This is a genomic window from Streptomyces sp. NPDC048636 (assembly GCF_040650655.1).
Taxonomy (GTDB): Bacteria; Actinomycetota; Actinomycetes; order Streptomycetales; family Streptomycetaceae; genus Streptomyces.
On record NZ_JBEZHR010000004.1, the window covers coordinates 230,686 to 346,028 of the forward strand.

97 protein-coding genes (2 of these 97 only partly in view) are annotated in these 115,343 nt (G+C 70.1%); 50 read left to right on the plus strand and 47 right to left on the minus strand.

Features of this window, described 5'->3' with window-relative positions:
* Positions 1 to 714, plus strand: partial view of a carbohydrate ABC transporter permease gene (locus AB0C66_RS13905; protein ID WP_362436909.1) — the 3' portion only. Its footprint begins 123 nt before the window's first position; only the last 714 of its 837 coding nucleotides appear in the window; its start codon lies beyond the left edge, outside the window; its stop codon occupies positions 712 to 714.
* On the opposite strand, the gene AB0C66_RS13910 is transcribed toward AB0C66_RS13905, so the two are convergent.
* From AB0C66_RS13910 to AB0C66_RS13940, 7 genes are all read right to left on the minus strand, one after another.
* The gene (locus AB0C66_RS13910; RefSeq protein ID WP_362436911.1) at positions 613 to 2,781 is read right to left on the minus strand and encodes a SpoIIE family protein phosphatase; all 2,169 of its coding nucleotides are present in this window, start codon (positions 2,779 to 2,781) and stop codon (positions 613 to 615) included. The genes AB0C66_RS13905 and AB0C66_RS13910 overlap by 102 nt on opposite strands.
* 94 nt (positions 2,782 to 2,875) lie before the next feature.
* Positions 2,876 to 3,583: a GAF and ANTAR domain-containing protein gene (locus AB0C66_RS13915; protein WP_362436913.1), complete on the minus strand. Its 708-nt coding sequence runs from the start codon at positions 3,581 to 3,583 to the stop codon at positions 2,876 to 2,878.
* A gap of 133 nt (positions 3,584 to 3,716) precedes the next feature.
* Positions 3,717 to 4,682, minus strand: coding sequence for a DMT family transporter (locus AB0C66_RS13920; protein WP_362436915.1), 966 nt, complete (start codon positions 4,680 to 4,682; stop codon positions 3,717 to 3,719).
* Between the two features lie 391 nt (positions 4,683 to 5,073).
* Positions 5,074 to 5,226, minus strand: coding sequence for a hypothetical protein (locus AB0C66_RS13925; RefSeq protein ID WP_362436917.1), 153 nt, complete (start codon positions 5,224 to 5,226; stop codon positions 5,074 to 5,076).
* Positions 5,227 to 5,291: 65 nt separating this feature from the next.
* Positions 5,292 to 6,320: a 4-hydroxy-2-oxovalerate aldolase gene (dmpG, locus tag AB0C66_RS13930; protein ID WP_362436919.1), complete on the minus strand. Its 1,029-nt coding sequence runs from the start codon at positions 6,318 to 6,320 to the stop codon at positions 5,292 to 5,294.
* The gene (locus tag AB0C66_RS13935; RefSeq protein WP_362437379.1) at positions 6,317 to 7,279 is read right to left on the minus strand and encodes an acetaldehyde dehydrogenase (acetylating); all 963 of its coding nucleotides are present in this window, start codon (positions 7,277 to 7,279) and stop codon (positions 6,317 to 6,319) included. Before AB0C66_RS13935 ends, dmpG begins: the two co-directional genes overlap by 4 nt.
* 86 nt (positions 7,280 to 7,365) lie before the next feature.
* On the minus strand, positions 7,366 to 8,184 hold the full coding sequence (locus tag AB0C66_RS13940; RefSeq protein ID WP_362436921.1) for a fumarylacetoacetate hydrolase family protein: 819 nt from the start codon (positions 8,182 to 8,184) through the stop codon (positions 7,366 to 7,368).
* A gap of 105 nt (positions 8,185 to 8,289) precedes the next feature.
* On the opposite strand from AB0C66_RS13940, the gene AB0C66_RS13945 reads away from it, so the two are divergent.
* Complete coding sequence (locus AB0C66_RS13945) at positions 8,290 to 9,018, plus strand: IclR family transcriptional regulator (protein WP_362437381.1); 729 nt, start codon at positions 8,290 to 8,292, stop codon at positions 9,016 to 9,018.
* An 81-nt stretch (positions 9,019 to 9,099) separates the two neighbouring features.
* Entirely contained in the window at positions 9,100 to 10,104 is a 1,005-nt protein-coding gene (locus AB0C66_RS13950; RefSeq protein WP_362436923.1) for a LysR substrate-binding domain-containing protein, read from the plus strand.
* Here the strand turns inward: AB0C66_RS13950 and AB0C66_RS13955 are convergent.
* The 5 genes from AB0C66_RS13955 to AB0C66_RS13975 all read right to left on the minus strand — a co-directional run bounded on the left by AB0C66_RS13955 (position 10,089) and on the right by AB0C66_RS13975 (position 14,448).
* On the minus strand, positions 10,089 to 11,081 hold the full coding sequence (locus tag AB0C66_RS13955; protein WP_362436925.1) for an amidohydrolase family protein: 993 nt from the start codon (positions 11,079 to 11,081) through the stop codon (positions 10,089 to 10,091). The two genes, AB0C66_RS13950 and AB0C66_RS13955, sit on opposite strands and share 16 nt — an antisense overlap.
* 3 nt (positions 11,082 to 11,084) lie before the next feature.
* Positions 11,085 to 11,606 carry a 3-hydroxyanthranilate 3,4-dioxygenase gene (locus AB0C66_RS13960; RefSeq protein ID WP_362436927.1) on the minus strand — a complete coding sequence of 174 codons (522 nt, stop codon included), beginning with the start codon at positions 11,604 to 11,606 and terminating at the stop codon, positions 11,085 to 11,087.
* Positions 11,603 to 12,037, minus strand: a complete 435-nt coding sequence (locus AB0C66_RS13965; protein ID WP_362436929.1) for a RidA family protein — start codon at positions 12,035 to 12,037, stop codon at positions 11,603 to 11,605. Before AB0C66_RS13965 ends, AB0C66_RS13960 begins: the two co-directional genes overlap by 4 nt.
* Positions 12,037 to 12,801 carry a 4-oxalocrotonate decarboxylase gene (locus AB0C66_RS13970; RefSeq protein ID WP_362436931.1) on the minus strand — a complete coding sequence of 255 codons (765 nt, stop codon included), beginning with the start codon at positions 12,799 to 12,801 and terminating at the stop codon, positions 12,037 to 12,039. Before AB0C66_RS13970 ends, AB0C66_RS13965 begins: the two co-directional genes overlap by 1 nt.
* A 174-nt stretch (positions 12,802 to 12,975) precedes the next feature.
* Positions 12,976 to 14,448 carry a 2-hydroxymuconic semialdehyde dehydrogenase gene (locus AB0C66_RS13975; protein ID WP_362436933.1) on the minus strand — a complete coding sequence of 491 codons (1,473 nt, stop codon included), beginning with the start codon at positions 14,446 to 14,448 and terminating at the stop codon, positions 12,976 to 12,978.
* A 236-nt stretch (positions 14,449 to 14,684) separates the two neighbouring features.
* On the opposite strand from AB0C66_RS13975, the gene AB0C66_RS13980 reads away from it, so the two are divergent.
* Both AB0C66_RS13980 and AB0C66_RS13985 read left to right on the plus strand, forming a co-directional pair.
* Positions 14,685 to 16,016 (plus strand): MFS transporter, encoded by a 1,332-nt coding sequence (locus AB0C66_RS13980; protein ID WP_362436935.1) that lies wholly within the window; start codon positions 14,685 to 14,687, stop codon positions 16,014 to 16,016.
* Positions 16,013 to 17,293, plus strand: coding sequence for a carboxylesterase family protein (locus tag AB0C66_RS13985; RefSeq protein WP_362436937.1), 1,281 nt, complete (start codon positions 16,013 to 16,015; stop codon positions 17,291 to 17,293). Before AB0C66_RS13980 ends, AB0C66_RS13985 begins: the two co-directional genes overlap by 4 nt.
* Before the next feature lie 5 nt (positions 17,294 to 17,298).
* On the opposite strand, the gene AB0C66_RS13990 is transcribed toward AB0C66_RS13985, so the two are convergent.
* Entirely contained in the window at positions 17,299 to 18,228 is a 930-nt protein-coding gene (locus tag AB0C66_RS13990; protein ID WP_362436939.1) for a LysR family transcriptional regulator, read from the minus strand.
* Between the two features lie 193 nt (positions 18,229 to 18,421).
* Between AB0C66_RS13990 and AB0C66_RS13995 the strand changes: the two genes are divergently transcribed.
* Together AB0C66_RS13995 and AB0C66_RS14000 are read left to right on the plus strand one after the other, a co-directional pair.
* A complete protein-coding gene (locus tag AB0C66_RS13995) occupies positions 18,422 to 19,189 on the plus strand; it encodes a glycine betaine ABC transporter substrate-binding protein (protein ID WP_362436941.1) in 768 nt (255 codons plus the stop codon).
* An 81-nt stretch (positions 19,190 to 19,270) separates the two neighbouring features.
* On the plus strand, positions 19,271 to 19,753 hold the full coding sequence (locus tag AB0C66_RS14000; protein ID WP_362436943.1) for a VOC family protein: 483 nt from the start codon (positions 19,271 to 19,273) through the stop codon (positions 19,751 to 19,753).
* Between the two features lie 49 nt (positions 19,754 to 19,802).
* Here AB0C66_RS14000 and cobF read toward each other — a convergent pair whose 3' ends face one another.
* Together cobF and AB0C66_RS14010 are read right to left on the minus strand one after the other, a co-directional pair.
* Complete coding sequence (cobF, locus tag AB0C66_RS14005) at positions 19,803 to 20,618, minus strand: precorrin-6A synthase (deacetylating) (RefSeq protein ID WP_362436945.1); 816 nt, start codon at positions 20,616 to 20,618, stop codon at positions 19,803 to 19,805.
* A gap of 47 nt (positions 20,619 to 20,665) precedes the next feature.
* Entirely contained in the window at positions 20,666 to 22,072 is a 1,407-nt protein-coding gene (locus AB0C66_RS14010) for a short-chain fatty acyl-CoA regulator family protein (protein WP_362436947.1), read from the minus strand.
* 297 nt (positions 22,073 to 22,369) lie between these two features.
* On the opposite strand from AB0C66_RS14010, the gene aceA reads away from it, so the two are divergent.
* The 15 genes from aceA to AB0C66_RS14085 all read left to right on the plus strand — a co-directional run bounded on the left by aceA (position 22,370) and on the right by AB0C66_RS14085 (position 39,314).
* Entirely contained in the window at positions 22,370 to 23,653 is a 1,284-nt protein-coding gene (aceA, locus tag AB0C66_RS14015) for an isocitrate lyase (protein WP_362436949.1), read from the plus strand.
* 108 nt (positions 23,654 to 23,761) lie between these two features.
* The gene (gene aceB, locus AB0C66_RS14020) at positions 23,762 to 25,354 is read left to right on the plus strand and encodes a malate synthase A (RefSeq protein ID WP_362436951.1); all 1,593 of its coding nucleotides are present in this window, start codon (positions 23,762 to 23,764) and stop codon (positions 25,352 to 25,354) included.
* Complete coding sequence (locus AB0C66_RS14025) at positions 25,351 to 26,220, plus strand: 3-hydroxybutyryl-CoA dehydrogenase (RefSeq protein WP_362436953.1); 870 nt, start codon at positions 25,351 to 25,353, stop codon at positions 26,218 to 26,220. Before aceB ends, AB0C66_RS14025 begins: the two co-directional genes overlap by 4 nt.
* A 251-nt stretch (positions 26,221 to 26,471) precedes the next feature.
* Complete coding sequence (locus tag AB0C66_RS14030) at positions 26,472 to 27,542, plus strand: ABC transporter substrate-binding protein (RefSeq protein ID WP_362436955.1); 1,071 nt, start codon at positions 26,472 to 26,474, stop codon at positions 27,540 to 27,542.
* 11 nt (positions 27,543 to 27,553) lie between these two features.
* The gene (locus AB0C66_RS14035) at positions 27,554 to 28,606 is read left to right on the plus strand and encodes an iron ABC transporter permease (RefSeq protein WP_362437383.1); all 1,053 of its coding nucleotides are present in this window, start codon (positions 27,554 to 27,556) and stop codon (positions 28,604 to 28,606) included.
* Positions 28,603 to 29,397 carry an ABC transporter ATP-binding protein gene (locus tag AB0C66_RS14040; RefSeq protein WP_362436957.1) on the plus strand — a complete coding sequence of 265 codons (795 nt, stop codon included), beginning with the start codon at positions 28,603 to 28,605 and terminating at the stop codon, positions 29,395 to 29,397. Before AB0C66_RS14035 ends, AB0C66_RS14040 begins: the two co-directional genes overlap by 4 nt.
* Positions 29,394 to 30,803 (plus strand): MFS transporter, encoded by a 1,410-nt coding sequence (locus AB0C66_RS14045; RefSeq protein WP_362436959.1) that lies wholly within the window; start codon positions 29,394 to 29,396, stop codon positions 30,801 to 30,803. Before AB0C66_RS14040 ends, AB0C66_RS14045 begins: the two co-directional genes overlap by 4 nt.
* Before the next feature lie 16 nt (positions 30,804 to 30,819).
* Positions 30,820 to 32,658, plus strand: coding sequence for an asparagine synthase (glutamine-hydrolyzing) (asnB, locus tag AB0C66_RS14050; protein ID WP_362436961.1), 1,839 nt, complete (start codon positions 30,820 to 30,822; stop codon positions 32,656 to 32,658).
* A gap of 12 nt (positions 32,659 to 32,670) precedes the next feature.
* Positions 32,671 to 33,927 carry a cytochrome P450 gene (locus tag AB0C66_RS14055; RefSeq protein ID WP_362436963.1) on the plus strand — a complete coding sequence of 419 codons (1,257 nt, stop codon included), beginning with the start codon at positions 32,671 to 32,673 and terminating at the stop codon, positions 33,925 to 33,927.
* A 14-nt stretch (positions 33,928 to 33,941) separates the two neighbouring features.
* The gene (locus AB0C66_RS14060) at positions 33,942 to 34,883 is read left to right on the plus strand and encodes an isocyanide synthase family protein (RefSeq protein WP_362436965.1); all 942 of its coding nucleotides are present in this window, start codon (positions 33,942 to 33,944) and stop codon (positions 34,881 to 34,883) included.
* A gap of 128 nt (positions 34,884 to 35,011) precedes the next feature.
* The gene (locus AB0C66_RS14065; RefSeq protein WP_362436967.1) at positions 35,012 to 35,290 is read left to right on the plus strand and encodes a hypothetical protein; all 279 of its coding nucleotides are present in this window, start codon (positions 35,012 to 35,014) and stop codon (positions 35,288 to 35,290) included.
* A complete protein-coding gene (locus AB0C66_RS14070) occupies positions 35,287 to 37,683 on the plus strand; it encodes a heavy metal translocating P-type ATPase (RefSeq protein ID WP_362436969.1) in 2,397 nt (798 codons plus the stop codon). The genes AB0C66_RS14065 and AB0C66_RS14070 overlap by 4 nt, the downstream gene beginning before the upstream one ends.
* Positions 37,664 to 38,209, plus strand: coding sequence for a copper chaperone PCu(A)C (locus AB0C66_RS14075; RefSeq protein ID WP_362436971.1), 546 nt, complete (start codon positions 37,664 to 37,666; stop codon positions 38,207 to 38,209). The genes AB0C66_RS14070 and AB0C66_RS14075 overlap by 20 nt, the downstream gene beginning before the upstream one ends.
* Positions 38,210 to 38,248: 39 nt before the next feature.
* Positions 38,249 to 38,869, plus strand: coding sequence for an L-threonylcarbamoyladenylate synthase (locus tag AB0C66_RS14080; RefSeq protein WP_362436973.1), 621 nt, complete (start codon positions 38,249 to 38,251; stop codon positions 38,867 to 38,869).
* A 157-nt stretch (positions 38,870 to 39,026) separates the two neighbouring features.
* Complete coding sequence (locus AB0C66_RS14085; protein ID WP_362436975.1) at positions 39,027 to 39,314, plus strand: YiaA/YiaB family inner membrane protein; 288 nt, start codon at positions 39,027 to 39,029, stop codon at positions 39,312 to 39,314.
* A 31-nt stretch (positions 39,315 to 39,345) separates the two neighbouring features.
* Here the strand turns inward: AB0C66_RS14085 and AB0C66_RS14090 are convergent, their stop codons facing one another.
* The gene (locus AB0C66_RS14090; RefSeq protein WP_362436977.1) at positions 39,346 to 40,572 is read right to left on the minus strand and encodes an alpha/beta fold hydrolase; all 1,227 of its coding nucleotides are present in this window, start codon (positions 40,570 to 40,572) and stop codon (positions 39,346 to 39,348) included.
* 93 nt (positions 40,573 to 40,665) lie between these two features.
* Here AB0C66_RS14090 and AB0C66_RS14095 point away from each other — a divergent pair, with 93 nt between their 5' ends.
* From AB0C66_RS14095 to AB0C66_RS14120, 6 genes are all read left to right on the plus strand, one after another.
* Complete coding sequence (locus AB0C66_RS14095; RefSeq protein WP_362436979.1) at positions 40,666 to 41,238, plus strand: TetR/AcrR family transcriptional regulator; 573 nt, start codon at positions 40,666 to 40,668, stop codon at positions 41,236 to 41,238.
* Positions 41,239 to 41,366: 128 nt separating this feature from the next.
* Positions 41,367 to 42,239, plus strand: coding sequence for an alpha/beta hydrolase (locus AB0C66_RS14100; RefSeq protein WP_362436981.1), 873 nt, complete (start codon positions 41,367 to 41,369; stop codon positions 42,237 to 42,239).
* A gap of 110 nt (positions 42,240 to 42,349) precedes the next feature.
* Positions 42,350 to 44,545 (plus strand): MMPL family transporter, encoded by a 2,196-nt coding sequence (locus tag AB0C66_RS14105; protein ID WP_362436983.1) that lies wholly within the window; start codon positions 42,350 to 42,352, stop codon positions 44,543 to 44,545.
* Between the two features lie 5 nt (positions 44,546 to 44,550).
* Positions 44,551 to 45,780: a sensor histidine kinase gene (locus tag AB0C66_RS14110; RefSeq protein WP_362436985.1), complete on the plus strand. Its 1,230-nt coding sequence runs from the start codon at positions 44,551 to 44,553 to the stop codon at positions 45,778 to 45,780.
* Positions 45,777 to 46,415: a response regulator transcription factor gene (locus AB0C66_RS14115; protein WP_362436987.1), complete on the plus strand. Its 639-nt coding sequence runs from the start codon at positions 45,777 to 45,779 to the stop codon at positions 46,413 to 46,415. Before AB0C66_RS14110 ends, AB0C66_RS14115 begins: the two co-directional genes overlap by 4 nt.
* Before the next feature lie 163 nt (positions 46,416 to 46,578).
* Complete coding sequence (locus AB0C66_RS14120) at positions 46,579 to 46,986, plus strand: VOC family protein (protein ID WP_362436989.1); 408 nt, start codon at positions 46,579 to 46,581, stop codon at positions 46,984 to 46,986.
* Positions 46,987 to 47,041: 55 nt separating this feature from the next.
* Here AB0C66_RS14120 and AB0C66_RS14125 read toward each other — a convergent pair whose 3' ends face one another.
* Positions 47,042 to 47,434 (minus strand): nuclear transport factor 2 family protein, encoded by a 393-nt coding sequence (locus tag AB0C66_RS14125; RefSeq protein WP_362436991.1) that lies wholly within the window; start codon positions 47,432 to 47,434, stop codon positions 47,042 to 47,044.
* Positions 47,435 to 47,532: 98 nt separating this feature from the next.
* Here AB0C66_RS14125 and AB0C66_RS14130 point away from each other — a divergent pair, with 98 nt between their 5' ends.
* The gene (locus AB0C66_RS14130; protein ID WP_362436993.1) at positions 47,533 to 47,976 is read left to right on the plus strand and encodes a MarR family transcriptional regulator; all 444 of its coding nucleotides are present in this window, start codon (positions 47,533 to 47,535) and stop codon (positions 47,974 to 47,976) included.
* Positions 47,977 to 48,037: 61 nt separating this feature from the next.
* Here AB0C66_RS14130 and helR read toward each other — a convergent pair whose 3' ends face one another.
* The 3 genes from helR to AB0C66_RS14145 all read right to left on the minus strand — a co-directional run bounded on the left by helR (position 48,038) and on the right by AB0C66_RS14145 (position 52,581).
* Positions 48,038 to 50,209, minus strand: a complete 2,172-nt coding sequence (helR, locus tag AB0C66_RS14135; protein WP_362436995.1) for an RNA polymerase recycling motor ATPase HelR — start codon at positions 50,207 to 50,209, stop codon at positions 48,038 to 48,040.
* 313 nt (positions 50,210 to 50,522) lie between these two features.
* The gene (locus AB0C66_RS14140) at positions 50,523 to 51,335 is read right to left on the minus strand and encodes a methyltransferase domain-containing protein (RefSeq protein ID WP_362436997.1); all 813 of its coding nucleotides are present in this window, start codon (positions 51,333 to 51,335) and stop codon (positions 50,523 to 50,525) included.
* Positions 51,336 to 51,342: 7 nt separating this feature from the next.
* Positions 51,343 to 52,581: an erythromycin esterase family protein gene (locus AB0C66_RS14145; protein ID WP_362436999.1), complete on the minus strand. Its 1,239-nt coding sequence runs from the start codon at positions 52,579 to 52,581 to the stop codon at positions 51,343 to 51,345.
* 58 nt (positions 52,582 to 52,639) lie between these two features.
* On the opposite strand from AB0C66_RS14145, the gene AB0C66_RS14150 reads away from it, so the two are divergent.
* Complete coding sequence (locus AB0C66_RS14150) at positions 52,640 to 53,374, plus strand: TioE family transcriptional regulator (protein ID WP_362437001.1); 735 nt, start codon at positions 52,640 to 52,642, stop codon at positions 53,372 to 53,374.
* Between the two features lie 158 nt (positions 53,375 to 53,532).
* Positions 53,533 to 55,716 (plus strand): FUSC family protein, encoded by a 2,184-nt coding sequence (locus AB0C66_RS14155; protein WP_362437003.1) that lies wholly within the window; start codon positions 53,533 to 53,535, stop codon positions 55,714 to 55,716.
* A gap of 28 nt (positions 55,717 to 55,744) precedes the next feature.
* Here the strand turns inward: AB0C66_RS14155 and AB0C66_RS14160 are convergent, their stop codons facing one another.
* The 5 genes from AB0C66_RS14160 to AB0C66_RS14180 form a co-directional block, all read right to left on the minus strand.
* Positions 55,745 to 56,260, minus strand: coding sequence for a DUF6328 family protein (locus AB0C66_RS14160; protein WP_362437005.1), 516 nt, complete (start codon positions 56,258 to 56,260; stop codon positions 55,745 to 55,747).
* 51 nt (positions 56,261 to 56,311) lie between these two features.
* The gene (locus AB0C66_RS14165) at positions 56,312 to 56,638 is read right to left on the minus strand and encodes a plasmid stabilization protein (RefSeq protein ID WP_362437007.1); all 327 of its coding nucleotides are present in this window, start codon (positions 56,636 to 56,638) and stop codon (positions 56,312 to 56,314) included.
* A 224-nt stretch (positions 56,639 to 56,862) separates the two neighbouring features.
* A complete protein-coding gene (locus AB0C66_RS14170) occupies positions 56,863 to 57,543 on the minus strand; it encodes an MOSC domain-containing protein (RefSeq protein ID WP_362437009.1) in 681 nt (226 codons plus the stop codon).
* A gap of 169 nt (positions 57,544 to 57,712) precedes the next feature.
* Positions 57,713 to 58,648, minus strand: a complete 936-nt coding sequence (locus tag AB0C66_RS14175; RefSeq protein ID WP_362437011.1) for a Ku protein — start codon at positions 58,646 to 58,648, stop codon at positions 57,713 to 57,715.
* Positions 58,649 to 58,761: 113 nt separating this feature from the next.
* Positions 58,762 to 59,502, minus strand: coding sequence for an SDR family oxidoreductase (locus tag AB0C66_RS14180; protein ID WP_362437013.1), 741 nt, complete (start codon positions 59,500 to 59,502; stop codon positions 58,762 to 58,764).
* Positions 59,503 to 59,692: 190 nt separating this feature from the next.
* Here AB0C66_RS14180 and AB0C66_RS14185 point away from each other — a divergent pair, with 190 nt between their 5' ends.
* The 4 genes from AB0C66_RS14185 to AB0C66_RS14200 all read left to right on the plus strand — a co-directional run bounded on the left by AB0C66_RS14185 (position 59,693) and on the right by AB0C66_RS14200 (position 63,429).
* Entirely contained in the window at positions 59,693 to 60,529 is an 837-nt protein-coding gene (locus AB0C66_RS14185; protein ID WP_362437015.1) for a hypothetical protein, read from the plus strand.
* 311 nt (positions 60,530 to 60,840) lie between these two features.
* Positions 60,841 to 61,764: a dienelactone hydrolase family protein gene (locus tag AB0C66_RS14190; protein ID WP_362437017.1), complete on the plus strand. Its 924-nt coding sequence runs from the start codon at positions 60,841 to 60,843 to the stop codon at positions 61,762 to 61,764.
* A 37-nt stretch (positions 61,765 to 61,801) separates the two neighbouring features.
* The gene (locus AB0C66_RS14195) at positions 61,802 to 62,689 is read left to right on the plus strand and encodes an MBL fold metallo-hydrolase (protein ID WP_362437019.1); all 888 of its coding nucleotides are present in this window, start codon (positions 61,802 to 61,804) and stop codon (positions 62,687 to 62,689) included.
* A gap of 50 nt (positions 62,690 to 62,739) precedes the next feature.
* Positions 62,740 to 63,429, plus strand: a complete 690-nt coding sequence (locus AB0C66_RS14200; protein ID WP_362437021.1) for a helix-turn-helix domain-containing protein — start codon at positions 62,740 to 62,742, stop codon at positions 63,427 to 63,429.
* Between the two features lie 62 nt (positions 63,430 to 63,491).
* Here the strand turns inward: AB0C66_RS14200 and AB0C66_RS14205 are convergent, their stop codons facing one another.
* From AB0C66_RS14205 to AB0C66_RS14255, 11 genes are all read right to left on the minus strand, one after another.
* A complete protein-coding gene (locus tag AB0C66_RS14205) occupies positions 63,492 to 65,372 on the minus strand; it encodes an APC family permease (protein WP_362437023.1) in 1,881 nt (626 codons plus the stop codon).
* A 170-nt stretch (positions 65,373 to 65,542) separates the two neighbouring features.
* Positions 65,543 to 65,722: a hypothetical protein gene (locus AB0C66_RS14210; protein ID WP_362437025.1), complete on the minus strand. Its 180-nt coding sequence runs from the start codon at positions 65,720 to 65,722 to the stop codon at positions 65,543 to 65,545.
* A gap of 65 nt (positions 65,723 to 65,787) precedes the next feature.
* Entirely contained in the window at positions 65,788 to 66,807 is a 1,020-nt protein-coding gene (locus tag AB0C66_RS14215) for a hypothetical protein (protein ID WP_362437027.1), read from the minus strand.
* Between the two features lie 12 nt (positions 66,808 to 66,819).
* Positions 66,820 to 67,269 carry a hypothetical protein gene (locus tag AB0C66_RS14220; protein ID WP_362437029.1) on the minus strand — a complete coding sequence of 150 codons (450 nt, stop codon included), beginning with the start codon at positions 67,267 to 67,269 and terminating at the stop codon, positions 66,820 to 66,822.
* 259 nt (positions 67,270 to 67,528) lie between these two features.
* Complete coding sequence (locus AB0C66_RS14225; RefSeq protein ID WP_362437031.1) at positions 67,529 to 68,440, minus strand: peptidase; 912 nt, start codon at positions 68,438 to 68,440, stop codon at positions 67,529 to 67,531.
* Positions 68,441 to 68,623: 183 nt separating this feature from the next.
* Positions 68,624 to 68,893 (minus strand): hypothetical protein, encoded by a 270-nt coding sequence (locus AB0C66_RS14230; protein WP_362437033.1) that lies wholly within the window; start codon positions 68,891 to 68,893, stop codon positions 68,624 to 68,626.
* Positions 68,890 to 69,525: a ParA family protein gene (locus AB0C66_RS14235; RefSeq protein ID WP_362437385.1), complete on the minus strand. Its 636-nt coding sequence runs from the start codon at positions 69,523 to 69,525 to the stop codon at positions 68,890 to 68,892. Before AB0C66_RS14235 ends, AB0C66_RS14230 begins: the two co-directional genes overlap by 4 nt.
* Before the next feature lie 156 nt (positions 69,526 to 69,681).
* Positions 69,682 to 70,524: an AraC family transcriptional regulator gene (locus tag AB0C66_RS14240; protein WP_362437034.1), complete on the minus strand. Its 843-nt coding sequence runs from the start codon at positions 70,522 to 70,524 to the stop codon at positions 69,682 to 69,684.
* Between the two features lie 24 nt (positions 70,525 to 70,548).
* Positions 70,549 to 71,100, minus strand: a complete 552-nt coding sequence (locus AB0C66_RS14245; protein ID WP_362437036.1) for a hypothetical protein — start codon at positions 71,098 to 71,100, stop codon at positions 70,549 to 70,551.
* A 62-nt stretch (positions 71,101 to 71,162) separates the two neighbouring features.
* Positions 71,163 to 73,037, minus strand: coding sequence for an alpha/beta fold hydrolase (locus AB0C66_RS14250; protein ID WP_362437038.1), 1,875 nt, complete (start codon positions 73,035 to 73,037; stop codon positions 71,163 to 71,165).
* Between the two features lie 139 nt (positions 73,038 to 73,176).
* Positions 73,177 to 73,434, minus strand: a complete 258-nt coding sequence (locus AB0C66_RS14255; RefSeq protein WP_362437040.1) for a hypothetical protein — start codon at positions 73,432 to 73,434, stop codon at positions 73,177 to 73,179.
* Between the two features lie 448 nt (positions 73,435 to 73,882).
* On the opposite strand from AB0C66_RS14255, the gene AB0C66_RS14260 reads away from it, so the two are divergent.
* The 3 genes from AB0C66_RS14260 to AB0C66_RS14270 all read left to right on the plus strand — a co-directional run bounded on the left by AB0C66_RS14260 (position 73,883) and on the right by AB0C66_RS14270 (position 76,603).
* Positions 73,883 to 74,533 carry a CatB-related O-acetyltransferase gene (locus tag AB0C66_RS14260; protein ID WP_362437042.1) on the plus strand — a complete coding sequence of 217 codons (651 nt, stop codon included), beginning with the start codon at positions 73,883 to 73,885 and terminating at the stop codon, positions 74,531 to 74,533.
* 215 nt (positions 74,534 to 74,748) lie between these two features.
* Entirely contained in the window at positions 74,749 to 75,924 is a 1,176-nt protein-coding gene (locus tag AB0C66_RS14265; protein WP_362437044.1) for a macrolide family glycosyltransferase, read from the plus strand.
* Between the two features lie 331 nt (positions 75,925 to 76,255).
* Entirely contained in the window at positions 76,256 to 76,603 is a 348-nt protein-coding gene (locus AB0C66_RS14270; protein WP_362437046.1) for a hypothetical protein, read from the plus strand.
* A gap of 184 nt (positions 76,604 to 76,787) precedes the next feature.
* Here AB0C66_RS14270 and AB0C66_RS14275 read toward each other — a convergent pair whose 3' ends face one another.
* Positions 76,788 to 77,282: a helix-turn-helix domain-containing protein gene (locus AB0C66_RS14275; protein WP_362437048.1), complete on the minus strand. Its 495-nt coding sequence runs from the start codon at positions 77,280 to 77,282 to the stop codon at positions 76,788 to 76,790.
* Between the two features lie 226 nt (positions 77,283 to 77,508).
* Between AB0C66_RS14275 and AB0C66_RS14280 the strand changes: the two genes are divergently transcribed.
* The 6 genes from AB0C66_RS14280 (at position 77,509) to AB0C66_RS14305 (ending at position 86,613) form a co-directional block, all read left to right on the plus strand.
* A complete protein-coding gene (locus AB0C66_RS14280) occupies positions 77,509 to 78,678 on the plus strand; it encodes a serine hydrolase domain-containing protein (protein ID WP_362437050.1) in 1,170 nt (389 codons plus the stop codon).
* Positions 78,679 to 78,777: 99 nt separating this feature from the next.
* Complete coding sequence (locus AB0C66_RS14285; protein WP_362437052.1) at positions 78,778 to 79,773, plus strand: NADP-dependent oxidoreductase; 996 nt, start codon at positions 78,778 to 78,780, stop codon at positions 79,771 to 79,773.
* A 348-nt stretch (positions 79,774 to 80,121) separates the two neighbouring features.
* Positions 80,122 to 81,999, plus strand: a complete 1,878-nt coding sequence (locus tag AB0C66_RS14290) for a propionyl-CoA synthetase (protein ID WP_362437054.1) — start codon at positions 80,122 to 80,124, stop codon at positions 81,997 to 81,999.
* Between the two features lie 32 nt (positions 82,000 to 82,031).
* Positions 82,032 to 82,796, plus strand: a complete 765-nt coding sequence (locus AB0C66_RS14295) for a DUF2071 domain-containing protein (protein ID WP_362437056.1) — start codon at positions 82,032 to 82,034, stop codon at positions 82,794 to 82,796.
* 193 nt (positions 82,797 to 82,989) lie between these two features.
* Positions 82,990 to 83,430: a PPOX class F420-dependent oxidoreductase gene (locus AB0C66_RS14300; RefSeq protein ID WP_362437058.1), complete on the plus strand. Its 441-nt coding sequence runs from the start codon at positions 82,990 to 82,992 to the stop codon at positions 83,428 to 83,430.
* A 408-nt stretch (positions 83,431 to 83,838) separates the two neighbouring features.
* On the plus strand, positions 83,839 to 86,613 hold the full coding sequence (locus tag AB0C66_RS14305) for an AAA family ATPase (protein ID WP_362437060.1): 2,775 nt from the start codon (positions 83,839 to 83,841) through the stop codon (positions 86,611 to 86,613).
* Here the strand turns inward: AB0C66_RS14305 and AB0C66_RS14310 are convergent.
* Positions 86,603 to 87,511: an NAD(P)H-binding protein gene (locus tag AB0C66_RS14310; protein WP_362437062.1), complete on the minus strand. Its 909-nt coding sequence runs from the start codon at positions 87,509 to 87,511 to the stop codon at positions 86,603 to 86,605. The two genes, AB0C66_RS14305 and AB0C66_RS14310, sit on opposite strands and share 11 nt — an antisense overlap.
* A 281-nt stretch (positions 87,512 to 87,792) precedes the next feature.
* On the opposite strand from AB0C66_RS14310, the gene AB0C66_RS14315 reads away from it, so the two are divergent.
* Complete coding sequence (locus AB0C66_RS14315) at positions 87,793 to 88,383, plus strand: helix-turn-helix domain-containing protein (RefSeq protein WP_362437064.1); 591 nt, start codon at positions 87,793 to 87,795, stop codon at positions 88,381 to 88,383.
* On the opposite strand, the gene AB0C66_RS14320 is transcribed toward AB0C66_RS14315, so the two are convergent.
* The 4 genes from AB0C66_RS14320 to AB0C66_RS14335 all read right to left on the minus strand — a co-directional run bounded on the left by AB0C66_RS14320 (position 88,366) and on the right by AB0C66_RS14335 (position 91,569).
* Positions 88,366 to 88,962: a dihydrofolate reductase family protein gene (locus AB0C66_RS14320; protein ID WP_362437066.1), complete on the minus strand. Its 597-nt coding sequence runs from the start codon at positions 88,960 to 88,962 to the stop codon at positions 88,366 to 88,368. The two genes, AB0C66_RS14315 and AB0C66_RS14320, sit on opposite strands and share 18 nt — an antisense overlap.
* Positions 88,963 to 89,088: 126 nt before the next feature.
* Positions 89,089 to 89,457, minus strand: a complete 369-nt coding sequence (locus AB0C66_RS14325; RefSeq protein ID WP_362437068.1) for a hypothetical protein — start codon at positions 89,455 to 89,457, stop codon at positions 89,089 to 89,091.
* 20 nt (positions 89,458 to 89,477) lie between these two features.
* Positions 89,478 to 90,689: an RICIN domain-containing protein gene (locus AB0C66_RS14330; RefSeq protein ID WP_362437070.1), complete on the minus strand. Its 1,212-nt coding sequence runs from the start codon at positions 90,687 to 90,689 to the stop codon at positions 89,478 to 89,480.
* Positions 90,690 to 91,314: 625 nt separating this feature from the next.
* On the minus strand, positions 91,315 to 91,569 hold the full coding sequence (locus tag AB0C66_RS14335; RefSeq protein ID WP_362437072.1) for a hypothetical protein: 255 nt from the start codon (positions 91,567 to 91,569) through the stop codon (positions 91,315 to 91,317).
* Positions 91,570 to 91,678: 109 nt separating this feature from the next.
* Between AB0C66_RS14335 and AB0C66_RS14340 the strand changes: the two genes are divergently transcribed.
* From AB0C66_RS14340 to AB0C66_RS14360, 5 genes are all read left to right on the plus strand, one after another.
* Positions 91,679 to 92,086 carry a hypothetical protein gene (locus AB0C66_RS14340; protein WP_362437074.1) on the plus strand — a complete coding sequence of 136 codons (408 nt, stop codon included), beginning with the start codon at positions 91,679 to 91,681 and terminating at the stop codon, positions 92,084 to 92,086.
* Between the two features lie 134 nt (positions 92,087 to 92,220).
* Complete coding sequence (locus AB0C66_RS14345) at positions 92,221 to 93,138, plus strand: TRIC cation channel family protein (RefSeq protein ID WP_362437076.1); 918 nt, start codon at positions 92,221 to 92,223, stop codon at positions 93,136 to 93,138.
* 108 nt (positions 93,139 to 93,246) lie between these two features.
* Positions 93,247 to 93,912 (plus strand): hypothetical protein, encoded by a 666-nt coding sequence (locus tag AB0C66_RS14350; protein ID WP_362437078.1) that lies wholly within the window; start codon positions 93,247 to 93,249, stop codon positions 93,910 to 93,912.
* A gap of 362 nt (positions 93,913 to 94,274) precedes the next feature.
* Positions 94,275 to 95,741: a sulfatase gene (locus AB0C66_RS14355; RefSeq protein ID WP_362437080.1), complete on the plus strand. Its 1,467-nt coding sequence runs from the start codon at positions 94,275 to 94,277 to the stop codon at positions 95,739 to 95,741.
* A 36-nt stretch (positions 95,742 to 95,777) separates the two neighbouring features.
* The gene (locus AB0C66_RS14360; RefSeq protein WP_362437082.1) at positions 95,778 to 97,736 is read left to right on the plus strand and encodes a hypothetical protein; all 1,959 of its coding nucleotides are present in this window, start codon (positions 95,778 to 95,780) and stop codon (positions 97,734 to 97,736) included.
* Between the two features lie 10 nt (positions 97,737 to 97,746).
* Here the strand turns inward: AB0C66_RS14360 and AB0C66_RS14365 are convergent, their stop codons facing one another.
* From AB0C66_RS14365 to AB0C66_RS14385, 5 genes are all read right to left on the minus strand, one after another.
* A complete protein-coding gene (locus tag AB0C66_RS14365) occupies positions 97,747 to 98,934 on the minus strand; it encodes an ROK family protein (RefSeq protein ID WP_362437084.1) in 1,188 nt (395 codons plus the stop codon).
* Positions 98,935 to 99,170: 236 nt separating this feature from the next.
* On the minus strand, positions 99,171 to 99,875 hold the full coding sequence (locus AB0C66_RS14370; RefSeq protein ID WP_362437086.1) for a type VII secretion system-associated protein: 705 nt from the start codon (positions 99,873 to 99,875) through the stop codon (positions 99,171 to 99,173).
* An 83-nt stretch (positions 99,876 to 99,958) separates the two neighbouring features.
* Positions 99,959 to 100,729: a type VII secretion system-associated protein gene (locus AB0C66_RS14375; RefSeq protein WP_362437387.1), complete on the minus strand. Its 771-nt coding sequence runs from the start codon at positions 100,727 to 100,729 to the stop codon at positions 99,959 to 99,961.
* A 194-nt stretch (positions 100,730 to 100,923) separates the two neighbouring features.
* Positions 100,924 to 101,583 (minus strand): type VII secretion system-associated protein, encoded by a 660-nt coding sequence (locus tag AB0C66_RS14380; RefSeq protein WP_362437088.1) that lies wholly within the window; start codon positions 101,581 to 101,583, stop codon positions 100,924 to 100,926.
* A gap of 135 nt (positions 101,584 to 101,718) precedes the next feature.
* On the minus strand, positions 101,719 to 115,343 hold the 3' portion of the coding sequence (locus AB0C66_RS14385) for a lonely Cys domain-containing protein (RefSeq protein ID WP_362437090.1). It continues 11,125 nt past the right edge of the window; the window shows 13,625 of its 24,750 coding nt (coding positions 11,126-24,750); the start codon falls outside the window, past its right edge; its stop codon occupies positions 101,719 to 101,721.

Genomic DNA, 115,343 nt, shown 5'->3' on the forward strand with positions numbered 1-115,343 from the left:
ATCTTCGCCTTCCCGATCGCCTATTGGCCCGAGCACTTCTCCCTGGAGAACTACAGCGGGCTGTTCGGCAAGGCGGACTTCGGGACCTACCTCGGGAACAGCCTCATCGTCGCCACCGTCGCCGGCGGCGTCGCCACCGCGATCTCCATGCTGTCCGCGTACGTACTGGCGCGCTTCGAGTTCCGCACCAAGTCGGCGCTGCTGATGGCCGCCCTGGTCACCCAGATGATTCCGTCCTTCATCGCACTGGGTCCGCTGTACCTGCTGATGACCGACCTCCAGCTGGTGGACAACCGGCTCGGGCTCATCCTCGTCTACATCGCCGTGTGCATCCCGTTCTGCACGGTGATGCTCCGCGGTTTCTTCGAGAACATCCCGGACGCCCTGGAGGAGGCGGCCATGATCGACGGGCTGTCGCGGTTCGGAGCCCTGTTCCGGGTGCTGCTTCCGGTGATGAAACCGGGCATCGTCGCCGCGTTCATCTTCAACTTCGTCAACTGCTGGAACGAGCTCTTCCTGTCGGTCACGCTGCTCAACAGCGACAGCAACAAAACCGTCCCCACGGCGCTCAACGGGTTCATCTCCAGCTTCAACATCGACTGGGGTGCGATGTCAGCGGCGGCCGTGTTCACCATCCTGCCCACGATGCTGTTGTTCGCCTTCGCCAGCCGCCATATCGTCCAGGGGCTCACCTCGGGCGCCGTGAAGGGCTGAGTCCTGTTCGGTCCAGATCGTCTTCCCTTCGGGGCCGTAGCGGCAGCCCCAACGGGTGGTGAGCTGCGCCACCAGGAACAGGCCACGCCCTCCCTCGTCCGTGGAGCGGGCCCGGCGAAGCCGCGGCTGGGTGTTGCTGGGGTCGGAGACCTCGCAGATCAGGATGCGGTCACGGATGAGCCGGACCTCGATCGGACCACCGGCGTACCGGACGGCGTTGGTGACGAGTTCGCTCACGACGAGTTCGGCGACAAAGGACAGGTCCTCCATTCCCCAGGCGGCGAGCTGGTCGACGGTGTGTTCACGGGCCCGCGCGACGACTTCCGGGTCCGCCGGAAACCGCCAGCACGCGGTGTCGGCGGCGGCCACGGCGGCGGTACGGGCCAGCAACAGCGTCCTGTCGTCCCGGGACGTCGAAGGCGACAGCTGGTCGACGATCCGGGCGGCGGCACCCGCCAGATCGCCGTCGAGGGGGCGCCGGTCGGTGACGGCGGCCTTCAGCCGCTCCATGCCGATGGCCACATCGGCGTCCTCGGCCTCGAGCAATCCGTCCGTGAACAGGACGAGCAGACTGCCCGGCGCCACCTCGACCTCGGTCATCTCGAACGGCATCCCCCCGACGCCCAGGGGAGGTCCGGGGGCCACTTCGAGGAACTCGGCCGTCCCGTCCGGCGCCACCAGAAGGGGCGGCGGGTGCCCGGCGCTGGCGAGCGCGCAGCGACGCAGCACCGGGTCGTAGACGGCGTAGAGGCAGGTGGCGCCGATACCCATCTGCTGGGCTCCGGCAGCCTCCGCGATCAGCTGCTGCACGAGGTCGTCGAGATGGGTCAGCAGTTCGTCGGGGGCGAGATCCATACCGGCCACCGTCCGGATGCCGGTACGCAGCCTGCCCATCGTGGCGGCGGACCGCAGGCCGTGCCCCACCACATCTCCCACCACCAGGGCGACGCGCAGCGAGGACAGCGGAATGACATCGAACCAGTCCCCGCCGATGCTGGTTCCGCTGCTCGCCGGTTGGTAGACCCCCGCGGTCCTCGCGGCGGTGGTCTCGGTGGAGGGCGGCGGCAGCAGACTGCGCTGGAGGGCGACGGCGGCACGGTGCTCCCTGGTGAAGCGGCGTGCGTTGTCCACACTCAGCGCCGCCCGGGAGGTGATCTCGTACACCAGCCGTGCGTCCTCCACCCCGAACTGGGGATCTTCCTGAGTCCGCCACAACAGGATGCTTCCCAGCGCCCGGCCGCGAGCGAACAGCGGAGCGATGACCGATGAGTTTCCGTCGGTGGGAATCAGGGCGGTGGCAAGACGCGATCTCTCGCCGATCGTCAGCCTGAGTTGATGAGTGTCGGTCACGACGGCGTTGCCCTCCTGCATGACGGAGAGGACGCGTGGTGACTCCGGCAGCGAGGGCAGTTGCTCACCCGGCGCGATCAGCGTGTCCGGCCAGGTGTGCCGAGCCCGCACGGCGGCACACCGCAGATGGTGCCGCCCGATCCCGGGACGGTCGGGCGCCTCCCCACCCGCGAGCACGGATTCGGCCAGCAGGACCATGGCGTACTCACCGAGCGACGGGACGAGCAGGTCGACGAGATCCTGTGCGGTGCGCTGGACGTCCAGCGAGCTGCCGATCTGATCCGCCGCCCGGTAGAGCAGCTCCAGACGGTGTCGCCCGTGATGCTCTTCCGAGACATCGATCAGGTTCACCACCAGCCCCAGGGGCCGCCCCTCATCGTCCACCAACTGCGTGGCCCACATGGACAGGACACTCGGCCGGGACCCGGTGACGGCGGCGGGCCCGGGAACCTCCCAGCCCGACAGCACACCGCCTCCCTGGGCGACGCGCCGCAACTGACGCTCCACTTCCGCGGCGTGGTGGGCCGCGAAGAACTCGTGGAAGCGGCTGCCGGGTGGCACACCCCCACCGCCGAACATCTCAGGACCGATATTGGACCGGAGCACACGCAGCGAACCGTCGGTGATGACCAGCCCCGCGTCCTGCCGGGCGAGCAGCGCCCGGACGACGGCGAGGCTGTGAGGCGTTGAACCATCCGTTCCCGACGGTGTCGGCATGGTTACTCAATGAAGTCCCTCGACATTGCCCCATCACACAAGAGAATAATAGTTCACAAAGCGGATATTTCGCTCACCCTGCTGAGCGGGGCGGCTACCGCGCTCCGGGGATCCGGCCGGTGGTGACGACGGCGTGGGCGACCTGCCGCAGCTTGATGTTCTGGTCCTGCGAACTCTTCTTCAGCACCTCGAACGCCTGGTCCTCCGAGACCTTGAACCGCTCCATGATGATGCCGAGCGCCTCACCGATCTCATTGCGGGTCTCCATCGCGGTGTGCAACTGGGCGGTGCTACGGGCGCTGGAGAAGGCGACCGCCGCATGAGAAGCGAGGATCCAGCCGGTGTTCTCGGAGCCGGCGGTGAAGACACCGGGCCGCGAGGAGTACATGTCCAGCGCTCCCAACGTGCCCTCCTCGGTGAACAGGAGGAAGCCCATCATGCTGCCGACCCCCAACTCCCGGGCCCGAGGGGCATAGCGGGGCCAGCGCGACTCGCTCGTGGTCAGATCCTCGATGCGGTACGCCTCGTGCAGTGTGCGGGCCGCGTCGAAACAGGGGCCCTCCCCCGCCTCCTCCTGAGCCTTGTCGGACTGGTGCACCAGATCGCTGCTGGCCGCCAGCGTCCGCACGCTCTCCCGGCCCTCCAGCACGAGCACGCCCGCGTTCTCACACCCCTCGACCAGGCTCACGGCGTGCCGGACGATCTCATCGAGAGTGCTCTGCACCGAGGGCTGCGCCAGCAGTGTCCGCGACATCTCCGCCACCGCCACCGCCAGCTCTTCCCATGTGCGCCGCTCGCCCATGGCACCTCTTCCGCTCTGGTCTCCTCCGCCGCCGCTCGGGGCGGCCATCAGCCTTCCATACGGCGCCGCTCCCCCGGGCCGGGGCACGCCACCGTCCCTCACACGGCCGGAGCGGCGGGGCGCCGGGATCCGATCAGCAGCGGGAGGCCATGCGCTGCCCGGCCGGCCCCGCGCAGGGTAGCGAGACGCCCGGCTCGCCCGGCTCGCCCGGCTCGGCGACGACGAGGGGCGGCGCCTGGCGCTCGCTGACGATGACCACGGCCATCGCCACCAGGATCAGCGCACCGCCGATCATCGTCCGATTCGTGAGCGTAGCCCCGATGAGCACACTGAACATCGCCACGAACAGTGGCTCGCAGGCCATCACCACAGCCGCGCTGGCGGCGCTGACCCGGCTCTGCGCCCAGGTCTGTGCCCCGTACATGCCGATCGTCGCCAACAGGGTCAAGTAGACGATCCAGCCCCAGCCCGCCGGGGTGTCGGGCAGGTCGAGCCCGGTCGGCACCGCCCAGCACGCGGCCATCACCCCCGTGCCCAGAATTTGCAGCGTGGCCAGACCGTAGACCTTGTCGGCGGAGGAGTGCTCCGACAGAAGCGCCATCTGTGTCGCGTAGCAGAGCGCGCTGGTGAGCGTGAGCCAGCTGCCCAGGCTCAACGAGACGCCGTTGAAGGAGATCACGGCGAGTCCGGCCATCGCGGCCACCACCCCTCCCCATACGCCCCGGCTCACCCTCGTCCCGAACAGCGACCACGCCACCAGTGGTGCCAGGACGACGAACAGCGAGGTCAGGAAGCCGGACTCGGAGGCAGGTAGAGAGTGCTGCCCCTCGACCTGCAACACCGTTCCGGCTCCCAGGCACAGCGCGAGCGCCAACCCGACGAGGGTGTCCCGGCGCCCCAGCGACCACACCGCCCGGGGCCGCGCGGCCAGCATGATCAGACCGGCCAGCACAAAGCGCACGGCCACCAGGCTCGCCGTGTTCATCTCGGCCAGGAGCCAGACCGTCGCGATATAGCTCCAGCCCCATACGGCAGCGGCACAGACCAGGGCCGCCATGGCCACTCGCCGACCCGTCCCCGCCCGCTGCGCGATGGTCATGAGATTCCCCCCTTGCTGTGCGTAGCCGCTACCGGTCCACCATGTCCGCCGTAGCGTATTTATTGACTGACGAGTTAGTCAATAAGCATGGTCGAACCAGGTCAGGGGCGCGTAGCCGAGAAAAGAATCATCAAGCGTTACTGAATGACTCGACAATAAGAACCCGGGACGCCGCGCGCGGCGTGGGGAGATGGACTCGTGTGCCGTGCCGTCATGACGCCGAGGCTGAGATCGAGGGCCCCGGAAGCCGGGCAGGTGCCGCCGCCACGAGGGCTTCGCACGGCGGCAGTTGGCGGTGCGGTGCGCGGGCCTGCGGCAGCGCCGCGCCCGCTCTCCGGCCACTGGACAGATGGCGGAGGAGGCCGTCCACCGGACTCGGTGCGCTGTCGCCCTAGGTGAAGAGGCCGATGTAGGACGACGCCAGGCCTGAGACAAGCCAGAACAACCCGAAGGCCATACCGATGATCAGTAGTACCGCCAGCACATGGTCTATCTTGTCGACCAGTCTGAGCGGAGGCCGGGGCTCCAGGTCACGTGAGCTCATTCGCTCAATATACGACAAGAAGTACGCACGCGTGAACGCATGTTCATTCCCCTCGTCTTCCGGCTTCACCTGGCCTCCAGGTCAAGGGCGACATCGGTGATCATGTCCTCCTGGCCGCCGACCATGCCCCGGCGGCCGACCTCGACGAGGAGGGAGCGGGTGTCCAGGCCGTGGCGGATCGCGGCGGTCTCGGCGTGGCGCAGGAAGCTGGAGTAGACCCCGGCGTAGCCGAGGCTGAGGGTTTCGCGGTCGACGCGGACCTCGCGGTCCTGGAGCGGGCGGACCAGGTCGTCGGCGGCGTCCATCAGGGGGAAGAGGTCGCAGCCGTGTTCCCACCCCATCAGGTCGGCGACGGCGACGAAGGCCTCCAGGGGGCAGTTGCCCGCACCGGCGCCCTGACCGGCGAGGGAGGCGTCGACGCGGACGGCGCCGTGCTCCACGGCGACGAGGGAGTTGGCGACGCCCAGGGTGAGGTTGTGGTGGGCGTGGATGCCCAGCTCGGTGGCCGGGTCGAGGACGTCGCGGTAGGCGCGGAAGCGGTCGCGGACCCCGTCCATCGTGAGCCGGCCGCCGGAGTCCGTGACATAGACGCACCGGGCGCCGTAGGACTCCATCAGCTTGGCCTGGCGGGCGAGTTCGGCGGGTTCCGCCATATGGGACATCATCAGGAACCCGGCGACGTCCATGCCCAGTTCGCGGGCGGCGTGGATGTGCTGGGCGGAGATATCGGCCTCGGTGCAGTGGGTGGCGATACGGACCGAGCGGATGCCGAGGGCATGGGCCTGCCTCAGGTCGTGGACGGTGCCGATACCGGGGAGCAGCAGCGTGGTGGGGACCGCGTGCCGGGCGCTGTCGGTGACGGCCTCGATCCACTCCCAGTCCGTATGCGCGCCGATGCCGTAGTTGATGCTGGAGCCGGAGAGCCCGTCGCCGTGGGCGATCTCGATGGCGCCGACCCCGGCCGCGTCCAGGGCGGTGGCGATGGCGCGGGCCTGGTCGACGGTGTACCGGTGCCGAATGGCGTGCATACCGTCCCGCAGGGTGACGTCCTGGATGAGCAGCGGGCCGGGCCGGGCGGTGTCGGCGGTGGTCATCGGGGCTCCCCCTGGGTGTTGCGGTGGGCGGCGACGCGTTCGGCGGTACGCAGTGCGGCCGAGGTCATGATGTCGAGGTTGCCGGCGTAGGCCGGGAGGTAGTGGGCGGCGCCCTCGACCTCGAGGAAGACGGAGACACGCAGCGCGGGGCCGGTGGCGCCGGGCGGCAGCAGCGTGCGCAGCGGGTCGTCGTCGGCCACCCGGTCGAACTGCACCCGCTGCTTGAGCCGGTATCCGGGGACGTAACGCCGTACCCGCTCGGCCATCTCCTCGACGGAGGCGGTGACCTCCTCGGTGGCGCACTCGGAGATCAGACAGTGCACGGTGTCCCGCATGATCAGCGGGGGTTCGGCCGGGTTGAGGATGATGATCGCCTTGCCCCGGGCGGCGCCGCCGACCTGTTCGACGGCGCGCGAGGTGGTCTCGGTGAACTCGTCGATATTGGCGCGGGTGCCGGGTCCGGCGGAGCGGGAGGCGATGGAGGCGACGATCTCGCCGTAGTGCACGGGGGTGACGGCGGCGATCGCGGCCACGACCGGGATGGTGGCCTGGCCGCCGCACGTGACCATGTTGACGTTGGGGGCGTCGAGGTGGGCGGTGCCGTTGACCGGGGGGACCACATAGGGGCCGAGGGCGGCCGGGGTCAGGTCGACGAGGGTCCGGCCCAGGGGGCGGAGCACCTGGTCGTGGCGGTGGTGGGCACCGGCCGAGGTGGCGTCGAAGACGATCTCCACATCGGTGAACTCGTCCATGGCGACAAGGCCGTCGACACCATCGTGGGTGGTGGCGACCTTGAGGCGGCGGGCGCGGGCCAGACCGTCGGAGCCGGGGTCGATGCCCGCCATCGCGGTGATCTCCAGGCTCTCGGAGAGCCTTAGCACCTTGATCATCAGGTCGGTGCCGATGTTGCCGGAGCCGATGACGGCGACCTTGGTGCGGGCGGCGGTGTCCCGGCCCATCGGGGTGTGCGGGCCCATCGGGGTGTGCGGGCCCATCGGGGTGTCCGGGCCCATCGGGGTGTCCGGGCTCAACGGGGTGTGCGGGCTCATCGGCTTTCTCCTTCGGCGGCGAACCGGACCCGAACCGAGCCCACATGGGATATATGGGCTTCGAACGCATCGCCGGGGGCGGCGGGGACCATCGGGCCGAGCGCACCGGTCAGCAGCGTTTCCCCGGCGCGCAGCGGGTCGCCCCGCCGGGCCAGGGTCGAGGCCAGCCAGGCCGCGGCGGCGAGGGGGCTGCCCAGACAGTCGGCGCCGGTCCCTCGGGAGACGGTGGCACCGGAGCGCTCCAGGGTCATGGTGACCGTGCTCAGGTCGAGGGCGCCGAGCGGGACCGGACGGTCCCCGAGGACGTAGAGGCCGCAGGAGGCGTTGTCGGCGACGGTGTCGACGATGGAGATGTCCCAGTCCTTCACCCGGCTGTCGACGATCTCCAGCGCGGGGAGCGCGTACGCCACCGCGCGGAGCACATCCCGCGGGGTGCAGATGTGCTGCGGCAGATCCCTCTCGAGGACCAGCGCGACCTCGGCCTCCACCTTGGGCTGGAGCAGCAGTCCGGCCGGGACCACACCGCCGGGGACCGCCATATCGGCGAAGAGGGTGCCGAAGTCGGGCTGGTCCACGCCGAGCTGGCGCTGTACGGCCGGGGAGGTCAGCCCGATCTTGCGGCCGGAGCTCCGGCGGCCCTCGGCCAGCGCGCGGAGGACGGTGAACCGCTGGACCGCGTAGGCGGAGTCGATGTCGCCCTCGTCGAAGAGGGTGCGCACCGGCGGGCAGGGCATCAGGGTGCGGGCGGCCCGCTCGAGGGCGTCGGCGGCCTGGACAACAGGGGTGAGTGCGGTGGAGTCGGGGGGTGAGGTCATGGGGCGGGCTCCGGGAGAGGGGAACGGCGACGGGTTCCGGTATAGACAGCGCTCGGCCGTCGCGGCAAAGTTTGTTCCGTGACACGGAACAATCGCGCCGGGAACATGATGGACAAAGCGGCGGAAATCCTTGATTGCTTCGCTCCGGAACAGGAGTTGTACCGCCTGTCGGAACTCTGCGAGAAGACCGGGCTGGCCAAGCCGACCGTGCACCGGCTCGCCGCCGAGCTGGTCCGGCTCGGGTGGCTGGAGCGCACCGGGAACCGGTACCGGCTCGGGGCGAAACTCTTCGAGCTGGGTTCGCGGGTGCCCCGGCGGCGCGATCTGCGCGAGACGGCGCTGCCGTTCCTCCAGGACCTCTTCGAGGCCACCCGGGAGACGGTCCACCTGGGCGTCCGCGAGGGTCTCGACGTGGTGTACCTGGAGCGCATCCACGGCCATGACGCGCTGCGGCTGCCCTCCCGCATCGGCGGCAGTCTGCCGCTGAGCTGCACCGGGGTGGGCAAGGCGCTGCTCGCCTTCTCCGGGCCGGAGCTGACCGGGGAGGTGCTGTCCCACCCGCTGCCCAGCCTCACGCCCCGCTCGATCACCGACCCGGCGCTGCTGCGCTCGGCGCTGGAGAAGGCCCAAGTCGCCGGGCTCGCCTACGAGGAGGAGGAAGCCACTCCGGGGGTCAGCTGCATCGCCGCGCCGGTGTTCGCCCGGGGGACGGTGGTGGCCGCGCTCTCGGTGGCGGTGCCGCGGGAGCGGTTCAGCGCGGCGCGGCTCGCTCCCGCCGTCCGTACGGCCGCTCTCGGTCTCTCCCGCGTCCTGCGCGACGGAGCCAGCAGCTGACCGGCACCTGACCGGGGCTCGGGGCGGGCGCGCGCGGCGCTGGGTGGCAGGGGGTTCCGGGGAGTCGGCTACTGTCGTGGCGTGGAGATGCCCCGCCTGTTCGACGGCCGGCTCAAGGTACGTCATCTGCTGCTGGTGGACGCCCTCTCGCGGCAGGGCACGGTCGTCAGCGCCGCCGCCGAACTGCATGTGACCCAGCCCGCCGCCACCCGCAGTCTGCACGAGGTGGAGGACATCCTCGGTGTCGAGCTGTACGAGCGCGGCCCGCGCGGGGTGACCCCGACGGTCTTCGGCGAGGCGTTCACCCAGCACGCGCGGGCGGTGCTGGCACAGCTCATCCAGGCCGGGCGGCATGTGGTGGAGCTGGCCGAGGCGGACCGCGGGACGGTGGTGGTCGGCTCCCATCTGGCCGGGTCGAACATCCTGCTGCCGCGGGCCATCGCCGCGCTGAAGCGCGACCACCCGTATCTGACCGTGATCGTGCGCGAGGCCTCCCCCGAGGAACTGCTGCTGGAGCTGGAGGCGGGCCGTATCGACCTGGTGGTGGGCCGGCTGACCGCGCCTTCCGGCGAAGGGCTGATGCGGCGTCCGCTCTACGAGGAGTCCATCGAGCTGACGGTACGGGCCGGCCATCCGCTCGTCGGGACGCCCGGGATCCGGTTCGCCGACCTGGTGACCTACCCATGGATCCTGCCCGGTCCGCAGACCGCACTGCGCGGCGAGGTGGAGGCGCTGTTCGCCCGGCACGGGCTCGGCCTGCCGGAGAACCGGGTGGAGACCACCTCCTTCTTGACCGTACGTCAACTCCTGCTGGACACGGATGTGGTGGCCGCGCTGCCCGCGCTCCTGGTGCGTGACGACAGCAGGCTGGCGCAGCTGCCGGTCCCGCTGGAGGCCGTCGGGCACAGCGTGGGGGTGACCGCCTCGGCCACCCGCACGCTGAGCCCGTCGGCACGGGCGATGACCCGGAGCCTGGAGGAGGCCGCCGCGGGGATGTCCGGCGCGGGCCGCCCGCCGGGGGCTCAGGAGCCCGGTCCGGACGGGACGGGGCACGGCGGACCGGGGGAACGTCACAGCCCCAGGTAGCGCTCGGCGTTACCGCGCTCGATCTTGCGCCGGGCCCGCGCGGAGAGGAAGCCGCTCTTGCCGACCACCGCGCCCACCGGACGTTCGCCCAGCGGATAGGGGTAGTCGCTGCCGACCATCACCCGGTCCTCGCCGACGGTGTCCACCAGCAGCCGCAGCGCCCGGTCGTCGAAGACCACCGAGTCGACGTAGAAGCGGTCCAGATAGTGCGAGGGCGGGTGTTCCGAGGTGCCGATCACGTCGTTCCGCCCGTACCAGGCGTTCTCCATACGGCCCAGCCAGAAGGCGAACGAGCCGCCGCCGTGCGCGAAGCAGATCCGCAGCCGCTCGTCGACCCGGTCGAAGACCCCGCCCAGCACCATGGCCAGGATCGACAGATGTGTTTCGGCGGGCATCGCGGTCAGCCACCGCGCCATCCACCGGTCCAGCCGGGGCGAGCTGTCCATGTCCCAGGGGTGTACGAAGACCGGCATATCCAGCGCCGCGCAGTGCTGGAGGAAGGTGACCACTCCGGCGCTGTCCAGGTCCTGGTCGCCGACGTGGTTGCCGATCTCGACGCCCCGGTGTCCGTCCGCGACACAGCGCTCCAGCTCGCGGCAGGCGGCGTCGGGGTCCTGGAGGGGCACCTGGCAGAACGGCAGGAGCCGGGTGGGGGCCGGGGCGACGATCTCCAGCGCCAGGTCGTTGAAGATCCGCGCGATCTTCGCCGCCTCGGCGCCGCCGCTCCCGTAGGAGAAGAACGCCGGGGTGGGCGAGACCACCTGGATGGCCACCCCGTCGTCGTCCATGTCACGCAGCCGGAGTCCGGCGTCCCAGCAGTCCGCCTGGATACGGCGGAACTCCTTCGCCCCCGCCATGATCATGGCCTCGGACTCGGACTCGACCCGCAGCCACGGGGCTTCGGGCCCGCCCAGCGTGGAGAGGTCCGGCCAGCCGTGCGGGACGTAGTGGGTGTGGACGTCGATCAGGTCCGCCACCGCTCAGCCCTTCCCGGGGTGCAGGGCGCCGCAGGCGGGGCAGGTACGGGCCTTCTCATCGCGGTAGAACCCCGAGAAGACCGGCGGCAGATCGGCCACGATGTCCCGGACCTGGAGCTCCACCTCGTGCACCGGCGCGCTGCAAGCGGGGCAGTACCAGAGGAACTTCTCCAGGGTGCCCTCCTCCCGGACCCGCTCGATGACCAGGCCCACCGAGTCCGGGTCGGGCCGCTGCGGGGAGTGCGGGACATTGCCCGGCAGCAGCCAGCACGAGCCCTCCGGGATATGTACGGTGTGCGGGCCGTCATCGGTCATCAGGTTGACGTGCATATCGCCCTTGACCTGGAAGAACCACTCCTCGTACGGGTCGAGGTGGAAGTCGGTGCGCTGGTTCGGGCCACCGACGATCTGCACGATGAAGTCGTCGCCGAGCGCCATGGTCCGGTTGTTGACCGGGGGCTTGAGCAGATGGGCGTGGTCGGCGATCCAGCCCTGGAAGTCGATCACGGCGGGGATATCGGTCATGAGGACTCCTTCGTGGCCGCATCCGGCACATGGGCCACGGCCTGGATCTCGATCAGCAGGTGGGGATGGGGCAGCTGGTGCACGGCGACGGTGGTCCGGGTGGGACCGCCTTCGTCGAAGTACTCGCCGTACACCTCGTTGTAGCCGCCGAAGTCGTTCATGGAGACCAAGTAGCTGGTCAGCTGGACCAGATGGGTGAGGTCGGCGCCCACGTCGGCGAGGATGTCGCGGATGTTCTCGATGACCGCCCGGGTCTGCGCCCGGATATCGAGGTCGGTGGTGCCCATCTCATCGGTGCGGACCCCGGCGAACGTATTGTCCGGACGCCGCGAGCTGGTGCCCGAGACGTAGACGAAGTCTCCCGCCCGGCGCAGATGCGGGAAGCGGCCCCGGGGAGTGGCCTTCCCGGGGACGACGCGTGCCCCGTCCATCACACCCCCCGCACCGTGACGCTGCCGAGCCCCGCGACCTCGGCGCGGGTGGTCCCGGCGACGAGCGGCAGCGCGGCGGTGGCCGCTCCGGCGAGGATCACCTCTCCGGCGCGCAGCGGGATCATCCGCCGGTGGCAGATGTCCCGCAGCGCGTGCAGCGCCCGGACGGGGTCGCCGAGGATCGCCGAGGTGGAACCGGTGGCCTCCTGCACACCACTGGTCAGCAGGACCTTCCGGTCGCCGAGGTCCTGCGGTGGGCTCCAGGGGCCGAGGACATAGGCGGCGGCCGAGGTGTTGTCGGCGATCACGTCCTCGTAGGTGAAGCGGAAGTCGCGGTAGCGGGAGTCGATGATCTCCAGTGCGGGAGCCACCGCGTCGACGGCCCCCACCAGGAAGGACGTCGGGTCCCCGGGGTCCACGTCGTAGCCGAGCCGGTAGGCGATCTCCGGTTCGACCTTGGGGTGGATCAGCCCGGCGAGCGCGAGGTCCCCGTCGTCGGCCACCCGCATGGCGTCGGTGAGGCGGCCGACGATGACCTCACTGACACCCATCTGCGCCATCTTGGCCTCGCTGGTGAAGCCCAGCTTGACCCCGGTGAGCCGTTCCCCGCGGGCTCGCCGCCGGGCGACCAGCGCCCGCTGGACGGCGTACGCGTCGTCGACGTGCAGGGAGTGGGTGTCGGCCAGGCTGGGGGTGGCGGTCCGGGTGGTCCGCGCGGTGTCCAGCCGGTCGGCCAGGGCCGCTGTGGTCTCCTCGGTGATCACCGGGCGCCTCCCCGGGAGCCGCCGACGGGACGGGCGGGGGTCCGTCCCACGGCCCGTCGGCGCGGGGCCTGTTGTGCGGTCATCTCCACGATCGCTCCTCGTTGCCGTCCGTCCGTCGAGGCGGCGGCCGGTCTCTGTCCCGGGTGGGTTCCGGCGCGGACCCGCGCCGGGGGGTCATAGCTGGACGCAGACATTGGTGGGCTCGGTGTAGAAATGCAGCGACGCGTCACCGCCCTCGCGGCCCAGACCGGAGAGGCCCATCCCGCCGAAGGGCGAGCGCAGGTCGCGCAGGAACCAGGTGTTGACCCACGCCACCCCGACCTCCATCGCCTGGGCCACCCGGTGGCCGCGCCGCAGGTCCCGCGTCCACACCGAGGCGGCCAGCCCGTACGCGGTGTCGTTGGCGAGCGCCACGGCCTCCTCCTCGGTGTCGAACGGGATCAGCGCGGCGACCGGGCCGAAGACCTCCTCGCGTACCGGCCGGGCGGTGTTGTCCAGCCCGGTCCAGAGGGTCGGTTCGAACCAGGAGCCGCCGTCCAGCCCGTCGCCCAGTGCGGGGACGCCGCCACCGGTGAGGACCGTCGCGCCCGCCTGTTCGGCCAGCGCCGCGTAGCCGCGCACCTTCTCGCGGTGGGCCTGGGAGATCAGCGGGCCGGTGGTGGTGGCCGCGTCGGCGGGGCGGCCCAGCCGCAGCGCGCGGGCCCGTTCGGCCAGCCCGTCGGCGATATCGGCGAAGACGGCCCGCTGGACGTAGACCCGCTCGGTGCAGAGGCAGACCTGCCCGGTGTTGGCGAACACCGAGCGGGTCAGCCCGTCGAGGGCCTCATCGAGGTCGGCGTCGGCGAAGACCACCGCCGCGTTCTTGCCGCCCAGTTCGAAGGAGACCGGGCGCACCCGGGGTGCCACGGTCCGCATGACCTGGGCACCGGTCGCCGAGGAGCCGGTGAAGGTGACACCGTCGATCCCCGGGTGGGCGGTGAGGTGTTCGCCGGCCGAACCGGACCCGAACCCATGCACCACGTTGTAGGCGCCGGCCGGCAGTCCCGCGTCGGCCAGCACTTCGGCGAGCAGCGCGGCGGTGCCCGGCGTCTCCTCGCTCGGCTTCACCACCACGGCGTTGCCGCAGGCCAGGGCCGGGGCCACCTTCCAGGTGAGCAGCAGCAGCGGCAGATTCCACGGGACGATGACCGCGACCACGCCGAGCGGCTTGCGCACCGCGTAGTTGAGGGCCTGCCGTCCACCGGGCAGGTCGGTCATGAACGACTCCTGGCCGGCCGCGGCGACCACGTCCGCGAAGGTGCGGAAGTTGGCGACGGCGCGGGCCACATCCAGTTCGCGGGCCTGGGTGACGGGCTTGCCGGTGTCCGCGACCTCGGCCGCGACGAACTCCTCGAAGCGCTCCTCGATCAGCGCGGCCGCCCGCCGCAGGACCTCGGTGCGCTCCCGCACCGGAGTGGCCGACCAGCCGGGCACCGCGCGCCGGGCCGCCCGCACCGCGCGGTCCACCAGCGGCGCGCCGGCCTCGTGGACACGGGCGTGGACGAGGCCGGTGGCCGGGTCGATGGCGTCGAAGCCCTGCCGTTCATCGGGCTCGACGAAGTGTCCATCGACGAAATTGCTGATCCAGCGCGGGGTGGGTGCCGTCATGGCTCCCACCCTGGAACCCGCGGCCATGCGTGACAAATGACCTTCTCGCGGCCCGCTATACCCATTTCCGCATGGCGTCTTTCCGCCGGGCGGGGCCCCGGTGGCGGGTCCTCGGCCGCCCGCTATAGCGAAACCGCTATGGCGGCGCCCTGGTTCGGTATTTGTGCGCCCTGTGCCGTGCCATCAGGATCCAGCGATACACACCGCACCCCCCGCCGCCACCGAGAGGTCTCCCCATGAGCACAGCACGGCCCGCAGGGGGCGTCGCGAGCAGGACGGCGATCGCCACCCTCGTCGGCACCACACTGGAGTGGTACGACTTCTTCCTCTACGGCACGGCCGCCGCTCTCATCTTCAACAAGCAGTTCTTCCCCTCCCTCAGCCCCACCGCCGGTACCCTCGCCTCCTTCGCCACGCTCGCCGTCGGGTTCATCGCCCGGCCCTTGGGCGGACTCGTCTTCGGACACTTCGGCGACCGGGTCGGCCGCCGTGCGACCCTCGTCGTCTCGCTGCTCCTGATGGGCCTGGGCTCCACCCTGATCGGTCTGGTCCCCACCTACGACTCCATCGGGCTGTGGGCCCCCGTCTCCCTCGTCCTCCTGCGTGTGGTGCAGGGCATCGGGCTCGGTGGCGAGGGGGCCGGTGCCACCCTGATGTCGATGGAGCACGCCCCCGCCGGACGGCGCAACCTCTACGCGGGCTTCCCGCAGATGGGCACCCCGGCCGGTCTGATCGTCGCCAACCTCGCCTTCCTCGGCACCAACGCCCTCGCCGGGGAGGCCACGTTCACCGCGTGGGCATGGCGCGTCCCGTTCCTGCTCAGCATCGTGCTGGTGGCGGCGGGGCTGGTGATACGGCTGCGGATCGAGGAGTCCCCGTCCTTCGACCGTGTACGCGAAGAGGGCGAGGTGGCCCGCTTCCCGCTCGCCGCCGCCATGCGGGTGGGTCTGCCACGGCTCGCGCTGACCCTGCTCGCGGTGGTGGCAAACTCCGCCGTCGCCTACGTGTTCATGGTGTTCACCCTGTCCTACGGCAGCCAGCACGCGGGCTACGACAAGCAGTTCCTGGTCCTCGGGGTGAGCGGGGCCGCGGTGCTGTGGTTCGCCACCATCCCGGTCTGGACCGCCGTCGCCGACCGGCACGGACGGCGCACCATGTTCCTCGCCGGGTCCGCCGCCATCCTGGTCTGGTGCGGGGTCTTCTTCCCGCTGCTCGACACCGGGAATCCGGCGCTCGCCCTGGTCGCCCTCGCGGGCATGGGGCTGATCATCCCGGTGACGCACTGTGTGCAGGGCGCCATCATCGCGGACACCTTCCCGGCCCGGGTGCGCTACTCCGGTTCGTCCCTGATCCTCCAGGCGGGTGCCGTCCTCGGCGGTGGACTCGCCCCGATGATCTCCACCGCGCTGCTCGGTCCGGATGCCTCCTCGACCGGCGTCACCTGGTACCTCGTGGCCATCTGTGCGGTGAGCCTGATCGGCGCGGTGGCCCTGTTCCGTACGGTCCCCGAGCCGCGGCCGGAGGCCGGGGCCGCCGCCCGGCTGCCCGAATTCGCTGGAGAGGCGTGAGCGGCGGCCCCGTTCTGCGCAGCGGTCCGCTCCGCTATGCCACCGCCCGCCGGTTCGGCCTCCCCCGGCCGGTGTCCGAGCGGGAGCGGACCCCGCCACATGCCCTGATCTGCCCGCAACTCCCGTCCCGGCTGGACGCGGTGATGGGTCCGCCCCGCGACCGGATCCCCCAGGACGAGGACTGTCTCCAGCTCTCCGTCACCGCGCCCGGGACCGGCGGCGGAGGGCACCCGGTGGTGGTCTGGTTCCACGGTGGCGGCTTCAGCAGCGGCTCCGGACTGTGTGCCTGGTACGACGCCGGACGGCTCGCCGCCGAGGGCGGGCTGGTGGTCGTCAGCGTCAACTACCGGCTGGGCGCGCTCGGTTATCTGGTCCTCGACGGTGTGTCCGAGGGCAACCTCGGCCTGTACGACCAAGTGGCGGCGCTGTGCTGGGTCCAGGACCATATCGCCGCGTACGGCGGTGACCCGGGGAACGTCACCGTCGTCGGACAGTCGGCGGGTGCCCTCTCCGCCGTCCTGCTGATGCGCATGCCCATGGCGCGGGGGCTGTTCCGGCGGGTGGTGTTGCAGAGCGCACCGCTCGCCATCGCGGCCCGCCCGGTGCGGGACGCGGCGGAGACCGGCCGGGTCTTCGCCGACCATCTGCGCCGGATCGGTGCCGCGGACCCCCGTACGGCGCCCGTCGCGGCCCTGCTCGCCGTGCAGGCGCGCACCGCCGCCGACCACCGGGAGCGCACCGGCAGCACGCTGGAACCGCCGTTCACCCCGGTCACCGGGGTTCCGGCGCTGCCCGGCACCGGACTCGACCCGGGGGTGCGCGGTACGGACGTGTTCTACGGATGGAACGCCGATGACATGTCCGCCTTCCCGCCGGGCCGCGACGACCCCGCCGAGGTGTGTGAACGCACCCGGCTCGGCTACCGGGAGCCGCTGGCGCGGCTCGCCGCCGAGCTGCGGCGGGCGGGCGCCCGGACCCATGCCTACCGGCTCGACTGGCGTCCGCCCGGCACCCGGCTGGGCGCCACACACTGCGTCGAACTCCCGCTGCTGCTCGGGCAGGAGCGGGCCTGGTACCAGGCCCCGATGCTCGGTTCCACACCCTGGCCCGAGATCGCCGCCCTCGGCCGTGCGGTCCGTGGCGCCTGGATCTCCTTCGTCCGTACGGGCACCCCCGGCCCCCTCCCCGCCCCGCTCACCGACCCGTACGCCGGGGCCCTCCCGGATGCGCCGCTCACCACGACGGGGCCCTTCCGCGGTCCGCACAGTGCCGCCTGAATCACCTATGCGGGCTGGTCGGTTCCGCCGATCCGGGCACGGACATGTGCCGGGGTCAGCTCGCACTCCTCGGCGACGAGGTCGAGGAAGGCACCGGTGACGGAGTCCGGGCTGCTGTGGGTGTACGCGGTGAGGGTCCGGCGGATCGGCGGATCCGGCCGGAACAGCCGACCCGTGAAGTCACCGGGAATGTTGCTGCCCGGGACGAGTGAGAGCCCCATCCCGGAAGCGGCGAAGTTGGCCGCGAAGGGGGCCTGTTGGGTGCGTACGGCGACGCGGGGCCGGAAACCGGACGCGGTGCACGCCTGGTCGAGGACATCGGCGAGCCCACTCCTGGGTGTGAAGTGGACCCATTCACGATCGGCGAGGTCCGCGAGGCGGACGGAGCTCCCGGAGACCTCCGCCACCAGCCGGTCGTCGTCCGAGGCGACCACGATGAACTCCTCGGCGCCGAGGTAGCGGACGGTTCCCTGCCACGCCGCCGGCGGAGGGCCGATGGCGATGTCGGCCTGGCCCTCGCTCATCGCCTCGGCCAGGTCGTTCATGTGCTGGTACTCGAAGAGGGTGATGCGCATATCCGGGTGGCGGGCGCGCCACGCGGCGAGGACCTTGGGCAGGACGCCGTAGCTGATCGAGTACAACGTCGCCAGCTGGAGATCGCCGGAGGCGAGGCCCGTGGCCCGGCGGGCCGCCGTCATCGCACGCCGCGCGTCGGCGATGGCCGCGCGCGCCAAGGGCAGCATGGCCCGCCCGGCGGCGGTCAGCCGGACCCCGCGCGGCAGCCGTTCCACCAGACGGCCACCGACCTCCTTCTCCAGCGCCTGGAACTGGTGTGAGAGACCGGGCTGGGTGATGTTCAGCCCGGCGGCGGCGCGGGTGAACGATCCCTCGTCCGCGATCGCGATGAAGTACTCCAGCTGACGCAGCGTAGCCATGCGCTCAGCTTATCGATACGACAAGATTCTGTCCTTGGACGCATGGGTGCCGGGTGGTGCAGGCTGTGAACACAGCGGGACACCGCGAAGGACCGCCACGAAAGACCTGGCAGTCCCCCTCTCCCCCTCTCCTTTCCCTCTCCTCCGAACAGGATCCGTCGTGCCCGTTCCGTCGCGCCCTCCGTCACTCACGGTGGGTAACATCTCGCTCTCGTTCCACCGCGCCGCCGCGGCGGTCGTGCGCCGCGTCCTGGAGGACGCCGGCCATGAGGTGCACAGCGTCGAGGCCCCGCACGAGCAGCTGTTCGGCCTCCAGGCGGCGGGGGAGATCGATGTGCTCGTCTCGGCCTGGCTGCCCGCCAGCCATGGCACCTACCTGGCCCGGTACGAGGACGACGTCCAGATGCTGGACCCGCACTACGCGCCCTACTGCGTATGGGCCGTGCCTCCGTACGTACCCGTGGAGGGGGTCGCCGAGGTCGCCGACCTGCTGCGGCCGGAGGTCGCCGACCGGATGACACCGACCCTCGACGGCATCAACCCCGGGGCCGGAATCAGCCGCTTCTCCGCACGCATGATCACGGAGTACGGGCTCGACCGGGCCGGTTACGCGTTCCGGCCCGGAACCGAGCAGTCGTTCATCAGCCGGGTGGAGCGCGGCATCGCCGAGCGGGAATGGTTCGTCATCCCGATCTGGCGGCCCCAGTACCTCAATCTCGTCCATGGACTGCGCGCCCTCGCCGAACCCAAGGGGCTGCTCGGCGGGACGGACGCGGCGACCCCGGTCGTCACCAAGGCCGCCTTCGCCACCCTCGCCCCGGCCGCCCTGGAGCGGCTGCGTGCGCTGCGCCTGGGCAACGACGGCGTCGAGGCGATCGACAAGCTCATCAATGTCAACGGGCTCGCACCGCTGGACGCGGCCGACCGGTATCTGCGGGACGCGGAACGCATGGCCCGCTGAAACCCCCGCGATCCGTCGCCACTCGGCCACTTCCCACCCATCACATCACCCACCACCCCCTCGCACACAGGAGACCGACCCATGTCCACCACCTCCCTCAACCAGGGCCTCGACCACATCGCCCTGCGCGCCTATGACCTCGACGCCACCGTCCGCTTCTACACCGAGGCGCTCCAGTTCCGCTTCCTCAACGAATGGACCGCACCCGAGGCGGGGGTGAACCGCTGTGTGTTCCTGGACGCCGGTGACGACCGGATCATCGAGATCTTCGATGCCGCGTCCACCCCGCCCGGTGGCTCGGCCACGGCGCTGTCACCGGAGGACGTGCGCCCGAGCGCCGAGGAGCGGGCGCGGAACGCCGCGCTGGTCCACTTCGCGGTGCGTACCGACAACCCCGCCGAGCTGTTCCGGCGGGCGGTCGAGGCGGGCGCCGAGCCGCTGATGGCCCCGGCCGAGGTCGAGGCGAAGGGCGACGCCCCGATGACCCTTCAGGTGGCCTTCGTCCATGGTCCGGACGGCGAGGTCATCGAGTTCATCAGGCGGCCCGCGCTGCGCGACGCGTAGCGGGACGCCGAGGGAGGGACGCGGGGGCACCGGCAGCGCACATGCTCCGCTACGCCTTCTCGTCCCTCCCCACAGCGTCCTCCGCCGGTCCGTCGACGAGGCGCAGAAGATAGGTGTCCATGATCCAGCCGTGCCGGGTCCGTGCCGCGGCACGGACCCGGCTGATGTGTTCCGCGACGTCCGACAGCCGGCCGGAGACGAGGAGTTCGTCGGGCGTCCCGAGGTAGGCACCCCAGTAGATCCACACCTCGTCGCCCTCGAACCGGGTGAACGACTCATGGGCGTCGAGCATCACGACGATGTCGGCGTCGCCGTTGAGGTCCGCCTCCGCGAGCCTGCGCGCGGGGGTGATGTGGACCGGGCGTCCGACCTGGTTCAGGGTGATGCCATGCCGGGCCGCCAGCGTGGAGACACTGCTGATCCCGGGAATCACCTCGACTCCGAGGGCGAGTGTGCCCCGCGCCTCGATCTCGGCCAGGATCCCCAGTGTGCTGTCGTACAGGGCGGGATCGCCCCACACCAGGAACGCGCCGGTCTCCCCCGGTGCCAACTCCCCGCGGATGAGCCGCTCGTAGACGTCGGCGCGGCGGCCCCGCCAGTCGTGGACCGCGGCGGTGTACGCGCCGCGGCCCTCCGTCGTCCGGTCGCGCCACGGATCCTCCGCCTCGACGACGCGGTAGGGCGTCCGGGCGTGCTCCTCGAGCATGTCGCGCCGGAGATCGGTGAGTGCGGACTTGTCCCGCCCCTTGCCGAGGATGAAGAAGACATCGGCGCGGCGCATGGCCTTCACCGCCGCGAGGGTCAGATGGTCCGGATCACCGGCTCCGATGCCGATGACGAGGAGGTGGCGCTGGTCCATGCTCATGGTGAGGGCCTTCTGGGCGGGGGGTCGGGGACGGGCGGACTCTGCGCTCACTCCGCGGGCCGCGCCACCGGATACGGCACAAAGGTGCTGCTGTGCTGGTCGATCCGGAGCGCGTGTCCGAGGGGCGGGGCCGCGCGCTGGGGGCAGTCGAGGCGTTCGCAGGCGCGGCAGCCCATGCCGATCGGGGTGGCGGCGGACGCGTTGTCGAGGTCGAGACCGCCCGCGTAGACGAGGCGGTGGGCGTGCCGGATCTCGCAGCCCAGGCCGATGGCGAAGGTTTTGCCGGGTTCGCCCCAGCCGCCGCGGTGCCGGGTGACCGCACGAGCCGTCCAGAGGTAGCGCTGACCGTCGGGCATCTCGGCGATCTGGACGTGGATCCGGCCGGGGGCGGCGAACGCCTCGTAGACGTTCCACAGCGGGCAGGTGCCGCCCGCGCGGGAGAAGTGGAAGCCGGTGGCGGACTGCCGCTTGGACATGTTTCCGGCCCGGTCGACGCGGACGAACGAGAACGGTACGCCGCGCAGCCGGGGGCGCTGGAGGGTGCTCAGCCGGTGGCAGATGGTCTCGTAGCCGAGGCCGTAGCGGTCGGTGAGACGTTCGATGTCATAGCGCACCTCCTCCGCCGCGGTGTGGAAGGCGCGGTAGGGCAGGATCAGCGCGGCCGCGAAGTAGTTGGCGATGCCGATACGGGCCAGGGCGTGGGCGGGTGAGCCGTGCGGGAAGTCCTCGACGGCCTGCTGGTCGAGCTCATCTCCGTATTCGAGCAGCGCGAGTTGGGTCGCCATGCGGAACGCGCGCTGCCCGGGGCGCATCCGCGTCGACAGGTGCAGGGTGCGGGCCGCTTCGTCGTAGTGGTGCAGACGCTCCCCGGTCGCGGCGGCCAGCCGGACCCCATGGCGGTCGGCGAGGCGGGCGGTCAGCGCGGGGAGTACCTCGCCCGGCCGGATACCGATCTCCTGGGACAGCTGCTCGGCCGCGAGGTCGGTGGCGTGGAGGTAGTTCTGACGGCGGTAGAAGAAGTCCCGGATCTCCTCATGGGGTGAGCGGGGTTCCTCCTGGTCGGCGCCGCGGCCGTCGGTGGCTCCGGCGAGGCGTTCGGCCAGTTGCTGGTTGCGGCGGCCGAGGCCGAGCAGGACCTGCGCCACCGCTGGCATCCGCGCCGCAAGATCGGCCAGGTCCACCGTGGAGAGCCGGGCCTCGGCGAGCTCACCGGCCAGCGCCTCACGGAGATCCGCCACCAGCCGGGTCGTATCGCGTTCGGAGAAGAAGCCCGGGTCGATACCGAAGGCTTCGGTCAGCCGTAGCAGGACCGGGACGGTGAGCGGGCGGGAGTCATGCTCCATCTGGTTCAGATAGCTGGGTGAGATGGCGAGGACCCGGGCCAGCTCCGCCTGGCTCATCCGACGCTCCTCGCGCAGCCGCCGCAGGCGCGCCCCCGCGTACGTCTTTCCCACCGTGTGATCCTCCGTGTCCGGGTGCGGCCAGCCTATGCCATACGGCCCGCCACCCGCCCTTCGCAAAGTTGGCAATCCACACGCGGAAGATTCGCAAAAGTTGGCATGAGTCCACGCTTGATGGCACTCAGTGCCAGTGCCAGTGTCTTCAGTGCGGCCCGCCGGACCTGGCGACCATCGACGGTGAACCACGGTGTGACGGTCGGCCGCGGTCCAGCGATGCGACACACAGTGCCACTCCCTGCGCCCCCAGGCAGGGACTTGGCAATCAGCACAGACGAGGAGACGGTGACAGTCATGGCAGAGGCGAGGACGCGGGCGGCCGAGGAACTGGCGCGGCGCTGGGCCACCGACCCCCGGTGGCAGGGCATCGAGCGCACCTACACCGCCGACGAGGTGATCCGGCTGTCCGGCAGCATCCGCGAGGAGCACACGCTCGCCCGGCGCGGCGCCGAGCGGCTGTGGCGGCAGTTGCACGAGCGGGACTACCTCCACGCGCTCGGCGCGCTGACCGGCGGGCAGGCGGTGCAGCAGGTGAAGGCCGGTCTTCAGGCCATCTACCTGTCCGGGTGGCAGGTGGCCGCCGACGCCAACCAGGCCGGCCACACCTACCCCGACCAGAGTCTGTACCCGGCCAACTCGGTGCCGCAGGTGGTGCGCCGGATCAACAACGCGCTGCTGCGCGCCGACCAGATCGCCACCGCCGAGGGCGCCGGTGACACCACCGACTGGCTGGCCCCGGTCGTGGCCGACGCGGAGGCCGGGTTCGGTGGCCCGCTCAACGCCTTCGAGCTCACCAAGGCGATGATCGCGGCGGGTGCGGCGGGCATCCACTACGAGGACCAGTTGGCCTCGGAGAAGAAGTGCGGCCACCTCGGTGGCAAGGTCCTGGTGCCCACCTCGCAGCACATCCGTACCCTCAACGCGGCCCGGCTGGCGGCGGACATCGCCGATGTGCCCACCCTCATCGTCGCCCGTACCGATGCCCTGGCTGCCAACCTGCTGACCAGCGATGTGGATGAACGGGACGCCGAGTTCGTCACCGGTGAGCGCACGGCGGAGGGCTTCTACCGGGTCCGCAACGGTATGGAGCCGGTCATCGCCCGTGGCCTTGCCTACGCCCCCTACGCCGACCTCATCTGGGTCGAGACCGGTACCCCGGACCTGGCCCAGGCGCGCGAGTTCGCCGAGGCGATCCACGCGCGGTACCCGGACCAGATGCTGGCCTACAACTGCTCGCCCTCGTTCAACTGGAAGGCGTCGCTGGACGACGACCAGATCGCCAAGTTCCAGCGGGAGCTGGGCGCGATGGGCTACCGCTTCCAGTTCATCACCCTGGCCGGCTTCCACTCCCTCAACCACGGGATGTTCGACCTCGCCCGTGGCTACGCCGAGCACGGCATGACCGCGTATGTCGACCTCCAGGAGCGCGAGTTCGCCGCGCAGGAGCACGGTTTCACGGCGGTGAAGCACCAGCGGGAGGTCGGCACCGGCTACTTCGACCTGGTGTCCACCGCCGTCAACCCCGCCTCGTCCACCACCGCGCTGACCGGCTCCACCGAAGAGGAGCAGTTCCACTAGGCCCCTCGTCCCTCCCCCCTGGGCGCCGTCCGATCCGCCCCGGCCGAGCGGGGGTCGTACGACCGTCCCCGTCCGACCCCCGCTCCCTCCCTCCTCGAGGAGAACCCGATGTCCATCAGCGCACCGACCCGTCGCGTCCACGTCCTCGCGGCCCCGGGCGACCGCCACGACGAAATCCTCACCCCCGCCGCCCTCGACTTCATCGGTCGGCTGGCCGCGACGTTCGGCGAGCGCCGCCAGGAACTCCTGCGGGAACGCCGTCGCCAGGTGCTGCGGCTGGCCAGCGGCTCCGCGCTCGACTTCCCCCTGGTCACCTCCGCCGTCCGCGACGACCCGTCCTGGCGCGTCGCACCGCCCGCCCCCGGTCTCACCGACCGCCGCGTCGAGATCACCGGCCCCCCGGACCGCCGGATGGCGGTCAACGCCCTGAACTCCGGCGCCCGTGTGTGGATGGCCGACCTCGAGGACGCCACCGCACCCACCTGGGACAATGTGATCGGCGGACAGCTGACCCTGCTCGACGCCATCGAGCGCGGGATCGACTTCACCACCCCGGAGGGCAAGCGTTACCGGCTCGGCGACCGGCTCGCCACCATCGTCGTCCGGCCGCGCGGCTGGCATCTCGACGAGGCCCACCTGGAGTTCGACGGCCGCCCGGTGCCCGCCGCGCTCGTCGACTTCGGCCTGTACTTCTTCCACTGCGCCCAGCGGCAGATCGACGCCGGCCACGGGCCGTACTTCTATCTGCCGAAGCTGGAGAACCGCTACGAGGCCCGGCTCTGGAACGACATCTTCCGGGCCGCGCAGGATCTGCTGGGCATCCCCCGGGGCACCATCCGCGCCACGGTCCTCATCGAGACCATCACCGCCGCGTTCGAGATGGAGGAGATCCTCTACGAGCTGCGCGAGCACAGCTCCGGTCTGAACGCGGGCCGCTGGGACTACCTCTTCAGCCTGATCAAGACCTTCGGCCACCGCACCGACTTCCTGCTGCCCGACCGGGCGAAGGTGACGATGGCCGCCCCCTTCCTGCGGGCCTACACCGAACTGCTGGTCCGCACCTGCCACAAGCGCGGCGCCCACGCCATCGGCGGCATGGCCGCGCAGGTGCCGAGCAAGGACCCGGCCGCCCATGAGGCGGCGCTCGCCAAGGTGCGGCTGGACAAGGAGCGGGAGGCCGAGGACGGCTTCGACGGCTCCTGGGTGGCCCACCCGGGACTTGTGCCGGTGTGCCGCGAGGTGTTCGACGGGGTGCTGGGCGACCGGCCCCACCAGCTGGACCGCACACGGGACGAGGTGGATGTGACGGCGGCGGAGCTGCTGTCGGTGCGCCGGATCAGCGGTCCGCCCACCCCGGAGGGCGTGCGTACCAATATCGCGGTCGCGCTGGGCTACTTCGCCGCCTGGCTGCGCGGGCAGGGAGCCGTGGCCCTCGACGGCCTGATGGAGGACGCGGCCACCGCCGAGATCGCCCGGGTGCAGATCTGGCAGTGGCTGCGGCACCGGGTGATCGACCGGGAGACGGTGCTGCGTCTGCTCGACGACGAGGTGGCCGCGCTCGGCGCCGCGTACCCGTGGGCGCCAGTAGACGAGGTGCGGGCGCTCTTCGAACGCACCGCCCTGAGCGGCGAGTTGCCGCTGTTCTTCACCCCGGACGCCTACGCGGCCCACCTCGTGCGCACCACCGGAGCACGGGCGTGAACGGGAACATCCGGCGCGTCGGGGTGGTCGGCGGCGGTCAGATGGGCGCGGGCATCGCCGAGGTGTGCGCACGCGCCGGTCTTGACACGGTGGTCTGCGAGGCCGGTGCCACGGCCGCCCGCGCCGCGCGGGAGCGCGTGGCCGCCTCGCTGGACCGGGCGGTGGAGCGGGGCAAGCTGGAGGCGGAGGCGGCGCGGGACGCGCTGGCCCGTCTCATCTTCACCGGCAGCCTGGAGGACCTGTCCGACCGGCAGCTTGTCATCGAGGCCGTCATCGAGAACGCCGACGCCAAGACCGAGGTGTTCACCGCACTCGACAAGATCGTCGAGGACCCGGCGGCCGTCCTGGCGACAAACACCTCCGCCCTCCCCGTGATGCGCCTCGGCATGGCCACCAGCCGCGCCGACCGGGTCGTCGGACTGCACTTCTTCAACCCGGTCCCGGTACTGCCACTGGTGGAGGTGGTGACCTCGCTGCACACCGCCCCGGACACCATCGCCACCGTGGAGGGCTTCGCGGCGCGGACCCTCGGCAAGACGGTCGTCCACTCCCGGGACCGGGCGGGCTTCGTCGTCAACGCCCTGCTCGTCCCGTACCTGCTGGCGGCGGTCCGGATGGCGGAGTCCGGGTTCGCCACCGCCGCCGATATCGACGCGGGCATGGAACTGGGCTGCGCCCATCCCATGGGCCCGCTCAAGCTGGCGGACCTGATCGGGCTGGACACCGTCGCCTCGATCGCCGCATCGCTCTACGACGAATTCAAGGAACCCCTCTACGCCCCTCCCCCACTGCTCCAGCGCATGGTGGAGGCGAGGCTGCTGGGCCGCAAGACCGGCCGGGGGTTCCACGTGTACGGCCAGGAGTGAGCGACCTGGCGGGGCCGGGTTGAGGGGCCCGGACCACCGGGCTGAGGGGCCCGGACCGCACCGTCGGCGGAGGAAACCGGCGGCCGCTCACGGGAGAGGGCGGGAAGCGCGCAGAGGGCGCTTCCCGCCCTCCGCCCGTTCCGTCCTCACTCCGGTGCCAACTCGGCGGGAACTCATGGCGTGTCCGTCCCGACTTCTAGACCGGGTGACGGACGTTCGCCCGCGTACCGAGTGGAAGCTGGAGACTTTCGATGCGTTCTCGTGTGTGGGGCGGTACGGCTGCCGTGGTGCTCGGTGGCCTGCTGGCGGCGGGCTGTGGCGGCGGGGGGAAGGACACGGCGGACGAGGGCGCCGAGAAGGCGGGCTCGGGTGACTACCCCGTCAGCGTCACCGACTGCATGGGCGCCAAGACCACCTTCTCCGGTCCCTCGAAGAAGATCGTCACCAGCAACGCCGCCAGTCTTGAGCTGCTGCTGCGGCTCGGCGCCGGGGACCGGATCATAGGCACCGGCTTCCCGCCCGGCGAGGGCACGCTGCCCGGCGCGCTGGACGCGGAGGCGCGGAAGGTGAAGGTGCTCAGCAAGAACGTGATTCCGAAGGAGAAGCTGCTCGGCTCCGGCGCCGACCTCTACATCGACACCTTCGCGTCGATGAACATGGGCGGTGGTATGGGAGACGCCCCGACGGAGGAGGAGTTCAAGGCCACCGGGATCAAGCACATCTACCTGAAGTCCACGGCCTGCGCGGCGCAGCGCAAGGGCCCGGTGACCGACCTGTCCGCCGTGGAGAACGACATCACCTCCCTCGGCGCGGTGACCGGTACGAGCGCCAGGGCGAAGAAGCTCGTCGCCGGGATGAAGGAGAAGGTGAACGCCGTTCAGAAGGCGGTCGGCGGCACGCCGGAGGGCAAGCGGCCGACGTACTTCTTCTTCGACTACGACGCCGGTACCCAGCAGCCCACCGTCGTCTGCGGCCGGCAGGTCGCCAACGCGGTCATCACCCTGGGCGGGGCCCGCAACGTCTTCGCCGGCTGCGACGCCGACTACAAGCAGGTCGGCTGGGAGGACGTCATCGCGAAGAACCCCGACTGGATCCAGCTGGGGGTGCGCGACCGGGGCGGCGAGGCGGCCAACGAGAAGGCGTTCGACGCGGCCGAGAAGTGGCTGAGGTCCAACGCCGCCACCAAGGGTCTGAAGGCGGTCGAGGAAGGGCACTTCCTGCGCATCGGCTCGGAGCGGACCACCATCGCCGGTGTCCGGAACGCCGACACCGTCGAGGAGATCGCCAAGACGCTCTACCCCGGCAAGGTCGGCCCGTCATGACCTCCGTGGAGATGCGCCGCGCCGCTCCCGCGGAACTGCGCGGACCGCGTACCGGTGCGCTGGCCATGGCTCTCGGGGTGGCACTGCTCGCGGCGCTGACGGCGGCGGTGGCCTGGGGATCGACCTCCATTCCCCCCGGTGAGGTGTGGGGCGTGGTGTGGCGACGGCTGTCCGGCGAGGCGCCACGGGCGGGCACGAACGACCTGATCGTATGGCAACTGCGGCTTCCGCGTGCCCTGTTGGCCGCGCTGGTGGGTGCCGGGCTCGGTCTCGTCGGAACGGCCATGCAGGCCCTGGTCCGCAATCCGCTGGCCGACCCGTACTTCCTGGGGATCTCCAACGGTGCCTCCCTCGGGGCGGTGGCCGCGATCGTGCTCGGTCTCGGCACGGGAGGGGCGCTGGGTCTTGGTCTGTCGGGGGCGGCGTTCGCGGGAGCGCTCGGCACCTTCGCCCTGGTGTGGGCGGTGGCCCAGCGCCGGGGAGGGTTCGCACCGCTGCGGTTGGTGCTGGCCGGGGTGGCGATCGGGCAGTTCCTGTCCGGCTTCACCAGCTACCTTGTGCTCCAGGCCGGGGACGAACAGCAGACCCACAGCGTGCTGTTCTGGCTCATGGGAAGTCTGAGCGGGGCGAGCTGGCCGTTGCTCACCGCACCCGCCGTCGCCGTACCCGCGACCTTCCTGTGGCTCCAGGCGCGTGCCCGTGGGCTGAACGCCCTGACCATGGGTGATGAGACCGCGGCCGGACTCGGTGTGGACCCCGCCCGGCTGCGCCGGGAGCTGTTCACCCTCACCAGTCTGCTGACCGGCGTCCTGGTCGCCGTGTCGGGCGCGATCGCGTTTGTCGCCCTGATGGTGCCGCATGTCTGCCGCCTGGTCGTCGGCGGCGACCACCGCCGTCTGCTGCCGGTCTCGGCGCTGTTCGGTGCGCTGCTGCTGGTGGTGGTCGACATCGTCTGCCGTACGGCGATGGACACCCAGGAGCTGCCGGTGGGTGTGGTCACCTCGCTGATCGGGGCGCCCGCGCTGTTGTATCTGCTGGACCGGCGGCTGGGGAGCGACAGTTGAGGATCGAGATCGAGGACCTGCATATCGCGTACGCCGGACGGACGGTCGTGGCGGGCGCCCATCTGATCGCGGCCGAGGGGGAGATCACCGGTCTGGTCGGGCCCAACGGCAGCGGCAAGTCGACGCTCCTGCGGACGGTCTACCGGCATATGAGGCCCAGCGCCGGAAGGGTGCTGCTGGCCGGTACCGATATCCGGCGGATGAGCCCCGTCGAATCGGCGCGCCATGTGGCCGCGCTCCCGCAGGAGCGGGGCAGCGACTTCGAGCTGACCGTCCGGGAGGTGGTGGTGATGGGGCGCACACCGTACAAACGGGCCTTCGCGGCGGAGGACGCCGAGGACCGCGACACCGTCGCCCGGGCGCTGGCCGATGTCGGCATGGAGGGCCATGCCGGGCGCCGGTTCACCGCTCTGTCCGGTGGCGAGCGCCAACGGGTGCTGCTGGCCCGCGCGTTCGCCCAGACCCCGGATGTCCTGGTCCTGGACGAACCGACCAACCACCTCGACGTCCGTCATCAGGTGGAGCTGCTGGCCCTGCTCCGCGCGCAGCGCCGTACGACGCTGGTGTCCCTGCACGACCTCAACGCGGCCGCGTCCGTCTGCGACCGGCTGCATGTGCTGCATGCCGGGGCCGTGATCGCTTCCGGACCACCGCGTGACGTCCTCACCCCGGAGCTGATGGCCGAGGCGTTCGGGGTGCGGGCGGCCGTTGTCGACCATCCCCTCACCGGGGACCCGCTGATCGCGTTCGACCACCGGATACCGGCGGTGGTGAGGGGGTGCCTGAAGTGACACGGCGAAGTCCCGGTTCGGAGCCGCCCGGTGGCATGGCCGCCGGTTCCCCGGAGGAAGACCGCTGGACGCTGGTGGCCGTGGCGGGCGTGCTGTCGTTCGTGGCGATGCTCGATATGAACATCGTCAACGTGGCCCTGGCGGATATCGCCGACAGTCTGGGGGTGTCCGCGCGGACCGCGCAGTGGGCCGTGCTCGGCTATCAGATCTCCGTGGTGGCCCTGCTGTTGCCGGTCGGCCGGTGGCTGGACCGCGTCGGCCCGCGTTCCGCCCTGCTGACCGCCACCACCGGCTTCGCCGTGTGCAGCGCTCTGGCCGCCGTCGCGCCCTGGGCAGGATGGCTGATCGCCGCCCGCCTGACCCAAGGGGCCTTCGGCGCGGTGCTGTTCGTGCTGATGCCGGTGCTGGCCATCCGGTCGGTACGGCCGGAACGGCGCGGGCGGGCCATGAGCGTACCCGCGACCCTGGGCCCGCTGGGCGCGGTGACCGGCCCGGCCGTCGGCGGTCTGCTGATCGACCACTGGGGCTGGCGGTCCGTCCTGCTGGTCAAGATCCCGTTCTGTGTGCTGGCCCTGGTCGTCGCCTGGCGGGCGATGCCCCGGGACGGCGGACCGCGCCCGCCCGATCGCCGCTCGGTGACCGACGCGCTGCTGGTGGCCAGCGGTGTCGCGACGCTGTCGCTGGCGTTGACACTGGCGTCGGGCAGCCCGCCGTGGCTGCTCCTGGCGGCGGTCGCGGTGGCTCCGCTGTGGTGGTGGCTGCGCGGCCCCGGGGGCCGTCCGGTCACCGGTGTCCTGCGCACGGCGGGGCTGCTGCCGGCTCATGCGGCGGTACTGACCCTCGCGGCCGGATTCGCGGCCATGCACTACGTCCTCGCCCTGCACCTCCAGCGGGACGACGGCGTCAGCGCCACCACCACCGGTCTGATCGTCCTCGCCTTCCCGCTCGGCATGGGGCTGGCCGGTCCGCTCGGCGGACGTCTCGCCGACCGGTACGCCGCCCGGCCGGTCGCGGTCATCGGCGCGGCGCTCACCGCGGCCGGACTGCTGCTGCTGATCCCGGTCGGCGACAACGGATCGGCGGCGCAGCTGGCCTGGCGGCTGGCGCTGGCCGGGGTGGGGATGGGCCTGACCGGCGGTCCCACCCAGGCGCTGGTCATGGGCGCCGCCCCGGCGGAGCGCGCCGCCACCGTCGGGTCCACCGTGCAGCTCGCCCGCAGCCTCGGCTTCACCCTCGGCCCGGCCCTGGCCACCGCCGCCTGGGGGCTGGGCGGCGGGGCAGCGGCGGGGCTGACCCTGGCCGCCACCGCCGCCTGTCTCGCCGTACCCCTGCTCGCATGGGACCGGACGCGGTCCGGGTCCAAGGCCGACAGGACCACCGACGCGGCGCCCGCCGCCCACCGCTGACCGAGGAGCGATCTGTATGTGCGGAATCACCGGCTGGGCGTCCTTCCGCCCGCCCCTCCACGATGAGGTGCGCACCCGCGCCACGGTCATCGAGGCCATGACCGCCGCCCTCACCCCCCGCGGCCCGGACGCCGGCGGTGTCTGGCTCGGCCAACACGCCGCGATCGGCCACCGCCGTCTCGCCGTCATCGACCCGACCGGTGGCGCCCAGCCCATGGCGGACCGCCCGGATGAGCCGACCGCCGTGCTCGGCTACAGCGGCGAGGTCTACAACCACCATGAGCTGCGGGCCGAACTGAGCGGCCGGGGACATGTCTTCCGCACCCGCAGCGACACCGAGGTGGTGCTGCGCGCCTACGCCGAGTGGGGCGAGGACATGGCCGACCACCTGGAGGGCATGTTCGCCTTCGCCGTCTGGGACGAACGGGCGGGGCGGCTGCTGCTGGTGCGTGACCGGCTGGGCGTCAAACCGCTGTTCTGGGCGCCTGTCGAGGGCGGCCTCGCCTTCGCCTCCGAACCCAAGGCGCTGTTCGCCCATCCCGAGATCCGGCCGCGGGTCGACGCCGACGGGCTGCGTGAGGCGTACAGCCTGCTGTTCAACACCGGTCCGACGGTGTGGTCCGGGGTGCGGGAGGTCGAGCCCGGCGGGCTGCTCGTGCTGGACCGCGGCGGTATCCGCGAACGCCGCTACTGGCAGCTGGCGGCCCGGGCGCACGGCGACGGCCGGGAGGAGACGGTCGAGCGGGTCCGTGAGCTGGTCGACGGCGCCGCACGCGGCCAGCTGGAGGCCGACGTACCGCTGTGCTCCCTGCTGTCCGGTGGTATCGACTCCACCGTCCTGACCGCCCTGCTCGCCGACGAACTGCGGCTGCGCGAAGGCCCCGACGCCCGTATCCGCTCCTACGCCGTGGACTACAGCGACCAGGCCGAGCGGTTCACCGGCGATGTGCTGCGCACCGGCCATGACACCCCGTACGCCATCGAGGCCGGTGGCTTCATCGGCACCGACCACAGCACCGTCGTCCTCGACCCGCGCTCCCTGCTCGAGCCCGAGCACCGCCGGGCGGTGGTCGCGGCCCGTGACTCGCCGATCGGCGTCGGCGATATGGACACCTCGCTCTATCTGCTGTTCGGGGAGATACGCCGGCACTCCACCGTCGCCGTGTCCGGTGAGGCCGCCGACGAGGTCTTCGGCGGCTATCCGTGGTTCCACCGCCCGGCGGCGCTGGCGGCGGACACCTTCCCCTGGCTCCTGGTCACCGGCGACGAGGCCGCCATGCCCCTCAACCCCGAACTCGGCCTGGGTATCGCCGAGTTCCGCGATGACACCTACCGCGCCGCGCTGGCCGCCGTACCGCATCTGGACGACGAGACCCCGGCCGAGCACCGCCAGCGCGAGATGCAGCACCTCTCCCTCACCCGCTGGCTGCGCCAACTCCTGCACCGCAAGGACCGGTTGAGCATGGCCCAGGGGCTTGAGGTCCGCGTCCCCTACTGCGACCACCGCCTCGTCGAGTACGCCTTCAACACACCGTGGTCGCTGAAGAGCTTCGACGGCCGTGAGAAGAGCCTGCTGCGGGCAGCGGCCACCGGACTGGCCCCCGACTCGGTGCTGCACCGGCCCAAGAACCACTACCCGGCAACCCATCACCCGGCCTACAACCGCGGCCTCCAGGACCTGGCCCGGGAGGCCCTGGCCACCGAGCGGGTCCGTGCCCTGGCTGATGAGACCCGCCTCAAACCCTGTCTGGACACCCCTCCCGACCGGCTGGAGTGGGGCCACCGGCTGCGGCTGGAGCGCGTCGTCGACCTCGCCCTGTGGCTGGACCACCATCAGCCCGAACTCGCCCTCTGAGGAGCCCCGTTCATGACCCTCCAGGAACCCCGGACGGCCACCGGCGCCCCGGCCGAGCCGATACCGCTGTCGGGCTGCCCCTACAAGGCCGATCCCTACCCGCTCTACGCGCGGATGCGCGACACGGGTCCGGTCCACCGTGTGCTCTTCCCCAGCGGAGTGCGGGCGTGGCTGGTCACCGGCTACGACGCGGCCCACTCCGCGCTGAACGACGACCGTCTCGGCAAGAACCACGACCGGGGCAACGACCGCTGGCGCGCCCGCGCCTCGATCATGCCGGAGCCGCAGCACTCGCAGCTCCAGGTCCACCTCCTCCACCAGGATCCGCCCGACCACACCCGTATGCGGCGCTTCGTCACCGACGCCTTCACTCCGCGCCGCGTCGAGAGCCTCCGCCCCCGCTTCCAGGAACTGGCCGACGCCCTGGTCGACGCCCTGCCCGAAACCGGCCCCGCCGACCTGGTCAGCGGCTTCGCCGCGCACTATCCGTTCCAGGTACTCGCCGAAGTCATCGGCCTTCAGCATGAGCTGGCGAGCCGCTTCGACCGCGACTGGGGCAAGGTCGTCCAGCCGGTCGGCCCCACCGACCCCGGACGCCCGCTGTACGAGGCGAGACTGCACGGTCTCCAGAGCTATATCGCCGAGGTCGTCGCCCATAAGCGTGAGGGTGGCGACGACGATCTGCTCGGCCGCCTGGTCGAGGCCCGCGACCGCGGCGAACTGTCCCAGGAGGAGCTGGACTCCATGATCTTCCAGCTCCTGGTGGCGGGCCAGGAGCCGGTCACCAACCAGATCACCACGGCGCTGATCGCCCTCTTCCGCCACCCGGGCGAGCTTGCCCGGCTGCGTGACCATCCGGATCTGCTCCCCCGCGCCGTGGAGGAACTCCTCCGCTACGACAGCGCCTTCGAGCTGACCACCTGGCGCTTCTTCGGCAAGGACAGTGAGCTGCACGGCACGGAGGTCCCGGCCGGTGACTCGGTGATCGTCTCCCTGTGCGCCGCCAACCGCGACCCGCGCCGTTTCCCCGATCCGGACACCCTCGAGCTCGACCGCAGTCCCAACCCCCATCTCGCCTTCGGCCACGGCATCCACTTCTGCCCCGGCGCCGCCCTGGCCCGCGCCGAACTCCAGATCGCGCTCGGCACCCTCCTCGCCCGCCTCCCCGGTGTCCACCTGGCCATCAGGGACGAGGACATCCAGTGGATCCCGGCCGTGCTCGGCCGGGGCACCAACCACCTGCCCGTCGGCTACGACCGACGGCTCTGAGCCTCAGGAACACCATGTCGTCGTCGACCGCAACGCCCGCGCTCGCCACGAGCATCAGCGCCGCGATCCTGGACCTGCTGCTGCCGCACCACCGGACGACCGAGCGGGCCCGCGGCTCCGCCGAGGCGTTTCCGCGGCAACTGCGGCAGATCGCCGGTTTCGTACGGGAGGGCGCCCCCCTCGTGTTCACCCTGCCCGGCTTCCCCTGTAAGTCCCCCAACCCCGCCAAAGTGCTCGGGCACCTCCCCGACATGGGCGAACGCCTCTCCCTCAGCTTCCTCGACGCGGTGTGCGGCGCGATCGAGCGGATCTATCCACCCGGCGCCCGCCTGGTCATCTGCTCCGACGGCCATATCTTCGGCGACCTCATCGGCGTCCCCGACCACGGCATCGACGCCTACGCCGACGAACTGCGCCTTCTCATAGGGAGGTTGGGGCTGGAGCGACTGTCCGTCTTCGACCTGCGGGACGTTCTGGGCGACCTCCCGCACGACGCGAAACGCACACATGTCCATGAGCGTTACGCCCCCACCCTGGACTCCCTGCGCGCCCAGATCCGCACGGACGAACACGCCCTCGCCCTCTACCGCGGTATCACCCGCTTCCTCGTCGAGGACACCGCCGCGCACCGGGGCACCCGCTCATCCCTGCAACGCCAATGCCGCCAGCGGGCCTACGGGGTGATCCAGCGCAGCCGGGCCTGGGGGGAGCTCATCGCCGACCACCATCCACACGCCATCCGGCTGTCCATCCATCCCCAGCCCCTCGGCGCGGCCAAGTTCGGCATCCGCCTCCTCGACGCGCCCGACGCCTGGACCACGCCCTGGCATTCGGCCGCCCTGCACCGCGCCGACGGCACCTGGACCCTCATACCGCGCGCCCGGGCGGCTCGGATGGGGCGTCTGGTCCTGCGGGACGGGAGACCCAGTCACTTCGCCCAGGACCCCTCGGGCTGAGCCTGTTCCCTCCCGCGTCACACAGACGCCGTACCGGTGAGCGGTTCGCCCTCCCCGCGCCGTATGAGTGGGCGACCGCGGGCAGTTTCCACCAGAGCCAGCAGAGGGGAGCGCCGAAAGTGCCGACCATGCCGTTGACCGACAGCGCCACACCGCCCCGTCCGGCGGACGAACCAGTCCAGTCCCGTGGTGCCCGGGTGCGCCGCGCGCTGCCACCTCCCGCCCTGACCGGGTTTCTCGTTCTCCTGATGGTGCTGATGGCCGTCTCCTACGCGGTGGGACGGGCCGCAGGGCCGGTGGCGCCGGGCATCCACCGGAACGTGCCGCAGGGCGGTCCGGGAGCCGGGGGCATGGATACCCATGGCATGGGTCTGCCGGGCAGTGGCATGGCAGGGGGCGGCCGATGAGCGAACGGTCGGAGACCGTGCCGGGTTCGGCCACGGCGCCCGATACGCCGACGCACACCACCGATCTGCTGATCGGTGGCATGACGTGTGCGGCGTGCGTGGCCCGGGTGGAGAAGAAGCTGGCCAGGGTCGAGGGGGTGAGCGCCACCGTGAACCTCGCCACCGGCACGGCGCGGGCCACGCACCCGCCCGCCGTCGGCACGGACGAACTGCTGGCCACCGTCGAGCGGATCGGCTACACCGCCGCACTGGCCACGCCCGCGGCCCCGGCTCCGGAGGTGGCCGAGGACGATGACAACGACGAGGGCGGGGGCGAGCCGCCCCACGTGACCGACCTCCAACGCCTCGTCTTCACGGCGGTGCTCGCGGTGCCCGTCCTCGTGCTCTCGATGGTTCCCGCCTGGCAGTTCGACGGATGGCAGCATCTGTGCGTGTTCCTCGCCACCCCCGTGGCGGTCTGGAGCGCCTGGCCCTTCCACGAACGCGCGCTGCGTGGACTGCGGTATGCCACGGCGACCATGGACACCCTGGTGTCGCTCGGTGTGATCGCCTCCTTCACCTGGTCGCTCTACGCGCTGTTCTTCGGGGGCGCGGGCCGGATGGGCATGCGGATGCCGTTCAGCCTGCTGCCCTCCGCCGACACCGGGGTGGCCCATCTCTATCTGGAGGCGGCGGTCGCCGTACCGCTCTTCGTCCTTCTGGGGCGCTACCTGGAGACCCGCGCCAAGCACCGAAGCGGCTCGGCGCTGCGCGCACTGGCCGAACTGGGCGCCAAGGAGGTGGAGCTCAGGGAGCCGGGCGGCAATCGCCGGATCGCCATGGCCGGGCTGGTCGCCGGGCAGGAGTTCATGGTGCGCCCCGGTGAGAGGGTCGCCACGGACGGTGTGGTCGTCGAGGGCGGCTCCGCGCTCGACCTCTCGCTCGTCACCGGTGAGAGCGTGCCCGTGGAAGTGACACCCGGCTCCGCCGTGGTCGGTGGAGCCGTCAACTCCGGTGGGCTGCTGGTCGTCCGCGCCACGGCGGTCGGTGCCGATACCCAACTGGCCCGGATCATCGCCCTGGTCACGGAGGCCCAGGCGGGCAAGGCGAGGATCCAGCGGCTCGCCGATACGGTGGCGGGAGTGTTCGTACCGGCGATCGTGGCCATCGCCGCCACCGTGCTGAGCTTCTGGCTGGGCGCCGGTGCCACGGGTCAGTCGGCCGTCACCGCCGCCGTGGCCGTACTCGTCGTGGCCTGCCCCTGTGCGCTGGGGCTCGCCACACCGACCGCGTTCCTCGTGGCCAGCGGGCGCGGCGCACAGCTCGGTGTGCTCATCCGCGGCCCCGAGGCGCTGGAGCGGCTGCGCCGGGTGGACACCGTGGTCTTCGACAAGACGGGGACGCTCACCACCGGACGGATGACACTGACCGATGCCACCGTGGTGCCGGACGGACCGGAGACGACGGAGGTGCTCGGGCTGGCCGCGGCGGTGGAGCAGGGCTCCGAACACCCCATCGGCCGTGCCGTGGTGGCGGCCGCCCACCGCGAGGGGGCCGGTGATGTCCCTCTGCCGGAGGTGTCGGAGTTCCGGGCCGTTACCGGAGAGGGAGTGTCCGGCCGGGTGGCGGGCCACCGGGTGCGCGTACGCCGCCCGGATCCGTCGGAGCGGCTGCCGGACGTGCTGGGCCGGGCGCGGGAGGCCGCCGAGAGCGCCGCGCGGACGGTGGTGGTCGTGGAGCTCGACGACCGGCCCGTCGGACTGCTGGCCGTCGGCGACACCCTGCGGCCCACCAGTCGTGAAGCGGTGCGTGAGGTGCGCGCGCTGGGCATCGAACCGGTACTGGTGACCGGTGACGGAGCCGCCGCCGCCCGTGCGATGGCCGGGCTCGCGGGCATCGACACGGTCCACGCGGAAGTGGCCCCGGAGGAGAAGGAGAGGATCGTACGGGCGCTGCGCGAGGAGGGCCGGTGCGTCGCGGTGATCGGTGACGGGGTCAATGACGCCGCCGCGCTGGCCTCGGCCGACCTGGGGATGGCCATGGGCGGCGGTACGGACGCCGCGATCGGCGCGGCGGACCTCACGCTCGTACGGGAGGACATGCTCGCCGTGGCCGACGCCATCCGGCTCACCCGGCGCACGCTGACCACCATCCGCACCAATCTGGCCTGGGCGTTCGGCTACAACGTGGTCACCGTGCCGCTGGCCGCCACCGGCTGGCTCAACCCCATGGTCGCCGCCGCTGCCATGTCCGCGAGCTCCGTCCTGGTGGTCGCCAACAGTCTGCGGCTGCGGTCCTACGCCCCCGGCGGGCGGCGGACCGGCGCGCCATCGAGTCACCCGTCGTCGCAGGAGCCGGTGGCCGCCGAGGGCGGCCGTTCCATGAGGAGTCACGATGTCCACAGCGGCCGATGACCGATCCGCGACGGCCGATGACCGTTCCGCACCCGGAAGTCCCCTGAGAGCCGCGTTGGCGCGGGACGCGCGGTCCGCCCTGGTGCCGGTGGGTGCCTGTGCGCTGGCGCTGCTCCTGCTCACGGCCTATACGGCGACCGGGGCGGCCGGGGAGTCGGCACCACGGATCCAGGTCGGTGCCGCGCGCGTTCTCCAGCCGTCCGGTGCGGCCGAACCGGCCGATGTGCTGTTCGAGGTGCGCAACACCGGGGGAACGGATGACACCTTGCTCTACGCCGACTTCCCGGAGCTGGGGATCTCCATGGTGCGTGAACCCCGGCGGAAGCGGCCGGGCAGCACACCGCCCGCGAAGACGGTGACCGTGCGTGCGCACAGCACGGTGCGGATGACCGAGGACACCTTTCATCTCATGGTGCTCGAGCCGCCCGTACTGAAGCCGGGCCGGAAGATCGCTTTCGATCTGTGGTTCACCGGCAGCGGCCGGGTGGCGGCCGAAGCCGAGGTGGTCGCGGCGGACAGGAGCTGAGAGACCGGCCGGGTCGGCCTGATCCCGTAGGGTCGGCGGATGGCGAAGTACTTCGATGTGCACCCCGAGAACCCCCAACCCCGCACCATCGGCAATGTGGCCGACCGGATCCGGTCCGGCGCGCTGGTGGCCTACCCGACGGACTCCTGCTTCGCGCTGGGATGCCAGCTGGGCAATCGTGAGGGGATCGACCGGATCCGGTCGATCCGGAACCTCGACGATCGTCATCACTTCACCCTGGTCTGCGAGAACTTCGCGCAGCTCGGTCAGTTCGTCCATATCGACAAGGACGTGTTCCGCACGGTGAAGGCGGCGACGCCCGGCAGCTACACCTTCATCCTCCCGGCGACGAAGGATGTGCCGCGCCAGCTGCTGCATCCGAAGAAGAAAACGGTCGGCGTCCGCATTCCGGACCATGTCGTCACCCAGGCCCTGCTCGCCGAGCTCGGTGAGCCGCTGCTCTCCAGCACCCTGCTCCTCCCCGACGAGGACGAGCCGATGACCCAGGGCTGGGAGATCAAGGAACGCCTCGACCATGTGGTGGACGCCGTACTCGACTCGGGTGACTGCGGCACCGAGCCGACCACGGTCATCGACTTCTCCGGCGGCGATGTGGAGATCGTACGCCGAGGGGCGGGCGACACCGCACGGTTCGAGTAGCGGTCCAGGTGTGCGGCGGATGGCTGCCGACGCCCGTCGGGAGGCCGGATCGCGCTCCGCGGACCGGCCCGCACACCGCTTCTCGGCCCCGAACTGAGTACGTCCCTGAGTATCCGGTCGGATGCGGAGCCCGCCTGGTCCGCCGATTCTTGTCCGCATGAGTGACACTCCGGTCAAACAACAGAGTACGGCCGCGTTCTACGGTCAGGCCGTCGCTTCCTTCGCCGTCGCCATGGCGGCCACCGCCATCGGCATCTTCCGGCTGAACGCCGACGCCTGGGTCCGTGGTTTCCTGGCCATCGCCGTGCTCTACCTGGTGACCTCGGCCTTCACCCTCGCCAAGGTGATCCGGGACCGCCAGGAGGCGGGGCAAATCGTCAGCCGGGTCGATCAGGCACGGGTGGAAAGGCTGCTCTCCGAGCACGACCCCTTCGAAAAACTGTGACCCGTGGCCCGGCGGTGCCGTGGTGGCTCGGCTATGAGGCGGCGGACTTGTTCAGGGTGTCGTCCAGCCAGTCGTAGACGCGGGCCAGGGCTGTGCGCATGGCGCCGGGGTGGCAGTGTGCGCCGGCGCCTTCTTCGGCGGTGAACGTCAACAGGGTCTTGGCGCAGGTCAGGTGGTCGTAGAGCTGCTGCGGCTGCCCCTTGAAGAACTCGTCCTCGGAGGCGTCGCACACCAGCGTGGGGCATGGGATCCGCTCCGCGATGCCATGGCGGAGGGTGTAGTCGAGGTAGGAGGCGCTGAAGGCCCGAGGGGTGTCCACACCCATCACGTACATGCCGTGGTTGATCGCCCAGCGCGCTGTCGCGTCGGTGGCCATGATGTGTGCGAACCGGGCGTCGAGTTCGGGGTCGGAGTCCGCGCGCAGGCGCCGTTCCGCCTCGTCGCGGTCGCCGGGGAGGTGCCGGACGGATATCTCGCCGAGGTCGTAGACGCCGTCGATGGCCACCAGCGCGGCCAGCCGGTGTTCGAAGGCCGCCGCCCTGGGGGCGAGCACGCCGCCCATGCTGGAACCGAGCAGCGCGATACGGCTGTTGTCGACCTCCGGCAGTGACTCGGCGAAATCCACCACCGGACCGATGACGTTTTCCCAGTCCGGGCGGAAGACCAGTCCTTCGCGGTGCAGTGGTCCCGGCTGGCCCGGGCCGTCGAAGGTCAGCACGGTGTAACCGCGTTCGACGGCCGCCTGCGCACCACTGAAGTGCATTTCCTCGGCGGTGCCGTCGAAGCCACTATGCATGATCACGGTCGGTCGCGGGGTGCCGCTGTTGTCCACCCGGTAGAGGTAGCCGGGCAGCGTGGTGCCCTCGTAGGGGATGCGGACCGGTTCGATGCGGGGAGTGAACAGGGCCGCCGCCGCCTCGAAACAGGCCACGCTGCGGTCGTAGGCGTGGTCGTGGCGCGGGTCGCACGGATTCCCGTGCAGGAAGAACTCAGTCGACCGGTAGTAGTTGGACGCCCGCAGGAATCCGTCCCGCGCGCTGACCAGGTGGCCGGCGTCCAGGGCCCGCTGCGCCTCGCCGGATACGCGGTCGGCGGTGGCGAGCCACTCGTCGTGCCAGCTGTTGTAGTCGCCCTCGGTGATGCGCTCGCCGGTCGAGACCACCTCACCGAAGTCGGCCCCGCCGTAGGCGATATGGCTCATCGAGCGCAGCGTCTCGTACCAGAACTGAGGGTCGCCGGGGAACAGTAGCTGCTTCATTTCCACTCCTTAAAGCACATGTCTGTGCGTCTGCCGAGGACTATAGACACTGCCGGGGCAACAAAGCAAATGGATGTGCTTTAAGATGGGGGAATGAGCCCGACCCAACCGACCTCGCGCCCCGGGGGGCGCTCCGAGCGCGTTCGCTCGGCGGTCCATCAGGCCGTCATCGACCTGCTGTCCGATCCGGACGTCGTGGAGCTGACCATCCCGGCGATCGCCCAGCGCGCCGGGGTGAACCACACGAGCGTCTACCGCCGTTGGGGCAGTCGTGAGGCGCTCCTGACCGATGTGGCGATCACCCGACTCGAAGAAGACTGGCCACTGCCGGACACCGGCACCCTGCGCGGGGACCTCACGGAATGGGTGGCAGCGGGCGCCGCCACCGTCTTCAAGCCCGAAGGCCGACTGCTCGTGCGGGCCATGGCGCTGTCCATGCCGGGCAGCCCGCAGGCTCAAGCGGAACGCGCACAGCTCTTCGCACGCCGGGGCGGTGCCATCGAGCGCATCCGCGAGCGCGCCACCGCCCGCGGCGAGAACCCTCCCCCCCTTGACCAGATCCTCGACCAGCTCATCGCACCGCTCTATATGCGAGCCCTCTTCGGAAGCGCACCGCCGCCCCCCGGCTATCCCGAACTGCTCGTGGAAAGACTGCTCGCGACCTGATCGCCCCGGCGGGCCCGGACAGAGACGGCGCACAAACGACCGGGCGCGGCGCGGCAGTCCCGGTACCGCCCCGCACGGCGCGACAATGAGCCCATCACGGGACACATCACCAGAGAGGGCTCAGCGCGATGCCACAGGTGCACCACCGTTTTGCCGATATCCAGGGGCGCAGGCTCTTCTACCGGGAGGCCGGTCCCGTGGACGCCCCCGCCCTGGTGCTTCTGCACGGCTTCCCGACCAGCTCCTTCATGTTCCGCGACCTGCTGCCGCGCCTGGCCGACACGTACCACCTCATCGCCCCCGACCACCTGGGCTTCGGCTTCTCCGACGCCCCGGGGGTCGACGACTTCGACTACACCTTCGACGCCCTCACCGACCTGACGGCGGGGCTGTTGGCACATCTCGGCGTCAGCCGGTACGCCCTCTACGTCCAGGACTACGGCGCCCCCATCGGCTGGCGGCTGGCCCTGCGCACCCCCGAGGCCGTCACCGCCATCGTGACCCAGAACGGCAACGCGTACGACGAGGGCTTCGTCGAGGACTTCTGGCGGCCCGTATGGGCCTATCAGCAGTCCCCGACCGCCGAGAACGAGGAAGCCCTGCGCCAGGCCCTGTCCCTGGACTTGATCAAGTGGCAGTACCTCCACGGAGTCCCCGACGAGAGTGTGGTCAGCCCCGACACCTGGCACCACGACTTCCAGCTGGTCTCCCGCCCCGGCAACGACCTCATTCAGCTCACCCTCTTCCGGGACTACGCCACCAACAGCCCTCTGTACCCGCGTGTCCACGAGTACTTCCGTGATCACCAGCCACCGGTGCTCGCCGTATGGGGCCAAAACGATCCGATCTTCGGCCCGGACGGCGCACGTGCCTTCGCCCGCGACAGTCAGCGGGCGGAAGTGCGGCTGCTGGACGGTGGTCACTTCCTGCTGGAAAGCGCACTGGACGAAGTGGCGCCGATGATCAAGCGGTTCCTCGACGACACGGTCTCCGCACACTGACGGACCCCTGCGGGGGTTGTCCCCCTCCCCCGGGTCCACCGAACGGTGGACGGCAGGTTCAACCTGATACCTCTGTCGGCCAACTGCCCTGGTCAGCCAGGGTTTTGAGCATGAAATCACTCACTGTGCGGATGGCGCGCTGGAGCGCGCGGCACCCCTGGCGGGCGGTCGTCGGATGGCTGGTGTTCGTGGCGCTGTGCCTGGTCGTCGGTGGAGCCGTCGGGACCCATGGCGCCACGACGGCCGACTATCGCGTCGGCGAGGCGGGCCGGGCCGAGGCGATGGCGGCCGAAGGACATCTGGAGCGCCGCTCCACCGAGCAGGTGCTGATCTCCGCCCGTTCCGGTGTCCTCGACCAGCGGGACGCCGAAGCGGCCGCGCGCGACCTCACGGCCCGGATGAAGCCACTGCCCGAGGTCGCGGACGTCTCGCCACCGCGGTGGTCCCGCGACGGCCGGATCCTCATGGTCGAAGTGGCCCTCAAGGGTGAGGAGCGGGACGCCAAGAACAAGGTCGACGCACTGCTCGCACAGACCGCGGCCGTCCAGAAATCCCAGCCCCGGCTGCTGCTCGAGGAGACCGGATCCCCTTCCATCAGCAAGGGGGTCGACCAGCAGCGCAGCGATGATCTGGCGCTGTCCGAGAAAATCGCGCTCCCGGTCACACTGATCACGCTGCTGGTCGCCTTCGGTTCGGTCGTCATGGCCACGGTGCCGCTGCTGCTCGCCCTGACCTCGATCGCGGCGGCGATCGGTCTGTCGATGGTGGTCTCGCATGTGTCCCCCGACGCCGGGGTCGGCACCAATGTCATCCTCATGATCGGCCTGGCGGTCGGCGTCGACTACACGCTCTTCCATCTCAAACGGGAGCGTGAGGAACGGGCCCGCGGCGGCGGCCGACTGACCTCCGAGGCCCTGGTGGAGCTGGCGGCGGCCACATCGGGCCGTGCGGTCGTGGTGTCAGGGCTGGCGGTCGTCGTCTCCACCGCGACGCTGTATCTGGCCTCCGACGTGATCTTCTCGTCTCTCGCCACCGGCACCATCGTGGTCGTCCTGGTCGCGGTGGCCAGCTCCCTGACCGCGCTGCCCGCGCTGCTGACCGCACTGGGAAAGCGGGCGGAACGCACGGCGCGGCGCCGGGCGGAGCGCGGTAAACCGGCCCGGCGGACGCGCGGCGAGGGCGGTGGGCGGATCTGGACTGCGCTGCTGCGGCCCGCCGCGAGCCACCCCCTCGCCACGCTCTGCGCCTCGGTGCTCGCCCTGCTCGCCCTCGTCCTTCCGCTGACCGGGCTGAAGATAACGGAGATGAGCCGGGACACCCACTCCCGCGAGATCCCCGCGATGCGGGTGTACGACCGCCTCAACGAGGCGTTTCCCGAGCAGCGGGTCACCCACGACGTGGTCGTGCGCGCCGACGCCGCACGCGCCGAGGAGGTCGCCGTGGCGCTCCGTGCACTCACCGAACGGACCGACCGCGACCCGCTGTTCGCCGACGGCTCGCTTCTCAGGACATCGGCCGACCACCGGATCAGTGTGCTGCGGCTGAAGGTGCCGTATCTGGGAAACTCCCGCCAGGCCGGTGACTCCCTCGACCATCTGCGCCAGGACTATCTGCCCGCCACCATGGGCCGGATCGCGGGCGTGGAGTACGGCGTCAGTGGCGATGTCGCCCGCTACGCCGACTATCCCGCCCACCAGAACGCCAAACTCCCCCTGGTTCTCGGGGCGTTGCTGCTGGTGACGTTCGCGATGACGGTGTACGCCTTCCGTTCCGTGATGCTCGGCCTGATCGGTGTGGTACTCAACCTGCTGTCGGCCGCGGCCGCGCTCGGACTGCTCGTCCTCGTCTTCCAAGGCACCTGGGCCGAGGGACTGCTGGACTTCCACTCCACGGGTTCGATCGGATCGCGTGTCCCGCTCTTCCTCTTCGTGATCCTCTTCGGACTCTCCATGGACTACCAGGTGTTCGTGGTCAGCCGGATCAGGGAGGCCGCGCTCACCGGCGCCCCCACCCGACAGGCCGTACTGGACGGGATCCGCACCTCGGCGAGCGTGGTCACCAGCGCCGCCGTGGTGATGATGACGGTCTTCGCGAGCTTCGTCTTCCTGCACATCATCGAGATGAAGCAGATCGGCTTCGTGCTCGCGGCAGCCGTGCTGCTCGACGCCTTCATCATCCGGATCATGATCCTGCCGTCGGCCCTGCTCCTGCTCGGCGAGGCGACCTGGTGGCCGTCGCGGGCGGGGCGTGAGGGGGCCGTACCGGCCGAAGCGGCCCACCGGCAGCCGGTGGTCGGCATACGTTGACCGGTATGACTGCTCTTGCCGGGCCCTCCGCCGACTCCTTCTGGGCCGCCTCGCTGCGCCGCTGGAACGCGGTGTGCTGGGTGCTGTTCGCCGCGATGGCACTCGGGCTCACCGCGATGCACCGGCCCGGCGGGAGCAAGTACGCGGCGCTCGCACTGCTCGGCTGTGTGGTGCTGTGCTACGCGCTGCTCGACCGCTTCCCCGGGAATCCCGTCGTACGGCCGCATGTCTATCTGACGGTGCTGGTGCTCGCGCTCGGTGGGCTGGCGTTTCTGCGCGGCAGTTATGCGGCGCTGTTCATGGTGACGCTGCCGCACTACTGGATGTTCGGCCGGACCCCCCGGACCTCCATGGCGTTCCTGGGGCTGGCGACCGCCGCGACACTGGTGGGGAGCTGGTCCCGGCAGGGCTGGTCACTGGAGTTCTTCAGCGAGACACTGGTGTCCACGCTGATCGTCGTGGCCGTTGGGGTACTGATCGGGCTGTGGGCACATTCGGTGGTCGCCCAGAGCACCGAACGGGCCCGGCTCATCGTCGAGTTGGAGCGGACCCAGGCGGAGCTGTCCGAGGCGCATCAGCGTCAGGGGGCGGCGGGTGAACGGGAGCGGATGGCGCGGGACATCCATGACACCCTCGCACAGGGCTTCGCATCGATCGTGGTGCTCGCGGAGGCGGCTCGCGCGGGGCTCACCGCCGATCCGGCACGCAGCGCCCAGCAACTGCGCTCGATCGAGTCGACGGCCCGCGAGAACCTCGCGGAGGCGCGGGAGCTGGTGAGCTCGGCACAGCGACAGGACGTGGCGGCGGCCGGTTCCGTCGCGCAGACACTGCGCCGTATCCTCGACCGCTTCGCCGAGGACTCGGCGCTCACGGTGGTGACGGACCTGAGCGATGTGGTGTGCGATCAGCAGACCCGGATCGCGCTGCTGCGCTGCACCCAGGAGTCCCTGGCCAACGTCCGCAAACACGCGAGGGCGTCCACGGTCGGGGTGATCCTGGCCCGTCGGCCGTACGGGGTGGAGCTGGAGATCACCGACGACGGTGTCGGGTTCGTCCCGGAGGAGGCGACGGGCTTCGGGCTCTACGGGATGCGCAAACGGCTGGTGGAACTGGGCGGTCGGCTGACGGTCACCAGCTCGGTCGGCGATGGCACACGGGTCCTCGCGGTGATCCCCCTGGAGCCGCCCGCGCCCGGCGGCGAAGAGCGCGACAAGGGAAGCGAGGGCACCGGATGAGCGGCGGACGAGTCCGGGTGATCGTGGTGGACGACCATGTGGTGATGCGGGCGGGTGTGGTCGCCCTGCTCGCCGGTGCGGAGGGCATCGAGATCGTCGGGGAGGCGGGCGACGGCAGGGCGGCCCTCGAACTCGTCGAGCGCCACGACCCCGATGTCGCCCTCGTCGACCTGCGGATGCCGGTGCTCGACGGGGTGGGGACAACCGCCGAAATCGTCGCCCGGCATCCGCGCACCCGGGTCCTGATCCTGACGACGTACGACACCGACCAGGACATCGAGCGCGGAGTGGAGGCCGGTGCCATCGGCTATCTGCTCAAGGACACCACCCGTGAACAGCTCGCCGACGCGATCCGCTCAGCGGCACGCGGCGAGACCGTGCTGGCGCCACGGGTGGCCGAGAAGCTGTTCGCACGTATGCGCCGTCCGGTCCAGGACCCGCTGACGGCACGAGAGACCGACGTGCTCAACGCCGTGGCCGACGGTCTGACCAACGCCGAGATCGGCAAGCGCCTCGTCATCGCGGAGGCGACGGTCAAGACCCATCTGCTGCGGCTGTTCGCCAAGCTGGATGTGAACGACCGGACGCGTGCGGTGGTGGTGGCCATGGAGCGGGGGCTGCTGCGGTGGCCCTAGCCGAGCGCCTTCCGTGCGCCCACACGGACCCTGGAGGAGATTCTTCGAGAATTCCGCTCGGCGAGCGATGAGTTCCGCGGGGCGGCGCGGTCCATCCCTATGCAACGCCACATGCAACGCCACATGCAACGCCGTGGAAGACCACAGGAGAGGGAGACCGCCCGTGTACCAGCAGATGATCTTCGTCAACGTCGCGACGAATGACCTGGAGACCTCGAAGAAGTTCTTCACCGAGCTCGGCTACTCGATCAATCCGCAGTTCACGACGGATGAGTGCGCATGTGTGGTCATCAGCGAGACGATCATGGTCATGATGCTCACCAGAAAGCGCTACCAGGACTTCACCAGCAAGGAGATCGCGGACTCCACCAAGACCTCCGAGGTGCTTCTCTGTCTGAGCGCCGAGAGCCGCGCGAAGGTCGACGAGCTGGCGGACAAGGCACTGGCCGCGGGCGGCTCACCCGCGGGAGAGCCCCAGGACCACGGCTTCATGTACGGCCGGTCCTTCCAGGACCCCGACGGCCACACCTGGGAGGTGGCGTGGATGGACCCGGCAGCCATCCAGGGCTGAGCCGCCACCTGGTCCCGCCGGTGTCTCGGGCCCGGCGGGACTTCGCGGACAGCCCCTAGCGGGCGCTGCCGATGTTGCGGTCGGCGTCGGAGCCCTGGAGCATCAGGGTGGTCTCCTCGATGCGGCGGAAGCGGCCGTCGGGGGCGAAGTCGGCGAACACGTAGACCTCCATGCTCACGGTCGAGCCGTCCTTCTTGGTGATGTGGGCGGTGTGCCGGTCGGCGTAGTTGCTGCCGTCGTACAGCTCCTCGTGCACCTCGACATGGCCATCGGCGACGAGGCCGCGCACATGGGCGATGTGCTCGAGGAACTCGGTGCGGTCGGCCCACTCCCCGTCCGTGCGCTGACGGTACTCCGGGGCGAAGTGCCGGTCAGCGGCCTCCTCGAGAGTGATCTCGGCGTTGAAGAGCAGGTCGTTCATGGCGGTCTCGATACCGGTGCGGGCCATGGGAGTACCTTTCGACAAGAAGAGTTTTGCGTGCGCCGCGCACGCTTCTCCATGACTGTAGCACTCGAAGCGTGCGCAACGCACGCTATTCTTGTGGAGTGGATAACGACGTAGGACATGAGATCGCAAACGCACTGGCCATCCTGTTGCGCCGGACCACCCGCGCGCAGCTGCACCAGCGCATCACCCAGGGCATGGGGGAGGCCGTGGATGAACTGACCTACCCCATCCTCAGCGCACTGGCCCGCACCGGACCCCGCAGCGCGGCCGACCTGGCACCCGACGCCGGTGTGGACCGCTCCGGTGTCACCCGCCGCGCCACCCGGCTGGAAACCGCCGGCCTGATCCGCCGCGAACCCGACCCCACCGACCGCCGCGCACACCTCCTCGTCCTCACCGAACAAGGCGAAGCCGCGGTGGCGGAGCTGCGTACACGGCTGGCCGACCACATCATGGACAGCCTCTCCTCATGGCCACCCGGCGAAGCCGAGGCCTTCGCCCGCCAGCTACGCCGCTTCACCGTCGACGGCCCCTTCACCTGACACGGCGGGTTCGGCTCGGGCGACCGGCCTCAGGGACTCGTGACCTCGGGGACTCGTGACCTCAGGGACTCGTGAGGATGACAAGTCGCTGGGTCGCCCGGGTCATCGCGACATAGCGGTCGACCGCTCCTTCGACACCCTCGCCGAACGCCTCCGGGTCGATGAGGACGACGAGGTCGAACTCGAGCCCCTTCGACAGCTCCGGGGTCAGCGACCGGACACGGGACGTCGCGCGGAACGCGGGATCGCCGATGACACACGCGATTCCGTCGTGATGCGCGGCGAGCCAGGTGTCGAGGATCGAGTCCAGCTCCGCGACGGATCCACGGCCGACGGGGACACCGCCGCTGCGGACGGAGGTCGGCACATTGGCGTCCGGGAGCGCGGCCCGGATGACCGGCTCGGCTTCCGCCATGACCTCTTCCGGGGTCCGGTAGTTGACGCTCAGAGAGGCCACGTCGATCCGGTCGAGCCCGACCCGTGTGAGCCGTTCCCGCCAGGACTCGGTGAAGCCGTGCCTGGCCTGGGCGCGGTCCCCGACAATGGTGAGACTCCGGGACGGACAGCGGAGCAGCAGCATCTGCCACTCCGCGTCGGTCAGTTCCTGCGCCTCGTCCACGACGATATGCGCGAACGGACCGGCGAGAGGTTCCGGGTCGGCGGTGGGCAGTTCGGCCTCGTCGACCAGGCTGACCTTGGCGTCCTGGCCGCGCAACATCCTCACCAAACCTTCGCCGTCGTCGCCGTCGGCCCCGGAGTCGGCTGCGGCGTCGATCAGGTTGTCGACGACCTGCGCCATGCGCTCGCGCTGGGCGGCGAGGGCGGCGGCGTGCCGCCGCTCGCGCCGGGACGCCTCCGGGTCGCCGAGCCGCTGCCGTGCCGCGTCCAGGAGCGGCAGATCCGACACCGTCCAGGCCTGGGCGTCCGCGCGTTGCAGCTTCCGGACCTCCTCGGGGCCGAGCCAGGGAGCGCACTTACGAAGGTAGGCGGGCACCGACCAGAGGTCGCCGACGAGGTCGGTCGGCTCGATCATCGGCCATGCGCGGTTGAGGGTCCTGACCAGCTCGCCGTCCTGGAGCAGCGACCTCCGGAACAGTTCGGGGGACACCTCGTCGCCATCGTGCTTGTCCCGCAGGATCGCGACCAGTTCCGCCCAGATCTGCTCACGAGCTTCGTTGTGCGGAGTGCCCGGATCCGGTGCCTCGAACGCCTCGGCCCAATCCTCCGCGCTCAGCCAGATGTCCGACCAGTGGGTCGAGACCGTCATCCCCGTGGCGGGCGGCTCCTCGTAGAGGGCGACGGCCGGTTCGATCGCCGCCACCATCTTCGCGGACGCCTTGAGGAGGGCCACCTCCGGGTCGGTCTCGTCCGCCGCTCCGGCTCCCTCGGCGACGAGGTCCCGCAGTGTGCAGGTCCGTACGCCCTCCTCGCCGAGGCTGGGGAGGACATCGGCCACATAGGCCAGATAGGGCTGATGCGGACCGACGAACAGCACACCGCCCCGACGGTGGCCGAGGCGGGGGTCGGAGTAGAGGAGGTGGGCGGTGCGGTGCAGTGCGACGACGGTCTTGCCCGTCCCCGGGCCGCCGTCGACCACGAGGGTGCCGCGGGAGCCCGCCCGGATGATGGCGTCCTGGTCGGCCTGGATGGTGGCGAGCACATCTCGCATCCGGGCCGACCGGCTGCCGCCCAGGCTGGCGATGAAGGCGGACTGGTCGTCGAGGGCGGCATGCCCTTCGAGCCCGTCAGCGGTGAACACCTCGTCCCAGTAGTCGCTGATCCGGCCCCGGGCCCAGCGGTATCTGCGGCGGCTCACCAGCCCCATCGGGTTGGCGTGGGTCGCCGCGAAGAACGGCTCGGCCGCCGGTGACCGCCAGTCGAGCAGCAGCCTGCGCCCCGTACTGTCGGTGAGGCCGAGCCGTCCGATGTACACGGGCTCGGGGTGGTCGGCGCCGACGATATGTCCGAGACACAGGTCAAGCCCGAAGCGGCGCAGGGTACGCAGCCGACCGGTCAGCCGGTGGATCTCCGCGTCCCGCTCCATCGCCTCCCGGCCGATGCCGCCGGGAGCCTTGCGCTCGGTATCGAGGCGGTCGGACAGTTCGGCGATCGTCTGCTCAAGGCTCTCCGCGATGGCCGCGAAGTGCCGCTCATCGCCGGCGATCAGCATCGGGTCGGCCTTGGGAGCGAGATGGCCGGGAAGCTCGAACGCGCTGGTGGTCGGCGGGCGCATGCCATCAGCTCCGATTCGAGAGTGCGTCACTGACAAACCCCTATGCACTTCGTGAAACTCCGATTTCCCCAGGTTCTGGCTTCGGCCAGCGATTCTGCGCCATGACCCGGGCCTTGCCGCAAGCCCCCCGGTGCGCTATAAGTTGAGAGTGGCAAGGACTGGGTATTCCCCCTTGCCACTCTCTCGTTCACGCAGGGATCAGCCGGCTCGCCCACCGATGGCGGATCAACCGGTGGCACATCGCGCCCGGTCGCGGGCTGCCGGAGCCGGGCGGCGCTTCACCGCCCGTTCGACCGAAACCACGGAGAGCGGCTCAAGCGGGTCCGTCCGCACCAGGTCGGCGGCCCCAGGCCGAGATCATCGGCGAGGTGGCGAGATCCAGGCGTCCCGCCGCGACATTGGCGAGGTGCCGCTCGATCTCCTCGTCCGTGGCGAGGCCCGCGGCGATGAGCTTGTCCCGTACCTGGTGGACGGTAGCCGCCTCGAGGACGTCGCACGGAGGCGAGGCGATCGGGAAGTAGGCGTCGGCCTCGACCTCCACGAGCCCGGCCTCGCGCAGCAGCCGCGGCAGCTTGCGTCCGTAGGAGAGGTCGGCGCCGCGCTGTCGCAGCAACTGCCGGAAGCCGTGGCGCAGCCGGTTCGCCAGCTCCTGCTCGGGGCCGTGTTCATCGGGGCAGATCAGCGGTTGCAGCGCGGGGTCCGCGTCCTCGATCACCAGCCGGCCGCCGGGGCGCAGCGCCTGGACCATGGCGCGCAGCGCGGTTTCGCGGTCCGTGAGGTGAACGAGGACGAGACGGGCGTGGACCAGGTCGAAGGGACCGGCCGGGGGTTCGTCGAGCGCGACGTCGTGGCGCAGCACCTCGACCCCTTCGGCGGTGGCCGTTTCGGTCCAGGACACATCGATGTCGGTGGCGAGCACACGCCCGCGTGGCCCGACACGTGCGGCGAGCCACACGGGGACCGTCGGACCGCCGGCTCCGACCTCCCAGCAGCGCCAGCCCTCGTCGATGCCGACCGTCTCGAAGTGGCGGAATGTCGAGGCGTCGAAGAGGGCCGACAGCGCCTCGAAGCGGGCCCCCGCCTCGACTTGCCGGTTGTCCAACAGGTAACCCTCGTCCTGGCCCATGGGCCGATCATGCCACGGTGTACGGACCGCACCGCCGCTGGTACGAGCTCCGCGGAACGTCCTTGACGAACACGATGCCCTCGCTGTCCGCCAGCCGGGCCGGGTCGAGCGGGGAGTATCCGAACCACGGGGATACCCGGGGCGTGGGCCGTGTGTCGCCGAGGGCGGTGGCCAGCCGCGGGGCGTCGAGGACACAGCGGTCCGCCGGGAGCGCGTACAGGAGTCCTTCGACGGTGTCCGGCGGCGGGGTGTCCACGCCCTGGTGCCGGATCGTGCCGAGGGCCGTGGCCACGAACGCGTACGCCTCGCCGAGCCGGGCGCTCACCAGCGCACCGGCGCTCCACCACGCGACCGGCAGTCCGGCCATCCGCATCGTGCTCCTCGCCCGCTGGAGATGGCCGTTGTGGGCATGGACCAGTGCCGGGCCCCGTTCGGCGAGGGCGAGGAGGTTGTCGGCCATCATCCGGTCCCGCAGGGCCACCAGCCACGTCATACGGCTCGGTGTGGTGTCGGCCATCCAGAAGTGGTAGCGAAGCAGGCCGGTGGCGGTGCGCCCGTACAGGCGCGCCCGTTCCCAGTCCTCGTATGAGGTTGCCGCGATCAGCTCTGGCGTCCGCGCGTCGAGCAGCGCCACCAGATCGTCGGCGAGCAGCCGGAGTTCCTTCGCGTCGGCCGACCGCCCCACGGACCGGGACGGGTCCATCATCGCGGCGGGGCGGGTCCACCGGTCATCGGCGCCGAGCAGGCTGTCCAGCGTTTCCGCGGTGCAGGGGAGCAGGTCCGTGTCCACCCGGGCCGCGAGGTAGCCGTGGAGTGCGATGAGGGCCCGCCGGGGGCTCTCGGCGCCGGTGATCTCCAGCGGGCCGTCGAAACCGGCGAAGCGGAGCCACTCGGACGCGGGGCGCCCGTCGTTGTACTCCCGTATCCAGCGCACGAGTTCACGGTTGGCGGCGGACGCGCCCCAGCCGTGGCTGAACCCATGCGCCATGACGTCGTCGAGGGTGCCCGTGCCCGTGGTGACGTAGTCGTCGACGACCAGGCCCTTCACACAGTCGCTCTCGATCGCGATCGTCCGGTACCCCTCCTGCTCGACGAGTTGCCGGAAGAGCTCGTTGCGCAGGTCGAGCAGAGTGTCCTCGCCGTGGGTGGGCTCGCCCAGGGCCAGCAGCCGTGGCCGGGCCGGGAGCAGCTTCATGACGGCGGCGGCCTCGACGGCATGGGCCGTGTCCTTGATGTCGGTAGCCATGCCTTCAACGGTATCGCTGAACTTTCGGTGGAAACTTCCGCGCGATATCGTCAGGCCCGTGGGACGAAACCTTCAAAGCGGTAAGCGGCTCAGGCCGATCGACCTGGCGCGCGGGCACGGTCTGTCCACACAGGCGATCAGGAACTACGAGGAGGCCGGTATCCTTCCGGCCGCCGGTCGCACACCCCACGGCTACCGCACCTATACGCCGCTGCACGCGCTGGCCCTGCGCGCGTTCCTCGCCCTGGTGCCCGGCCACGGCCACCAGACGGCGGCGTCGATCATGCGGGCGGTGAACGAGGGCGACGTCGACGAGGCGTTCCGTCTCCTCGACGTGAGCCACACCCAGCTCCTCGACGACCGGCGGACACTCCAGGCCGTGGAGCGCGCCCTCCGCGACCTGGCGCCCACCACGGCGGCCGCGCCCGGTGCGGCGGGGGCCGGGTCCGGTGGCACGTTCATCGGGCCGCTGGCGGATGAGCTCGGGATCCGGCCCGCGACGCTGCGCAAGTGGGAACAGGCCGGGCTGGTGCGCCCGCGCCGCGACCCGCTCACCGGATACCGCGTCTACGACGAGGCCGATGTGCGGGACGCCCGGCTGGCCCACCAACTCAGGCGGGGCGGCTATCTGCTGGAGCGGATCGCCCCGCTGATCGACCAGGTGCGGACGGCGGGCGGGCTGGAACCGCTGGAGGCCGCGCTGTGCGACTGGCGCGCCCGGCTGTCCGCCCGCGGGCGGGCGATGCTGACCGGGGCCGCCGAGCTGGAGGCATATCTCCGCGAGCGCGGATGAGACCTCGGGCCGTCGGCGGTGAGCGGACGTGGCGTGTGCGCGAGTTTCCTCGAAATGCGACGCGCGCGGGGTGCCGCCGCCCGGCGCCACCATGGCCGCGCCACACTGACCTGGAGTGACGGGACAAGCCCAGGGCGGGCGGTGGGAGAGGAGCGCGCATGCCGAAACGGCCGTCGCTCTCCGCGTCCCTCGGCGCCGGATCGCGCGCGTTACGCGTCACGGTCGCCGCGGCCGCCGGGTTCTATCCCGCGGTACATCTCCTGGACCAGCCGCTCACCGCGCTCTACGCCCTGTTCGCGCCCATCGCGTACGGCGTCCTCTCGCCGTTGCCGGGGTCCGGGCGCCGGCGCGCCGGCACCGTGCTGCGTGCCCTGCCGGCCGCCGCCGCGATGGTCGTTCTCGGGACCGTCCTGGCCGTGGGAACATGGCCGGCCGTCGCGGGCATGCTGCTCGTGGGGTTCGCGCTCCCCTTCGGCGCGGTGTGCGGTCCGCGGCTGGCGGGTATCGTCCCCGGGCTGCAACTGTTCTACATCCTCGCCTGCTTCCCGCCCTACGCGCCCGACACCCTGCCCCATCGGCTGGCCGGTCTGGCCGTCGGGACGGTGCTGCTGAGCCTGTGTGAGCTGGTGCCCCTCGGAGAGCCCGCGCAGCCGACCTACCGGGGCCGGATCGCCGACTCGCTGGACCTCGCGGGCCACGCGGCGAGCCGCATCGTAGGGGCCGAGGTGCCGGATCCCGGCCTGGCCGCCCGGCTGCGGGCGGCCGGGCGGGCTCTGCGTTTCTCGCAGCAGCCCGCCGGTACCCGCCCCACCGGGGCGGGCCGGACGGACCGCGCGCTGGCCCAGGCGGGCTCCGCCACCCGCCGTCTGCTGGACCAGCTCGCCGCCCTCGCCGAGCTCTCCCCCGCGCCCGACATGGCCTCGGAAACCCTCCTCGGCGGCATCGCGGCGACCTGCGCCCGAACGGCGGACGCCCTGCGCGGTGCGCGCCCTGACGCCGGTCCCGGACTGCTCGAGGAGATGGTCGCGCAGTTCGCGGCCGGGCGCGGCGGCGCCCCGGGCGCCCGGGTGGCTCCCTCGCACGCGCTGTTGCTGCGTCAGTCGACGGCGCTGACGATCGCGGTGTCGGCCGTGACCGCGGGCACGGCCGTGGCCGTGGCCACCGGCGGCCGCCGACCGGTGTACGGGCTGCCCCATGAGCAGTTCTGGTACGCCGGGTCCGGGACGATCCGCCTGTGGTGCGTCCGGATCACAGGCAACTTCACCCGGCGTTCCGTCGTCTTCCAGAACGCCGTGCGCATCGCCCTCGGCCTCTCCCTCGCCCGCCTGGTGGCGGGGTCGCTCGACCTCTCACACGGCTTCTGGGTCCTGCTGGCCGTGCTCACACTGGGGCGCACCACCGCGGGCGACACCTGGTCCGCCGTGCGCTCGGCCACCGTCGGGACGCTGATCGGCGCGCTCGCCGCCGGTGCGCTTCTCATCGGAGCCGGTGAGGTGACCGACGTGTACGCGTACCTTCTGGTGCCGATGATGCTGCTGGCCTTCACGGTGGGGCCCGTCGAGGGACCGGCCTGGGCCCAGGGTCTGTTCACCCTGGTCGTCTCCACGGCGTTCGCCCAGATCGCGCCCGTCACCTGGCGGCTCGCGGAGGCCCGGCTCATCGATGTGCTGACCGGGAGCGCGGTCGGCCTGGCGTGCGGTCTCCTCGCCTGGCCCTCCGGCGCACGCGCCGAGACCCGGCGCAGCGTCACGGCCCTCCTCAAGGCCGCCGCGCCTCTGGTGCCGACCACCGCCACCGCCACGACCGCCCATGACAGCCCCTCACGGGGGCGGGAGATCGCCCCCGGGGTGCTGCGGGTGACCGAGCACCGGCTGCGCATCGCGCAGTCCGCGTACGCGCAGTACCGCACGGAACCCGCTTCGCGTCGCACGTCGCGTCACACCACCGAGATCGATTCCGACTGGCTCGCCGCGCTCAACTACGGTTCGCGTGTGCTGGTCGGCGCCTATTGGCTGCCGCGGTCGGAGGGCCCGCGGACGTTCTCCTCCGCCGCCCTTCGCTGGGTCCGGGACGCCGCCGGGGAAGTCGGGGCGGCGACCCTCCGGGCGGCGGGGCCACCGACGGGCGGCGTCTGTGTCCGGCTCACCCCGCTGCCGTCGGACGTCGTGTCAGGGACCCCCTCGCAAGCCCTGTCCCTGCTGGTCGATGTGGAGGTCTGGCTGCGCGCGCTCGCCACGGACCTCGAAGCCGCCACCGCCCCCCGCGCGGACGAGGCGGACCAGGAGGACCAGGAGGATCAGGAGAGCCGGGAGAGCCGGGACGGCCGGGCGGACCAGCCCTGAACCACGTGGCCCCCTCGGCGAAAAGGGCTCAGCGCGAACGGTCCTTCGCCAACGGGCCGTGTCCGCGCGAGCGGTGCCGCAGCCAGGCGGCGGGGAGAAACCAGCAGAGTGCGAACCACAACAGCGCCGCGGCCACCAGCCAGCCCGCGACACTGTCGGAGGCGACGACCCGCAGGATCAGCAGGAGCGCCGACGCCACCGTGAACAGGAGCAGCACAAGCCCGGCCAGCGTCAGACCGGACGCCCAGACCACGGTCTCCGGCTTGAGCCGGCGCCCGGTGACGATCCGGTGCAGCGAGACCGGGGCGATCAGCGCCCCGGTCGCCCCCGCGCCCAGGAGCACGGTCACGATGTAGATGGTCCTGTCCGCCGTGCCCAGGTCCGCGAAACGCGGTGTGAAGGCGACCGTCAGCAGGAACGCGAAGAGAATCTGCACACCCGTCTGGGTCACCCTCACCTCTTGCAGCAGCTCCACCCACTTGCGGTCCGCCCGCTCCTCCGGAGACTCCCTGCGGCCGGTCGGGGGCCGGCGGTCTTCGTGCATCGGCGACTCTCCTTCTCCGTAGGCACATCGCCCCCGGTCCCAGGCCCCGTCTCAGCGGCCGAGCGCCTTCGCCAGCTGCTCCTTGTTCATCTGGGAGCGGCCTTCGATACCGCGCTGCTTCGCCTCGTTGTACAACTGGTCGCGCGTGGGGCCCTTCGCTCCGCGGTGTGACCGCATCCCGCCTCGCTCCGGCGCGGACTTGGGGTCCCGTGTGGAGGTTTTGCTCGCCGTACGGGCCTCGCCCGAACGGGCGCGTTCCTTGTTGACGGTCCGGGCGGCGATCTCCTTGGCCCGGGAGGTGGAGGCGCCGCGCTCCTCCTGGCCCTTCTTGATGTGCTCGTACTGTCGTTCCCGCTTGGAGCTGGATCCGGCAGGCATGGCTCAGCCTCTCTTCCGCGTCGGTGTACCGCCTCCGTCCGGCCGAACTCGCGGATACCGGGGCGACGCCCCGGGCCCTCGCCCCGGGGACGTGGCACTGCTCCGGTGACGGACACGGCTTCCTGTCTCCGTTTTCCACCTTAGGCCGGGTTCCCCGAAGTCGAACTCCGCAACTTCTCCCACGGAGAGAATCGGCACGGGCAACCGGACCGCGCCCACCCGCCTCAGCGGCGGGACCGCTTCCCGTACTTCTCCGTGTAGGAACGGGCGATCTCCAGCTGCTCACGTTCCATCCACGGGGCCGCCACCAGCACACCGGGCAGCGATGCGCGGTCCACGGTCACCGCGCGGAACAGCCGGGAGACGGTCACCTCGTGGTCGGGCCGGTGGATGACATCGATCGGATCGCCGACACTCAGCTCGCCCGCTTCGATGACGCGCAGCATGGCCCCGGAGGACGCCGCCTGGGTGAACCGCCGCAGCCAGCCTTTCTCTCCCAGCCAGCCCGCGAAGGTGCGACAGGGGATGCGGCCACCCGTCACCTCGAGTACGACCGTGGGGCCCACTCGCCAGCATTCGCCGACCAGGGCTTCGCTCAGGTCGATGCCGAGGGTCGTGAGGTTCTCGCCGAACATACCGTTGGCCAGCGGGCGCCCCAGTTCGTGTTCCCAGCCGTCCAGGTCCTCGCGTGCGAAGGCGTAGACGGCCCGGTCGTCACCGCCGTGGGAGCGCACGTCGCATACGGCGTCCCCGGCCACGCCACTCGCTCCGACCCCCGGGCGGCCCGGCGGGCTCACCCCGACCGGCCCTTCGACCGGCCGCTTGTCGATGCCCGTCGTCCCGGAAGGGGCACCGGTGAATGCCGCGGGCCTGGCCCGCCCCACGTTCACGCTGAGGATCTTCATGGCAGTGTCAATCGGTGGAGAGGGCTCGGATGCGGTCCGGCGTGTTGTCAGGCCGGATGCCACGGGTTCCCCCTCCCGGCCCGCCCCAAAACTCGCGGCCGGTGGTTGCCCCCGAACGCCGCGTGGCCCGGCTCGGCAGCACACCGGGGCCGCACGGGGGCGCGCCCGGTCAGGACGCGGTGCGCTTCCTCGCCGTCTTCTTCGCCGGAGCCTTCGCGGTGGCCTTCGTGGCGGTCTTCTTGGCAGCCTTCTTGCCCGCCGCCTTCTTCTTGGATGTCTTGGACGTCTTGGACGGCATCGCGCGCACCTCGCCCTCGCCGGCCGTCTCGCCGCGGGCCTGTTTGGCCGCCTGCACACTGTCCTTCAGGGCGGCCATCAGATCCACGACCTTCCCCTCCTGCCCGGCCGGGGCCTCCGCCTCCGGAGGGGCCACGCCCGCAGCCTTCGCCTCGATGACGGCTTCGACCGCTTCCCGGTACCGGTCGCGGTACTGGCTGACGTCGGCCCCGCCGATGGCCTCCATCAGGGTGATGGCTTCGTCCACCTCGGAATCGGAGAGCCGCACATCGGTCGGTGCGAGCCCTTCGCTGGAGCGGATCTCATCCGGCCAGTGCAACGCCTGGAGGACGATCGCGTCACCCACCACACGCAGCGCGCCGAGCCGCTCCCGGTTGTGCCAGGCGAACTTGACGATGGCCACCTTGTCGCTGCGCTCCAGGGCCTCGCGCAGCAGCGTGTAGGGCTTGGCGGCGACGGCCCCGTCGCCTTGCAGATAGTAGGGGCGTCCGAAGCGGATCGGATCCAGGGATTCCGCGGGGGCGAATGCCTGCACATCGATCGCCTTCGCGGTCGGCAGCGGCAGCTGGTCGAGCTCTTCGTCCGCGATGGGCACGAGGTGGTCCTTGCTCTCCTCGTAGGCCCGGCCGATCTCATCCTGGCTCAGGACCTTCTCGTCGAGCTCGCAGATTCTGCGGTACCGGATCCGGCCGCCGTCGGCGGTGTGGATCTGCCGGAAGGACACGGAGTGGTCCTCGGTGGCGGGCAACACCTTGATCGGGATCGTGACGAGCCCGAAGGACACGGCACCGGACCAGACGGGGCGCATGGCTACCTCCACAGCCACCCCCCTGGGAGTGTCCAGCGTAGGCGAGGTCGGCGCGACACGCCCCCGGCCCTGCACCCGCGATGCGCAGAGGTGGTCGAGTGGCGGATGGCTTCTCAGGTGAGGTTCAGACCGCCGTCGAACACGATGACCTCACCGGTGAGATAGCCGCTGGCGATCACCGACGCCACCAGATCGGCCACGTCGGCGGGCCGGGCCGGACGGTGCATGGGCGCCCGGTCCCGCCACAGCTCGTGTGCTTGCGCCCAGTCCTTTGTCATCGGTGTGTCCACCAGCCCCGGCGCCACCGCGTTGACCCGTACCTCGGGCCCGAGCGCGGCCGCGAGCAGCCGGGTCACATGGTTCAGCGCGGCCTTGCTCGCCGCGTACGGCACCGACGAGCCCTTGGGACGCACCCCGGCGTGGCTGGTGATGTTCACGATGCTGCCGCCCTCGGGCGACTCGCGCAGTGCCGGAAGTGCGGCCGTGCACAGCACCCATGGCGCGATCAGGTTGACTTCCAGCAGCTGCCGCCAGTCCGCCGGTGTCGCCGCGGCCAGGTCGTCGTGCGGGATCGGCCAGCTGATGCCCGCGTTGTTCACCAGTACGTCCAGCCGCCCGTAGTGGCCGAGTGCCTCCTCGACCAGCGCTCGGGCCTCGTCCTCCACCGCCAGATCCGCCCGTACGTACGCCCCGCCGAGCTCCGCCGCCAATGCCTCACCGGCGTCCGTGCTGCGCCGCGAGTGCACGACGACACGCATTCCGTCCGCCGCCAGCCTCCGCGCCATGGCTTCGCCGATCCCCGATGTGGACCCGGTGACCAGGGCGACGGGCCGATCCGCTTGTTCCGTGCTCATATCCGCGGATCCTGCCATGCTCCCGCCGGAGGGAGAGAGCCACTCCCGGCGGAGGGAGAGAGCCACTCCCGGCGGAGGGAGAGAGCCGCGGGTACCAGCCTCGTCCGAAGTGTCACGAGCGGGTATACGTCTCGTCGTGGGATTCCACCTGGTGATGGGGTGGAAGCGGGATTCACCTAGAGTTCCGGTCATGTCTCGGCCAGAAATCCTCAAGCCCCTTGCTCCGCACCGGCAGTCCACCCGGATGCCGTCCCGACGAATGAAGAAGACCCTGATCGCGGCCATCGGCGTCGGCATGGTCGTCGCCCTGAGCGGGTGCAACGAAGACACCAGCAAAGCCACGGACAAGGACACCGACGCCGCGGCGTCGAAGACCCCCTCGGCGGAGTCGTCCCCGTCCTCCGCCCCGAAGAGCCCGTCGGGCGACCAGCCGTTGGTCGCGGGATGGCAGACGCAGACCGAGGAGAAGCACCACTTCCGCTACGACGTGCCCGCCAAGGCCAAGAAGTGGCGGCTCCTCGACGCCGGTACGTCCCTCTCCTACACGGACAACGCGGGCAAGCCGATCGTCATCATGAGCGGGACCGCCAACTACCGCCAGGGCGGCTGCGAGTCGAGCCCCAATCCCAAGGCGATCGGTGAGGCGGGCAAGGGCCAGCTCGCCACCGTGGGTACCACGGGCGGCGGCAAGGACGGCTCGCTCCAGGAGAACGCCCGCAACTGGGCGGGCAACTGGGGCTTCGCCGCGTACGGCGGCCCGGACCACAAGCCCAAGATCAAGGTCAGCGAGGCCAAGCCCTGGAAGCACGGTGATATCGACGGCTACACCGCGACCGCCCAGGTCACCGTCACCAACCGGCCGAGCTCGTGTGTTCCGCCCAAGGCCGTCGTGCACAGCATCGCGCAGAAGCTCCCCGACGGCACCATGCACGGCTGGGTGATCTACGCGGACCAAGGTGTGCCGAAGGCGCTGACCGACGCCGAGATCAAGCAGATCATGAACACCGTCCGGTCGACGGGCAGCTGACACCCACCGTTCGCGCGGACACGGCGGCGTTCCCCCGCTGACCGCGTCGAGCAGGTGTTTCGGGGCCACCGTCGGAGTCGGTGCGGATCGTGCCGGCCACGGCGGTGGCCCGTGTGGCAAGGAGGCTTGACCTCCTTGCCTTTTTGTTTTCTCCGTCAGCCGTTGGCGGGGGCAGTCGTGGGCGGGCGGATGGAGATCGCTATACATTTTAGATAGTGGCTGCTAGCTTTTTCATCCACCGTGATGTCCATCGATCGCATCGCGGCCATTCGCGCCGATGTGACGTGCGTCGGCGCTGGAGGAGGCGAGCCATGGCTGAGCCGCTCTATCCCCCGCTGGTCATGCCCGACGGGGTCGACCGGGGACAGGTCACCGTGTGGAGCAACGGCATCGCGCTCGACGCCGATCTGTACCGGCCGACCACCATCGATCCCGACGCCGCCCTGCCCGCCGTTGTTCTGTGTCACGGGTGGGGTGGCAGCAAACTCACCGCCGAGCGCTACGCGGCGCTGTTCGCCTCAGCGGGCATGATCACCCTGACCTTCACCCAGAGCAGCTGGTTCGGCTCGGGGTCCCCGCTCCAACTCTTGGGCGACGCACCCGAGTTCGGGAAAGGAGCCGAAGACAGGCACGGCAATGAGGCGCTGACCCGGGTGCGGTTCATCCGGGACCTGGTGGCCCCCTTCGCCTGGACGGCGAACCTGAGAGCGGCCCTGGACTACCTCGAGGGCGAGCCCCATGTCGATCCCGCCCGGATCGGGGTGTGGGCCACCAGCTTCGGCGGCGGCGTCGCCGTGTATCTGGCCGCCCATGACGACCGCGTCAAGGCACTGACCGTACAGGTGGCGGCCATCGCCCCGGTGAGCGGGCCGGTGGCGGATCTGGCCCGCAAGCGTGCGATCGACACCGCCCGCGGCGTCATCGACGCGATTCCCCAGGGTGTCGACCCGTGGCCGGACATGGCGGGCACGCCGTTCCTGGCCGAGTTGGCGCGCTTCGACCCACTGGCCCAGGTGGATCGGCTGCGTATGCCCACGCTGATCATCGACGCCGGAGACGACGAACTGTTCGCCATCGCCGACAACGGGGGCCGCGCGGCGCAGGTCCTCAGGACGCTTCCCGGCACCGTCGTCGAGTACCAGGTCATCCCCGGTATCACGCATTACGGGATCTACTTCGACGGTTACGAACCGGGCAGCCGCGCCGCCCTCGCCTGGTGGAAACGCCACCTGTGACAACACCACGCGCCGAACGGAAAGGCACACACCGAACATGACCGACCTGAGCTATGACGTGTACGTATGCGACGGCGTCCCCCGCAACAGGCCCGAGCGGCTGCCCGACGGCGGCCACATCGTCTCGTCACCGCTGGCCTCGACACTGATCGTCGGAGAGCGGGAGGCCGTGCTGGTCGACCCGCCGTTCACCCGTGAACAGACCCGGCTGGTCGGCGACTGGGTGGAACGCTCCGGAAAGCACCTCGCCCACATCTATGCCACGCACGGCCACGCCGACCACTGGTTCGGCACGGGCCAGCTGCTGGAACGCTTTCCCGACGCCATCCCGTATGCCACGGAAGGCACCATCGGGCTGATGCGCGAACAGGTCGAAGGCCGTGCGATGTGGGAGCAGGACTTTCCCGGTCTGATACCCGACACCCCGCTCGTCTATCAGCCGATCCCCACGGACGGATTCGCCCTGGAGGGACACCGGATCACCGCGATCGAGGTCGGCCACACCGACACGGACGACACAACCGTGCTTCATATCCCCTCCATCGGCCTGATCGTCGGGGGCGATGTCGTCTACAACGGCGTGCACCAGATGCTGCTGGAAACACCCAATGGCGGATTCGACACATGGCTGGCGGCACTCGACGTTCTCGAGTCGCTCAACCCCCGCGCCGTGGTGGCCGGCCATAAGAACCGCGAGCTGCCCGACGATCCGGCCGTCATCGGCCAGACCCGCCAGTACCTGCGCGACGCGCGACGGCTGCTCGCCGAGAAGCCCACACCACGCCAGTTCTTCGACGAGATCGTCGCCCGTTATCCCGACCGGCTCAACGTCGGCCCGGTCTGGTACGGCGCACACGCCCTGCTGGGCGTACCGATGCCCGTGGTGGCCGCGGACGCCCCGCCCCCCGCGGGTTCCCGGCCATGAGGAGTGGACAAGACATATAGCGAGCGGTGAGCGAGTCGTACAGTGGAACCATGGCAACCGCGAGAACCTACGGCCAGATGTGTCCGATCGCCCGTGCCATGGACGTCCTGGGCGAGCGATGGACACTCCTGATCGTGCGCGAGCTGTTGCTCGGGCCCAAGCGGTTCAAGGACCTCGTCGACGCGCTTCCGGCCCTGGGGCCGAACCGCCTCACCGCACGCCTTCGCGGTCTTGAGGCCGCCGAGGTCGTTCGCCGCAGTACGCTTCCACCTCCCGCGGGCGTGGCCGTCTATGAACTCACCGAGCGCGGTGAAGGGCTTCGTGACCCGCTCATCGGGCTCGGCCGCTGGGCCCTGGGGCTTCCGCCCGCGGCGGACATCGATCCCGCCACCACCCGCGCGGACCTGATCGCCCTCAGCGTTTCCAGCATCGTCGCACCGGAGAAGCTCGGGGGGCTCAAAGAGATCTACGACCTGCGTGTGGGCAAGGAGAGGTTCCATATCGAGATCGCCGAGGGCCGGATGTGGACGAGGAGCGGTCCGGCGCCGGTCCGTCCCGACCTCGAAGTGGCATGCCGTTTGCGCACCTTCCTCGAGCTGGTCTTCGGCCGACGGCAGGCGGTCGACGCGGTCCGGTCGGGAGACCTGGAAGTGGCGGCCGGGACGGCCGAGATGGCCGAGCGGGCGTTTGAGCTGATGTCCGGTACCGAGATCGACTACTCGGTGTACTCGGGGATTTAGCCCCTGAGGGCTTCTGCCACCGGAGCCCGAGGGAGAGACCAACAGCCCGTCGGCCGTCCCGATCAGGTGTCCGTCAACCGGAAGCGCAGTCGGCAGATGACCGCGTCGGTGTCACGGCGCAGCGCGTGCGCGACCACGGCGCCACGCTGGTTCTGCAACAGCCGCTGCCACAGCCGGGCGGGCTCGGCTTCCGGGATGAGGATGGTGATCCGGGTGCCAGGGTGGCGTTCGGCCAGATCCCGGACGTATCCGGCGACCGGCCGCCCCAGTGAGCGGGTGGCGGAGGCCACCTCCGTCAGGTCGGTGCCGGGGTTCCACAGTTCCCAGTCGCGGCGCAGTGTCTGGGCGGCCCGGCGGTCTTCGGGGTCGGCGTGGACGACGGTGACGGCGTGCACCTGGTCGCCGAGGGTGGCGGCGGCGCTCAGGGCCTCCTGGGTGAGCCGGGAGAGGCTGGAGACCGGCACCACCACAAGGGAGCGGCCAGGGCATGGCGGCCCGGGGATACGGCCGAGGCCCAGGGCGTGGCCGATCCGTTCGTACGCGCGGTGGACGCGCTCGAAGGCGAGGACCAGCAGGGGCAGGGCGATCACGATCAGCCAAGCGCCTTCGGTGAACTTGGTGGCGGTGACCACGATCGCGGCGACGCAGGTGAGCAGGGCGCCGAAGCCGTTGAGGGCCGCCTTGCCCCGCCAGCCGGGGGTGCGCTGGTGGCGCCAGTGGCGGACCATTCCGGTCTGGCAGAGGGTGAAGCCGATGAAGACCCCGATGGCGAAGAGCGGTACGAGGGTGTTGGTGTCCCCGCCGGAGACGAACAGCAGCGCGGCGGAGGCGGTGGCCAGCGCGAGAACGCCATGGCGGTGGACCTGGCGGTCGGCCTTGAGGCCGAACACATGCGGCAGGTTGTTGTCCCGGGCGAGCAGGGCCATCAGCACGGGCAGTCCGCCGAAGGAGGTGTTGGCGGCCAGGGCGAGCAGCACCATGGTGGCGAACTGGACGACGTAGAAAGCCACGTTGTGGCCGAGTGAGGCGTCCGCGAGCTGGGCGAGGACGGTCACGCCCTCGACCGGCTGGAGGTGGAACCGGCCGATCAGCACCGACAGCCCGATCAGCATGACGCCCAGCAGCGCCCCGAGTGCCACTTCGGTGCGCTGGGCTCGCCGGGCCGCCGGGGCGCGGAAGGCGGGAACGGCGTTGGCCACGGCCTCGACACCGGTGAGTGCGGAGCAACCGGAGGCGAACGCCTTCAGGAGAAGCAGCGCACCGACCGAGCTCGCCCCCTGGCCGAGTACGGAAGCATGCCCCGCCGCCGCCTCGGCGCTGACCGGCCCGGAGCGGAGGAGACCGGCCACGATGATGGCGAAGACACCGCTCACGAAGATGGCGGTGGGCACGATGAACAAACGGGCCGACTCCACGATGCCGCGCAGATTCACCGCGGTGACCAGTACCAGCACGGCCAGACAGATCCCTACGCGGTCCTCGTGGAGCGCGGGGAAGGCCGAGGTGAGCGCGGCGACCCCGGCGGTCACGGACACGGCCACGTTGAGCACGTAGTCCAGGACCAGCGAGGCGGCGGCGACCAGCGCGGCCCGTCTGCCCAGATACGCCTTGGCCACCGCATAGGCCCCGCCGCCGTTCGGGAAGGCGGCGATGACCTGCCGGTAGGAGGCGACCAGCACCGCCAGCAGTCCGGCGATGGCGAGGGTGACCGGCAGGGTGAAGCCGAGTCCATGCGCACCCGCGACGGCCAGGACGAGCACGATCGCCTCCGGGCCGTAGGCGACGGACGCCATCGCGTCCAGCGAGAGGGCCGCCAGCCCCTGAGTGGCGGTGAGACGGTGCCGCCCGCCCGGCTCGGCGGCCCGTACGCCGGTATCGGGCGGCTCGTCATCGCCCGTGGTCGTGGCGTTGACCGGTCCCTCGCTGCGGGAAACAGTCGGCATCGCGCTGGTACCTCCGGATCGGAACACTCGGAGTGCTCAGCATCAGGGGATGGGCCGGGCGCAGCCGAGTCCCCTTATCGCATCCCTGACACCGCACCCCACGTTCTTGGCGTCCTCCTGACACCGCGAGGGCGGGGCGGCCGGACGGGAGGGGCGGGGCCGGACGGGGGTCAGCGCTTCGCGTACTCGAGGACGTAGCTGACCGCGAGCGCGACCCCGAGGACCCCGATCCCTGTCAGGGCCAGGATGTGGAGAAGCCCCGCTCCGTCCATGACGCCCCGGATGGCACCGGTGAACCCGGCCACTCCGGCGCCGATACCGAGGACGAGGGAGCGGTGTGTCCGGGGCACCCAGGTTCGGTGTGAACGCCTGGTCCGGCCGGGTGGGTTGTCCGTGCGCATGAGGGGAGACCTGTCTACATGAGGGGTTGCCTGGTGCCCGAGGACCGGTTTCCGCCCCCGTACTCCACGCGGTTCGGCGGCTCTCCAGGCGCCACCACCCTGGTGTCCCCCGGTTCCTTGACCCCCGGTGGTGTGTAGGTGAAGTCCACCGCGGTGGCCACGAGTGCCACGGGCCACCCGAATATCTTGCCGCCGAACCGACCGATCCCGTTGACGACGGTGGGCTTGCGGTGGCGGCCGCCGCCGCCGGAGTTCTCGAGTCCCTTGCTCACCTCGCCACCCACGAACGAGGGCGCGCCACCCAGGAAGTAGTCGTACGCCTTGCCCCCTTCGCCGTGGAGGGCGGAGTTGGCGCTGTTCATCCAGGAGCGGTAACTGAGGAATTCCGCCACGGGTTTGACGGTGCCACTTCCCCACTTGGCCGACTGGCCATACGTCTGTACCGCGTCTTCCTTCCCGGTCTGCTCGGCGCGCACATCATCCAGGGACCGATAGGTGGCATGGCCGAAGTTGTGCTTGTCCTTGCCGTGGGTTTTGCCGAGGGCCCGGGTGACACCGGCGTCGATCTCCTCCATCTGGGAGATCATCTGGTTGATGTAGTCCTCTTGCTCCTGTTTCCATTGTTCGTCCTCTTTGCCGGGTGCCTGTGTGCGGCACTCGGCCCAGTCGCACTTGGCCGTTCCATCCGCCGCTTCATGGACGAAGATGTTTTTGGTCCGGGCGATCCGGACCGCTTCCTTGATGTTCGACTTCATCTCGGTGAAGTCGGTGTACGCCGCGTCGAGCACCGTCCAGAGACTCTTGGCCTCGATATGCGCGTCCTGGAACTCCTTGGCGGTCTTCCGCACGAAATCCTTGGTGACCTCGGCGTTCACCCCGGCCCAGCGGGCCGCGTCGGACTTCTGGAGCATGCCGCTGTACGCGTCCTTCGCGAGTCGTTCCAACTGGGCCACCATGGTCTGCCAGTCGGTGACCGCTTTGCCGAGGCTGTCGAGGGAGACTTCCATGATGTTGCTGTAGGTCAGCTTGGCCATGCCGTCCCCCCGCTACCTGAAGTACTTCTCGATCTCGGAGACCGTCATGGCGCGCTTGGACCGGTCCAGATCAGCTGCGATCTTGCGGTCCTCCCGCGCGTACGCCCGTTTCGAGTGGTCAAGGTGGTTGGAGATGTGGGCGCATGCCTGCAAGGCCGTGGTGAGCTGGGAATGCCATGTCTCGACGGCGGCACCGAGCGCCACGGCCGTGGCGAAGTTCTCCCTCTTGAGCGCTGCCACCGCTTCGGCCGTGTGGCCGTTGCCGTCCTTGGCGCCACGTGTGACGTCGCCCGCTTTCCGCAGCCTCTCATGGAGGATGTACGCCTCATGCCCGACGGCGCCCAAGTCATCGGCGCGCACGATCAGATCGGCTGAACCGCCGCCACCGCCTCCCGTCCGCGCCTCGTTGAGCCGGGTGCCGACGGCGGCCTTGTGCTGCACCCATTCCTTCTCGAATGACACTTTCCGCTCCCCCGTCTCCTCCGCCGTGGTCCAACAGCGGTTGATCAATTGCGGAGTTGGGACACTAACAACGGGAAATGCCGGACCGAGCCCGTCCGGGCGGGCGGTGACGTGCTCTTAGCGCTTCTTTGGCGGGGCCTTGGCGCGGGCCACCGTGCTCGGCTCGCGCAGGGCGTGACAGGCGGGCGTCGATGTCGTTCATACGCAGCCCTGCTGTGGGCTCGTCGCCCCCGGCCGCGCGGCCGGGGGCGGCGGGCGATCAGCCGCGCTGTGCCTGGTCGTACACCGCTTTGGCCGTGGCGCCCAGCACCGCGCCGTACATCTTCTCGCCGGCCTCCAACCCTTCGCCGTGGCTGTGGACCGAGACCAGAACGCCCTTGCCCGTCGTGGCGTTGAAGTCCGCGAGCCACGGACCTCCGCTCGCCCCGCCCGACATCCCGCAGGGGATGAGGACCTGCTCGTCCTCCTGCGGGGGCTGCTTCGCCTCACCCGCGCACTGGAGGAGCTCTTCCCCGCGGGACGGGCGCGTCGCGGGGTAGCCGAAGCCGTGAATCGTACCGCCGACCGGGCGGTTGAAGGCGATGGCCTGGCCCCCTACGACATCCGTGAGCCTGCGGCCCTGCTTGTCGGTGTCGACGACGAGCGCGGACACATCGTTGGTGGATTCCTCGGCCCAGGTGCGCGGGGTGAGGCTGGTGCGCACCGCGAAGGCGCCGTAGGGCTGCTTGCCCTTGTGGTAGCCGGGGACGAACACCATGTCGGTGTAGGAGAAGTCGGGTGCGGACCCCCGGCGGACGCAGTGGCCCGCGGCCATGACCACCGAGCGGTTGCCACTTTTGACCGCGGTGGCCGTGCACCAGGAGTCCTCGCCGTCACCGTTGACGAAGAACAGCCGCCCGATGGTCTTCAGCTCGGTGCCCTTCCACGGTGTGACCGACGGATGGGTCGGCCCGAGGTCCGTCGCCTGGCCAACGGCCTTGATCCGGGCGGGCGTCCAGTAGGCGAGAGCGTCACGGCGTTCCTTCTCGGTGTACGACACCTTGGAAACGACGGGGGCGGCGGCCGACACGGGGGTGGTGGCGGCGAGGGTGGCGCCTACGGCGATGAGGAGAGTGAGGGCGGTGACCGGGCGGGCTATCGGGCGTGTTGTGGGGCGGGAGGGAGCGGCCATGTGCGGGGGTCTCCTCGGCGAGGTGGTCGGGTGTGCGTTCGGGTACTGGACCGTCGGTCCGCACGCGAAGACGAGGAGTCGCCGGTCCGGGTTTCACCGGATCCGCTCCGACTTTCACCGGATGGGGGTCTCGTCCGCAATTCCGCCGTGTACAGGCGCCAGGAGCGAGCGGCGCGCGGGCCGCTACGGCGCCGTGCGTCCGGCGCCGCCGTCGGATCGGGACACCCCGGCGGCGGCATCGGCCAGGGCGCGCAGCAGCGTCGCGCCGACGAGCGCGAGCGCGGAGAGCGGCAGACTCACCCACCGCGTCAGATCGCGTCCCGGGTCCGGGGCCACTTCGATGGTCACCCGGAAGTATCTGGCCCGCAGGGTGGTGACCTCGGCGGACTGGGGCTCAGCGATGTCCCCTTCGCGCTCCAACGCCGCGCGGTACCTGTCCTTGCGCTGATTCATTCCGCGTCCTGACGCTTGATGAGTTCATCGACGAGTTCCATGTACGCCGAGCCCTTGGCCTGCACCGGGCTCCCGAACGACTGGGCGTACAGGTCGAGCCGCGCGATCTGGGTTTCGAGCACATCGAAGCCCCGCTCGGTGAGTGCCTCCCTGGCGTCGGCATCGGGGCCGGTGCGGGTGGCGTCGGGGCGGTTGGTCCGATTCAGCAGGACCGCCGTGCGGGCCGGCGTCGCGCGCAGGGACTGGAGGTCGGCCATCTCGGTCCGGATGGGTGCCATCCGGTCCAGTTCGATGGGGGCGGGGGTCACCGGGATGATCCACTCCTCCGCGTACCGCATGATGCTGCGGGCGATACGTGGATGGTCCTCCAGTTGCGGCGCGTCGAGCACAACGGCCTGTCGATTGCCGAGGAAGTCGTTCACGCGACGGTGTACGTCGCCCACCGGCAAGGCGATGACGGGAAAGGGAAAGCCATCGGCCAGTTCGCTCCAGCGCAGCGCGGAGCCGGCCGGGTCGCCGTCCACCAGTAGGGGTGAGAGGCCCGACTCGTAAAGGGCATGGGCCAGCCACACGGCACTCGTCGTCTTCCCGACTCCGGGCTTGAGATTCACAAAGGCAAAGCTCAGCGACACAAGAGTCAACGATAATGAGAGTGGTCGAATAATCTGAACGACACCACGGCGGAGTCCCGTCCTTCACCCGTACGCAGTCAGATCCGCGCCCGCCGTCCAGGACACCGCTGGGCCGACCGCTCGCAGCGGACATCCGGTGCCGACGCGCGCGGACCGCTAGCCGCGCATCGACCGGTACTGCGACGGGGGGTAGCCGACGATACGGCGAAAGGTCCTGGAGAAGTGCTCCGTGCTCTGAAAGCCGCAGCGCTGACTGACCGTGGCGATACTGTCGTCGCCGGACTCCAGATGCTTCCGCGCCGTGTCGATGCGGAGCTCGATCAGATACCGGTACGGCGTGTGCCCCGTGACGGCCTTGAAATAGCGGACGAAGTGAAAGCGGCTGTAGGACGTCAGAGCGCACAGGTCGTCGAGGGTGATGGGGTTCGCCAGGTTCTCCCGCATATACGTCTCGATCGCCGTCAATTGATGCGGGTTCAGGGCGGACGGCTGCTTGCCCTCGCGTACCGGGGTGCGCGCGAGCAGATGAGCGGCGGCGAATTGCGCTGCCGAACGTGCGTAGAGGTCATCCGCTCCCGACTCATGTGCGGACACGATCGCCGACACCATCGTGGCCAGGACCGGATCGGCCTCCGCCAGCGAGTCGAGGTGCCGCAACCGCCGTGCGTCCTGTGGAGCGCCGTCCTCGAGGAACCCGTTGATGATGTCGAGGGGCACGGTGACGGACGCGAGGGTGGCGGTGGCACCGCCGGAGATCGTGCAGACCAGCCCGCGTTCCAGCCCCGGCGGGGTCGTGCACACTTCGCCGGTCAGAAAGGTCCGTTCCTGACCCTCGGGCTCCTCGTCACCGCGAATCCTCGATACGCCACTCAGCAGCGCGGTGACTCTGACGCCGGTCGGGGCCGAGAAGCGCAATGCGTGGGTGCCGGTGGGCAGCGTCTGCTTCGATACGTCCAGGGCGCCCCAGGTACCGCTGTCCGTTTCGCTGGCCTCACACACCGACCGGTGCCTCCTTCCCCCGGCTCACCGATGTGCCGTACCGGAGGGCTCGATGTCGTGGAACGCGGAGGCCAGCAGTGTGGTGGGCTCTTCGTCCTCGTCGCACCCCGCCGAGGACACCAGCAGGAACTGCACCTGCGCGGCGTCGGGCACATGCGCACAGTGGTGCGTGACGAAGTTCAGGAGACTGAGATACGGGACGGTCATCTGGACGTACTCCACACGCCGCTCCTCACGCAGCACCGCCGTGAGGTTGGTGACGATGTCGAGCATGGCCTTCTCGCTCCGCCGCCCCGGGTGCCAGACCATCTGCCGCGCCGCTCTGGTCTGCGTCATCGGCTGCTCCGTCCACTCGCTCACGCTGCCGTCGGCGAGCCGGTTGCGCATCAGCAGATGCGTATCGGTGCTGCCGGGGTTCGGCGCGAAGAAGGTGGAGATGGGGAGGGACACATTGGCGGGATCGAGTGTGTTGAGGAATCGCGGTCGCTTCTTGAACTGCTGGGCAACGGTGAGCCCGAACCAGGACAGCAGAAGCCCGTAGAGGCCGTACCGGGGAAGCGGGGTACGGAGGGCCATCAGGGTTCCCCTCGTCGGTGTCGGTGTCGATGTGGGTGTCGGCGCGGTGTTCGTACGGTGTCTCAGGCGTCGAAGTCGTCGAAGTCGTCGACGAACCCGTTCGCGCGGGCGCGGACCCACTCGATGCTCTCGACAACGCCGGGAGCATGCTCCGGTGCCATCACCAGCGCATTGTGTCCGGCGTCCGTCACGACATCGTGCCGCGAGACCGTGGACAATGCCGCCAGCTCACGTTGGAGGGCCGCGTGTGCCGGATCCGCCCGCACGGTCTCGCCCGCGGTGAGCACCGCCACGGGCCGGGAGATCGCCGACAGCCGTGCCGCGTCGGGCGACCATGAGTGCTGCCAGTGGTGCATCTCCTGACGGGTCGCCCACCAGGCGCCCGGAGCCGCCATGCACCTCTCGGTCGCCTCGGCCATGTCGTCCGGCAGCGCACTGAACGGCCGGTACTCCTCGGACCTGCGCAGCGTTCCGGTCATGGCCTTGAGCCACGACGTGGTCACCTGCTGCCTGACCCATGGCAATGACTGGCGCTGCCCCGGTGACCGTCGGAGCTGGTCCGGATGGGAGGAGTCGACGAACACGAGCCCCGCGACGAGTTCGGGGTGACGGCGTGCGAAACACCGGATCAGAACCCCTCCGACCGAGTGGCCGACGAGCAGGAACGGCGGTCGCGCGCCGAGTTGGGCGAGCAGCCTATGCAGTCCCTCGCTGCTCCGCTCCGCGTCCCGTGGTGCCGACGCCGTGGCGCTCCAGCCGATCCCGGGCCGGTCGTAGGCCACGTAGTTGGTGCCGGGGCCGAGCTTGGCCAGCACCCATCCCCATTCGGTGGCCGGGCAGGCCATACCGTTCTCGAAGACCACCGTCGGCCCCTCGCCGTCGGTGTTCGCCAGCACATGCACATCGCGTCCGTCCACCCGGACCAGCCGCCCGGGTGCCGATGCCCTCATCCGCTCGCGTCGGCGTTTGCCCATACGGTGGACCGTCGCGCCCGCGAGCACCGTGGCCCCCGTGGCCGCGATGACGGTGTGCCGTGTCGGCCCGGGCCTCGCGGCCGCTGCCACCAGGGACTTCAGTGGGGCGAGATTGCTCGCGCGCGTGGCCGCGGGCTTGGCGTCGCGTCCCAGTGCGCGGGACACATGGACAACGGCCGGGTAGGTGGCGCCGAACGACCACACGAACCGGTTGAGTCCCATGAAGCGTGCGTTGCCGAGATGAAAGGCCGCTCCGGCGGCCAGGATTCCGCGGGCGACGGGCTTCGGGGCCACCAGGGCCAGGGGGAAGGCCATCTCACCGGCGATCGTGGACCACGCCACCGCCTTGGCCAGCCACGGGCGGTTCTGGACCGTCCGGTGGAAGAGGCTGTCGCCGTAGACGGCGGTACGGAAGATGCGCGGGATGGCACTTCCATCGCGCCACACCGGGGAGAACAGCTTGGCTGCCCCGGAGGTGAAGTAGGAGAGACATGCCTGCGCGGCAAGGAAGGTGACGACGGCTTCCCGGGCCCGCTCATCGTGGGGGAACGCCTTCTCCAGGGCGGCGCACGCGTAGTTCAGGAAGGCGAAGTGGTCGGAGCCGTCGAACCCGTAGGGCACGCGGGTCTGGAGGCCGTACGCCGTCGTGCACATCGTGGCGGCGAGAACGCCTCGCTGGGCGCGGCTCGCACCCGGCAGGATCAGCCCGAGACCGGCGAGGCCACGGGTGTGCACCATCGCCATGACATTGGGGTAGCCGAAGACCCGATCCAGGTGGTCCCCCGCGGCGGGCCATGACTGGAGCATACGGAGCTTTCCGATGCGCCAGCTGAAGAGACCGTCGTCGGCGAACTGGCCGGAGGTGGCGAGCTGTTCGAGACTGCCGATGGTCTGGCCGATGGACGTGAGCAGTTCGACCTTGCGGAACACGGCGTCAACGGCATCGCGCTCTCCGACATGCATGTGCCCTCCGGAGGAAAGGTCGCGGCGTGGGGATGGGGTGGGTGGCACGGCACCGATGTGCCGGAAAATCACCGCTCGACGCCCCCGGCCGGATGGTGCGCACCGGGGGCGTCGAGCGGTCAGACCGGGGAGCTACTGGTCAGTTCCACCCCGGGTGGCCCTGGACCAGATCCTGCACGGATCCGCCGGCCACCAGACCGGTGCGGGGAAGGGTCTTGTCGCCACCCTGGTAGCCAGTCCAGTAGGCGGTCGGGACCTCCGGGGCCGCGGCGGCGGCGACGTCGGTGGCGCCCAGGGCCGGTATGGTCTCCGGGGTGCTGGGCACGTGGTAGTCGGTGTGCTCCGCGGCGTTGCTACGGGCCCAACGGGCAATGCGGGATTCGGGGGTTGCGGACATCAGGTACACCTTCCCGTTCGTACTTGCGCCGAATTCGAATGATTCGGGGTGCGCGGATAAGCGACGGCAGCGGGATTTTCGGATTTCGACCCCAACCGCCGCCATGGCAGGCGATGTTAGCACCCGTATCGCTTCGGCACCTGATTCTTCTTGCCATGTCATTGACTCTGATTGCGCTCGAGGGCGCAGACGTTTCTCCGCCTGTGCGGACCGTCCCCACCTGCACACCACAAGTAACTCCCTTGAATTTAGCTTGCATTCTTTTTGCTTTTAGCTTGTCCACCCATGTTCCAGGGAAATTCGCGGAATACATAGCCGACCCCGGCGGCTCGGGGGCAGGAACGGGTATGGACGGAGCGGCGGGACGGCCCACCGCGCGCGTCGAACGGATTTCCGCGATCATGGTCCGGACTCCGACCGACACACAACCGACGAGGAATCGCTCGCCATGCCCGTGCCCGCCGATCCGACAGTCCTCCACCCCATGCCCGAGCAGCCACGGGTGGTGCTGCTCAAGCCACTGGTGACGTCCCCGTTGATCGACGTCGGGGAGTACTCCTACTACGACGACCCGGACGATCCGACCGCGTTCGAGACACGCAATGTGCTCTACCACTACGGGCCGGAGAAGCTGGTCATCGGCAGGTTCTGCGCGCTGGGCACGGGGGTGCGGTTCCTCATGAACGGGGCCAACCACCGTATGGACGGCCCCTCGACCTTCCCCTTCCCCACCATGGGCGGCTCGTGGGCCGACCACTTCGACCTGCTCACCGGCCTGCCGAACCGAGGGGACACCATCGTCGGCAACGACGTCTGGTTCGGACACAGCACGACGGTGATGCCCGGCGTACGGATCGGACATGGCGCGATCATCGGTTCCGGCGCCGTGGTCACCGCCGACGTACCCGACTACGGCATCGTCGGCGGCAACCCGGCCCGCCTCATCCGCACCCGCTACAACGACCGGGACATCGCCCGGCTGCTGGCGGTGGCCTGGTGGGACTGGCCCGCGGAGCACATCACCGCGCATGTGCGGACGATCATGTCGGGCAGCGTCGCCGACCTCGAAGCCGCCGCCCCCGACGGCGGGCATCGGTAAGGGAGATGTCCGGAGACCGGAAGGCGAGCTAGAGTCGCGAGCATGTACCTCCTTCAGATCTACGGCTGACACGGTCGGGGCCTCGCCCCGGCTTCCCGCCCGCATACCCATGCGAGCCCGCATGCCCATGCGCGCCCCCGCGACCGAGACTCCCGGAAGTGGCGCGTCGGCTTGCCGTGTCCCCTCCGCCGTAGACCTGAAATGAGTGATCTTCCATGTCCTGTCGCCGTGCCCATATCGCGATGATCGGCATCCCCGCCGTCAGCCACGTCCTGCCGAGCCTCGAGGTCATCCGGGAGCTGGTGGCCCGGGGCCATCGCGTGACCTACGCCAACGACCCGGCGGTGGCCGGCCTGATCGCGGAGACCGGCGCCGAACTCGTGCCCTGCACCTCCGTACTGCCGGTCGCGGACAACAACTGGCCCGACGACCCCATCGCCGCGATGGGCCTCTTCCTCGACGACGCCGTCCAGGCACTCCCCCAGTTGCGCGCCGCCTACGACAACGACCCGGCGGACCTGTACCTGTATGACATCGGGGCCTATGCGGCGCGTGCCCTCGCCGAATCGCAGGACCGGCCCCTCCTCCAGCTGTCCCCGACGTTCGTGGCCTGGAGCGGCTACGACGAGGAGTTCGGGACACAGCTGTGGCAGCTGCCGGGTGCCGCCGAGTATCGGGCGCGGTTCGCGCGGTGGCTCGCCGAGAGCGGGGCGTCCACCACCGACGTGGACACCTTCTCCGGCCGTCCCGTGCGCGCCCTCGCGCTGATCACCCGGGCGATGCAGCCACACGCCGACCAGGTCGACACCGACGCGGTGACGTTCGTCGGGCCCTGCTCCAACACACGTGAGAACGAAGCCGGTTGGAGCCGCCCGGCCGATGCGGAGAAGGTGTTGCTGATCTCCCTGGGCTCGGCGTACACCCGTCAGCCGGAGTTCTACCGCCAGTGTCTGGCGGCCTATGGCGACCTGCCGGGCTGGCATGTTGTCCTCCAGATCGGCAAGTACACCGATCCGCGGGAACTCGGCGGCATCCCGTCCAACGTCGAGCTGCACTCCTGGGTCCCCCAGCGGGCGATCCTGGAGCAGGCGGATGCGTTTGTCACCCATGCCGGTATGGGCGGCTGCGGCGAAGGGCTGCTGGCAGGCGTTCCGATGATCGCCGTGCCACAGGCCGCCGAACAGTTCATCAACGCCGACCGGCTCGTGGAACTGGGCGTGGCCCGCCGCATCGACACCCCGGACGCCACCGCCGAGACGCTACGGGCGGCGCTCGACGACCTCATCGCCGATGCGGAAGTCACCCGCCGCTCGGCGCTGCTGCGCACCGAGGCGCGAGCCGAGGGCGGCACCACACGCGCCGCCGACCTCATCGAGAACATGCTGGGCTGAGTTCCACCCGGCATTGCCGGGGGATTCGGATGACGCGGCCGTGACGCGGCGCGGTTGCCGGGCGGCGAATGCGCGGACGGGCCATGGCTGCTGGTCCCGGTCAAGGCCGCCGCCGGGACGGAGGATGACCCGGCAGCGGCCCAACTGCGACGCACTCTACATCTACCGGCGACGGCCAACGTATCCGGACGACCCCTCCGACCGGCCGAGTAATCAGCTCCATTGTGCTGGATGGGTGAAGCTGAGCGATGACCCCGAGTCCTTCATCGATGAGCTTCGTTGTGTCAGGCGTCCCTGAATTCACGGACAAACATCAGACGGAGGATTTCTAGTGAACATCGGCAAGAAGGCCATTTTCCTGACCGCCGCCGCGGGCGCTCTGGTTGTCAGCGGTAGCGGTGCGGCCGGCGCCTTGGCCAACACCAACAATGGCTGGACCGCCCAGGCCAACCACTGCGACACGGCCGTGGGCGACGTCGCCACGGTCGGCGGGGCCGCCCCCACCGGTGAACTGAACATCGGCGCCGACTGCGTCAACTTCACCAACAAGGGTGGCTCTGCCTTGCAGAGCAACGAGTGCGAGACGACGACCGGTGTGATCGCCCCGGTCGGCGCCCTGGCACCGACGGACGACGTCAACATTGGCGCCAACTGCACCAACATCGCGGTCGAAGACTGATTGCGATTCCGCTACTTGACCGGCTCTCACCACCCAGTGCTTTCGCCTTTGGCTTAGCACGGTGAAAACCGATCGGCGGCACTGCGGCCCTGGGACTCTGTTCCAGGGCCGCTGCCATATCCGGGGTGGGTTTCGGGCTCCCTGAGCCGCGCGGTCAGCTCGTGGTAGAAGACGCGCCCGTCTTTCAGCTCTCGGTGGAGGACGCGGCCGTCTTGGGACAAGACGCGCCCGGTCCGGCGCCCGTCACCACGTCCTCGATCGCGACGGGACGGTCGTCAGCGTCGACGAGCGCCACCCGGACAGGTTGCCGCGTCCTTCTATGACACATCAGCGCCGGGGGCCCCGCGTCATCGGCGAGGTACTTATCACCCCAGCTCATCAGCGCGGCGAGGACAGGGACCAGTTCCCATCCCGCCTGCGTCAGGTGGTACGCCTGGCGCTCGCGAGCGCCGTTCTCCCGGTACGGCCGCTTCTCGAGCACGCCCGCTTCCACCAAGCCTTCGAGCCTTTGGGCGAGCACATCGGTCGACACGGTCAACGCTTCCTGGAACTCGCTGAACTTCGTGCGCCCGTTGAGCGCTTCGCGGACCACCAGGAGCGTCCATCGCTGGCCCAGCACCGTGAGGCTGCGCGCGATCGAACAGGCTCCTCCCGCTTCGAGTGAGGTTCGCTCCGCCATGCCGCCAGGCTACCACTTGGCTCTGTCTATCCCAGTCAGCCCGTGATCCCTCGCACTCCCCCTGACAACCGGGGTGGGACTCCACTCAGAGGGCCTCAGAGGGCTGCCTTGACATTTCCAAGTCACCGTGGAAGCGTCCGCGCCACGATAACTTGGAAACACAGAGTCAGCCGAGCGATGCGGTGCCGCGGCGCGCCGGAACCCCTACCTCACAGGAGGAGACTTCATGATCACCGCTGAGATCACGGGCCACTGGGACGCCCGCTTCACGCCGGTGCGCGACGCCCTGGCCGAGCAGTTCGAAAGCGGCGAGGAGCTCGGCGCGTCGATCGTCGTAGACCTCGACGGCGAGACCGTCGTCGACGTCTGGGGCGGCTGGCGCGACGCCGAGCAGCGGCTGCCGTGGAGCAGCGACACGATCGTCAATGTGTGGTCGACGACCAAGACCGTGACCGCGCTCGCGGCGCTGGTACTGGTCGACCGTGGGCTGCTGGACCCCTACGCGCCGGTCGCGCGGTACTGGCCGGAGTTCGCGGCCAACGGCAAGGAGGCGATCGAGGTCCGGCATCTGCTCTCGCACACGTCCGGGGTGTCCGGCTGGGAGGCGCCGTTCACCGTGGAGCAGATGTACGACGTGGCGACCGCGACGGCGGCGCTGGCCGCGCAGGCGCCGTGGTGGGAGCCGGGCACGGCGTCCGGCTACCACGCACAGAACCAGGGCCATCTCGTCGGCGAACTGGTGCGGCGGGTCAGCGGCCGTTCGCTGACGGAGTTCGTGGCGCGGGAGCTGGCCGGTCCGTTGCGGGCCGACTTCCGGATCGGCGCCACGGAGGCCGACACCCACCGGATCGCGCCGGTGGTCGCGCCGCCGCCGCTGTCGATCGACCTGACCGCGCTCGACCCCGACAGCCCGATGTTCAAGACGTTCGTCGGCCCGGCGGGCGACCCGAACAACGCCAACACCGCGGCCTGGCGGGCGGCGGAGCTGGGCGCGCTCAACGGCCACGGCAACGCGCGATCGGTCGCGCGGCTGCTGCGTGTGCTGGCGCTCGGCGGCACCGCGGACGGTGTCCGGCTCCTCTCCCCCGAGACGATCGACGTGATCTTCGACGAGCAGAGCAACGGCGTCGACCTGGTACTCGGCGTCCCCCTGCGCTTCGGCATCGGCTTCGCGCTGCCCGAAACGGAGACCGTCCCCTATGTCCCTCAGGGCAGGGTCTGCTACTGGGGTGGCTGGGGCGGGTCAATGATCATCGCCGACCTCGACCGCCGCATGACCATCAGCTACACGATGAACAAGATGTCGCCCGGGATCATCGGATCCGACCGCGCCGAGACCTACCTCCGCGCGGTCTACGCGTCGCTCGGCGAGGGCGGCGCCACCACCGCGTCCTGAGACCGGGCCCGGCGCGGGCGAGGCGACGCAGCCGACGCCTGACACCCCCGACCCGAAAGCAACGTCACCTGATAGCAACGTCAAAGGAGAACGTTCCCCATGCGCGCCACCTACATCAGTTCCTACGGCGGCAACGAAGTCATCGCCAGCGGCCAACTGCCCGACCCGGTACGCCGCGACGACGAACTGCTCGTCGAGGTGCACGCGGCGGGCGTCAATCCAGTGGAGATCCCCATCCGCGACGGGCAGTACAAGCGGGCGATGCGGCTGTCGTTCCCTCAGATCATGGGGTTCGACATCTCAGGGGTCGTACGCGCGGCCCCCGTCGGCGGGCGCTTCAGCGAAGGCGATGAGGTCTACGCCCGGCTCCCCACCCGCACCATGGGAGCGTACGCCGAACTGGTCGCCATACCGGCCGACCTCGCGGCGGCCAAGCCCGTATCGCTCAGCCATCCGGAGGCCGCCGGCCTTCCCACGGTCGCGCTGACGACGTGCCAAGCGCTGACCGAGCGTGCGGGGCTCAAGCGTGGCCAGCGGCTGCTGGTGCAGGCCGCTGCGGGCGGCGTCGGAACGTTCGCCGTGCAGCTCGCTCATCACCTCGGTGCCGAAGTCATCGGCACGGCAGGCCCCGACAACCATGACTTCCTGCGTCAGCTGGGGGTCGATGAGGTGATCGACTACCACGTGGAGCGCTTCGAGGACCGCGGTCCGTACGACGTCGTCTACGACGGAGTCGGCGGTGAGCTGATCACCCGCTCGATCGCGAGTGTCCGCCGGGGAGGCAGCTACATCGGCCTCGTCCGCAGCACGGACGCCCGGGCCTACCGGGAGGCAGGTGTGCCAGGTCCGCTCGCACGGCTGGCCGCCCGCGGCACGGCGGCCGCACGACGCCAGGCCGCGGCAGGCGGCGTCGCCTACCACGGGCCGCTGACGCGCCCCGACGGACGCCAACTGGCGCGGATCGCCGCGCTCGTCGACGAGGGCACGATCCGCCCCGTCGTCAGCGAGACGTTCGCACTCGGCGAACTCGGCCGAGCCTACGACGCCCTGGCCGGCGGGCATGTCCGTGGAAAGCTCGTGGTCGCGATCGGCTGAGACATCAGGGGATGAGGCGGTTTTCTCCGCACCGCCGTGCGGGCCACCGGCGGTGGTGCGCTGCCTGCTCGTGTGGTCGGTGAGTGTTCGATCCGGACGGGCAGGCGGGCCCGTCGGGCTCTCCGTGGGAGAGGGCCGGTCTTCAGCCCCGCCGAGCGCCGTATCCACCACCCGGCGGCCGGTCCGCCGCGGCTTCGCACGGCGACGAGCCCGGTCACACGACGGGCGGACGGCGCGGCGCACCGTGACGTTCCAGCGATGTACACCACACCGGCGGGGCTGGCCGCCTCCGGGTCAATGGTCCAGACTGATCACTGTTTTCCGGGCCGAGCGACGTGAGGAGGGCTGATGGGCGCGTACGACGAGACGTACCACCGCAGCCTCGAGGATCCCGAGGGTTTCTGGCTGGACGCAGCCGCCGCGATCGACTGGAACCGGCCACCGACCCGGGCTCTGGACGACTCCCACGCACCGCTCCACCGTTGGTTCCCCGACGGTGAGCTCAACACCTCGTACAACGCGCTGGACCGGCATGTCGAGGCCGGCCGCGGCGACCAGACGGCGCTGATCTACGACTCCCCGGTGACCGGTGCGGTCCGGCGCTTCAGCTACGCCGAGCTCCGTGACGAGGTGGCGCGCTTCGCCGGGGGCTTGCGCTCGCTGGGTGTCGCCAAGGGCGACCGGGTCATCGTCTATATGCCGATGGTGCCCGAGGCCGTCGTCGCCATGCTGGCCTGCGCCAGGATCGGCGCGGTGCACTCGGTGGTGTTCGGCGGCTTCGCCCCCAAGGAGCTGGCCGCCCGTATCGACGACGCCGAACCCGTCGTGATCGTCGCGGCGTCCTGCGGGGTCGAGCCGACGCGGATCGTGGAGTACACGCCCATCGTCGAGGCGGCGCTCGGTCTGGCCACCCACCAGCCGGACAGGGTCGTCGTCCTCCAGCGCGATATGGCGCGGGCCGAGCTGGGCGAAAGGTATGTGGACTGGGCGGAGCTGATCGCCGACGCCGAGCCGGTCGATCCGGTGCCGGTGGCGGCGACCGACCCGCTGTATGTGCTGTACACCTCCGGTACCACCGGCAAGCCGAAGGGCGTCGTCCGCGACAACGGCGGCCATGCGGTGGCGCTGTCCTGGTCGATGGCCGCGATCTATGACATCGGTCCTGGCGATGTGTGGTGGACCGCGTCCGACGTCGGCTGGGTGGTCGGCCACTCCTACATCGTCTACGCGCCACTGCTGATCGGTGCGACCACCGTGCTCTACGAGGGCAAGCCGGTCGGTACCCCCGACGCCGGTGCGTTCTGGCGTGTGATCAGCGATCACGGGGTGAAGGCGCTGTTCACGGCTCCCACGGCACTGCGGGCGATCAAGAGGGTCGACCCGGAGGCGGCCGAGTTGAAGAAGTACGACCTGTCGGCGTTCCGCACGCTCTTCCTGGCCGGGGAGCGGCTCGACCCGGAGACGTACCACTGGGCGCACCGGAAGCTCGGTACACCGGTGGTCGACCACTGGTGGCAGACCGAGACCGGCTGGGCGATCGCGGCGAACCTCCACGGGCTGGAGCCGATGCCGGTCAAGCCCGGGTCGGCGACGGTTCCGGTGCCCGGCTGGGACGTGCGCGTCCTCGACCAGGCCGGCACCGAACTGCCCGCGGGTCAGGAAGGTGTGATCGCGCTCCGGCTCCCGCTGCCTCCCGGCGCGCTGCCCACGCTCTGGGGTGACGACCGGCGATTCGTCGAGGCGTATCTGTCCCAGTACGACGGCTACTACCTGACCGGTGATTCCGGTTACCGCGACGCGGAGGGCTATCTGTTCGTCATGGGCCGCACCGACGACGTCATCAACGTCGCGGGACACCGCTTGTCGACCGGTGCGATGGAAGCGGTGCTCGCGGCGCATCCGGCGGTCGCCGAGTGTGCGGTGATCGGGGTGCACGACACGCTCAAGGGTCAGCTTCCCCGGGGCTTCGTGGTGCTCAAGGCAGGCGTCGACATCAGTCACGAAGACCTCCACCAGGAGCTGATCGCGGCGGTACGCCGGGAGATCGGCCCGGTCGCCGCGTTCCGCGCGGTCTCGGTGGTGGACGCGCTGCCCAAGACCCGGTCGGGAAAGATCCTGCGCAAGACGATGCGCGGGATCGCCGATGGGCGCGACGAACCGGTGCCGTCGACCATCGAGGACCCGTCGGTCCTGGACACGCTGCGGCCCGTGCTGCGCCCCGAGTGAGCGACCGCTACGACGACTTGGACACCGCCCCCGTGACACTCACTCCTCGTGCGCCGGAAGCCATCACCCCGGACCCGCCCGGCGAAACCACTCGCCCGCTGCTCACACAGTCCTGGCTCGATCTCGCGTTCCTCCACTGGGCCGCCGATCCGGACGAGGTGGCGCGGGTCCTTCCGGCCGGGACGGTTCCCGACACGCTGAACGGGGTCACCTACGTCGGGCTCGTGGCCTTCCGGATGCACCGGGTGGGCTGGTTCCGGCTGCCCGGCATCCCCTATCTGGGCACCTTCCCGGAGACCAACGTCCGGCTGTACTCGGTCGACGAGCACGGCCGTCGTGGTGTGGTCTTCCGCTCGCTCGACGCCTCCCGGCTGATCCCGGTGGCGGTGGCCCGCGCGGCCTTCCGGCTGCCCTATCTGTGGTCCCGGATGGCCATCGAGCGCGACGGCGACACCCTCACGTACACCAGCACGCGACGCTGGCCGGGGCCTCGCGGGGCGCGCAGCCGGATCGCGATACGCGTCGGGGAGCCGGTGGCCGAGCCGAGCGAGCTCGAGCACTTCCTGACGGCGCGCTGGGGCATGCACAACGCCTTCTTCGCACGATCCATGTACTTGCCGAACACCCATCCGCGCTGGCCCCTGCACCGCGCCGAACTGCTCGAGTGCGACGAGGACTTGATACGGGCGGGGGGACTGGCGGCCCCCACCGGGGCGCCGGTGAGTGTGCTGTACTCCCCGGGGGTGCCCGTGCGCTTCGGCCGCCGCACACGGCCCGGCGGGATCCCGACTCCCTGACGGCCGGCCGCCTGGCGGGGCACGGGCAACGGCCCACGTCTGCCCGGTAGTCGCCGCCTTTCGACCCTGGCCCCGCTTCTCACTCCGACATGATCATCAAGATAGCCTCCGTTGCACACGGCGCGACGACGCACCGGTGCGGCATCGGATGATCCGGTGTGCGCCACCGACCCTTCGAGCGAGGAGCTACCGCATGGCGGCCACCCTGGACGAGATCACACGCACGTGGCTTCAGGAAGCCAGGTTCTGGCAGCTGGCCACCCTGAACCAGGACGGTTCGCCCCAGCTGACTCCGATGTGGGCCGGTCTGGAGGACGACCTGATAGTGATCAACACCTCGGTCGGCCGGGTCAAGGAGGAGAACCTGCGGCGTGACCCCCGGGTATCGCTGTGCTGCATGGACACCGAGAACCCCTATCACCGGGTGGAGATCCGGGGCCACGCCGTCCGCTTCGTCTCGGGAGAGCCTGCCGAACGTGTCATGGACCGGCTCGCGCAGAAGTACCTCGGCGCGGAGACCTTCCCCTGGCTGATTCCCGGTGAGGTGAGGGTGGCGGTCTACATCGAGCCGCACCACGTCCACCGTGTGGTCGGTGTGGAGAAGTTCCGGCCCGGAGTGCTGCCGGAGGCGTAACACGCGATACCGGGGTCCTGCTGCCGGGCCAGCAGGCCCCAGCCCCCGGGCCTCGGGCCAGGCGGTGGGCAGAAGGAGAGCCGAGGCGTAGGGTAAAATGCCCGGCTTGAAAATGGCGTCGCTCGGCTGGAAAATGGCGTCGACTGACGATCCGGTCGCTGTCTGCGACAGGGCGAGTACAGGACTCGGTGTCCGGGAGCGTCGGGCGGCCTCGGGGACGATGACGCCATTGCACGATGAGGGAGTTTTCGCCTTGACGCCACAGGGTCCCAGAAGTGCTGACGCCCGGCTTCGCCGCGCTGGGCTCGCCAGGTGGTGATCCATGATGAGGCTGCTGGTCACGGTCGGTGACACCGCGCGTCCCGCATGTCCCGCATACCGTCCTCGCAACCGGCGATGCGTGCCGTGATGGCTGCCACCAGCGCCACCCCGTTCGTAGGGCGCGTCCCTGAGCTGGAACGTATGGACCAGTCTCTGCGCGAAGCACGGTCCGGCAAGGCGTCCAGCGTGCTCATTCAGGGCGCGGCGGGTATCGGGAAGACCGCGCTCGTCCGCCGCTGGCTGGCAGGGCTCGCACCGGAGAGCTTCCCGGTGCTCCGCGCCACGTGTGACACCTCCGAGGAGGATCTGGCGTTCGGCGTGATCGCGCAGCTGACGTCCCGGGTACCAGCCGTCCTCCTCGACCGGTTTCCGCTGCTCGCGGGGATGATCCCGGCGGCGTCGGAGCCGTTTCAGGTGGGTGCCGAACTGCTGGGACTGCTCGGTGAGCTACAGAGTGGCGGACCGGTGCTGATGATCGTCGATGATGTGCCATGGGCCGATCGGCCCTCGGCCCAGGTTCTGGGGTTCGTACTGCGCCGCCTGGAGGCCGATGCGGTCCTCACCGTGCTGCTCGCCCGCAGCAGCACGGAGCCCGGCCAGGCCGGAGGGCTCGATCTGCATCGCCTCATCGCACGCATGCCACATAGCTGTGAGCTCAATCTGACCGGGCTCGGTGTCAGCGAAGTGGCGGAGCTGGCCAGGCTGGTGTACGGCCGTCCCGTCGACAGCGGAACAGCCGAGCGGCTCCGGAACCACACCGACGGCCACGCCCTGTATCTCCGGACGCTGCTCGCGGAGGTGTCGATGGAGGGCGTGGCACAGGGACGGCACGCCCTGCCGGTTCCGACTTCGCTGGTGCAGGCCCTGCGACGGCAGTTGGAGTGTCTGCCCGGACCGGCGCGAAACCTGGTCGAGGGGATCGCCGTACTGGGCGGCCCGGTGCCACTGACCACCGCTGCCCGCGTCGCCTCCGTCACGGAGTCCGACGCGGCGCTCGAGCCCTTGCTGACGCAGGGCATCGTGCGCTGGTGGCCCGACCAGCCGTCCACCCCGGTGGCGATCGCCCACAGGCTCCAGCGTGAAGCCATCATGAACGCCACGTCGCCCGGGCGGCTGCGGGCACTGCACACGGCCGCCGCCACCCTCGTCGATCGTGCCGCGTCCTGGTCGCACAGGGTCGCGGCCACACAGGGGACGGACGCCCAGCTCGCTCATGAGCTCGAGCGGGCCGCCGGCGAATACGACTCCACCGGGGAGGGCGACAGGGCCGCCACCCTGCTGCTGTGGGCATCGGAGGTGGCGGAGGACCGGAGGGAGCAGGAACGGTTGCTGCTCACCGCGGCCGCGCGTCTGCTGTGGGCTCAGCAGTACACGCGTGTCGAGCCATTGTTGGCGAAGGTCGAAGCCGCCGAACCGGGCCCGCTGCGCAGTCTGGTGCTGGGCGGCTATGGAACACCCCGCGGGGCTCCTGACGCCGCGGAGCTGCTCAGCGAGGCACTGGAGGCCCATCCCGCCGAACCCGCGACAGAGTTCGTACCGGCCATGGCCGGCACCTGGCTCGGGATCAAGCACGTGGTCGATGGCCATGGTGCGAAAGCCGTGCCACTGCTTCGGGATGTGCTGGCCATCGACCATCTCGAACCACAACTCGCGCCGTGGGCGGCCGGCAGCCTGGGGCTGGCCCGCAGCTACGCCGACGGCGCACGCGCGGCCCTGTACGAGTACAACACCGTGGCCCCGCCCGGGAGTCCGCGCTCCGCCGCGGACCAGGCCATCCAGCGCGCCTACCGCGGAATGCTCCAGATGTGGGCCGGAGATGTGGCCGACGCGCAGCACGAGCTCACCGCGGCCCTGGACACGGCCCGCGCCAAGGGCTGCGCCGTGACCTCGGAGTTCACCTACGCCAACCTCGCCGCCGCGCAGTACTTCCTGGGCCTGTGGGACGAGGCCGCGATCAGTGCCGACCACGCGCTGGCCATCGCCGATGCCGAGGACAAGCCGTGGGCGTTCTCCTACGCCTATTCCATCGCGTCATGGGTGCCCGCGGGCCGCGGACAGTGGCAGCGAGCCCGGGAACTGGTCCAGCAGTCGTATCAGTGGTCCAAGGCCATCGCGCCGGACTACGGGGTGCCCCTCGCCGCCGTCGGAAACGCCGTACTGGCACAGGCCCGGGGCGACCACCCCACCATGCTGGCCGCACTGCGGACCGTCCTGCGGGCCCGCCCCGACGCGGGGCCGCTGGCCTTCCAGACATGGTGGCGCCCGCTGTACGCCGAGGCGCTGATCGCCAACGGTGACCTGGCCAGAGCCGCCCCGGCCGTGGCCTCTCTCGCGGCGCTGGGCGAGGAGGCTCCCTCGCTGCGCATCGCCGTGGCATGGCTCTCGGGTCAGCTGTCGCAGGCGCGTGGAGAGGCCAAACGAGCCCGTGACACCTTCGAAGAGGGCCTCGACCTCCCTGCCTCCGCCGACGATCCGCCGCTGCACCGGGCGATTCTCGCGCACAGCCACGGTCGGTTGCTGGCCCGGGCCGGGGAGCGTCAGCGGGCAACCGCGTACTTCACCCAGGCCCGTGACCTCTTCGCGGCTCTGGGAGCCCAGCCGTTCCTGATGCGCTTGCGCGACGACTTCGCGGACGGGTCCTCCGCCCGCCACCACGAGGACGGGATTTCCCTCTCCGGGCTGACCGACCGCGAACGCGATATCTCCCTACTGGTCGGCCGCGGGCTCACCAATCGGGAGATCGCAGCGAAGCTGTTCATCAGCAGCAAGACGGTCGAGTACCACCTCAGCCACGTCTATCAGAAGCTCGCCCTCTCCGGGCGGCGCCAGCTCCGGAACCTGGTCCAGCAGGTCACCCCGTGAGGTAGAAGTCCCTGCGGGCGGCCACGAACGCCTCGATCGTCCGAGCGGGTACCCCCGTGACACGTTCGACGTCGTCCGATGTGCGGTTGTAGCGGTCCTCACGGTGCAGCCGGGCCATGGTGGCGATGTGCTCTTCGGTATGCGGCGGCAGCCCCGCCGTGGCGAGCACCTCGGCCCGCCACCGGTCCAGCGGCACATCGACATAGGAGACCGGCCGCCCCAGCGCGCGGGAGAACTCCTCGGCCAGCTCGGTCATGTCCACCGTGCGTGGCCCGGTCAGCTCGTAGACGTGCCCGATGTGCGGAGCCGGGTCGCGGAGTACGGTGGCGACGACCCTGGCCACGTCGTCCACGGCGACCGGCGAGGTGCGTCCGGTGCCGAACGGCAGGGCGATCGTGCCGTTGTCGCGGATCGACCGCGCCGCCAGCGTGGTGAACAGCGGATTGTCCAGGAATGCCGTCGGCCGGATGTGGACCACGGGCAGACCCGACCAGTTCAGTACCTGCTCCGCCAGCCAGTGCAGCCGCTGCTGATGCGACTCCGTGGTGCTGGTGGCGGTCATCTGCGACACCGTCATCTGGGACATGCCCACCAGGCCGTCCAGCTCGCCCCGCTCGCGCGCCACGCTGGCCACCACCGTCGCCGCCAGCAGATGGTCCGGCGATACGGGCATCGCGAAGTACATCCGCCCGACACCCTCCAGCGCGGCCGCGACACTTTCGGGGTGGGTCAGATCTCCGATGACGACCTCCGCGCCGAGCGCGCGCAACTCGGCCGCCCGCTCACCGTCGTGGCGGACCATCACGCGCACCGGCACGTCCCACTCACTCAACTGGTCGAGTACCGTGCGGCCGACGTCACCGGCGTTGGCGATGAGAACAAGATTGCTGGCAACCAACGGTCGCTCTCCTCGTGAGTTGCTGAGTGGAGGTTCGTTCCTCGATCACAGGTGCTCGACGTGGCGGCGGAACCGAGGGCGCCGCGCACCGCGCCGCACCCATGAGATCACCTGTCCGACGTGGTCCGGTGGCATCCACACCGCCCGGATGGCTTCCGTCGCACTGCGGCTTCCTTCACCGGGCCCCGGTCTGCCATCATGGGATGAAACGGAACCTCGCTCCGTTAACGATACGGAGCACTGTTCCGCTGTGCGGGGTCGGCCAGGGAAGGAGTGCCGCGGTGAACGAGAGCGGCCAGGGCGCGGGAGGCGCAGCCGGGTCCAAGCGCAAGGACGCCCGGCGCAATCAGCAGACCTTGCTGGACGCGGCCGCCGCGGTCTTCGTCGCCTCCGGCGTGGAAGCGCCGGTACGCGACATCGCGGCCAAGGCGGGCGTCGGGATGGGCACGATCTACCGCCACTTCCCCACCCGGGCGGATCTCATCATCGCCGTCTACCGCCACCAGGTCGACGCCTGCGCCGAGGCGGGCCCGGCCCTGCTGGCGACCAGCCCGACACCGCACGCCGCGCTCGAGCGGTGGGTCGAGCTCTTCGTCGACTTCCTGGTCACCAAGCACGGTCTGGCCGCCGCGATGCAGGCCGACAGCACCGGTTTCGAAACGCTGCACGCGTACTTCCTCGACCGCCTGCTGCCGGTGTGCACCGAGCTCCTCGACGCCGCTTCCGCCGCCGGTGAGATCCGCTCCGACCTCAGCGCCTACCAGCTCATGCGCGGTGTCGGAAACCTCTGCGTAGGCGCCGAGAGCGACCCCCGCTACGACGCACGCCGGCTGGTCACGCTCCTTATCGCGGGGCTACGCCAACCGCGCTGACGGCTGATACGTCGCGATGATCACTCCGGTGCCGGTCGTCACGGAGTCGACCAGTTCGAAGGCCGACAGGTCGGAGCCGGAGTCCGGGAACAGCCGACGGCCGGAGCCGAGCACCAGCGGGTGGATCAGAAGCACGAACGTGTCGACGAGGTTTCGCTCCAGCAGCGACCGGACCAGCACACCGCTGCCGAACACCACCAGATTCTCCGGCAGTTCCTCTTTCAAGCCGCTCACCGCATCCGCGGCGTCGCCCTTGAGCAGCGTGGAGTTCTGCCAGGTCAGCGGCTCCGTCAGGGTGGTCGACGCCACGTACTTCTGGACGCGGTTCAGAGCGTCGGTGAACGGGTTCGGTGGCTGCTTGGGCCAGTAGTCGGCGAAGCGCTCGTACGTCGTCCGGCCGGTCAGCAGCGACCAGGTGCTCGACATGTGCCGACCCATGACCTGCTGCATGGCCGGATCCTGGTTCCGGTTCGCCCAGCCGCCGTGCCGGAAACCATCGCGCGGGTCTTCCTCGGGGTGTCCCGGAGCCTGCATCACACCATCGAGCGTCAGGTGCTCGATCACGATGACCTTGCCCATAGCGCGTCTCCTCCTTCATGGTCTTCACGGGTGTGGGCCCACGGCCCACACCCACGACAGACCGCTCGACCGACAGAAACTCATCGGCCAAGGCGGAAGGACGCCCCGGGCAACGTGGCGAGGGTGTCAGTTCAGGCGATCGTGGATCGCAATGGTGTCGGGCGAGAGCAGCCGGACACCGTCGACCGGGCCGCCCAGCGCCAGAGCCTTGAGGATGCGCGCCACCGAGCGTGCGTTCCCGTGGCCATTGAGCGCGGGCAGATCGGTATGTCGCCAGGCCGGGGTGTTCGCGGCTTCGGGGTCGGGCAACGGCCCGACGACGGTCTTGAACCTCGGGCCGTCGGGGTCCAGAGCGTCGACGTCGAAGGGGAGTGGCGGCGGTGGTGTGACCGGTGCGATCCGGATCCAGTCCGCCTCGCGCGCCCCGAGCTGGAAGTCGGCCCCGCGTGGTCCCGACAGCGGGTGACCCCGGCGGAGCTCGCCGGGGCCACTCACGCATCAGCCGTGACCGCATCTCATCCGCGGGTGAATATCCACTCGTGATTGTTGCGCTTCTCCGGTGCGCACGGCGAGATGAGCAGATCGCGGGTCTTGCTCTTGGCCGCGTAGGAGTCCAGGCACATGTGGTGGCTGGCGGCGTTGCGGATCCAGAAGCGGCCGTCGTGCTTCTTGTCCAGCCACCACAGCTGGTTGTCAGCGGTGGTGTCCTGGCACGGGGCCTCCTTGACCTTCTCGCCCTTCTTCGCGGCCCCGCTGCCGGGCAGGTCCAGGCACTTCCCGGCCTTGACGTTACGGATGACGAACAGCGCTGCGCCACCGGGACCGCCGCCCCGGGACTTCTTCCGCGCGGTCCACAGTTGGTTGTCGTGGCTGCGGTTGTTGCATTTCGCCTGGATGATCCGGCCGCCGTTGGCGCCCTTGCCGTATCCGGGGATGTCGACGCAGGTCTTGTTGGCGCTGTTCTTGATCAGCGTCCGACTCAGCACCGCGGGGAGCGCATGGGAGTCTGTCCCGCTCCCCGCGCCGGTCTTCCCTCCACCTGTTCCTGGCTTCCCCTCCCCCGTTCCTTGCTTCCCCTCCCCGTCGTCCATCTCCCCCTCGATCTTCCCGCCTTCCTGGTGCCCCGCTTCCCCCGCCGATGGGCCGGACCCCGCCGGGTTCGAGTCCCCGGCCCCCTCCGACGGGGGCGCGGACCCCTTCTTGCCGTCCTTCGTCCTTTCCTTGGCGGCGGGGGATTCGGCCACGAACTCGCCCTCCTTCGAGCCGTCGTCGCCCAGAACGGTGTCGGCGGAGGAGGCCACCTTCTTGCTCTTGTCGTCGTCCTGGCTGGTCGCCATGACAAGCAGGGGCACGGCGATGAGGATGGCCCCCGCCATGGCGGCCCCGGCGAGCATCGGCTTCTTGGGATGGCCGGGGGAACCGGCGTCCCCGTCCCGGGGACCACGGCCCGGGGCAGCGGCGGTGGCGGCCGCCGCTGCCCCCTCCTCGGGCCTGCTCTCAGCGGACGCGGCGGTGCTGGCGCTCAGGCCGATACGGGAGGCCCAGGCGCGGATACCGCCGTGGGACCGCTGGCCGGTCGCCGGTGCCTCCCCGGCCTCGGATTCGTCGTCGCGCCCGCCATGTGCTTCCGGTGCCTCCGTCCTCCGGCCGCCGGTACGGGCCCCGCCGTCCGGCTCCATGGTGGCGACGGTGGACGGTCCGCCACTCGTGGCCGTCCTGCGGCGCATGGCCCGTGCCGCACCGTCCGCCGACCCGTCTTCCCCTCGCCCGCCGGTGGTCGTCCGAGTGCGCCGTGATCCGGTGGACGGGCGGGAGGATGAGTCGGGCGCGGCCGACGTACTGCCAGCCGACGCACTGCCAGCGGCCGACGTACTGCCGACGGCCGACGTTTCGCCGACGGCGGGCGGGTCACCGCGCACCGAGGTCGAGTCCGGCTCATCCGACCCCGACCCCGCGGCCGACAGACCGCTCGACGTCGTGGAACCACCGGCCTGGTGCTGATCGGACATGCACTTCTCCTCCCGGCCAGGGATACGAGATCCATGGCGCTGGGGTGGTGTTGACAGGGATCGGGACGACGATGCGGCCGTGGTGCCCTGGGGACCATGGGCCCGCCGTGTGCCGAGTGTCCACACGACCGCTCAGCGGTGGCCGGGCTCGAAGGAGTGGCCGCCACCTGGCCGCCACCTCGCCGGTACAACGGCTCTCCCCGGCCGACGCCTGACCCGACATCATCGACAGCGGACGCCTCATCAAATGTGCGCGTGACACCGCGGTGCGTACAAGACATATGAGTCCGGAAAAAATAACTCTGGTCCCGGATGAATATGTCCCGGGACATAACGCGGGCTGTCAAGAGGCTACAGTGAGCGCGATCGGCTGCATATCCTGCGCATATCCGGCTGGAAGAAAGACCGCGATACGCCCTCCTGAGATATGTGCCGACGAAGCACTATCGAGAGGCATGAGCGTCATGAGAATCGGAAACCCGAAGTGGACCGCCGTCCACTGGATCGTCGGCATATGTTTGGTGGCGACGGCTCCGGCGGTCACGGCGTGTTCGGGCAGCTCCACGAAGGCGAGCGGCTCCACAAAGGCGAAGGGCACAGGCGGCTCCTCCTCCGCGCAGCAGTCGGCTCCCGAGAGCACACCGCCCTCGAAGGGCGCTCCGCCCCCGAAGGGGGGTTCCGGCGATCAGTCCACAGCGCAGGGAGCGGTGGCCAAATGGGTCACCGCGATCGTCCAGGACCGCTCCAAGAAGGCGTGCTCGGTCATGGCGTCACCGGGCACCGACTCCGCGCCCGCGAAGCCCAACTCCGCGGCGCTGTGCGGAGATAGATCGCGGCAGGGGCAGGAGGCGAAGAAGCAGATCCACTCCCTCCACACCTCGTTCACCCCCGCCCGGCCGAAGAACCCCCCGGTGGTGGAGGTCGCCAAGGCCCCGGTGTCGGGCGGGGTGGCGACGGTCGACGGGGAGCAGGTGACCGTTGACGGTCAGACGCTGAAGGCCATCACGCTGTCGCACTCCACCGGAGTGACGGAGGACAAGTTCAGCCTCAAGATCGTGGCCACCGAGATAGACGGTCGCTGGTATGTGACCGATCTGCGTATCTCCAGCGGCTGACAGCGTCGGGGATCCGGTGCGCGGTGTGGTCCGGTGGTCCGGATGAGCGAAACGTCACGGAAGCACCGGATCAACCTGGCGCAATGTATTCCGGCGCCGTGCAACAACCGCGGTTTCTCACGGGGAAGAACTCCATGTATCACATGACGGCCGTCATCCATTATCCGCTGGACCTGGCCGGTATTTTCGCCTTCGCTCTGTGCGGGGGACTTCTCGCCGTCCGCAAGGACTTCGGCATCTTCGGGACAGTGGTCCTGGCCGAGGTCACGGGGGTGGGCGGCGGACTCTTCCGCGACATCGTGCTCGGTGTCACTCCCATCGCGTTCACCGACCTCGGCTACGCACTCGCTCCTGTCGGTGCGGCAGCCATCGTCTTCTTCAGTCTCACCGCCCAACGCCATCCGATGGTGTGTGAGGTCCTCGACGCGGCGGCGCTCGGTCTGTTCAGCGTCACCGGAACGATAAAGGGGCTGGCTCATGGGTTCGGACTGCTCCCGTCCATGGCGCTGGGTATCGCCACCGCCATCGGCGGGGGCACCTTCAGCAGTGTCCTCGCCCGTGAGATTCCCCCGGTTCTGCGCTGGGACCAGGACCTGTACGCACTGCCCGCGGTGGCGGGGGCCGGTGGGGTGGCGGCTCTGTACGGGGTGCGGATGCTGACGGTTTCCACGGCGGTGTGGGTGGGCATCGCCGCGTTTGTCATCCGGCTGCTCGCACTGCACTTCCACTGGCGGGCTCCGCGGTCGCTCGTGTGGCGTTCACAGCGGGCGGCGGGATTTCCGCCACCCCCGGCCGCGGTACCGGCGTTCGAACCCGCGCTGACATCGAGTCAGAACCGTGAGCACACCCTGCGGATGCGGTTTCCCGACACCTTGGCGCGGGGTCAGGGACGCGAACATACGCAGCGGCTGCGTATGCCCCCTTCCGAGCACACCCTGCAACTGCGGCTCCCCATGGTCAGGGGCTCCGCACCCCGCCGTACACCGACGCACCGCACACCTGCCGCCCACGACCCGGCACCTCTCCACGGCAGGGACAACTTCCCCACCTGACGGTGACGGTGACACCCGTACGGGCGCAGAGCGCCGTCGCCCCCTCCACTTCGATCACCTCAACCAAGCGCTGGTCAACGCATGTCCCTCTCCCCCGGACTACTCGACATGGCACACTCCGTCGCACACTCCCCGGTCGGGGTGCCGACGGTCCTCTCCCTGAACCACACCGCCACCGCGCCCTTGCTGGGCGAGCTGCGGAGCGCACGCCCCTTCCCGGCACAGCTGCACCGCTGGGGTTCGGTCCAAGCCTATGAACGCCTTCTGGGCAGCAGATATCCCATGGCGGTCCTGGACGTCCCCAGCGCACGGTGGACCGGGGACCTGGAACACCGTGTGCGCGCGCTGAGCCGAATCGCAGCGGTCAGCGTCCTGGTGCCCACGGGCACCGACACCCTGCCCCTCTTCGGTGCCCACGCTCGTAATGTCCTCGACCGCGGCCTCCCGGCCAGGGAGTTGGCTGCCCGACTGGCCGCCGACCGGCGCCGGCTGAGGACGGCCGTGGCCACGGCAGCACGAGACGGTGTTTCCCTGTCTCCCCTCTCCCCGCCATATCGCGACTCACAGAGACTGCTCCTCAAGCTGCTGTTGAGCGGGTCCGGCCCCTGGTGCTGCCACGAGCTGCGGGTGCTGCTGGGATCCGCCCAACGTCCCCTCAGCAGACCCACTCTGCACGCCCGGGTGTTGCGTCTGATGTCCTATGCCACCGCCTTCCGCACGGCCGTGCACATCGAGGTCCACTACGGACGGACCATCTACTCCACTCGTCCATGAGTCACCCGCGCCCACCAGCTGGCCCGGCCTGATCAGCCCGGCCTGATCAGCCCGGCCGCATTCATTTTTTCCGGCGCCGAACGAATTCTTCCCACCCGGTTTGTCTTGCGAGCACTCTCTTTTGCGTGCTTGGTTAAAAATTCCGTGCCGGTCAGCGTCCCCCGGCACGGTCGCTCGCACGCTCGGCTCGTACTGACGCCGCCCCGTCAACCGTGGTCGGCAGAACGGAATCTGAGCGTCCGGGGATGGGCCACAAGAATCCCACAAAGTCCGGTCCTACCGTTCCCGGCGACACCCGATTCCGTGGAGGAATACTCATGCTCGGTATCCGACCCCGCCGTACGGCCACGGCCGGATTGTGTATGGCAGTGATCGCCACATTGCTGACCTCGTGTCTGGGGAAGACGGACACCGCTCAGACCGGCGGAAGCGATGCGTCGGCCGGCGGAACCGCGCCGGATGGGGACAAGCCCAACATCGTCTATGTGCTCACCGACGATCTCTCGTCGAACCTTATGCAGTACATGCCGCAGGTGAAGGAGATGGAGAAGAGCGGCACCTCGTTCCCCCATCTCTTCACCACCGACTCACTGTGCTGCCCGTCACGCTCGTCCATCTTCACCGGCCAGCACCCGCACAACACCGGGGTCTTCACCAACAATGGCGTTGACGGCGGCTACGGCGCCTTTATGAAGAACGACAACGAGGGCAAGGCCTTCGCACCGGCCCTGCGACACGCAGGCTACCGGACCGGTTTCATGGGGAAGTATCTGAACGGCTACCGGCCGAAGGACGAACACGTCCCGCCCGGCTGGGACGAGTGGGACGTCGCCGGTGACGGCTATCGCAACTTCGACTACGAACTGAATGAGAACGGCGAGGTCAAGCCCTACGGGGACGACCCGCAGGACTATCTGACGGATGTGCTCTCGAAGAAGGCGACCTCCTTCATCGACTCCTCCGTGAAAGCGGACAAGCCGTTCATGCTGACGGTGGCCACCTTCGCTCCGCATGCCCCCGCCACCCCGGCACCGCGCCACGCCGACGAGTTCCCCACCCTCAAGGCTCCCCGCACACCCGCCTACGGCAGGACCTCCGAGTCGCCGCCGAGGTGGCAGCGGATCCTGACGCCCCTGACGGCCAAGGACGAGAAGCAGATCGACCGGAAGTTCCGTCAGCGGGTGCGCTCCGTGCAGGCGGTGGACGAGATGATCGGCCGTCTGAAGAGCCGGCTCAAGGAGAAGGGCCTGGCGGACAACACCTATCTGGTGTTCGGTTCGGACAACGGTTTCCACATGGGTGAGCACCGGCTCCGCCCGGGCAAGCAGACCCCCTACGACACCGACATCAGGGTGCCGATGGTGGTCACGGGTCCCGATGTACCGGCCGGGGAGACCGTCTCCCAACTGGCCGAGAACATCGACCTCAACCCCACCTTCCTGGAACTCGCCGGAGTGAAGCCGTCGTCGACCGCCGACGGACGGAGCCTCAGCGGGTTGCTGCACGGTCGGCGGGTGGATGACTGGCGCGATGCGGTGCTCATCGAACATCACCACGCGAGGTCCAAGAAGAACGACCCGGACGCGGCTCCGGACGACGCCGGCAACCCGCCCAGCTACGAGGCCATCAGGACCGCGGACGCCCTCTACGTCGAATACGACAACGGGGAGCGGGAGTACTACGACACCCAGGCCGACCCGTACCAGCTGAAGAACCTGGACCCGTCCCTTCCGGCCGACCAGCGCGCTTCCCTGCACAAGACCCTCAGCGCGCTCAAGAACTGCAAGGGCGCGGAGAGCTGCCAGGCCGCGGCCCGCGTCCAGAAGTGATGGCGTGCGGCCCTACCGACTCCTCAGGAGGCAAACATGAGTGGATTCAATCGGCGTGACTTTCTGCACGGTGCGGCGGCCCTCTCGGTCGGCGTCACCCTCGCGGGATGCGACCCCGACGACTCCCCGGATGAGGGCAACGGGCCGGACGGTACCGGCCCTGTCGTCGCCGTCAACACACAGCATGCCCTCTGCGAGGTGAGCCGGCTGATGACCGGGGTCAACGGCGCCAAGTGGTACAACAACGCCTACGGACTGTGGGATCCAGAGGCCAACGCCCCCGTACCGGATGCCGTCAAGAAGATGAAGCAGAGCGGAATCACCCTCGTACGGTATCCGGGCGGAACCTCGTCCAACTTGTTCAACTGGAAGGGGGCCGTGGGGCCCCAATCGGGCCGCACCCACCAGGTCGAGGCGCAGCACGGGGACCAGGTGGACAGCAGGTACGGCCCGGACGAGTACATGTCCGTCATCAAGGAGATCGACGGTACGCCGCAGATCATGGCGCCGTTCGCGAATTCGACCCCGCAGGAAATCGCGGACTGGGTGGCGTATATGAACGCCCCGCAAGGAACCAAGTGGGGGAAGGTGCGGGCGGAGAACGGTCATCCCGAGCCTTACGGTGTGCGTTGCTGGGAGATCGGTAACGAACTGTTCGGGAAGCACCAGCGTTACTGGATGAGCGCCAATGACGAGAAGGCGATCAAGCAGTACGCGTTCGGTGGCAAGCAGCGGCAGCGAGGTCAACGCGTCGGACAACCGACTGATCACAGTCCCGCGGCGTCGGTCAGCAATGGCCGGCCGAGCCAGTCCTTCACCGTGTGGTACCCGCCCGTGGTGCCCAGGAGCCAGGCAATCCATGTCGCCGGCGCCACATGGCGTGAGGTCGGCGATCTGTCCTCAGCGAAGGCGGACGCCAAGGTCTACACCTTCGACCCGAAGAGCGGCACGATTCGGTTCGGTGACGGCCGGCACGGCGAAGTCCCCCCGAAGGGGGCGAAGATCACCGCCGACTATATCTCCGGGCCGCATGCCGGTTTCGTCGACTACTACAGGGCGATGAAGGCCGTCGACCCCACGATCGACGTACTGGCCGTCTGGGCACCCATCGATGACGGAAAGCTCGTGACCGGCAAAATGAGCTTCCCCCGGCTCATGGCGGAGCACGGCCATGCCGATGACTACGACGGCATGGCCATCCACCCCTACACCAACTTCTCGCGGGACCTCCATGTCACCAGCTTCCCCGACAAGCGGGCGGGCCACGACTACCAGATGCTGGGAGAGGCGGCCGCCGGAAAGATGGTCACCGACCTCATCGATGAGGTGCGCAAGTTCGGCAAGAAGAGCGCGTATGTGGCGGTCTCCGAATGCGGTGCGCTCTTCTTCGGCGAGGAACGCAGCGCGGACGGCTATCCCGAGTACCCCTACGCGATGTCGCATGTCCTCTACATCGCGTCGCAGTGGGCGCGATTCAGCAATGCCGGTGTGCCATGGACGGCGAGCAATGACCTGATCAGCCATAAGCCCGGGCCCTCGCGCACCATTTTCGGAGGTGCTCCGGAATTCGCGCGTATGCCGGAAGCCGTGCTGCGCGAGCAGCTCAAGGACGTCTTCCAGCGGGGTGGCAAGGTCGTCGACAGCAAGGTGAACGACAACGTCGGCGTGGCAACGCGGAAGACCCCGCTGGGTGCCGCCTACGAGGCACTGGTGACGACGGCGACCATCGACCGGGACGGGGCCCTCAACGTCCTCGTGGTGAATCGCTCACCGGACAAGGACATCACGGCGCACGTCGCCGCGGATGACTTCACACCTGCCGAAACCGTCGAGGTGACCGTGGTCGCCGGAAGGACGTACCACGACTTCAACAGCGAGGAGCGGCCGGACGCCATCAAGATCGAGAAATCCCGGGCCAAGGTGAAGGACAAGACGTTGGACTGGGCCTTCAAGGCGCATGCGGTGACCCTGTTGCGCTTCGCGGCTGGCGGCTGATCCCCCGTTCTCAGCGGGTACCGGCGCATTGCATGGCCTGCCACCCGAGCTGGGGGGTGGGCAGCGGCGCCGGTCCGCTGTGCAGACGGAGCGGCCGGGGCCGGGGCAGATGGCGGGGCTGGGGCGGGGTGTGCGGAAGGAGCTGGGCGACGGCGCCAAGTGCCGCGGCCGATTCGCCCAGCCCCGCCGTCCGCAGGCTGATCTTGTTCCGGGGACAGGGCATGGTGTGAGAGTCGAACGCCCGCCGGATGGCGTCCATGAGGGTGGGTCCGGTGCGGATGAGTTCGCCTCCGATGACGATGGCCCGGGGGCCGACGACATGGGAGGTCGCGGCCAGGACCCGGCCGATCCGGGTTCCGGCCGTGTCGAGCACGGCCTTGGCGGTCCGGTCGCCCGTGTTGAGCGCGGAGATGAGTCCGGCCAGGTCACGTGCCGTGCCACCGGCGCTTCGATAGGCGTCGAGGATTCCTTCGATACCGGCGACCGTCTCCAGGCATCCCGTACCGCCGCAGCGGCAGGGCGCGCCCTCGGGTGCGACCGCGATATGGCCCAGTTCGCCTGACAGGCCGTGGGCGCCGCGGTGCAGGGCGCCGTTGACGATGAGCCCGCCGCCCACGCCGTGTGACAGGTGGAGGTAGAGCACATTCTGCTCGCCGGTGGCCGCGCCCCAGACGGACTCGGCGAGTGCGGCGAGCCGGGCGTTGTTGTCCATGAACGCCGGTGTCCCGAACCGCTCGCGCACCAGAGTGGAGAGCACCCTCCGGAGGTTGTCGGCCGCCCCACCCATCGGCCCGGCCAGCCCCACTCCGACCGCGCTGAACGCCCCCGGCCGCGGGGTTCCCCCGGTGAGGCCGGTGACCAGCCGCCATGCGATATCGACGCGGTGTTCCCAGGGTGTGTCCGGGCCGTGCGGTTCACCTGCGGTTCCGGCGACCCCGAGTGCGACGTCGTAGGCGGCCACCCGGACCGCCTGCCGGGCGAAGTCGATGCCGATCATCCGGTCGGCCGCGGGATTGAGGTTCAGCTTCTCCGCCGGGCGGCCCCGCTTGCGGCGGGCGGCCGGTGGTACGGAAACGGTCAGGGCGCCGCTGGTCACCAGGGACGCCACGGCGTCGTAGAGCGTGGTGCGGGACAGACCGCTGATGGCCCCCAGCTCACCACGGGTGAGCGGGCCGCGTCGGCGCAACAGCTCCAACACCGTTTCCTCGTGGTCCGCGCGTGTGTTGCGCGCACCACCGTCCCTGCTTTCCCCATGGGTTGACCGCCCCTGCCCCATGATGTGTTTCCTCTGCGCTCTCGTATCGTCCGCTTGCGCACGGCTGTGCACGGCTTGGAAGCGAACGTACGAGACGGCGGCGGACAGAAGACCGTCAAAAACTGCTGTGTGAGGGGCAGTTCTTGCTCACTCGGGTCTTCGACGCGGCCCGAGCGCCATTAACGCTCCAGATCGGCCATGGCCGACCGCAGCTCGCTGACCGTGATGAGCTGCCCCACCGGAGCGGAGGAGCTGAGGAACAGCACCTCCTTCCCCTCAGGCAACCGGTCCAGGAGGTCGGGCACGACCATCACCTCGTGCGGAGGCAGCTTCTTCTGCTCCAGATCGGGTGCCGGGGAGAAGACGGGTACGGCGGAGGTGCCATCGGGTGCCTCGGTGACTGTCGGCTCTCCGCTCTCATCGACGCACACGGCCACCTCGGCGTCCGCGAGGACCAGGGCGAACAGCTCCTGTGAGCCGTAGCCGGTGGCGACGAGGCGTACGGCGGCGTCGGCGGGGCTGACCGGCCCGGCCCAGCCGTACGCGTCCGGTGAGGGCCGGTACTCGGTGTTCTCCTCCCATTCGACGATCTCCCCGTGCTCGTCGCTGCGCCAGCGCCCGAGAATCGCCCACGACGGCGGGGGTTCGCCCGCTTCCCCCTCCCAGTGCCGGTCGATCACCGACAGCCAGTGGCGGGGCGCCACTTGGGCTGCCGCGACGAAGTCCTCGGGCGGCTCGCGGAAACCGGGCTCACCCTTCAGTACGGCGGACGGGCCGCCCTGGGTCCTTGAGGTGTCCGCGACCTCACCGGCGGGCCGGTCGATGGCTTCCGCCCCGGCGGTGTTCCCGGGGCCGTCGTCCGGGGTTCCGGATGAACGCGTCATAGGAGGCAACTCCATTGGTGTGCGGGTGGCGGGGGCGGGTGCGGGGGCGGGTGCGCTGTGCGGCTGTGGGAGTCTCCGGCCCCTCACAGGAGACTCTGCGGCCCCTGGACGGCCTCCTCGACCGTCCTGTCGCTCCGCCCGTCGGGGCCATGCGCTTCGGACCCTTCGGCGACTGCGGGGTCCCCCTCGACGGGCCCCTCGCCACTCGTGGTGACGGGGCGGCGTACGGCGCGGTCGGCCCCGGGCCCCTGGTCCTCCTCGGCCTCGCCTTCCCCGGCCGCTTCAGCGGGCCGCGCGGCGGTCCTGTCCTCGAGTGCCGCACGCAGTCGGCCGGTCTCCACGGTCATGCTCACCGGGCCCGACGGGTTGAGGAAGAGCACATGCCCCTCGGGAAGCCGGTCGACCACCTCCGCGACCGACATCAGCTCGAACGCCAGGCGGCCCGCGGTGTGCAGATGGACCGGCGAGGTGAACAGCGGGACGACGGGGGTCTCGCCGTCCGGCGCGGTGGCGGCCAGCGGAGCGCCGTCGGGGGTGACGAACACCGCCGCCTCCGGCAGTTCGGCCAGCGCCTCGGTCACGGCCTCGCCGGGACCATAGCCGGTCGCGGCCAGTTGCACGGCCGCGTCGACGTCATCGGTGGGCTCCGGCCAGCCGAGCGCCGTGGGCGACGGACGGTACTCCTCGTTGTCCTGCCACTCGACGATCTCCCCGTCCGGGCCGGACCGCCACTGGCCGACGACGGCCCACCCGGGGGGCGGATCCTCGCCGCGCCACGTGGGGTCGACCATGCCGAACCAGTGGTCGGGCGCGCTTCGGGCGGCTTCGCGGATCTCGTCCGGGAGGGGCGGCATGTTCTCGGTGGCGCCCGCGATGTCCTCCGCGGCGGCCTCGCCGCCGACGGCGGTCGTCCGGTCGCTCTGTGCCGACGTGCTCACTGTGGTTCCTCAATCGCTCGAATGATGAAGGTGGTACGTGGTCATGGCTGCCCGTCACGCCATCGGTGCGGCGGCCCCTGCTGCTGTCTCCCGGACCGAACGCAGCGTTCTCACGTGGCCGGTGCGGAGGGCGCTTCCTCGGCCCCGTACGCGCGCAGCTCGTCCGGGTCGATGACCAGCGCCACGGGTGCCGAGGAGCTGAGGAACAACACATCGCGCTCGGCGGGCAACCGGTCCAGGAAGGTGGCGACCGGCATGACCTCATGGGCGGGCAGCTTCTCCGCGTCCAGCTCCGGTGACGTGGAGAAGACCGGCACCGCCAACTCGCCCTCGTCCGTTTCCCTCTCCGACAGCTCCCCGTTCTCGTCGACGCACACCGCCACATCGGTGCCGAGGAGGGCGAGTGCCACCGTCTCCCGTGGCCCGTACCCGGTGGCCGCCAGCTGCGCGGCGGCATCGGCGTCACTGACCGGTGGAGCCCAGCCGAGCGTCAGCGGTGAGGGCCGGTAGTCGGGGTGGGCCTCCCATTCGACGATCTCGCCGTCCCCATCCGTGCGCCAGCGGCCGACCGTGGCGCAGTCGGGCTGCGGACCGTCGCCGATCGAATCCACCATGGCGACCCAGTGGTGGGGAACGACCTTGGCGGCCTCGACGATTTCCGGTGGCGGTGTCCGGAAGCCCGGCTCACCCCTTCGCGTCGTCCCATCTCCCCCGAAGGTCTCACCGGTGTGGGCATCCGGCGCCGTGGCCGCGTCGTGTTCCGTCGGCATGAGGGGTCACTCTCCAGATTCTCAGGGTCGTACGGGTCTTCCACGTGGGATGTCCCGGGCGACGCGCCGGGTCCGCGTCGGACCGGACCGGTCGTCCGCGTAGTCGCGTGCCGTCGACCTCCGTGACGTCGCTCATCACCTTCGCCACCCGGCCAGATACCGGTCGTTGTCGTCGCCGTTGTGGACCACCAGCACGGTGGGGCCGGTGGGCGAGCCGTGGCCGCTCGGTGTGCCGTCCCGGCCGACGACCGTGAGCGCGACGCCCAGTTCCCGGGCGATGACGGCCGCGACCACCGCGTCGACCGTCTCCGGGAGATCACCGAGCCCGGCCGCCAACCGGAGGCGCTGCACCGGCGTGAACTCGAGGCCACCGACCGGCAGTTCATCACCGAGCAGTACCGCCTCCATACGCTGATCAGCGCTCAGCTCGACACCTGCCGTGTGCAGTTGCCCGACCGGGACCCGCCGGTCGCCCTCCAGCGGCGGCAGGGTGTCCGGCGGATCGGCCTCGGTCACCCGCGCGACCGCCCAGTCACGCAGCTCACCGGCCGCCACCGGCAGCCGCACCCCGGCTCCCTCCAGGGCATGAGCCAGCGCCTCCCCGAAGGCGTCTCCGGATGCCTCGACGGCATGGAGGCCGAAGGCTGTGCCATGGAGCTGGGCGGTGGCCTGACCCGTACGCAGATAGCCGGAGCCGGGATCACCCTCGAGGTCCGGTCGCGTGGCGGTCTCGGCGGTGTTCCAGTCTTCGGCACGGGGGTAGGAGGTGCCCTCGGCCACCCGTGTCAGGTTCGACTCCGGCTGGAGGAAGGTGTGCTGTACCGGACCTCCTCCGACGCTGAACCGGAGCCGTGACGGTGTGCCGTCCGGGCGCTCACGCAGGTGGATCTGTGGGGTGCCATCCGGGGCGAGGGTGACCGCTGAGGCGATTGTCGGCCACCACACCGTCTTGGCCGCCTCCTTCGTGCTCAGCTCCTTGGCCAACCGGCGGTACTGCCTGTCCCTCGTCTCCTCGGTCGGGTCACTGGTGTCCGACGACGCCCTCTGTACTGACGGTACGGCGCAGTCCAGCACCAGGACGTGCCGGACCGAGTCCAGGTCCAGATGCTCCCGCACCCGCTCCCGGTCGGGCCGCTCGGAACTCCCATGGCGTGCGTAGTACACCGTGCCGCCACCGATGACCTTCTTCAGTGGCCACTGCCGAGCGACCGGGCCGTCCTCGCCCCTCGCCCACCGGACGACGGTCGGCTCGTAGTACACCAGCTTCCGAAGCGCCTCTGACCGCAGCGCGTAGTCCTCCGCGGTGAAGTGGCCCAGCACCCATCCGGCGCGATGCACGTCTCTCAGCACGTACCACGATGCCTGTGGCGAGGGCGTGCCGGTGGGAGCGGGCCCCGCCGAGGGGGCGGCATGCGGTACGGACGGCGGGGCCACACCCTCCGGTGAAGCGGACGGCGCTGTGGAACGGCCACCGGGCGGCGGCTGTCCGTCCCACGCGGGTCGGCCCCCTGGGGGCAGCTCGTTCGTCTCCTGGAGGACAACGTGCTCGTACGGCCGACCGCCGGTGGTGTGGCGTATCCCGCGGGACTTCACCTTCAGCAGGGCCTGCTCGCCGAAGTACGCCTGTCGCCGGCGCGGCTCCCGGGCGAGAAAGGAGATATCCCGCGCCTGCCGGGAATCCTCGACCTCGAAGACACGGATCCGGCCACCGGCCACCGGCGTCATGTCCCCCAGGGCCATGTCCCGGCTGAGCGATACCTCATGCAACTCCGGCACCCACACCGAGTCCAGCTCACCGGGTGGTGTCTCCTCCGGCGCCCCCGTCAGCGGCTCCGGCGCCCGATCCGCCCAGAAGACGCTCTCGCGCACCGGTGGCAACTCGCTCAGTCCCTCGACGGCCATCGCCCGGTGCATCGGCAGTTTCCGGTACATCTCCGGTACCACCTGATCGACCGCGCTCAGCAGGCCGTCCCTGAGTTCACGGAGAATCAGGCCGTCCTCGCTCTTCCGGCCGCTCTCCAGGTCGTCGAAGTAGGCGGTGACCTCCCTGGCGCGTGCGACGAACACCGGCTCGATCATCATCAGTTGCGGGAACTCCGTACCCCGGGAGTCGAAGACCTTCCCCGCCAAACGGCACAGCCCCTCGTGTATCTCGTCCCTGCTCGGCCCCGGAACGGAGTGCCAGGCACGGAAGAGCCGATGGTCCCGGCCGCTCACGAGGTGAAGGGCTGTGATGTGGCCCCGGAACAGCCGGTCCGGGAGCTCGTCCGCGTGGTGACGCGCGCGCCACTCGTCCCATACCTCGATCCGGTCCGTGAGACCGCTGAGCGGCACATCGGGGTGGGTCAGGTTTGCGGGATCGTCCGGATCGGCCAGTACGCGGTCGATGCCGAACGGGATGCGGCCGTCCCCGGTGACTTCGGGAGTCAGGAGCGGGTCGGTGAGCTCGCGATAGAGGGTGTACATCGGCGAGGACAGACCGAGCTGCGCCCGCGGGCCGCTGTCAAAGGGTGCGAAGGCCTGCTCCGCCCACTGATACAGATGGGCCGCGTCGCCTGTCACGGCGATCTGGTCCGCGATGTCGATGAAGCCCACTCGGGCCCAGACCGACGCGCGCACCACCTCGTGCAGGGAGTACCTGCACCGCTCGTACGTGCTCCCCAGGAAGAACTCGCCGACCAGCCAATACACCACGGCCTTGCGGAAGGCGAGCAGATCCGCGTACGAGGGCTGCGCCAGCTGCTCGAACCGGGAGAACAGCAGCCAGGGCAGCTCTTCGCTCTCCCCCTTGATCCGCACACCGCGCATCCGGTACTCGGACCTGATCGCCGCCGGGGCGGGTGTCCTGAAGAAATCCCGCAGTCGCCGGCCCGGCAGCGCCGCCACGAAGAACGCGTACATCAACCCGCCCACGCTCGTGTCCGCCGAGGGCTCGGTTCCGGTGGCGGCCCATACGGCGTGCCGGGCGGCGCTGAGGGTTTCGGGGTGCTTGGCCAGCTCCTGGGCCACATCCTCTTCGTACCAGCCAGCGTGGTCCTGCCACTTCGCGTCCCGGTACAGCTGCTCGGCCCAGGCCCCGCGCCGGGCGAACGACGCGTCCACGGCGGGCACATGGGTCCGGTGACGGGGCTGGAAGCGGGTGAATCTGGGTGCCGGATAGTTGGCGGTGGCCTGCACGGCGAGGTAGGGGCTCTGAATTTTCTCGCCCGTAAGGCTGTGGCGGACCTTTTGAGGGTTCGCGCCTACGCCGGTGATCACGGTGGGGGCAGCGTTGACGGCGTGCTCGCTCCAGTCGGCGGCGATCTGGGCCAGCGGATCCCGGACGTGGCTCTGTGCGGCCGAGCAGGCGATATACGTGATCTCGAGATCCGGTGCCGTCCCGGCCAGGAGTCGTTTCGCATAGTCACCCACCTGCTCGGGCGGCGCCTGCTTCCTTCCGGTCCGCGACGCGACGGTGAAGCTCTCCCCATTGCTGTGCGTCCACAACCGGGCTGTCGGCCCGGGCCGTGAGGCAACGGGATACTCGCCACCGTCAGGAGTGGTGGCAGCCGCCCAGTGCGTGCGATGCGTGCTCACCAGCGTGGTCTGGAGCCTGTTGGCCGAGTCACGCCAGTCGTTGACACCCATGAGAGAGGCACCGACGGGTGTGCCGTCCTTCAGGCGGACCGTGCGGGACTGGATCTCCCGGTCCCACGCCTCCGGCGAAAGCCGTTGACGTTTCTCCTTCAGGCGGACCACGGCGTAGGCGAGGTGGGCCCGTGCGTCGTACTCGATGCGGTAGTCGAGGGGCAGGAAGGTCACCGCATGGGGGTAGAGGGCCTTGCCCCGGTCGGTGTCCAGGGGCTGCGGGAGGAAAGGCGAGACCTCGCGTGCGGAACTCTCCAGCACCTCGTACACCACCAGGTGCCGTCCCTCGTGCCCCTTACCTGAGCCCAGCAGACCGGAGAGGAGGGACTGCCGGTTGACCGACACCAGGTGCAGCGGATCCGCCCGGAAGCCGCCCTCAAGGCTCCGGAAGACCTGCTCACCCTCCAGCGGCCCGGACTTCCACTGGCCGAACCATGCGGGGAGGTAGGCGGGGAAGAGCCGCTCGGCCGCCTCCTTGGCCAGCTCCTCGAGCCCGCTCAGCTCGGGCGCGAAGGCCTCGGTCAGCTCGCCGGCCCGCTTGACCAGTCGATGGCGCAGGGAGCGCAACTCCTCCTCGCTCCAACCACTCTCCCTGCGCCGCTCAAGCCGGGACAGCAGCTTCCTGAACGCTTCGTCCCTGCGGAACAGCGCGGGGTGGCCACCCCGCTCCCGCCACGCGGACAGCACCAGGTCCCTGGCTATCGCGGCGTTGGCCCTCCGGGAATCCTCGCTGTGCGCCGGGCGCACCCGCAGCAGAGCCCGGTCGGCCTCACTGGTGGCCAGATACAGTCCGAGCGCATGCGCGGCCTTGAGGTTCCTCGCGCCCGCCTTGGTCTTCTGGCGCTCCAACAGCTCCATGAAGGCCATGCGACGCCGGGAAGTCACCGTGCCGGCCGGCACCTCCGGCGACGGCTCGCCCTCCATCTCGGCCATGCCCGCGATGTGCTCCAGACGCCCGACGGTGTCGTCCGCGAACTCATCCCACTGCCGGTGGAAGTAGCGCAGATGCGGCTGGCTCAGTTTCGTCCAGGTCTCCGAACCCGGCCCGTATTGTGTTTTGAACCCCGCGACAAGTCGGTCGGTCGTGATCGCCGCTCGTGGGTCGAGCTGGGAGTCGGCCCAGGCGTAGAGCCGCGCGGCGTCGAGCACCGTCGTGGGGACCACCTCGTCAGCGTCGCCGGCTTTGAGGATCGCCGCCACCAGCTCCGCGAGCGAGTGGCGGTCAAGACCCCAGGCGATCAGCGCATGTCCGAAGTGCTCCACCGAGCTGCCGGGAACGTCCAGCAGGCGGCGTATCCGCAAGAGGTAGGTGACGGTCTCGGCCGGCCCTGTGGTCAGCCGGAGACCGTACCGGCGCGCCCGCTCAAGGACCTGCGGTGTGTGCGGGCGCACCTTGTGCGGCTGGCCCGACAGACCCTCCGGTCGCAGCTGCGGGTTCTTCGTCCACAGCTTCTCGAGCACCCCTGGAAACCGCGGATGATCGAACGTGGCGTTGGCGAATGCCTCGACCCGCTCATCAAGCGAGGCGTCCGAGTCCGGATCCGTCAGGCGCTGGAACTGTACCCCCGCCGACTCATGGCGCCACGGGGAAGCGAAGAAGGCGTAGGTGTCCCTGCCGAAGTGCTTCTCGTAGTAGTCGAACAGCGCCTCAAGGGAATTGATCATTTCATGGCGCAGGAAGCGATGCGCCAGAAAGACGTGGCGAAGCTCTTGTTCGTACTCCAGGCTCAGCTGCTCGAACTGGCTGCGTCCGCCCTTCGGATCGGCGGCGTAGAGGGCCGGGAACCGGGGCATCACGGCCGTGTCCGGTCCGGTGTTCCGGTGCTCCTCGGCCGGGTGGTCGGGGGCGTACTCCCGCTCGGACGCGGTCGTCGTGGCGGACGAGGTCGCGGGCCGCGGATATCGCTCCTTGGTGCCGTCCGGGTGGTACATCTCCAGGAATGTGGCGTTGCCCTCGGCGTCGGGCAGTGCGTGATACTCCCGTGTGACGGCCATGGGGCCGGTGAACACCAGCAGGCGCAGACCGGTTTCGCGGGCGATCCTGCCGTAGTCAGCACTGTGGTCCGCGCCCGTCGGCGCGCAGTACAGCCCCCACAAGGTGTTCACACCCCAGCGCGCCACCCGCTGCGCGATGTCCGCCATGACCCGCCCGGGGTCGGTCAGATGCGCGCCATGCGTACCGGTGAAATACATCCGGCCCCAGTCACCGACCGGCAACTCCGTCACCCGGACACCACCATCACCCCGCCACTGCGCCAGGCGACGGACACCCGAAAGCCCCTGATGCCCAGGGACACCCGGCTGCCGCACATAATGCGGCACCCTGACCCTCCACTGGGACGCGGTGAAGTACACCTCACCGTCGGGCAGTGCACGCCGCTCCGGCGCACCGGCCCGCCAACCCGGACGCGACACCTCGGCGATCGGGCGGGTGCCGGGGCGGGCGGCCTTCCGCAGAGCCCTGGCGTACGACATGGCCGCGGCGCCGGAAGCCGAGGTGCTCCGTCCCGTCGTCGCCCCGGACGAGGCCATCGCCAGCAGTGCCTGGGCGGCGTCGGACACCGAGTGGTCCTGCGGCCCGCTCCGCTGCTCGGGGGACCGCCAAGCGGCGTTGAACCAGCGGCCCCTGCTGTCGATGAGCCAGCTTTCGCGCCCGGTGTGGTCGGAGAACTCCTGCAACCATGGCGGCTGTTCGTGACCTATGTCGTCCACCAGGAACGCCACAGGGTCCACGTCCACGTATTGCAGCAGGGGATCGGCGCCCAGCAGTGCCAGCCATGCCTCATCGGTGAGGGTGAGCCAACCCCCGGGAAGGCTCAGCTCCACACCGGAACCGTGCAGTTTGAGACTGTATGCCCAGGCATTCTTCGGAGCCCAGGGACCGTCCTGCACCTGCGGCTCACCCTCCGCGGCGCTCACCACCCTGACACCCGAGCTCAGGTCGAACCCGGGGTGCACCTGCCCGCCATTCAGATCACGCCCCAGGATGTCGTTGTCATCGCTGGTCAGCTCCGTGTTCTCGGCGAGGGCGCCGAGCTCCTCGGCGTAGAAGGCAGCAAGGACTTGTCGGTCCGTCACATCGCGTCCCGCGCCCACGGCCCGCGTCACGAAGTCCCTCAGCCGCACATCCGCCCACGCGCCCCACTCCGCATCATCGGGCAGACGCATCACCTCACGCCCCAGCCTCTGCCAGTCCTGGGGAGACGGAAGGCGGGCCAACATCCGCTCGGCCAAGGGCCTGGTCCACAGGGCACGTGCCTGCTGGCGCGGACCCGCCGGATGGTCCGGCGCCAGCCCCAGCGCGTGCCGCGTAAAGGTGTCCCGATCGCCCACAACCCACTCCCGCAGCCAGCGGTCGAGCACATCGTCACCACTGTCGGCGAGAGCGGCGGTCAACGCCCCGTCCGGTCGGGCCGCCCTCGCCCTCTGCGCGAAGGCCAATGCCTGCTCATACGCCTTCTGGTCCGGGGAAATCTCACCGAACAGCTGCGCCACCAGCTTCCACAGCTCCATCCGGAACGGCGAGTAGGTCCTGAGTACCGGATCGTTCGCGCGCAGCACCTCCAATGCGCCGATCGCGTCCACCAGTGCGCGGAAGCGGGCCTCGTCCTGCCGGATTGCGCTACCGAATACCTGGTCCAAGGCGCGCGCCAGGCGAAGCGCACGCATTCGCAAATCCCCGACGGGGGTCGCACCATCGCTGTCCAAGCGGGCCATGGCCGCGATGGCGTCCAGCTCCGCGCCCTGTGGCTCCGGCAGGAACGTCTGGATACGTCCCTGTGCCTCACGCGCCGACGAGTGGAGCCACAGAGCGCGGCTGGCATGCGCACTGTTGTGTTGTCCCCTGACCCCCATGGCGCTGGAGAACCCATGGATCTTCTTCCCGCTGACGGTCGCCGCCCGCTGTATCGGCGAGACAAACGACAGTGGATCGTCCACGTCCGGCGCTACCAGACTCGGATTGAGTTCGGCTACGGAGTCGGACTTCGCGGCGCCGTAGCACACCAGCCCATACCGCTCCATATGCGTAAACGTATGGGGGTCGACACCGCGGGGACGCTCGGTCATCTCGGGCAGACCGGCGATGTAGTCCCCGGCCTTCTTCCAGTTGAGCGTTACCTCCCTGCCGTCCAGCAGAGGAAGGCGCAGCCCGGCGACCACTCCGTGAGCGGCGAAGAAGTAGACCGCCGACGGATGAGTGAACTCCTCGTAGGAAACGACTGTCGCGTTGGGCTGTGCCGTGGTCGCGACGACGTTCACCACATGCTCCAGATTCAGGAAATTCTGGAGCGCCTCTTCCCTGTACCGTCCGTCATCACTGTCGAGGGTCGCCAGCCGGCCGATGAGCCGGACGTAGCCGTCAGGATGCAATGCCGCGGTGCCATGGGTGTCCACTTGGCTGTCGTAGAAGGTGATTCCCTCCTCCGACACCCACTTCCTGTCTTCCCTGGGCACATACTCATGGACCCCTGCCGGCGGATCGTAGGGCAGCCACTCACCCCACGTCTCGTCAGGATCGTGCACCACCGTGGCCAGCGCATGGGTACCGCTGGAGCCATCCATGAGGACGAACCGTCCATCGCGGCTGTGTGCCCATACCCTCCGCTGCAACCGAATGGCGACCGCACGCTGGAACTCCATGTACTGGTTCCCCACATACGGGCCCACCAGTACCACGTCGGTGTCCTGCGGAGTCGCCGCCAGCGTCGTGTCCTTCGCCAGCTCCGCCGCCAGATCCGCCGGTTGCAGACGGCCATCCAGATCGCTTTCGTCAAGCGGCACGAACCACGCCTCATCGCGCCATGGAACGTCCTGCTCATCCGTCCAGGTCAGCTGGTCCCCGGTGTCATGGAAGAGGTGGAGGCGGTCGTGGATGATGCGCCGCACGGGCTGACTCGACAGATTGCGCCCGCGCTCCACCTGGTCAACACCCTTGATGAGGGGTTTCGAGGACAGCCCGGGGGCGCCGTCATCTCCCCCCACTGCACGCCCTGTTCGCCACCGCACCGGAAGCGGGCCACGAGCGGCCGACGCGGCGGGTACCCCTCCCACATCCTCCGGCGCCTCATGTGCGGCGGGAGCGGTGGGTGCGGACTTGTGTCCCGGGGAGATGGCGGGGTTCGGGGCCTCCAGCACTGTCTTGCGCCAGGTGGCCCGGGTGCCCGGGTGGGGCCGTGCGACGATCCGCAGCGGGGCGGAGGTGGCGCCCGGCCCCGGGGTGGTCGGGGCCAGGGACAAGGACGCGCTGTAGGACCAGCTGTGCCGGCTCGTACGGTTGGAGAAGAGCTGCGGCACCTGCACCTTCCGTCCCGTGTCCGCCAGCCCGGAGGTCAGGAACAGCAACGGGCAGCTCAGAGGGGTGGCACGCAGCAGCGGGGCGAGGTCCAGCAGCGCCAGGAACTCCAGATCGGCCACCCGGATCGGGTGCAGCCCGGCCAGGTGCATGACCACGAAGCCGTGTTCATCCGTGTCGGTCGCGACCGCCATGACGTTCTCGGGCTCACCATCGGCCGTCCACCCCGCGGGAGACTGCTGGGAGGAGTCCCCGTCCGGCCCCTCCACCCGCCGCTCCACCACGCGCAGGTCCACACCGTCGGGCGCCTGAGTGCCGCTCCAGTTGTAACCGCGGACCGTGTTCCCTTCCCGCAGCAGATGCGCCGGCCCGAACGCTCCCTTGGTCATCAGGTCGAAGGCGGCCAGCGTCGCAAAGTCCGAGGGATCCAGCCCCGCCGCGACGACCTGCGCCACCCGGCCCAGCAGATCCATCTTCTTCGCCGGGGTCCACTCCTCCTCGGAAGGCATATGGAGCACCGTGCGCCCCATCTTCGCCTGGAACTCCGGGTTCATACCGGCCAGCCTCCGGCCGGCGGCGACCAGCGCCCAGAGCGCCCGCGCCTGCTCTCGCCCGCCCACCGGTATGCCCGGCGGCAGCCTCAGCACCTGCCGGACCAGCGGCTCACCGACCCGATGCAGCTGGGTCATCGCATGCTGGATCTGTGGGTCCTTGATGTCCTCGCTCAGCCGAGCGTCCGGCTTCTGGTTCAGCCGCGCCGCCGCGAACTCGAGCGCCTTGCGGTAGTCGGCCTCACCCGGCCGCATGTTCCCGAAGCGCTGCGCGAAGGCGGTCCACAGCTCCATCCGGAACGGAGTCAACCGGCTCAGCGCCGGATCGTTCGCCCGGTAGCGCTCCAACGCACCTATGTGCGCGAGCAGTTGCTTGTAGTCGGTACGACGGCCCTCGTCCTCGACACCGGTGCCGAACACCTGCCGCAACGCCCGCACCAATCGCAGTGTGACCTTCCGTACCTCCGCCGGCGCCTCACCCGGCTCTGTGTGCAGACGCGCGTCCCGGGCCAGCTGATCCAACTCCTCATCAAGCGGCTCAGGGACGAACTCCTCCTCGACCCCGGCCACACCACCGGGGGTATCCCAGAGAATGTGTGTGTCGACGTCGTATCCCCTGCTCATCGACGACGCCTTCACCCGCCGCCGACTCGCGTTCGCCGTGGCCTGGCCGAGGGACACCTCATCCAGCGGGTCCTGCACTGGAGGCGCCGTCCTGTTGTCCAACTGCGGCAGCGTCGGGGTGCCCGCCGAGCCGCCCCAGCAGACCTCCAGGCCGATCTTGTGCCCCTTCTCGCCCACGGGCAGGTCACGCACCTCGGGCAGCCCACCGATATACCGTCCACCGTCCTCGGCACCCAGCCACACCGTCCGCCCGTCCCGCAGGACAAGCTGTAGCCCTCCCGGCAGGCCGTGTGCGACGAAGTGGTAGACCGCCGGATCCTGGGGCCGCTCCTCCTCGCTGATCAGCACCGTCCGGTCACCGGAGGCCACCAGGTGCACCAGCTTCCGGGCATGGAGGTGAGTCCGCAGGACGCGTTCCCGGTCGCGTACGTCCTCCCCGAGCGACATCCGGCCGAACCGCTCATGCCCGGTCGAGACCAGAGGCCGCGTGGCCACATCGCTGTCCCGGAACTTCGTACCGTCCAGCGCCGTCCACTCACGGTCGATGTGCTCCACAGTCGATGCCGTCGACATGGACGTTGATGACGGCACGAACGGCACCCACAGACCCACCGGCTCCTCGGGTGCACGGTCGATCATCGCCAGTGTGTGATCACCGCGCTTGTTACGCACCAGCCGCGCTTCGCCACTGGGAGCCCACACCGTCCGCCCCAGGCGGTTCGCCACCGCCCTCATCAGATCCAGGTATCCCACCAGCGCCGCGTCCGGCACCGCCAGCACCACCGGCACCTCCCTCGGCAGCGTGGCCAGCTCCGGATCCTCGGCCAGCTCGGTCGCCAACCGCTCGGCGTCCCACACCCGTTCGTCATCACGCCCGGCCCACACCACATACGCCGTGTCACCCCACGGCGACTTCTCCTCCGAGCCCGGCACCTCCTTCAACGGCACACCCGGCCGTTCCTCGAAGACCCGCACCTGTCCGACCCGCAGCCGACGTACCTTCTCCCCCGTCAGGTTGCGCCCCCGCGGAGCACCCGAAGGACCGGCCATCAGCGTCTCGGGCGACCACGGCACGGAAGTGGACTGCCCCTCCCCCGTGCCGGTCCCGCCAGGCGCGCCGTAGCGGTGCTCGGTCGGCGCGTCGAGCAGCGCGTGCGCCGTGGAGGACGACTGCGCGAACTCCGGCAGCGCGTCCGCCACCACCTGCCCCGACGGGCCGATCACCACCGCCCGCGCATCGGAGGGTGCCTCGTCCGGCGGAACGTCCGACACCCGGCTGCCAGCGGGCCGCGACGCGTCCACCCACACCACGCCCACCCCCTCCAGGTGGTACGCCGCCCACGCATGCCCCAGCACACCACCCTGACGCCGCGCCAACACCAACGCCGACGCACCCGGCCCGGCCTGCTCCACCGCCTCCGCCACCGCATCCCACGACCGCACCCCACGCCATCCCGGCCCCGCCGCCAGCGAGGACGCCGCCGACGAGCGGCCACCCTCCTCGGCGTCCAGCGCGACCGCCGCAGCCACGCCATGCGGATACCACTCGCTCCGCAGATCCCCCAACAGCTCGAGACACCGCTCCACCGACACATCCACCGCCGGACCACGAGCCGCCACCCGATCCACCAGCCGCTCCAACCGCGCCCGGCTCAGCACCGGAAGCGGTTCCCGCGGCCGCTGCGGACCGGACACCGGGCCGACCGTCTCCGTGGCCGGGCGCGCGTCCGTGCCACCTGGGGTCCCGGCGTCCGCCGGGACCCGGGAGCCCTGAGGCGACCCGGCCCGGCCGGTGCCCTCCGCACGGCGCAGGGTGTCGAGGGTGGCGGCCAGCTCGGTCAGTCCGCGCCAGGCGCCCCTCCGGGCGTCCGCCTGGTTCTGCCGCTCCTCCAGGACACTCCGGAGGGACTGCTCGACCTCCCGCAGCCGGGTCAGGTCGAGGTCGCGGAACCTGGTCCGCCGCGTCAGCACACCGGCCGCGTCCCGTTCCCCGCGCCGGGCCTCCGCCACGCTGCGGCCGGTCTCCAGCTCGACCCGCGCCGACTCCTCGTGCGCCATGCCCACCGCGGTACGCGCCGGAAGCAGGGCTGCCCGCGCGGTGCTCAGTGCCGCTTCGCGGCCCGCGTAGCGCTGCTGGAGGTCGTTCCACCGTGCCCGAGCGACCGTGACACGCTGCTCGGCCGCCGCCAGGTCGGGCTGGGGTCCGTTGGCCGCGGCCATCCGCTCGATGCTCTGGACCTCGGCGTGTGCCTGCCGCCACGCAAGCCGTGCCTGCCGCACCTGCTCCTCGGTCGGCGGGGCGGCTTCGGCTTCACGGATGGCACCTTCGGCCCGGGCCAGTTCCGCCTGGGCCGCGACGACGGCGGTGTGCGCCGTCTCGCGCGCGAGGTCGGCCTGCCGTACGGCCTCGTGGTACGCCGTCTCAGCCGTCCGATGGTCGACGGTGGCCGCTGCCACCGCGTCGCTCGACTCGCGCAGGGCGTACTCCGCCACGGCGTGGTCCGCCCGCAGATCCTGCTCGGTGGCGACCGCCTGTGCCTCGGCCGCCAGCGCCGCCGTGTACGCGTGGGCCGTCTCCCGCATCGCCTGCCACACGGCGGCGGTGGACTCGGTGGTGTCCACCGGGTCGCCGTCGGCGGTGAACGGCCAGTGACGCAACGGCCCTTCGTCGGTGCGTATCACCAACTCCACCGGTTTCCCGGCCCGCGCGGCGGTACGGGAGGCCACGAACAGCGCGCGGGCGAGCCGTGTCCCGTCCGGGTCGGAGCCGAGGGCGAGCCACAGTTGCGCCGAGGTGTCCTCGCTGTCGATGCCGTCCGCCAGCACCTCCGGCAGATCCGTGACCGGGTGCCGCGCCCAGTCGCGCACGTCGTCCGCGTCCTGTCCGGCCAGCATCGCCGGCAGGTCGTACACACCGGCTTTCGGCCGCGCCGCGGTGGCCCCGAAGCCGAGCAGGTCCCGCATCCCCAGCCGCATGGTCACGGTGCCGGTGACGTACACGGTCCCCTCGGCGCCGGTGACCGGGAGGACCACGTCGACAAGGGTCTCGGAGGTGTCCGAACTGCCCCATCGCATACGGTCGTACCGGGCGCCGGCCACGCTGCCGCCCGGGGCGGAGGGGTGCGACTGGTGGACACCCAGGGGGAAGTTCAGGCCGAGCCGATTCAGGTTCTCGGGATCCAGGCTGTGGATGTCCCGCTCCTCCACGGAGAAGGACGTGCCCGCCTCGGAGGACGAGGACGCGCTGTTGGCGGCCGTCCGCATATGGTGCATGGCGAGGTCATCGCCCCGCGTGACCGGCCGCGGGTTGTACAGCCGGATCCCCAGCGTGGTGTGGGGATCGCCGGTCTCCTCCGGCCAGCTGCCGGGCATCCGGGGAGTGGCATCCGGCTCCGCGGACGCTTCGCCCACACTGATGTCACCGGACTGGATCAGCTCGCCCAGGCGGGCGGCGACCGCCTCGGCGGAGGCGTCGGCGGGCAGCCCCCAGAGCGAGCCCAGGTCGGGGGCGACGCTGTGCAGGGCCTGGGTGAGCTGGGTGAAGGCATTGAAGTCGTAGACCAGTGTCGTCCCCGTCGGCACCAGTCGCGAACCGCCGGGGAACGGCGGAATGCCCTGCTCTGCCGCTTCGTGGGACGACATCGCCGAGGGGTCACGGGTGAGCA

What these genes read in the sequence shown, in the direction of transcription:
- AB0C66_RS13980 (WP_362436935.1), top strand. Translation starts at nt 14,685, where the DNA reads ATGAGCACAGCACGGCCCGCAGGGGGCGTCGCGAGCAGGACGGCGATC.
- AB0C66_RS14290 (WP_362437054.1), top strand. Translation starts at nt 80,122, where the DNA reads ATGGGCGCGTACGACGAGACGTACCACCGCAGCCTCGAGGATCCCGAG.
- AB0C66_RS14160 (WP_362437005.1), bottom strand. Translation starts at nt 56,260, where the DNA reads ATGCACGAAGACCGCCGGCCCCCGACCGGCCGCAGGGAGTCTCCGGAG.
- helR (WP_362436995.1), bottom strand. Translation starts at nt 50,209, where the DNA reads ATGCGCCCGCCGACCACCAGCGCGTTCGAGCTTCCCGGCCATCTCGCT.
- AB0C66_RS14225 (WP_362437031.1), bottom strand. Translation starts at nt 68,440, where the DNA reads ATGGCCGCTCCCTCCCGCCCCACAACACGCCCGATAGCCCGCCCGGTC.
- AB0C66_RS14370 (WP_362437086.1), bottom strand. Translation starts at nt 99,875, where the DNA reads ATGACGCGTTCATCCGGAACCCCGGACGACGGCCCCGGGAACACCGCC.
- AB0C66_RS14190 (WP_362437017.1), top strand. Translation starts at nt 60,841, where the DNA reads ATGGCTGAGCCGCTCTATCCCCCGCTGGTCATGCCCGACGGGGTCGAC.
- AB0C66_RS14285 (WP_362437052.1), top strand. Translation starts at nt 78,778, where the DNA reads ATGCGCGCCACCTACATCAGTTCCTACGGCGGCAACGAAGTCATCGCC.
- AB0C66_RS14165 (WP_362437007.1), bottom strand. Translation starts at nt 56,638, where the DNA reads ATGCCTGCCGGATCCAGCTCCAAGCGGGAACGACAGTACGAGCACATC.
- AB0C66_RS14090 (WP_362436977.1), bottom strand. Translation starts at nt 40,572, where the DNA reads ATGAAGCAGCTACTGTTCCCCGGCGACCCTCAGTTCTGGTACGAGACG.
- dmpG (WP_362436919.1), bottom strand. Translation starts at nt 6,320, where the DNA reads ATGACCACCGCCGACACCGCCCGGCCCGGCCCGCTGCTCATCCAGGAC.
- AB0C66_RS14145 (WP_362436999.1), bottom strand. Translation starts at nt 52,581, where the DNA reads ATGGCTACCGACATCAAGGACACGGCCCATGCCGTCGAGGCCGCCGCC.
- AB0C66_RS13960 (WP_362436927.1), bottom strand. Translation starts at nt 11,606, where the DNA reads ATGACCGATATCCCCGCCGTGATCGACTTCCAGGGCTGGATCGCCGAC.
- AB0C66_RS14180 (WP_362437013.1), bottom strand. Translation starts at nt 59,502, where the DNA reads ATGAGCACGGAACAAGCGGATCGGCCCGTCGCCCTGGTCACCGGGTCC.
- AB0C66_RS14125 (WP_362436991.1), bottom strand. Translation starts at nt 47,434, where the DNA reads ATGGCCCGCACCGGTATCGAGACCGCCATGAACGACCTGCTCTTCAAC.
- AB0C66_RS14035 (WP_362437383.1), top strand. Translation starts at nt 27,554, where the DNA reads ATGCGCCGCGCCGCTCCCGCGGAACTGCGCGGACCGCGTACCGGTGCG.
- AB0C66_RS14245 (WP_362437036.1), bottom strand. Translation starts at nt 71,100, where the DNA reads ATGGCCCTCCGTACCCCGCTTCCCCGGTACGGCCTCTACGGGCTTCTG.
- AB0C66_RS14280 (WP_362437050.1), top strand. Translation starts at nt 77,509, where the DNA reads ATGATCACCGCTGAGATCACGGGCCACTGGGACGCCCGCTTCACGCCG.
- AB0C66_RS14055 (WP_362436963.1), top strand. Translation starts at nt 32,671, where the DNA reads ATGACCCTCCAGGAACCCCGGACGGCCACCGGCGCCCCGGCCGAGCCG.
- AB0C66_RS14110 (WP_362436985.1), top strand. Translation starts at nt 44,551, where the DNA reads ATGACTGCTCTTGCCGGGCCCTCCGCCGACTCCTTCTGGGCCGCCTCG.
- AB0C66_RS14255 (WP_362437040.1), bottom strand. Translation starts at nt 73,434, where the DNA reads ATGTCCGCAACCCCCGAATCCCGCATTGCCCGTTGGGCCCGTAGCAAC.
- AB0C66_RS13915 (WP_362436913.1), bottom strand. Translation starts at nt 3,583, where the DNA reads ATGGGCGAGCGGCGCACATGGGAAGAGCTGGCGGTGGCGGTGGCGGAG.
- AB0C66_RS14170 (WP_362437009.1), bottom strand. Translation starts at nt 57,543, where the DNA reads ATGAAGATCCTCAGCGTGAACGTGGGGCGGGCCAGGCCCGCGGCATTC.
- AB0C66_RS14215 (WP_362437027.1), bottom strand. Translation starts at nt 66,807, where the DNA reads ATGGCCAAGCTGACCTACAGCAACATCATGGAAGTCTCCCTCGACAGC.
- AB0C66_RS14105 (WP_362436983.1), top strand. Translation starts at nt 42,350, where the DNA reads ATGAAATCACTCACTGTGCGGATGGCGCGCTGGAGCGCGCGGCACCCC.
- AB0C66_RS14185 (WP_362437015.1), top strand. Translation starts at nt 59,693, where the DNA reads ATGTCTCGGCCAGAAATCCTCAAGCCCCTTGCTCCGCACCGGCAGTCC.
- AB0C66_RS14380 (WP_362437088.1), bottom strand. Translation starts at nt 101,583, where the DNA reads ATGCCGACGGAACACGACGCGGCCACGGCGCCGGATGCCCACACCGGT.
- AB0C66_RS14250 (WP_362437038.1), bottom strand. Translation starts at nt 73,037, where the DNA reads ATGCATGTCGGAGAGCGCGATGCCGTTGACGCCGTGTTCCGCAAGGTC.
- AB0C66_RS14350 (WP_362437078.1), top strand. Translation starts at nt 93,247, where the DNA reads ATGGCACACTCCGTCGCACACTCCCCGGTCGGGGTGCCGACGGTCCTC.
- AB0C66_RS13910 (WP_362436911.1), bottom strand. Translation starts at nt 2,781, where the DNA reads ATGCCGACACCGTCGGGAACGGATGGTTCAACGCCTCACAGCCTCGCC.
- AB0C66_RS13975 (WP_362436933.1), bottom strand. Translation starts at nt 14,448, where the DNA reads ATGACGGCACCCACCCCGCGCTGGATCAGCAATTTCGTCGATGGACAC.
- AB0C66_RS14060 (WP_362436965.1), top strand. Translation starts at nt 33,942, where the DNA reads ATGTCGTCGTCGACCGCAACGCCCGCGCTCGCCACGAGCATCAGCGCC.
- AB0C66_RS14000 (WP_362436943.1), top strand. Translation starts at nt 19,271, where the DNA reads ATGTCCACCACCTCCCTCAACCAGGGCCTCGACCACATCGCCCTGCGC.
- AB0C66_RS14075 (WP_362436971.1), top strand. Translation starts at nt 37,664, where the DNA reads ATGTCCACAGCGGCCGATGACCGATCCGCGACGGCCGATGACCGTTCC.
- AB0C66_RS14115 (WP_362436987.1), top strand. Translation starts at nt 45,777, where the DNA reads ATGAGCGGCGGACGAGTCCGGGTGATCGTGGTGGACGACCATGTGGTG.
- AB0C66_RS14345 (WP_362437076.1), top strand. Translation starts at nt 92,221, where the DNA reads ATGTATCACATGACGGCCGTCATCCATTATCCGCTGGACCTGGCCGGT.
- AB0C66_RS14195 (WP_362437019.1), top strand. Translation starts at nt 61,802, where the DNA reads ATGACCGACCTGAGCTATGACGTGTACGTATGCGACGGCGTCCCCCGC.
- AB0C66_RS14200 (WP_362437021.1), top strand. Translation starts at nt 62,740, where the DNA reads ATGGCAACCGCGAGAACCTACGGCCAGATGTGTCCGATCGCCCGTGCC.
- cobF (WP_362436945.1), bottom strand. Translation starts at nt 20,618, where the DNA reads ATGAGCATGGACCAGCGCCACCTCCTCGTCATCGGCATCGGAGCCGGT.
- AB0C66_RS14230 (WP_362437033.1), bottom strand. Translation starts at nt 68,893, where the DNA reads ATGAATCAGCGCAAGGACAGGTACCGCGCGGCGTTGGAGCGCGAAGGG.
- AB0C66_RS14305 (WP_362437060.1), top strand. Translation starts at nt 83,839, where the DNA reads ATGGCTGCCACCAGCGCCACCCCGTTCGTAGGGCGCGTCCCTGAGCTG.
- AB0C66_RS14070 (WP_362436969.1), top strand. Translation starts at nt 35,287, where the DNA reads ATGAGCGAACGGTCGGAGACCGTGCCGGGTTCGGCCACGGCGCCCGAT.
- AB0C66_RS13945 (WP_362437381.1), top strand. Translation starts at nt 8,290, where the DNA reads ATGATGGACAAAGCGGCGGAAATCCTTGATTGCTTCGCTCCGGAACAG.
- AB0C66_RS14155 (WP_362437003.1), top strand. Translation starts at nt 53,533, where the DNA reads ATGCCGAAACGGCCGTCGCTCTCCGCGTCCCTCGGCGCCGGATCGCGC.
- AB0C66_RS14085 (WP_362436975.1), top strand. Translation starts at nt 39,027, where the DNA reads ATGAGTGACACTCCGGTCAAACAACAGAGTACGGCCGCGTTCTACGGT.
- AB0C66_RS13965 (WP_362436929.1), bottom strand. Translation starts at nt 12,037, where the DNA reads ATGGACGGGGCACGCGTCGTCCCCGGGAAGGCCACTCCCCGGGGCCGC.
- AB0C66_RS14275 (WP_362437048.1), bottom strand. Translation starts at nt 77,282, where the DNA reads ATGGCGGAGCGAACCTCACTCGAAGCGGGAGGAGCCTGTTCGATCGCG.
- AB0C66_RS14205 (WP_362437023.1), bottom strand. Translation starts at nt 65,372, where the DNA reads ATGCCGACTGTTTCCCGCAGCGAGGGACCGGTCAACGCCACGACCACG.
- AB0C66_RS14080 (WP_362436973.1), top strand. Translation starts at nt 38,249, where the DNA reads ATGGCGAAGTACTTCGATGTGCACCCCGAGAACCCCCAACCCCGCACC.
- AB0C66_RS13920 (WP_362436915.1), bottom strand. Translation starts at nt 4,682, where the DNA reads ATGACCATCGCGCAGCGGGCGGGGACGGGTCGGCGAGTGGCCATGGCG.
- AB0C66_RS14030 (WP_362436955.1), top strand. Translation starts at nt 26,472, where the DNA reads ATGCGTTCTCGTGTGTGGGGCGGTACGGCTGCCGTGGTGCTCGGTGGC.
- AB0C66_RS13990 (WP_362436939.1), bottom strand. Translation starts at nt 18,228, where the DNA reads ATGGCTACGCTGCGTCAGCTGGAGTACTTCATCGCGATCGCGGACGAG.
- AB0C66_RS14360 (WP_362437082.1), top strand. Translation starts at nt 95,778, where the DNA reads ATGAGTGGATTCAATCGGCGTGACTTTCTGCACGGTGCGGCGGCCCTC.
- AB0C66_RS14355 (WP_362437080.1), top strand. Translation starts at nt 94,275, where the DNA reads ATGGCAGTGATCGCCACATTGCTGACCTCGTGTCTGGGGAAGACGGAC.
- AB0C66_RS14100 (WP_362436981.1), top strand. Translation starts at nt 41,367, where the DNA reads ATGCCACAGGTGCACCACCGTTTTGCCGATATCCAGGGGCGCAGGCTC.
- AB0C66_RS13935 (WP_362437379.1), bottom strand. Translation starts at nt 7,279, where the DNA reads ATGGGCCGGGACACCGCCGCCCGCACCAAGGTCGCCGTCATCGGCTCC.
- AB0C66_RS14330 (WP_362437070.1), bottom strand. Translation starts at nt 90,689, where the DNA reads ATGCGCCGCAGGACGGCCACGAGTGGCGGACCGTCCACCGTCGCCACC.
- aceB (WP_362436951.1), top strand. Translation starts at nt 23,762, where the DNA reads ATGTCCATCAGCGCACCGACCCGTCGCGTCCACGTCCTCGCGGCCCCG.
- AB0C66_RS14300 (WP_362437058.1), top strand. Translation starts at nt 82,990, where the DNA reads ATGGCGGCCACCCTGGACGAGATCACACGCACGTGGCTTCAGGAAGCC.
- asnB (WP_362436961.1), top strand. Translation starts at nt 30,820, where the DNA reads ATGTGCGGAATCACCGGCTGGGCGTCCTTCCGCCCGCCCCTCCACGAT.
- AB0C66_RS14375 (WP_362437387.1), bottom strand. Translation starts at nt 100,729, where the DNA reads ATGCCGCCCCTCCCGGACGAGATCCGCGAAGCCGCCCGAAGCGCGCCC.
- aceA (WP_362436949.1), top strand. Translation starts at nt 22,370, where the DNA reads ATGGCAGAGGCGAGGACGCGGGCGGCCGAGGAACTGGCGCGGCGCTGG.
- AB0C66_RS14260 (WP_362437042.1), top strand. Translation starts at nt 73,883, where the DNA reads ATGCCCGTGCCCGCCGATCCGACAGTCCTCCACCCCATGCCCGAGCAG.
- AB0C66_RS13925 (WP_362436917.1), bottom strand. Translation starts at nt 5,226, where the DNA reads ATGAGCTCACGTGACCTGGAGCCCCGGCCTCCGCTCAGACTGGTCGAC.
- AB0C66_RS14175 (WP_362437011.1), bottom strand. Translation starts at nt 58,648, where the DNA reads ATGCGCCCCGTCTGGTCCGGTGCCGTGTCCTTCGGGCTCGTCACGATC.
- AB0C66_RS14140 (WP_362436997.1), bottom strand. Translation starts at nt 51,335, where the DNA reads ATGGGCCAGGACGAGGGTTACCTGTTGGACAACCGGCAAGTCGAGGCG.
- AB0C66_RS14265 (WP_362437044.1), top strand. Translation starts at nt 74,749, where the DNA reads ATGTCCTGTCGCCGTGCCCATATCGCGATGATCGGCATCCCCGCCGTC.
- AB0C66_RS14320 (WP_362437066.1), bottom strand. Translation starts at nt 88,962, where the DNA reads ATGGGCAAGGTCATCGTGATCGAGCACCTGACGCTCGATGGTGTGATG.
- AB0C66_RS14065 (WP_362436967.1), top strand. Translation starts at nt 35,012, where the DNA reads ATGCCGTTGACCGACAGCGCCACACCGCCCCGTCCGGCGGACGAACCA.
- AB0C66_RS13940 (WP_362436921.1), bottom strand. Translation starts at nt 8,184, where the DNA reads ATGACCTCACCCCCCGACTCCACCGCACTCACCCCTGTTGTCCAGGCC.
- AB0C66_RS14095 (WP_362436979.1), top strand. Translation starts at nt 40,666, where the DNA reads ATGAGCCCGACCCAACCGACCTCGCGCCCCGGGGGGCGCTCCGAGCGC.